The 90539-nt window shown below is 46.2% G+C and carries 86 protein-coding genes, 1 tRNA gene, 1 other RNA gene and 4 pseudogenes (1 of these 92 running past the window's edge); 60 read left to right on the top strand and 32 right to left on the bottom strand.

The annotated features are described in order from the left end of the window. The 4 genes and pseudogenes from J2Z28_RS31460 to J2Z28_RS07775 form a co-directional block, all read left to right on the top strand. Positions 1-2104 (top strand): annotated as a pseudogene (locus J2Z28_RS31460) (collagen-like protein); the annotation flags it as partial. A 111-nt stretch (positions 2105-2215) separates the two neighbouring features. Beyond that, positions 2216-2455, top strand: a complete 240-nt coding sequence (locus J2Z28_RS07785; protein WP_211081806.1) for a DUF896 domain-containing protein — start codon at positions 2216-2218, stop codon at positions 2453-2455. A 339-nt stretch (positions 2456-2794) separates the two neighbouring features. Then, positions 2795-4225: an NAD(P)-binding domain-containing protein gene (locus J2Z28_RS07780; protein ID WP_211081805.1), complete on the top strand. Its 1431-nt coding sequence runs from the start codon at positions 2795-2797 to the stop codon at positions 4223-4225. A 134-nt stretch (positions 4226-4359) separates the two neighbouring features. Next, positions 4360-4845, top strand: coding sequence for a hypothetical protein (locus J2Z28_RS07775; RefSeq protein WP_211081804.1), 486 nt, complete (start codon positions 4360-4362; stop codon positions 4843-4845). A gap of 146 nt (positions 4846-4991) precedes the next feature. Here J2Z28_RS07775 and J2Z28_RS07770 read toward each other — a convergent pair whose 3' ends face one another. Continuing rightward, the gene (locus tag J2Z28_RS07770; RefSeq protein ID WP_211081803.1) at positions 4992-5672 is read right to left on the bottom strand and encodes a G1 family glutamic endopeptidase; all 681 of its coding nucleotides are present in this window, start codon (positions 5670-5672) and stop codon (positions 4992-4994) included. 189 nt (positions 5673-5861) lie between these two features. On the opposite strand from J2Z28_RS07770, the gene J2Z28_RS07765 reads away from it, so the two are divergent. The 4 genes from J2Z28_RS07765 (at position 5862) to J2Z28_RS07750 (ending at position 10569) form a co-directional block, all read left to right on the top strand. Continuing rightward, positions 5862-6608: a DeoR/GlpR family DNA-binding transcription regulator gene (locus J2Z28_RS07765; protein ID WP_017689448.1), complete on the top strand. Its 747-nt coding sequence runs from the start codon at positions 5862-5864 to the stop codon at positions 6606-6608. Between the two features lie 2 nt (positions 6609-6610). Further along, positions 6611-7522, top strand: a complete 912-nt coding sequence (gene pfkB, locus J2Z28_RS07760) for a 1-phosphofructokinase (protein WP_211081802.1) — start codon at positions 6611-6613, stop codon at positions 7520-7522. 90 nt (positions 7523-7612) lie between these two features. Next, positions 7613-9580 carry a PTS fructose transporter subunit IIABC gene (locus J2Z28_RS07755; protein ID WP_211081801.1) on the top strand — a complete coding sequence of 656 codons (1968 nt, stop codon included), beginning with the start codon at positions 7613-7615 and terminating at the stop codon, positions 9578-9580. Between the two features lie 200 nt (positions 9581-9780). Next, complete coding sequence (locus tag J2Z28_RS07750) at positions 9781-10569, top strand: class I SAM-dependent methyltransferase (protein WP_211081800.1); 789 nt, start codon at positions 9781-9783, stop codon at positions 10567-10569. 238 nt (positions 10570-10807) lie between these two features. Here the strand turns inward: J2Z28_RS07750 and J2Z28_RS07745 are convergent, their stop codons facing one another. Both J2Z28_RS07745 and J2Z28_RS07740 read right to left on the bottom strand, forming a co-directional pair. After that, on the bottom strand, positions 10808-11971 hold the full coding sequence (locus tag J2Z28_RS07745; protein ID WP_211081799.1) for an oxalate decarboxylase family bicupin: 1164 nt from the start codon (positions 11969-11971) through the stop codon (positions 10808-10810). Between the two features lie 142 nt (positions 11972-12113). Continuing rightward, positions 12114-12962, bottom strand: a complete 849-nt coding sequence (locus J2Z28_RS07740) for an SDR family NAD(P)-dependent oxidoreductase (RefSeq protein ID WP_211081798.1) — start codon at positions 12960-12962, stop codon at positions 12114-12116. 168 nt (positions 12963-13130) lie between these two features. Between J2Z28_RS07740 and J2Z28_RS07735 the strand changes: the two genes are divergently transcribed. Beyond that, the gene (locus tag J2Z28_RS07735) at positions 13131-13568 is read left to right on the top strand and encodes a MerR family transcriptional regulator (RefSeq protein ID WP_211081797.1); all 438 of its coding nucleotides are present in this window, start codon (positions 13131-13133) and stop codon (positions 13566-13568) included. A gap of 64 nt (positions 13569-13632) precedes the next feature. On the opposite strand, the gene J2Z28_RS07730 is transcribed toward J2Z28_RS07735, so the two are convergent. Beyond that, entirely contained in the window at positions 13633-14568 is a 936-nt protein-coding gene (locus tag J2Z28_RS07730) for an AraC family transcriptional regulator (RefSeq protein WP_211081796.1), read from the bottom strand. A gap of 205 nt (positions 14569-14773) precedes the next feature. On the opposite strand from J2Z28_RS07730, the pseudogene J2Z28_RS07725 reads away from it, so the two are divergent. From J2Z28_RS07725 to J2Z28_RS07705, 5 genes and pseudogenes are all read left to right on the top strand, one after another. Next, positions 14774-14890: pseudogene (locus tag J2Z28_RS07725) on the top strand (Atu4866 domain-containing protein); the annotation flags it as partial. Positions 14891-14914: 24 nt separating this feature from the next. Further along, positions 14915-15652: an SDR family oxidoreductase gene (locus tag J2Z28_RS07720; RefSeq protein WP_211081795.1), complete on the top strand. Its 738-nt coding sequence runs from the start codon at positions 14915-14917 to the stop codon at positions 15650-15652. A gap of 59 nt (positions 15653-15711) precedes the next feature. Beyond that, positions 15712-16614, top strand: coding sequence for a LysR family transcriptional regulator (locus tag J2Z28_RS07715; protein WP_017689438.1), 903 nt, complete (start codon positions 15712-15714; stop codon positions 16612-16614). A 161-nt stretch (positions 16615-16775) separates the two neighbouring features. After that, positions 16776-17513, top strand: coding sequence for a spermidine synthase (locus tag J2Z28_RS07710; protein WP_211081794.1), 738 nt, complete (start codon positions 16776-16778; stop codon positions 17511-17513). Between the two features lie 164 nt (positions 17514-17677). Next, a complete protein-coding gene (locus tag J2Z28_RS07705) occupies positions 17678-19294 on the top strand; it encodes a sensor domain-containing diguanylate cyclase (RefSeq protein ID WP_211081793.1) in 1617 nt (538 codons plus the stop codon). Between the two features lie 50 nt (positions 19295-19344). Here the strand turns inward: J2Z28_RS07705 and J2Z28_RS07700 are convergent, their stop codons facing one another. After that, positions 19345-19707 (bottom strand): winged helix-turn-helix transcriptional regulator, encoded by a 363-nt coding sequence (locus J2Z28_RS07700; RefSeq protein WP_036609739.1) that lies wholly within the window; start codon positions 19705-19707, stop codon positions 19345-19347. A gap of 223 nt (positions 19708-19930) precedes the next feature. Beyond that, entirely contained in the window at positions 19931-20923 is a 993-nt protein-coding gene (locus J2Z28_RS07695) for a Gfo/Idh/MocA family protein (RefSeq protein ID WP_211081792.1), read from the bottom strand. A 225-nt stretch (positions 20924-21148) separates the two neighbouring features. Here J2Z28_RS07695 and J2Z28_RS07690 point away from each other — a divergent pair. Continuing rightward, a tRNA-Leu gene (locus J2Z28_RS07690) sits at positions 21149-21232 on the top strand. A gap of 105 nt (positions 21233-21337) precedes the next feature. Here the strand turns inward: J2Z28_RS07690 and J2Z28_RS07685 are convergent. Continuing rightward, positions 21338-21523 carry a hypothetical protein gene (locus J2Z28_RS07685; RefSeq protein ID WP_211081791.1) on the bottom strand — a complete coding sequence of 62 codons (186 nt, stop codon included), beginning with the start codon at positions 21521-21523 and terminating at the stop codon, positions 21338-21340. A gap of 158 nt (positions 21524-21681) precedes the next feature. Between J2Z28_RS07685 and J2Z28_RS07680 the strand changes: the two genes are divergently transcribed. Continuing rightward, positions 21682-22836, top strand: a complete 1155-nt coding sequence (locus J2Z28_RS07680; protein WP_211081790.1) for a sn-glycerol-1-phosphate dehydrogenase — start codon at positions 21682-21684, stop codon at positions 22834-22836. 222 nt (positions 22837-23058) lie between these two features. Here J2Z28_RS07680 and J2Z28_RS07675 read toward each other — a convergent pair whose 3' ends face one another. After that, the gene (locus J2Z28_RS07675) at positions 23059-23655 is read right to left on the bottom strand and encodes a helix-turn-helix domain-containing protein (RefSeq protein ID WP_017689431.1); all 597 of its coding nucleotides are present in this window, start codon (positions 23653-23655) and stop codon (positions 23059-23061) included. A 415-nt stretch (positions 23656-24070) separates the two neighbouring features. On the opposite strand from J2Z28_RS07675, the pseudogene J2Z28_RS07670 reads away from it, so the two are divergent. From J2Z28_RS07670 to J2Z28_RS07625, 10 genes and pseudogenes are all read left to right on the top strand, one after another. After that, positions 24071-24487: pseudogene (locus J2Z28_RS07670) on the top strand (phage holin family protein); the annotation flags it as partial. Between the two features lie 285 nt (positions 24488-24772). Next, on the top strand, positions 24773-25060 hold the full coding sequence (locus J2Z28_RS07665) for a Dabb family protein (RefSeq protein ID WP_017689429.1): 288 nt from the start codon (positions 24773-24775) through the stop codon (positions 25058-25060). A 173-nt stretch (positions 25061-25233) separates the two neighbouring features. Then, on the top strand, positions 25234-25695 hold the full coding sequence (locus tag J2Z28_RS07660) for a DUF86 domain-containing protein (RefSeq protein ID WP_211081788.1): 462 nt from the start codon (positions 25234-25236) through the stop codon (positions 25693-25695). Positions 25696-25705: 10 nt separating this feature from the next. Beyond that, positions 25706-26620 (top strand): DUF4261 domain-containing protein, encoded by a 915-nt coding sequence (locus J2Z28_RS07655; RefSeq protein WP_211081787.1) that lies wholly within the window; start codon positions 25706-25708, stop codon positions 26618-26620. Between the two features lie 183 nt (positions 26621-26803). Then, the gene (locus J2Z28_RS07650) at positions 26804-27181 is read left to right on the top strand and encodes a YtxH domain-containing protein (protein WP_211081786.1); all 378 of its coding nucleotides are present in this window, start codon (positions 26804-26806) and stop codon (positions 27179-27181) included. A gap of 221 nt (positions 27182-27402) precedes the next feature. Then, positions 27403-28212, top strand: a complete 810-nt coding sequence (racE, locus tag J2Z28_RS07645) for a glutamate racemase (RefSeq protein WP_076249991.1) — start codon at positions 27403-27405, stop codon at positions 28210-28212. A gap of 228 nt (positions 28213-28440) precedes the next feature. After that, a complete protein-coding gene (locus J2Z28_RS07640; protein WP_211081785.1) occupies positions 28441-29652 on the top strand; it encodes a M14 family metallopeptidase in 1212 nt (403 codons plus the stop codon). A 196-nt stretch (positions 29653-29848) separates the two neighbouring features. Continuing rightward, entirely contained in the window at positions 29849-30106 is a 258-nt protein-coding gene (locus tag J2Z28_RS07635; RefSeq protein WP_017689423.1) for a hypothetical protein, read from the top strand. 142 nt (positions 30107-30248) lie between these two features. Beyond that, on the top strand, positions 30249-30551 hold the full coding sequence (locus tag J2Z28_RS07630; RefSeq protein WP_017689422.1) for a heme biosynthesis protein HemY: 303 nt from the start codon (positions 30249-30251) through the stop codon (positions 30549-30551). Positions 30552-30572: 21 nt separating this feature from the next. Then, a complete protein-coding gene (locus tag J2Z28_RS07625; RefSeq protein WP_017689421.1) occupies positions 30573-30794 on the top strand; it encodes a YuzB family protein in 222 nt (73 codons plus the stop codon). A gap of 99 nt (positions 30795-30893) precedes the next feature. Here J2Z28_RS07625 and J2Z28_RS07620 read toward each other — a convergent pair whose 3' ends face one another. Further along, positions 30894-31292: a hypothetical protein gene (locus J2Z28_RS07620; RefSeq protein ID WP_211081784.1), complete on the bottom strand. Its 399-nt coding sequence runs from the start codon at positions 31290-31292 to the stop codon at positions 30894-30896. 305 nt (positions 31293-31597) lie between these two features. On the opposite strand from J2Z28_RS07620, the gene J2Z28_RS07615 reads away from it, so the two are divergent. Next, positions 31598-32428, top strand: coding sequence for an aldo/keto reductase (locus J2Z28_RS07615; protein ID WP_211081783.1), 831 nt, complete (start codon positions 31598-31600; stop codon positions 32426-32428). A gap of 296 nt (positions 32429-32724) precedes the next feature. Here J2Z28_RS07615 and J2Z28_RS07610 read toward each other — a convergent pair whose 3' ends face one another. The 4 genes and pseudogenes from J2Z28_RS07610 to J2Z28_RS07595 all read right to left on the bottom strand — a co-directional run bounded on the left by J2Z28_RS07610 (position 32725) and on the right by J2Z28_RS07595 (position 37416). Continuing rightward, positions 32725-33450, bottom strand: a complete 726-nt coding sequence (locus J2Z28_RS07610) for a DsbA family oxidoreductase (protein ID WP_211081782.1) — start codon at positions 33448-33450, stop codon at positions 32725-32727. Positions 33451-33532: 82 nt separating this feature from the next. Then, positions 33533-33960: pseudogene (locus J2Z28_RS07605) on the bottom strand (cytidine deaminase). Between the two features lie 85 nt (positions 33961-34045). After that, on the bottom strand, positions 34046-36046 hold the full coding sequence (locus J2Z28_RS07600; protein ID WP_211081781.1) for an LTA synthase family protein: 2001 nt from the start codon (positions 36044-36046) through the stop codon (positions 34046-34048). A 215-nt stretch (positions 36047-36261) separates the two neighbouring features. After that, positions 36262-37416, bottom strand: a complete 1155-nt coding sequence (locus J2Z28_RS07595; protein ID WP_076249918.1) for a THUMP domain-containing class I SAM-dependent RNA methyltransferase — start codon at positions 37414-37416, stop codon at positions 36262-36264. Positions 37417-37655: 239 nt separating this feature from the next. On the opposite strand from J2Z28_RS07595, the gene J2Z28_RS07590 reads away from it, so the two are divergent. Beyond that, positions 37656-38288: an O-methyltransferase gene (locus J2Z28_RS07590; protein ID WP_211081780.1), complete on the top strand. Its 633-nt coding sequence runs from the start codon at positions 37656-37658 to the stop codon at positions 38286-38288. Between the two features lie 525 nt (positions 38289-38813). On the opposite strand, the gene J2Z28_RS07585 is transcribed toward J2Z28_RS07590, so the two are convergent. Beyond that, complete coding sequence (locus J2Z28_RS07585) at positions 38814-40028, bottom strand: asparaginase (protein ID WP_211081779.1); 1215 nt, start codon at positions 40026-40028, stop codon at positions 38814-38816. Between the two features lie 486 nt (positions 40029-40514). Between J2Z28_RS07585 and J2Z28_RS07580 the strand changes: the two genes are divergently transcribed. Further along, positions 40515-41717, top strand: a complete 1203-nt coding sequence (locus J2Z28_RS07580) for a cytochrome P450 (RefSeq protein ID WP_211081778.1) — start codon at positions 40515-40517, stop codon at positions 41715-41717. A gap of 115 nt (positions 41718-41832) precedes the next feature. On the opposite strand, the gene J2Z28_RS07575 is transcribed toward J2Z28_RS07580, so the two are convergent. Further along, entirely contained in the window at positions 41833-43044 is a 1212-nt protein-coding gene (locus J2Z28_RS07575; RefSeq protein ID WP_211081777.1) for an MFS transporter, read from the bottom strand. Positions 43045-43248: 204 nt separating this feature from the next. On the opposite strand from J2Z28_RS07575, the gene hemE reads away from it, so the two are divergent. The 6 genes from hemE to J2Z28_RS07545 all read left to right on the top strand — a co-directional run bounded on the left by hemE (position 43249) and on the right by J2Z28_RS07545 (position 49743). After that, positions 43249-44313 (top strand): uroporphyrinogen decarboxylase, encoded by a 1065-nt coding sequence (hemE, locus tag J2Z28_RS07570; protein ID WP_047842363.1) that lies wholly within the window; start codon positions 43249-43251, stop codon positions 44311-44313. Further along, on the top strand, positions 44306-45256 hold the full coding sequence (gene hemH, locus J2Z28_RS07565; RefSeq protein WP_211081776.1) for a ferrochelatase: 951 nt from the start codon (positions 44306-44308) through the stop codon (positions 45254-45256). The genes hemE and hemH overlap by 8 nt, the downstream gene beginning before the upstream one ends. Next, a complete protein-coding gene (hemY, locus tag J2Z28_RS07560; protein ID WP_211081775.1) occupies positions 45256-46680 on the top strand; it encodes a protoporphyrinogen oxidase in 1425 nt (474 codons plus the stop codon). The genes hemH and hemY overlap by 1 nt, the downstream gene beginning before the upstream one ends. A 185-nt stretch (positions 46681-46865) precedes the next feature. Beyond that, positions 46866-48287, top strand: a complete 1422-nt coding sequence (locus J2Z28_RS07555; RefSeq protein WP_211081774.1) for a CapA family protein — start codon at positions 46866-46868, stop codon at positions 48285-48287. Positions 48288-48311: 24 nt separating this feature from the next. Beyond that, positions 48312-49064 (top strand): glycerophosphodiester phosphodiesterase, encoded by a 753-nt coding sequence (locus J2Z28_RS07550; RefSeq protein ID WP_211081773.1) that lies wholly within the window; start codon positions 48312-48314, stop codon positions 49062-49064. A 46-nt stretch (positions 49065-49110) separates the two neighbouring features. Further along, on the top strand, positions 49111-49743 hold the full coding sequence (locus J2Z28_RS07545; RefSeq protein ID WP_211081772.1) for a fumarylacetoacetate hydrolase family protein: 633 nt from the start codon (positions 49111-49113) through the stop codon (positions 49741-49743). Positions 49744-49865: 122 nt separating this feature from the next. On the opposite strand, the gene J2Z28_RS07540 is transcribed toward J2Z28_RS07545, so the two are convergent. Continuing rightward, positions 49866-50273: a hypothetical protein gene (locus J2Z28_RS07540; protein ID WP_211081771.1), complete on the bottom strand. Its 408-nt coding sequence runs from the start codon at positions 50271-50273 to the stop codon at positions 49866-49868. A 389-nt stretch (positions 50274-50662) separates the two neighbouring features. Between J2Z28_RS07540 and J2Z28_RS07535 the strand changes: the two genes are divergently transcribed. The 9 genes from J2Z28_RS07535 (at position 50663) to J2Z28_RS07495 (ending at position 60113) form a co-directional block, all read left to right on the top strand. Continuing rightward, complete coding sequence (locus J2Z28_RS07535) at positions 50663-51220, top strand: MarR family winged helix-turn-helix transcriptional regulator (protein WP_211081770.1); 558 nt, start codon at positions 50663-50665, stop codon at positions 51218-51220. A gap of 58 nt (positions 51221-51278) precedes the next feature. Further along, entirely contained in the window at positions 51279-52727 is a 1449-nt protein-coding gene (locus tag J2Z28_RS07530; RefSeq protein WP_211081769.1) for an aryl-sulfate sulfotransferase, read from the top strand. Between the two features lie 39 nt (positions 52728-52766). Further along, entirely contained in the window at positions 52767-53795 is a 1029-nt protein-coding gene (locus J2Z28_RS07525; protein ID WP_342357481.1) for an ABC transporter substrate-binding protein, read from the top strand. Positions 53796-53822: 27 nt separating this feature from the next. After that, positions 53823-54599, top strand: coding sequence for an ABC transporter ATP-binding protein (locus tag J2Z28_RS07520; protein ID WP_100529296.1), 777 nt, complete (start codon positions 53823-53825; stop codon positions 54597-54599). A gap of 17 nt (positions 54600-54616) precedes the next feature. Next, positions 54617-55390, top strand: a complete 774-nt coding sequence (locus J2Z28_RS07515; RefSeq protein WP_091017536.1) for an ABC transporter permease — start codon at positions 54617-54619, stop codon at positions 55388-55390. A gap of 228 nt (positions 55391-55618) precedes the next feature. Further along, entirely contained in the window at positions 55619-56428 is an 810-nt protein-coding gene (locus tag J2Z28_RS07510) for a DUF92 domain-containing protein (RefSeq protein ID WP_036609682.1), read from the top strand. Between the two features lie 13 nt (positions 56429-56441). Further along, the gene (locus tag J2Z28_RS07505; RefSeq protein WP_036609680.1) at positions 56442-57020 is read left to right on the top strand and encodes a TetR/AcrR family transcriptional regulator; all 579 of its coding nucleotides are present in this window, start codon (positions 56442-56444) and stop codon (positions 57018-57020) included. A 60-nt stretch (positions 57021-57080) separates the two neighbouring features. After that, positions 57081-59012, top strand: coding sequence for an ABC-F family ATP-binding cassette domain-containing protein (locus tag J2Z28_RS07500; RefSeq protein WP_211081767.1), 1932 nt, complete (start codon positions 57081-57083; stop codon positions 59010-59012). A 162-nt stretch (positions 59013-59174) separates the two neighbouring features. Next, positions 59175-60113, top strand: coding sequence for a hypothetical protein (locus tag J2Z28_RS07495; protein WP_211081766.1), 939 nt, complete (start codon positions 59175-59177; stop codon positions 60111-60113). A 119-nt stretch (positions 60114-60232) separates the two neighbouring features. Here J2Z28_RS07495 and J2Z28_RS07490 read toward each other — a convergent pair whose 3' ends face one another. The 5 genes from J2Z28_RS07490 to J2Z28_RS07470 all read right to left on the bottom strand — a co-directional run bounded on the left by J2Z28_RS07490 (position 60233) and on the right by J2Z28_RS07470 (position 64326). Next, positions 60233-61273: a M42 family metallopeptidase gene (locus tag J2Z28_RS07490; RefSeq protein WP_133384232.1), complete on the bottom strand. Its 1041-nt coding sequence runs from the start codon at positions 61271-61273 to the stop codon at positions 60233-60235. 113 nt (positions 61274-61386) lie between these two features. Next, a complete protein-coding gene (locus J2Z28_RS07485; protein ID WP_047842377.1) occupies positions 61387-61767 on the bottom strand; it encodes a LapA family protein in 381 nt (126 codons plus the stop codon). Positions 61768-61899: 132 nt separating this feature from the next. Then, positions 61900-63690 carry an oligoendopeptidase F gene (gene pepF, locus J2Z28_RS07480; RefSeq protein ID WP_211081822.1) on the bottom strand — a complete coding sequence of 597 codons (1791 nt, stop codon included), beginning with the start codon at positions 63688-63690 and terminating at the stop codon, positions 61900-61902. Between the two features lie 213 nt (positions 63691-63903). Then, positions 63904-64089 (bottom strand): hypothetical protein, encoded by a 186-nt coding sequence (locus J2Z28_RS07475; RefSeq protein ID WP_036609669.1) that lies wholly within the window; start codon positions 64087-64089, stop codon positions 63904-63906. A 3-nt stretch (positions 64090-64092) separates the two neighbouring features. Continuing rightward, positions 64093-64326, bottom strand: a complete 234-nt coding sequence (locus J2Z28_RS07470; RefSeq protein ID WP_017689395.1) for a hypothetical protein — start codon at positions 64324-64326, stop codon at positions 64093-64095. Between the two features lie 162 nt (positions 64327-64488). Between J2Z28_RS07470 and J2Z28_RS07465 the strand changes: the two genes are divergently transcribed. Next, positions 64489-64686: a cold shock domain-containing protein gene (locus J2Z28_RS07465; protein WP_017689394.1), complete on the top strand. Its 198-nt coding sequence runs from the start codon at positions 64489-64491 to the stop codon at positions 64684-64686. 156 nt (positions 64687-64842) lie between these two features. Here the strand turns inward: J2Z28_RS07465 and J2Z28_RS07460 are convergent, their stop codons facing one another. Then, the gene (locus J2Z28_RS07460) at positions 64843-66015 is read right to left on the bottom strand and encodes an MFS transporter (RefSeq protein WP_074094449.1); all 1173 of its coding nucleotides are present in this window, start codon (positions 66013-66015) and stop codon (positions 64843-64845) included. Positions 66016-66055: 40 nt separating this feature from the next. After that, the gene (locus J2Z28_RS07455; RefSeq protein WP_211081765.1) at positions 66056-67396 is read right to left on the bottom strand and encodes a polysaccharide biosynthesis protein; all 1341 of its coding nucleotides are present in this window, start codon (positions 67394-67396) and stop codon (positions 66056-66058) included. 179 nt (positions 67397-67575) lie between these two features. On the opposite strand from J2Z28_RS07455, the gene J2Z28_RS07450 reads away from it, so the two are divergent. Both J2Z28_RS07450 and pfkA read left to right on the top strand, forming a co-directional pair. After that, entirely contained in the window at positions 67576-68655 is a 1080-nt protein-coding gene (locus J2Z28_RS07450; RefSeq protein WP_211081764.1) for a tetraprenyl-beta-curcumene synthase family protein, read from the top strand. Positions 68656-68708: 53 nt separating this feature from the next. After that, complete coding sequence (gene pfkA / locus J2Z28_RS07445) at positions 68709-69680, top strand: 6-phosphofructokinase (protein ID WP_036609663.1); 972 nt, start codon at positions 68709-68711, stop codon at positions 69678-69680. A gap of 83 nt (positions 69681-69763) precedes the next feature. Here pfkA and J2Z28_RS07440 read toward each other — a convergent pair whose 3' ends face one another. From J2Z28_RS07440 to J2Z28_RS07430, 4 genes are all read right to left on the bottom strand, one after another. Then, positions 69764-71116 carry an MATE family efflux transporter gene (locus tag J2Z28_RS07440; RefSeq protein ID WP_211081821.1) on the bottom strand — a complete coding sequence of 451 codons (1353 nt, stop codon included), beginning with the start codon at positions 71114-71116 and terminating at the stop codon, positions 69764-69766. A gap of 203 nt (positions 71117-71319) precedes the next feature. Beyond that, the gene (locus J2Z28_RS07435) at positions 71320-72510 is read right to left on the bottom strand and encodes a putative glycoside hydrolase (protein ID WP_211081763.1); all 1191 of its coding nucleotides are present in this window, start codon (positions 72508-72510) and stop codon (positions 71320-71322) included. Between the two features lie 163 nt (positions 72511-72673). Further along, the gene (locus J2Z28_RS31105; protein ID WP_029880762.1) at positions 72674-72862 is read right to left on the bottom strand and encodes a hypothetical protein; all 189 of its coding nucleotides are present in this window, start codon (positions 72860-72862) and stop codon (positions 72674-72676) included. A gap of 174 nt (positions 72863-73036) precedes the next feature. Then, positions 73037-73858, bottom strand: a complete 822-nt coding sequence (locus J2Z28_RS07430; protein ID WP_036609659.1) for a YitT family protein — start codon at positions 73856-73858, stop codon at positions 73037-73039. Between the two features lie 305 nt (positions 73859-74163). Here J2Z28_RS07430 and cshA point away from each other — a divergent pair, with 305 nt between their 5' ends. The 4 genes from cshA to J2Z28_RS07410 all read left to right on the top strand — a co-directional run bounded on the left by cshA (position 74164) and on the right by J2Z28_RS07410 (position 77610). Further along, on the top strand, positions 74164-75762 hold the full coding sequence (cshA, locus tag J2Z28_RS07425; protein WP_211081762.1) for a degradosome RNA helicase CshA: 1599 nt from the start codon (positions 74164-74166) through the stop codon (positions 75760-75762). 217 nt (positions 75763-75979) lie between these two features. Next, entirely contained in the window at positions 75980-76792 is an 813-nt protein-coding gene (locus tag J2Z28_RS07420) for a YesL family protein (protein ID WP_036609655.1), read from the top strand. 51 nt (positions 76793-76843) lie between these two features. Then, positions 76844-77035: non-coding RNA, 6S RNA (ssrS, locus tag J2Z28_RS07415), on the top strand. Between the two features lie 182 nt (positions 77036-77217). Further along, the gene (locus tag J2Z28_RS07410) at positions 77218-77610 is read left to right on the top strand and encodes a DUF1499 domain-containing protein (RefSeq protein WP_017689382.1); all 393 of its coding nucleotides are present in this window, start codon (positions 77218-77220) and stop codon (positions 77608-77610) included. Positions 77611-77682: 72 nt separating this feature from the next. Here the strand turns inward: J2Z28_RS07410 and tpx are convergent, their stop codons facing one another. Then, positions 77683-78201 carry a thiol peroxidase gene (gene tpx, locus J2Z28_RS07405; protein ID WP_211081761.1) on the bottom strand — a complete coding sequence of 173 codons (519 nt, stop codon included), beginning with the start codon at positions 78199-78201 and terminating at the stop codon, positions 77683-77685. Positions 78202-78349: 148 nt separating this feature from the next. On the opposite strand from tpx, the gene J2Z28_RS07400 reads away from it, so the two are divergent. Both J2Z28_RS07400 and gltC read left to right on the top strand, forming a co-directional pair. Continuing rightward, positions 78350-78976, top strand: coding sequence for a rhomboid family intramembrane serine protease (locus J2Z28_RS07400; protein ID WP_036609651.1), 627 nt, complete (start codon positions 78350-78352; stop codon positions 78974-78976). A 69-nt stretch (positions 78977-79045) separates the two neighbouring features. Next, positions 79046-79957, top strand: coding sequence for a glutamate biosynthesis transcriptional regulator GltC (gene gltC, locus J2Z28_RS07395; RefSeq protein WP_036609648.1), 912 nt, complete (start codon positions 79046-79048; stop codon positions 79955-79957). A 44-nt stretch (positions 79958-80001) separates the two neighbouring features. On the opposite strand, the gene J2Z28_RS07390 is transcribed toward gltC, so the two are convergent. Continuing rightward, positions 80002-80682 carry a zinc metallopeptidase gene (locus tag J2Z28_RS07390; RefSeq protein ID WP_036609646.1) on the bottom strand — a complete coding sequence of 227 codons (681 nt, stop codon included), beginning with the start codon at positions 80680-80682 and terminating at the stop codon, positions 80002-80004. A 28-nt stretch (positions 80683-80710) separates the two neighbouring features. Further along, complete coding sequence (locus J2Z28_RS07385) at positions 80711-81139, bottom strand: MerR family transcriptional regulator (RefSeq protein WP_017689377.1); 429 nt, start codon at positions 81137-81139, stop codon at positions 80711-80713. A gap of 351 nt (positions 81140-81490) precedes the next feature. Between J2Z28_RS07385 and J2Z28_RS07380 the strand changes: the two genes are divergently transcribed. The 3 genes from J2Z28_RS07380 to J2Z28_RS07370 are packed head-to-tail and all read left to right on the top strand — an operon-like array spanning position 81491 to position 84752. Next, positions 81491-82891: an ammonium transporter gene (locus J2Z28_RS07380; protein ID WP_211081760.1), complete on the top strand. Its 1401-nt coding sequence runs from the start codon at positions 81491-81493 to the stop codon at positions 82889-82891. 41 nt (positions 82892-82932) lie between these two features. After that, on the top strand, positions 82933-84018 hold the full coding sequence (locus tag J2Z28_RS07375) for a DUF294 nucleotidyltransferase-like domain-containing protein (RefSeq protein ID WP_415841444.1): 1086 nt from the start codon (positions 82933-82935) through the stop codon (positions 84016-84018). After that, positions 84015-84752 (top strand): exonuclease domain-containing protein, encoded by a 738-nt coding sequence (locus tag J2Z28_RS07370; protein WP_017689374.1) that lies wholly within the window; start codon positions 84015-84017, stop codon positions 84750-84752. Before J2Z28_RS07375 ends, J2Z28_RS07370 begins: the two co-directional genes overlap by 4 nt. On the opposite strand, the gene J2Z28_RS07365 is transcribed toward J2Z28_RS07370, so the two are convergent. Next, positions 84738-85229 carry a M67 family metallopeptidase gene (locus J2Z28_RS07365; RefSeq protein WP_211081758.1) on the bottom strand — a complete coding sequence of 164 codons (492 nt, stop codon included), beginning with the start codon at positions 85227-85229 and terminating at the stop codon, positions 84738-84740. The genes J2Z28_RS07370 and J2Z28_RS07365 overlap by 15 nt on opposite strands. 226 nt (positions 85230-85455) lie before the next feature. Here J2Z28_RS07365 and J2Z28_RS07360 point away from each other — a divergent pair, with 226 nt between their 5' ends. Continuing rightward, a complete protein-coding gene (locus J2Z28_RS07360) occupies positions 85456-86007 on the top strand; it encodes a TlpA family protein disulfide reductase (RefSeq protein ID WP_211081757.1) in 552 nt (183 codons plus the stop codon). Between the two features lie 115 nt (positions 86008-86122). On the opposite strand, the gene cimA is transcribed toward J2Z28_RS07360, so the two are convergent. Next, positions 86123-87742: a citramalate synthase gene (cimA, locus tag J2Z28_RS07355; RefSeq protein ID WP_211081756.1), complete on the bottom strand. Its 1620-nt coding sequence runs from the start codon at positions 87740-87742 to the stop codon at positions 86123-86125. Positions 87743-88275: 533 nt separating this feature from the next. Here cimA and J2Z28_RS07350 point away from each other — a divergent pair. From J2Z28_RS07350 to J2Z28_RS07340, 3 genes are all read left to right on the top strand, one after another. Next, a complete protein-coding gene (locus J2Z28_RS07350) occupies positions 88276-89577 on the top strand; it encodes a DNA polymerase IV (protein WP_211081820.1) in 1302 nt (433 codons plus the stop codon). A gap of 117 nt (positions 89578-89694) precedes the next feature. Further along, positions 89695-89937: a ferredoxin gene (locus J2Z28_RS07345; RefSeq protein ID WP_017689369.1), complete on the top strand. Its 243-nt coding sequence runs from the start codon at positions 89695-89697 to the stop codon at positions 89935-89937. Between the two features lie 217 nt (positions 89938-90154). After that, positions 90155-90539, top strand: partial view of a L,D-transpeptidase family protein gene (locus J2Z28_RS07340; protein WP_211081755.1) — the beginning only. 1058 nt of this gene lie beyond the right edge of the window; only the first 385 of its 1443 coding nucleotides appear in the window; the start codon lies at positions 90155-90157; its stop codon lies off the right edge, out of view.

Here is a 90539-nt window from a genome sequence, read left to right as displayed (position 1 = left end):
GGGCATAACGGGAACAACGGGTATCACGGGTGCTACTGGAGCAACTGGGATTACTGGATTAACAGGAGCCACCGGCTTCACAGGTGTATCAGGAGTAACAGGCACAACGGGAGCTACGGGACTAACTGGTGTAACTGGAGTTACGGGTATCACAGGCGTGACCGGAGCCACAGGAAGTACCGGTTCAACCGGAGTTACGGGCATAACGGGAACAACGGGTATCACGGGTGCTACTGGAGCAACTGGGATTACTGGATTAACAGGAGCCACCGGCTTCACAGGTGTATCAGGAGCTACAGGCACGACAGGAAGTACGGGTGCAACGGGAGTATCAGGAGCAACAGGAACTACAGGTACTACAGGTAATACAGGTACTACAGGTAATACAGGTAATACAGGTAATACAGGTAATACAGGTACTACGGGTGCAACTGGCACCACGGGAACAACCGGAGTTGCGGGAACGACTGGGGCTACAGGAGCCACAGGAAGTACAGGTGCAACTGGAGCAACAGGAACAACGGGTGTAACAGGGGTTACGGGTATCACTGGCGCGACTGGAGCAACTGGGATTACTGGATTAACAGGAGCCACCGGGTCCACAGGTGTATCAGGAGCAACAGGAACAACAGGAAGTACGGGTGCAACGGGAGTTACAGGCACTAACGGACTTACAGGAGCGACAGGTCCTACAGGAACAACAGGTATCACGGGCGCGACCGGAGCAACGGGAATTACTGGATTAACAGGAGCCACTGGGTTAACAGGTGTATCAGGAGTTACAGGTACGACAGGAAGTACTGGGGCAACGGGGGTTACAGGCACTAACGGACTTACAGGAGCAACAGGAGCAACAGGAACAACAGGAACAACAGGAACAACAGGAACAACAGGTGTAACAGGAGCCACAGGCAGCACCGGTTCAACCGGAGTTACGGGCATAACGGGATCAACAGGTATCACGGGCGCAACCGGAGCAACTGGGGCTACCGGCTTCACAGGTGTATCAGGAGTAACAGGCACAACGGGAGTTACGGGTATCACGGGCGTGACAGGAGCCACAGGAAGTACCGGTATAACTGGAGTTACTGGTGCTAACGGACTTACAGGAGCAACAGGAACAACGGGTGTAACAGGAGTTACGGGTAGTACCGGGATTGCAGGTCCAACTGGTCCTACAGGAACGACAGGAAGTACCGGTTCAACAGGAGTAACTGGGATTACTGGAATAACAGGAGCCACTGGGTTCACAGGTGTATCAGGAGCCACAGGCGCAACAGGAATTGCGGGTATCACGGGTGTGACCGGTGCTACAGGTACAACGGGTGTAACAGGAGCGACAGGAAGTACTGGTTCAGCAGGAGTTACAGGTATAACTGGCGCGACCGGAGCAACTGGAGAAACAGGACTAACGGGAGCTACTGGAACTACTGGGGTTACAGGCATCACAGGTCCAACTGGCCCAACTGGTGCTACCGGATTTACAGGAGCTACCGGCATAACTGGTGTAACGAGTGCAACCGGAGCTACGGGAGCCACTGGAGCAACAGGCATCACAGGAACTACAGGTGCGACTGGGGCAACGGGGCTGACAGGAGCCACGGGCCCAACCGGCCCCAATTTTGCAACACAAGGGTTCTCGGCATTCCTGGCTACACTTTCGACAGCAACCAGCACTCAGTTAACCAACTGGACGACCACGGCTCCTTATTACGGTAATGCCAACTTCAATGCAACCACAGGAAACTATACCGTCCCGGTAACCGGAAGATATTCCATTGTGGCCACAATAAATTATGCAACAACCGCAGCGATCGCCCTATCACTGGGTGCTGGAGTTAACCCTGCCTTTCTTGTCCAGAGGACATCACCCACAGTTACAACTCTGGTTAGTGGTTTATTGCCCGTACTGAATATAGCCGTTACACTACTTACACTGCGGGCAGTGCTGGGAAGCGGTTCGGTGACTTTGGCGGTAGAAGTCGCATTGAATGCAGGAGATGTGATTGGATTGTTCTATGCTGCAAACGGGCTGACGATTACGTTGAACCTGGGCAGTGGTGCTACAAATGGCATTGTGTGGTCTGTGCATGAGATCACCTAAAAACTTCTCAACGAATTGCGCCTATGGACAAATTCGTAAAGTTGTAATAAGTTAGTTTGAAGATATTCGAAGTATCTTTCGAAATTTGGACTAACAAGTGAGGTGGATTGCATGATTCCTATTTTGGGACGCATTAACGAATTAAGTCGAAAACAACGCAGCAGCATCGGCTTGACAAAAGCAGAACAAAGCGAGCAGCAGGAGCTTAGAAAACAATATTTGCAGGCTATTCGAGGTCAGGTACTGACAACCATGCTGGCAGTATCCGTTGTGGACCCACTGGGTCATGATGTGACCCCTGAGAAATTAATCAATGAAAAATTGCAGCGTCGGGAACAGGCCGGCCAATAGCATTCCTTTAAAAAAGACAGACCAAGGTTACATCTTGGTCTGTCTTTTTTTCGTTTTCTGCAAATCTTCCGTCTAAAAGGAAGCACATCAAAAGAGGAAGGTACCATCTAATTAGGTATTTCGTGCATATTAACAAGCGTGTCAGTTATTTTTAGTGTTGATGACAATAAATCTGCCTCCAGCTTCAATTCATCCTCGATAACTCATATAATAACGCTAATATATTTCAGGAATACAAGATGAAATCACAATTCTCCTCAATATAACTAACAACAAACTTACATCAAATAATCAAAGAAAGATTAGTTCATATATGTATCTCGAAAGGGTTGATGAATCATGAGCCTGGAAGCTTTGAATGAACGTGTGAAGAATGATCTGGCTTATTTGTCATTTGGTGGCGCGAACTGGGTACGTCCAAGAGAACATGCGGATGGTCATGTCTATGATGTCGTCATTGTGGGTGGAGGCCAGAGTGGATTAGGAGCGGCATTTGGACTTCTTCGTGAACGGATCTCCAATATTGTGGTCATTGACGAGAATGCATCGGGGCTTGAAGGACCTTGGGAGACTTATGCACGTATGGTAACTTTGCGCACACCCAAGCATCTGACCTCCATCGATCTGGGGATCCCCTCGTTAACCTTTCGCTCATGGTGGGAAGCACAGGTTGGGCCCGAAGGTTGGGAAGAGGTAGATAAGATCCCGCGTGGGGACTGGATGAATTATTTACGCTGGTATCGGAAAGTGCTGAATCTGCCTGTGCTTAATGAGGTAGAAATGACGCTGGTTGAGCCAATAGAGAACGGAATACATCGACTTCATGTGAACAAGGCAGGAGCTCAGATGGATGTTATACTTGCTCGCAAAGTAGTGTTTGCTACGGGAATACAAGGTGGTGGAGAGTGGCATATGCCGTCCATGATTGCTGATAGATTACCTCGGGAGTTGTATGCCCACACGTCTGAAGCCATTGATTTTGATCGGTTAAAAGGTAAAAGGGTTGCTGTACTTGGCGGCGGCGCTTCTGCATTCGATAATGCCAGTTATGCCCTTTCCACCGGTGTGGCGGAGGCTCATGTATTTGTACGGCGGGAACAACTGCCAAGTATTAATCCCATTCGTCAGATGGAACAATCCGGTATGATCGAGCGATACCATGCTCTTCCGGTTGCTGATAAATATGAAGTGATCTCTCATTTCTTCAAATTCAATCAACCCCCAACCAATGATACGTTTAATCGTGCGGCAGCTTGGCCTGGATTCGAACTGCATTTGAACTCTCCCTGGCTGAGTGTAGAAGCATCGGATCAGGGAGCGATTGTGCATACGGCACAGGGAGCATTTACGTTTGATTTTCTAATTATTAGCACAGGTCTTCTCAGTGATCCGGCACTCCGTCCTGAGCTGAAGCTTGTGGAGCCATACATCGCGCGCTGGAAGGACTGTTACCAGGCTCCACCAGAGCATCGCAATGCATTGCTGGACGCACATCCATACCTGAGTTCCGGGTTTGCAATGACAAGCAGGAGTGAACAGGGTGAGAAACCGTTGCACGGACTGTTTGTATTCAACTACTCTGCACTTGCCAGCTGTGGTCTGTCGGCATCGGCCATATCGGGAACCAAGAGCGCAGTTCCGAAACTGGTCTCTGCCATAGCGGATCAATTGTTCCTCGATGATCGGGAGATTATTTTGCAGCAATTCTATGCGTATGAAGAACAGGAATTTACGGCTACTTGGGTGAAAAGTGCTGCTCTCGCTGAGTAAACGCACTCCATAAGATTGTGAACGTGTGGCATCTGATGCTGCACGTTTTTTCGTTTTTCATATGATGAAGGTTACACTTGCCTTTAATTTGTTGTAAAATGTCGGTTGGAACATGTTAAAGGCAGGGATAATAGATGAATGAAATGAACTATGAACAATTTAGAGCCCATTTGAAGAAAGCGTCGCGTAAACGAAATGTACCTTTGATTAAGATCGTTGCATTTCAAGAGAAATACATGAAGATTGAAGAAGTTCAATTTTACGATGTGGAACAAAATCATATGAGTGTTCGGGCTTGCAATACGTTGTGGATGCATCTGGAGAATAAATCTTTCCGTAATATGGTGTCCCAACATTTGCAGTTTTATAGAGATATGGAGAACCTGGGTCGGCATTCCTTTGAGAATCTGATCAAAGAACTATATGATACGTCTGTTCCTGTGCTGCTCGATTACAATCCCGCTCATTTTTACACCTCGGGGCAACTCGCTGAGATTCTGGTCATGGACGAGGAGAGGCTAATTGAACAATTGGAGATGGGTCGCTTCAAGGGGGCTTTTATTAATGAGGATGGCAAATGGCTTAAACCCAAACCGGAAGCAATGGTTGTAGAGTCATAGACCTCATGAAGTTCCCATGAAAAGCAAATCCTGCAACGCCGCGCATCAAGCGCTGGAGGCTGCAGGATTTTTATTGGAGATACGAAGCGCGCGGAATTCCAACATTAAGAACATGAAGTAAGTAACTTCATTCGATCGTTAAATACTCAAGTTTTGCGGCGAACCGTAAATCCATCTTTACACCGATTAGGGGCGCCAGGGATTGAGACGATACCTTGTCCTTGGACCATGATCCCTTTTTGAGAGGTGCAAAAAGCAGGAGACTGTCCGTTCAGTCGGCACAAGTTGAAGGTTACGGGGGTAAGCCGTGCCATGGAGGCGATGGAGCTCCCTACAGTGGGCGCTTCAACAATCCACTCCGCAGAGGACTGCGGACCCGAATAATACTGAATGGTGCGGAAAGTCCAGCCTAGCGTTAGATTAGTAAGGGTGATGCACCAGGTTTTACGCGTTAATTTGGCGATGACTGCTCGAATGCGATGACCAGGGGAAACGGGATGTGGAATGATGGTCTCTGCGTCAGGAAGGATCTCCCACCAGGCATAATAGCTGGGCTTGCCTTGAATCCAGTCGTGACCTGTTCCGGTCTGAATGAGACTGCTATTCTCGAAGCCATCAATTCCAATCCATGCGGATGAATATGTGTTACGTGTACTAGGTAGAACGTAGGGGACAGTCCATTCCGCCGAGATGCGACGGTATTGGTTCTGTGTTCCTGTGCGAGCATAGCCGCTCCAATTGGAGGAGATCCATCCAGAGCGAGAGGAAACTTTCTTTTTCTGATGCAGGGCACAAGGTTTGCGACGTTTGTGTGGGCGGTCTGTCATCAGGTCACCACCTTCGATAAAATAGGGACTAGATTATCAGATGCGCGTTCAGGAGTCAGAGAAAGGGACAATTGGACAAGAAAATAAGTCGAAAGATGCGGGTTTTTGAATGTTTTTAAATTATTTTGAATGAAAGTGGTTGTTTTTTGAGTGGATTATGATACTATAGAAGCAGTTGGAGGAATGAAGATGCTGACTGAAGAACGATATGCTGCAATTATAGAGCGCTTACATTTACAGGGAATTGTGAAATTGCAAGAGCTTGTTGATGTGTTGGGTGCTTCTGAATCAACGATTAGGCGTGACTTGATCGATCTGGAGAGTCGTCAGATGCTCAAACGCATCCACGGTGGTGCCGCACTGGTGAATGAAAAAACGCTGGAACCGGGCATGGAAGAAAAAACGTTCAAAAACATTCAACAAAAAACGACGATTGCCCGTTTGGCTGCACAGGAGATCGAAAATGGCGAATGCATTTATCTGGATGCAGGAACGACAACGTTAGCCATGATTCCTTTTATTGAAGCTAAAGACGTAACGGTAGTTACCAACGGACTTTCACATGTTGAGGCTTTGGTAAGCAAGCGTATTCGCAGTTATTTGCTCGGAGGTATGATGAAAATTCATACAAAAGCAGTCATTGGCAGTATCGCATTACAGAACATGGATAATTTCCGTTTTGATAAATGTTTTCTTGGAAGCAATGGAGTTGATCCCGAAATGGGGTATACAACACCGGATCCGGAGGAAGCCTTGATTAAAAGGCGTGCACATCAATTGTCGGGAAAATCTTATGTGCTGGCTGATTCCAGCAAAATAGGGGAAATTACTTTTGCCAAATTGTTTGATTTGGAGGAGGCCGATTTGATTACCGAGCAGATGCCAGAACATTGGCGGCCTGGAATCGCCCAGAAAACTAAAATAATTGAGGGATAACGATGATATATACGATAACACTTAACCCGTCCATTGATTACATCGTGGAAGTGGATGAGCTGAAGCTTGGCGGATTGAATCGAATGAATCGGGATTTGAAGCTCCCTGGCGGCAAAGGCATTAATGTCTCTCGCATACTGAATCAACTTGGAGCAGATAACACGGCTATTGGTTTCCTTGGTGGATTTACTGGACGTTTCATTAATGACAAGTTGCAAGAAGATTACATTCGGACAGACTTTGTTACGATTGCAGACGATACTCGCATTAACATCAAGCTGAAGCATGGAGAAGAGACAGAGATTAATGGTCTTGGACCTGCAATCAGTGCCGAAGAGGCGGAGCAGTTGCTTCATAAATTGTCTTCGTTGGAAAAAGGAGATATTGTCATTCTCTCCGGAAGTGTACCGCCTTCACTTGGAACGGATTTTTATGATCGTCTCATTAAAGTATGCAAGCAAACGGGTGCCGAATTTGTGATTGATACAACGGGCCCTGCGTTAATGGAAGCTCTTGAACATGCACCATTGCTGGTGAAGCCAAATCATCATGAATTGGCTGAACTGTTCGGTGTAACGATTGATACTCGCGAGGAACTGGTGTTATACGGGCGTAAGTTGCTGGAAGCCGGTGCTAAACATGTGTTGATCTCCATGGCAGGTGAGGGTGCACTATTCATTACCAAAGCGGAAGTTCATCATGCGAATGTGCCAAAAGGCACTGTGAAAAACTCGGTTGGTGCCGGTGACTCCATGATTGGCGGATTCGTAGGTACCTATGTACAGAGCGGAGATTTGCTGGAAGCTTTCCGCACAGGGGTTGCATCTGGAAGCGCCACTGCGTTCTCGGATGATCTTGCAACACGTGAATTGATTGATGAATTGCGTAATCAAGTAGCCATTACGACGATTTAGCCTAACGGCCTTATAAAAGGTTTTTACTGTAATTGTAATGTAGTGAGGCCTGCCTATGCAGGCCGACTGAACTTAAGGGAGTGTACCAAGATGAGAATAACAGACTTGATGATCCAGGAAACGATGATCATGGACCTGCAAGCCACAACCAAAGATGAGGCTATTGATGAACTAATTGCAAGCCTGAACCGAAGCGGACGAATCAATGATCCGGTCCTGTTCAAGGAAATGATCTATAAAAGAGAAGCTGAATCCAGCACAGGTATCGGTGGCGGAATTGCAATGCCACATGCCAAAACAACAGCGGTGAACGAACCAACAGTTGTATTTGCCAAGAGTAGAAAAGGACTTGATTTTGAAGCGTTGGATGATCAGCCAGCTCATGTGTTCTTCATGATTGCGGCTCCAGAAGGCGCAGGTAATACCCATCTGCGTACGCTTGCAGCTCTTTCCAGGTTGTTGATTGATAGCGATTTCATCTCACAATTGATGAGTACAGATACACCTGCGGAAGTTAGTGCATTGTTTGATGCCAAACAGGCAGAAGCAGCTGAGAAGGAAGCAGCCAAAGAAAAAGAAAAAGCTGAAAAAGCAGCAAATGCCGCATCAGTCTCCACTAGCAATCAGCAACAAAACACTTCTGGTGTGATTGTAGGTAATACCAATTCGGAGGATTTTGTTGTTGCGGTTACAGCCTGTCCAACCGGTATAGCTCATACGTTTATGGCTGAAGATGCACTTAAAAAGAAAGCTCAGGAAATGGGCATTAATATTCGCGTAGAGACAAACGGCTCTGAAGGAGCGCAGAATGTTCTCACTGCTGATGAGATCGCTCGTGCTAAAGGGGTTATCGTTGCCGCAGACAAAAATGTGGAGATGGCACGTTTCGATGGCAAACCGGTATTGCAAAGACCGGTGAGTGATGGAATCCGTAAATCCGAAGAGCTGATTCGCAAGGCCGTTAACGGAGATGCACCGATCTATCGCAGCCAAGGCGGAAATGCCAAAGAAGAGGGCGCAAGCGCTGGCAAAATCAGTGTAGGTAGCAAAATCTATAAAGATCTGATGAATGGTATCTCGCATATGCTGCCGTTTGTTGTAGGTGGCGGTATTCTGCTAGCAATCTCCTTCTTGTTCGAACAGCTTGCTAGCCCTGAGAATCCGATTGTGCAACTGCTTCAAACGATCGGTGGCGGAACAGGGGCGTTCCACTTCCTGATTCCGGTACTTGCCGGATTTATCGCGATGAGTATTGGTGATCGTCCGGCCCTGATGCCTGGTATGGTTGGTGGATTGATGGCGGTTAACTCAAACGCCGGTTTCCTTGGTGGTTTGGCTGCCGGTTTCCTGGCGGGTTATGTAGTTATTGGTCTTCGTAAGTTGTTCAAAGGATTGCCAAAAGCGATTGATGGCTTGAAACCAATCTTGCTGTATCCGGTATTTGGTTTGCTGATCGTGGGTGCCATCAGTTTCTATGTCTTTGATCCAATCTTTGGTTCCCTGAACACCTGGCTTGTAGATGCACTTGGTAACTTGGGTACAGGTAATGCGGTATTGTTAGGCTTGTTGCTTGGCGGTATGATGTCCATCGATATGGGTGGGCCGTTCAACAAAGCGGCTTACACGTTCGCTATCGGCGTATTCACATCCAGTGGTAACACAGACGGTGCATGGATGGCAGCGGTTATGGCAGGCGGTATGGTGCCTCCTCTGGCGATTGCACTTGCAACAACGTTCTTCAAATCCAAATTTACAGAGCAAGAACGCAAATCAGGTTTGACTAACTATGTACTTGGATTCTCCTTCATTACAGAAGGTGCAATTCCATTTGCTGCGGCTGATCCATTACGTGTATTGACTTCTTGTATTCTGGGTTCCGCTGTTGCTGGCGGATTGACACAACTGTGGAGCATTAATGTACCAGCTCCGCATGGCGGGATCTTTGTTGCAGCACTGGCGAACCACGCACTATTGTTCCTGCTCGCTGTTGCGATTGGTTCTGTGATCTCTGGTCTGATTCTAGGCTTGTGGAAGAAGTCACCAACGCTTGTAAAGTAACAAATATAAGTAACATCTCCTGGGTGAAATTCACTTGGGGGATGTTTTTTTATTTCAGCTTTTTTGTCAGGTAGTGGAAAGTTGCCTCCGGATTTGTGTAAAATGCTTATTTAGCTTTTACATTCATGTGTGGTAAAATAAATATAATTATATTTTGAAACTATGTTTCGTCTAATGAAACTTATGCAGGAGGAATTGGAATGTCTGATGTAATCAAAAGTCAGGTGCAGAAGCAGTTTGCGAAAAATGCAGGAAAATACGTGACGAGTGCGGGGCATGCCAAAGGTGGGGATCTCGCGTTGCTCGTGGCTTCATCTCAAGCCACTCCGGATATGAACGTGCTGGATATCGCCACTGGAGGAGGGCATGTCGCTAATGCATTGGCTCCACTTGTTCAGCGGGTGACAGCCCTCGATCTAACGGAAGAAATGCTTCAGGTAGCTGAAGCATTTATCCAGGGCAATGGACACCGTAATGTAGATTTTGTTGCCGGGGATGCAGAGAAGCTGCCATTCGATGATGATGTCTTTGACCTTGTAACCTGCCGAATCGCTGCTCACCATTTTCCGGACGTTTCTTCGTTTGTTCATGAGGCATTACGAGTTATGAAGCCCGGTGGAAGGTTGTTATTCATTGACAACGTGGCACCTGAACGTGATGAGAATGACCAGTTTTACAATGAAGTGGAGAAGTGCCGAGATGCAAGCCATGTTCGAGCATGGCGCAAGACGGAATGGATTCATATGCTGGAGTATGCCGGCTTCCGCATGGAAACGATGGTTTCCTTCCAGAAGCGCTTTAAGTTTGAAGAGTGGTGTAACCGTGCGGCACTGCCGGAACGGGAGAGAAGGGAACTTGAAGCAAGTATGTTGAGTGCACCGTCCATCATCCGAAAATTTTTCAACTTCGAAGTGACAGAACACGGGAAGCTCGACAGCTTCCAAGGGGAAAGTGTGTATATCCAAGCGATTAAACCGACTCATGTTTAAAGATCGAATCGACGGTTCAGACGGTCTCTCTTCTTCGCACGTGTTACCTCCCTTTTCAGCACATATGACAGAGGTTCATCTTTAAAGTGCGTGTTCAAAAAGTCTGGTTTTCAGTACCGAGAAGATGGGATGAAGCTAGAAATGGAGTAGCATTTCGGCTGAATTTCATCTTCGAAGCCGATGATGCCGCTAGGCATGATTCGTAATCAAAAGTGGACTTTTTGAACAACCTCTTAAATTAAACGACAGGCCATTTTACTTTACGTAGGGAATCAAGCAACTCTGGCGGCGCATTCAGATTGTCACGGACCAGATCCCGCGGGGTTAACGCCATCCACTGATTCAGCGATACATCCTCGAATCGATCACTTCGGAATATCTCCAAAAACCATAAAGTGTCTGTGCCGGTATTCTGTACATAGTGTCCCATTGCGACAGGAACATATCCGACATCTCCCGCCCGATAATCAAAGGTACGAGCAATGCCATTGCCTCCAAAGACAGTCATTCTCCCTTGTCCTGTCAGATAGTATTGCCATTCATCTGCATTGGGATGCCAGTGCAGTTCACGCATGGCGCCAGGTCGGATCTCAACGAGTGCGGCTGCAACGGTAGTTGAGATAGGGAAGTTGGTGGAGTCGACAATCCGGACGCTTCCGCCCGGTGTAATGAGTGGTTCCTGGGCCAGCAATCGGTGTTTGAATGTGAGAGGAATGGTACCATATGGCGACTGAACTTCCTGGCTCTCGATGGAACCCGGGACGGTATCTTGGAAAATGTAGACCTGTTCCTTCGGCATGGACTGAAAAGCGGATTCGGGCACGCCGAAATTGACAGACAATACCTCTGGTGGGGTATGGGCAAACCAATCGGATATGGATAACGTATTCAGATCGGAGAAGGAGCCGTCATCAAACACAAGCAGAAATTCACAACCCTCCTCCAGTCCCTGGATGGAATGGGGTAGACCTTTGGGGAAAAACCAGAGATCGCCAGGCCCGACATCCGCAATAAAATTACGTCCGTTCTGATCTACCGAAGTAATTCTTGCTGTTCCCCAGATCATATAGGCCCACTCGGATTGTTGATGCCAGTGCAATTCCCTTATACCTCCCGGTGTCAGGCTCATGTTCACACCTGCCAGTGTAGTGGCAATAGGGAGATCCCGTACGGTGATTTCACGTGACCAACCCCCATGGTTCAATTGCATATGGGTATCGGAAAAAGACATTTTCAGATTGGGCAATAACCCGTTATCGGTTGCCGGAGGTACCAGCATATCTGGGTTTTGTATATCTCTCATGACGTCTCTGGGTCCCAGATCAGGTCCTCCAGCGCCATCACTGCGAATGGGTTGCGGGATGATAAATGGTTTGTCATTTGGTTGCTGTCCTTTGGTCATGAAGTGATCCCTCCAGATTCAGTAACATGTCACACGCGACATTGTATCGTTATGTTTACACCTATGAATCAGGGCCTGGATAATATGAGGGACAAACGACCAAAAAAGACGTGACCGCATGCGGTCACGTCTTTATTCCAGACTACACTGTAAGAAAACGCTGCTCGTAGATCTCGTTTACCCGCTTTAAAACAGCAGGGCCTTGCTCTGTGAAACGAAGTGCTGCCGATTTATTTTTAACCAGGAACGCACCGGATTCGTGTCCGGTTGGGGATAAGGCCGCATTGTAGAGCAGCGAAGCGCCATGGCTTGGATGAGGAAAGAACCATTTCATGATAGGTTTGATATAGAAGGGCAGGCCGGATGTTTTGTTGCCCCTTAGCGTGTTATTTCCACCGGGATCTACGCTTAGTAATTGTATGCCATCCGCACTGGCAGACTTGGCAACCTCGTGTGTCCATAGGGATAAGCCGAGCTTCGAGGTGGCATAAGGACCAAACAGCTTTTTGAATTCGGCTGGACGTTCCAGGATGTTCATATCAAATTGTCTGACCATATTGAACGAGGTGGTGGAAGTATTAATAACTGTTTTCATCTGTCCTTTAAGCAATAGCTCAACTAATTCCATGTAGATGATGTAAGGGACTACCGTCTGAAGTTCAAAGTGTAGTTCATGCCCCTGATCAGAGAAACGAAGCTCCGAAGCGCTGCCCCCCGCATTGTTAAACAAAACATCAATTGAATCAGTACCGGATTTAATCTGATCCAGTGCAGTTCTCAGACTGTCGTAGTTGGTCAGATTAGCCTGAACCCAACGGAGCTGGCCTGTACGTAAGGCGTTCTGAATATCGGTATCCTCGGATGGGAAAGCAGAACGGTTGAGACCGATTACCTGCCATCCTTCAGCCAGTAACTTGCGTGTCAGTTCAAGACCAATTCCTGACGTTGACCCTGTGATGAGAGCGGTGCGAAGCTGATTTTGTATATTCATATATACCTCCAGAAGAATGGGATTACAGAACGAATCTGTATGCTGCGCTCATTCTATAACTTGGAGTCGACTCCAAGTCAAGGGGTGTTGGGATGGAGCGGATCATGCTTGACTTGGAGTCAGCTCCAAGTTGTAATATGGAGAGAAATGAATGTGGAGGAGGCCCATATGATGAGTGAGAATGAAGTGTTCTCCATTAAAGAAACGTCAGAACAGGCCGGATTATCAGAAGATACAATTCGTTATTATGAGAAGATTGGGCTGCTTCCTCGAGCGGAACGCAAAGCCAATCGCCATCGGGTATATCGCTCGGAGGATATCCATACGATGAAGTTGATCACTTGCCTGAAAAAAACAGGAATGTCTCTGGAGGAAATGAAGCCTTATTTACAAATGTCCATGGATTCCGATCTCGCAGATTTCCCAAATGAACGGGAGATGCTGGTGAATCACCGGAAGAAAGTTAAAGCACAGATTGCTTCGCTACAGCAGGTGGTTGATTTTATCGACGAGAAGTTGGAGAAACGAAGTATGTATCCTGATGAATGTCCTATTACCGGGGAGAACCAGATGTCTGTTTTTGAAAAACAGAACCTATTCTCTTGATGGCGCTGCTGCCTATTTGAATCCGAGAACCCACGTCATGATGACGCGGGTCTTTTTGCTGTTTCTAGTATTTAATATCGAGTGTATGACGAAGTCGTTTGATATCGCTTTTGGGAGGGAGACCATACATGCGGGCATACTCCCGGCTGAATTGAGACGGACTTTCATAGCCAACCTGGAACGCAGCGTCGGCGACATCGGTTAAACCTGCGAGCAGCATTCGCCGGGCTTCATGCAATCGAATCTGTTTCTGGAATTGTAAAGGGCTCATGGCGGTAATCGCTTTGAAATGATGATGTAATGAGGAAGAACTCATGTTGATCATGGCAGCAAGTTGTTCAATCCGAAGTGGCTTAGCGTAATCGGATTGGATGACTTCGATCACCTCGGCGATGTGCTGTGCATGACTGTCCTGAATAGCAAACTGCTTGATGGAATGTCCATGTTCATCCTGGATAATACGATATAGAATTTCGCGGATAAACAGAGGGGCAAGGACAGGAATGTCTTCAGGTGTATCCAGCAGCCGAACCAATCGGATCACGGCTTCAAGAAGGGAAGGTTTGGTTGAGCTAACAAACAATCCTCTTTGTGTTAAATGGTCAGGTTTGGGTTGTGCAGAAGGCGTATCCTGAATCAGATCGAAAATCTGCCCTGAATCAAAATCCAGTCGAATACATAGATAGGGATGTTCGGTTGTAGCCTGTACAACCTGCCCTGAAATAGGCAAGTTTACGGAAGCTACCAAATATTGTGAAAGGTCGTAGGTGTAGCTCTCGCGGCCGAGTATAACTAATTTGGAACCTTGGGCGACAATGCAGAGGGCAGGCTGATAAACGGAATATATGGGTTGTGAGATCTCGGAGGCACGGATTAAGGCAAGCGATGGAATTTTTGTTTGGTGTATCCCATCATTTGGGGTGAAATGCTCAATAAGTTGAGCCAATTGTTGCTGCTGCTCCGTGATGCTTGTATCCGTTTCATTTGTTTTGATAAGCATGAATTACAGCCCCCCCTTGTAAACCACTATTACTATTATTTTAAAATGCTCTGGAGGAATAGGCAAGAATACTGCGGGATTTTTCTATCGTACAACGACTGATCCTCTACATAATGGAGAGAAGCAACGGAATCTTTTGAAGCAGAGAGGGGGGAGAAACAATGGAGCGCAATTCAATGGGTGACCAACAAGAACCAAAATACCCGTATATGGGAAACATATAGAATACGTGGATGATACGGGATTTACAGCTGATGGAGACTTCAGGGACGGCGTTTTGTACCATGCAGGCATGATTTTGTATAGAGAAAATGTACAATAACAACCTAATAAGGAGCGATTTAATATGTCCAATGTAAAAGGGAAAGTTGTTGTCATTACCGGTGCGAGTAGTGGAATTGGCGAGTCAACAGCTCGATTGCTTGCACAGCATGGAGCACATGTAGTTATTGGAGCTAGACGTATGGAACGTTTGGAGGCATTGGCCTCCTCCATTCGTTTGGAAGGCGGATCGGTGGAGTATCATTCGCTGGATGTTACCAGATTGGAAGAGATGCAAACCATCGTTGACCTCGCTCAAACTCGCTATGGACATATCGATGTTATTTTAAATAACGCTGGAGTTATGCCGCTATCTCCCCTTGAATCGTTAAAAGTAGATGAGTGGAATCGCATGATAGATGTTAACATTCGTGGTGTTCTGCATGGCATTGCGGCTGGACTACCCGTCATGAAAAAGCAGGGTTTCGGCCAGTTTATTAATATCGCCTCTATTGGAGCCTATGCCGTGTCACCAACGGCAGCGGTGTATTGTGCAACCAAATACGCGGTCCGCGCCATCTCGGAGGGGTTACGACAGGAAGTAGGCGGAGATATCCGTGTAACCCTTGTATCACCGGGCGTGACGGAATCAGAACTCGCGGATACGATCTCTGATGAAGAAGCACGTGATCTCATGAAAGAGTATCGGCGCATATCCATTCCCGCCTCGGCGATTGCGCAAAGTATCTTGTATGCCATTAGCCAGCCGGCAGAGGTGGACGTAAATGAGATTGTAGTGAGACCGACAGCAAGCATGGCTTAAGTTCGGATCCTCTTTTGGTATATAATAGATTCAATTGATACGAAAAGAGGAATAGTGCAGTGACATTACAACAACTAAAATATGTGATCGAAGTTGCCACGCGCGGTTCCATGAATGAAGCAGCCAAAAGGTTGTTTATCTCGCAACCCAGCCTTTCGAATGCCATTCGGGATCTGGAGCAGGAGTTGCGAATTACTATTTTTGAACGTACCAATAAGGGAATATCTCTGTCTAAAGAAGGCGTTGAGTTTCTGAGTTATGCACGTCAGGTGGTAGAACAAGCTGAATTGCTGGAGAATCGTTATCTGAACGCCAAGCCATCCCCGCAGCACTTCTCTGTATCGACGCAGCATTATGCGTTTGCAGTGAATGCCTTTGTTCGTCTGGTACAGCAGTATGGTCAGGATGAATACGAGTTGGCGCTTCGGGAGACTAAGACCTACGAGATTATTCAGGACGTGAAAAGCCTGCGCAGTGAAATTGGCATCCTGTATTTGAATGAGTTCAATGCCAAGGTGATTAACAAATTGTTAAAAGATGCGGGATTGGTTTTCACGAGTTTGTTCACAGCCAAGCCCCATATCTTTATCAGTGTGAAGAACCCGCTGGCGAAGCAGGAGTCGGTTGCAATCGAGCAACTGCAGGATTATCCGTACTTGTCATTTGATCAGGGAGAGTACAATTCCTTTCATTTTTCCGAAGAAATCCTGAGTACGTTATCTCACCCCAAAAGCATACAGGTCAATGACCGCGCAACATTGTTTAACCTGTTGATTGGTCTGAATGGTTATACGATCTCTACGGGCGTACTTAGCGCCGATCTGAACGGAGACGAAATAATTCCTGTACCGCTGGAATGTGAGGAATCCATTAATGTAGGGTGGATAAGCCACAAGAGCACTTCTCTCTCTAATCTGGGTGTAGCATATGTCCAGGCTTTGCATGAGGCCATAGGGTCTTAGAAGTGCTAAATGGTTCATCAAAAGGCCGTTTCCGTATAAGTCGGAACGGTTTTTTTTGTTGTACTATGATCTTTAAAGTATAGGGTGGTATGTTGTCATCCCGTGTAATAGAATGAAGGTATATGTCGAATGTGTGCAAGAGATCGAAGGGAGAACGGTTAGTGAGAGTTCTGTATCGGAATAAAAGTGAACAGCATGAGCTGACGGTATATGATACCAAAAAGCTTTATGGAGAGAAGGGCCAGTTTCGTGTATTAGAATTCTCCAACGCAGCTGTGCAGGGAGCCATGGATCTGGATGAGCCTAACCGGATGGTGTTGGAGTATCCGAGAGCGATGGTGCATCTAATGGAACGGAATGATCCTGAGTTTAATACCGTATTTGTGGTAGGACATGGTATTGGCACATTGCCAACCTACTTGTCTGATCGTCAGGTAAAAGTGGCTGAGCTTGACGCAGAGGTCGTGGAGTTGAGCCAGACCTTTTTTGGATATGAGGGAAGCCCTGTGCTCATTGGGGATGGTCGTGAATTATTAGGTCAGGAACCCGCTGCGACATATGATTATATTATTATTGATGCCTTTACGGCAACGGGTACACCCGAGCAGTTTATATCCAGTGATTTTTTTGCCATGGTCAAGGACAAGCTGGACTCGGACGGAGCTGTGATCCTTAATGTGTTCGGGCGTGCGGGCAACGATCAGCTTGTCAATGCGATCTATACGACACTTCAGGCACAGTTTGCCTATACACGTGCATTCGCATTACCTACAGAAACAGCGGATGAAGTTCAAAATCGCATTTTAATGGGTAGTCATCACCCGATCGAATTTCAGGTTCGTCAGATGGCAGGGTTTGTTGAACAAGAGCCAGAAGAAGGATATATCATTGTCGATTAGGGCGATCCTGAACAGTGATTCTTCCAGGGAAAGTAAAATGTCATTAAATCGTCAATCTTACGATGTAATTGTTAAGATTTCTCAGTCTCTTTATTTGATCTTAACAACTTTCGTATAAGATAGAAGGAATATGCTTTTTCATGAAAATCCGGGGGAAGTAAAAGATGATTGGACAGATCAAGAGATCTAGATTACGAAGAAAAATAAAAAACATCAAGAAGATCAGCCTTACGGCTTTACTCGGCGGGTTGGTCACTATTTCAGTTATAATGACATTGACCCTCATGGTCATCTCATCTTATACATCTCAGAAACAGTCACTCATTGATAACACCCTGTCCCTAAACTATGCAAGCGCTGTGCAAATGAGCCAAACGCTGGATTCGCTTTTTTATTCCATGCAGGAGAGCTTGAAATATGCAGCCACATATTTCCCGGACATGGATAACTCCAATACAAAAGAGTTGAATTCCACATTGGATTTGGTTCGCAATAGCAGTAATTTTTTCAATTCCGTTTCTTTGGTAAATAAAGAGGGAGTTATCAGGTCTACCTCACCTTACTCACAGGCTAGTGTAGGTCACCATGTTAGTTCCAATGCAGCAAAAGAAGCGGTTAAATTGAGGGCTTCGTATATCTCCGAAGCGTACCAGACACCCAGAACCAAACGCAGAATTGTATTTGTCAGTGAACCGATCTTTGATTCGGCAGGGGAGTATCAAGGAACAATCGGTGGAAATATCTTTTTGCAGGAAAATAATATATTGAGTCTGTCTTTTGGCAGTCAGCTCAAGACAAGTAATGGTTCCTACTTTTTTATTGTGGATAAGAAGGGCACTTTGTTATTTCACCCAAACACCAATCGAATTGGTGAAAATGTCAGTAAAAATGAAGTGGTGCAAAAGCTGCTAGCAAACAAGAACGGTAAAGAACAATACAAAAACCTGGCAGGTGTGGATTCGCTTGCAGGTTATTACAAAGTTCCATCAACAGATTGGGGCGTCGTAATCGTGTCTCCAACCCAAACGGTGTACGATCAGTTGAATCATCATATCCGTATGTTGTTGCTGTACACCTCAGTGCCTTTCCTGATCCTGACCCTTATTGTGGTGCGGGTTGCACGCAAGCTGGCCAGTCCTTTTGCTATGCTGGCTGATTTGGTGAATCAGGTCGATAAGGGACAAGTGGATCTACCGGTGATAAAACCTCACTGGAATAGAGAGGCAGACCTTCTAACGAGAGCAGTTGTTGGCGCATTGGCGAACTTTAGGAAACAGACAAACCAGCTTGTCTATGATGCCAGAACAGATGTTTTAACAGGCATGAACAATCGCAGAACCTTCGAAGAAGTCATTCAGGAATGGATTCAGGATGAGGCGCCATTCTCCATTATTGTTCTGGATATCGACCGCTTCAAGTCCATTAATGATACATTCGGGCATCATGCTGGGGATGAAGTATTAAAACACATTGCCAATATCATTCAATTGTCTGTTCGACCAGAAGATGTCTGCGCCCGGTTTGGTGGAGAGGAATTTGTAGTCTTGTTAAGAAATTCCGAGTCTAACGTGGCTTTTGAGATTGCTGAACGTATCCGAATAACGGTCGAAGAAAGCATATTGCCTATAGATCGTTCCGTCACCATCTCGGCTGGAATTGCTGAATATCCGAAGCACTCCACAACATCCACAGAACTGTTTCACTTGGCGGATAATGCATTGTATCAAGCGAAGGAAGAGGGACGTAACCGTACGGTTACGATCCAATCGGTTATTAAATAAGCAAGCAAAGAAGCTGTTCCCTAAAAACTAGGGACAGCTTCTTTTGTGTACTATACCTCTTGTGAGGATCTGGCCAGAACCTCATTTGTATACGTTTCTCCCCAATCTCGCATGCTGAAGATGATCGGCCGTAACGTTTCACCAAATGGTGTGAGGGAATACTCCACTTTAGGTGGGATCTGGGGGTATATTTCACGATGAACAATTCCGCTGCTTTCCAACTCTCGAAGTTGCAGGGTGAGCATACGCTGGGTGATGTCAGGAAACAATTTTCGGATCTCGTTAAATCTCAAAGGACCGGAGAATAAATGATACAAAATGGCACCTTTCCATTTGCCTCCGATCACACTGAGGGTAACTTCCACGGAACAGCCGTATGGCGCGGGACATAGCTTGGTTGCGTCCTTTTTCATTATAAGTACACCTCCACTTTACGGTGATTTTCTATAGTATCTATTTGGGTGGTTATATTATATAAAGTACGTATAGTTCATGAATGAGCATATCACTTATGATGCAGATTATAAACCCTAATTCTAGGCGAAGGCAGATGTGTTGATGTCTATAATATAAAAAAGAGCCCCGGTTTCAGGCTCTTCTCTGGATGAATAAAATATGATGATGAGCGTATATACGCTACTTCAGTGACGATAGAATGGAGTCACATAGAGCCATCGTTGCAATATTATCCTTGGCGCTGGAATGTGGGACAGTCTGATTCTGGCAACACGCGATGAAGTGTGCCATTTCACCAACAAACCCGCGTAGATAAAGGTCACGGTAAGCTCCTGACATGGGGGATCCGGAAGGTGTATATATAGTATCTTGCTCCTCGAGAGATTTCCAGGGAAGGCTGGTCGAGCTTCGGGATTGATGAACAGTAAGTGTGTTGATCTCTTCAGCTGACGCAAATCCGTTGTCAAAGGTGACGAGTACACTTTCACTCTCCCGTGACCAAGCACTCATGCCGGTAAAATAAGCGCTGCCTACTACGTTATTTTCAAATACAAGGGAAATGCTTTGATTAATGTGTTCCCCATCCTTCACGGTTGTGCCTGTAACTCGTATTGCTTCTCCGAATAAGTAACGCATCAGATCGACCATATGAATGGCAGCGAGCTTCATGAACTGTTCCTCATCCTTGCAAAATGGGGTACTGTCTACAGCGAATTTCATCTGGAATGAACGTACCTTACCTAGCGAACCACTATCAATTAGCTCCTTCAACTTCATGTATATGGGGGCATAACGTTTCATAAAACCGACCATGACAACGACGCCAGCCTGCTCGGCAGCTTTTGCTACAGTGGCGGCTTCCGCTGCGTTCCATCCGAGCGGCTTATCCACGTATACATTCTTGCTAGCCCGAATGCATTCGAGAACAAGAGCGGTCTGATCTACAGGCTGGGCGACCACAACGACTCCGTCACAGATTTCCTGCTGCAACATAAGCTGAGCATTGTCATACGCTTGTCCGTTGCTGCCAAATCGCAGCAGAGCTGCTTCAGAGCGTTCCATACTGCGTGTGGCAATGGCCTGGATCTCCGCTCCGGCTTCAACAACAGAAGGGTAAATATTCGTGGATGCATGAAACCCGGCACCGATAAAGCACAGATGGGTTGTTTTCAAGGTGGATCTCTCCTTCATTTTTGCATTCGTATGGATGGTATATTTGTTGTTTAATGCTACGATAGGGTGTTTGAAGTTGAGAAAAAAGGACATATGTCCTATTCTTGAAAGAATAAAAAAGAAGTTGCATTTTTATTTTGGAGCATGTATACTCTGAATTACGGTAAAACAAGGAATTGTTTCACCGGAACGCTTTTCATCGATGGATGAGGAGATACATATTATGCGGTCGTGGCGGAATTGGCAGACGCGCACGGTTCAGGTCCGTGTGGGCTAACCCCCGTGGAGGTTCGAGTCCTCTCGACCGCATCTAACAAAAAAGGTTCGTGAGTTGCTCTAGGGCAATTCACGAACCTTTTTTTATTTTGTGGATCATTCGTGTGAAGCCTACATTTTGCTACCAGCATGCTAATGCTAATGTTGCCGCTGGCGCAGAATGACTGCCGTGATGATCCCGGCAATGGCTCCTGCAATACCAAATAGCGATACACTGGCAACCACTTCAACCGACTGGAGACGAAACAAAAAAGCGATACCGCTGCCAAAAGTGGTTCCGGCGAGAAATCCGAGCGAAATTCCTAATTCTTTCGTTAATTTCATTGCTTCACCTACTTGGAAATGTGAGATATGGATTTGCAAATATTGGGTACAGGCAGTAAAGTGTGATCAGGAAAATCATCACATTTTATTTCCTTTTTTATCTTGTGGTTTTAACCCGTTAATTATGCATGATATCTCATATGGGAGGGTAAGAGCGAATGAATATGAACGAACGAATTGCAGCATGGAATGAGGAAGCACAGCAGTGTGCTTGCGGTCATCAACATCGAGTGGTGGATATGCTGATACATCTGGAAGCTGGGGCCATTCAGAGGTTACCGGGTTATTTGTCTGAGCAAGGATATCGTCAGGTGACGGTTGTTTATGATCGACATACGTTTCGGGCCGCCGGATCTGATGTGCTGAGTAGTATTCGCGAAGCGGGAATGCATGTGGATGAGATCGCTTTGCCGGAGAATCGCACGGGGGATATCATTGCGGATGAAGCAGCTATTGTGCAGGTTATGTTGGGTGTGAGACTCGAAAGTCAGGCTGTAATTGCGGTGGGTTCAGGTACCATTCATGATCTGGTGAGATTTGTTTGTTCCAAAATGAATAAGCCCTTTCTATCGATACCGACAGCGGCTTCAGTAGATGGCTTTACCTCTGCGGGTGCACCCTTAATTGTAAGCGGAATCAAACAGACATTTCAGGCTGTTCCGCCTGAAGCTATTTTTGCCGATATGAATATCCTGGAGCAAGCTCCCCAAGTGATGACAGCTGCCGGATTCGGAGATATGCTTGGCAAATATACTTCCCTTGCAGACTGGATTGTTTCTCGTGATCTGGGCGGGGAACCGTTCTGTCCGGTTGCTTATCGGATGACAGAAGAAGCGCTGCATACCTGCATAGATCATGTACAAGCGATTGCGGAGGGGCGAGCAGAGGGAGTAGCTGTATTAATGGACGCCTTAATTGTTTCCGGTATCTCCATGCTGATCATTGACCATTCCCGTCCGGCATCCGGAGGTGAGCATCATCTGTCCCACATTTTGGAGATGGATCTGATGCAAGCGGGAGAAAGGCCGGTTCTGCATGGTGCCAAAGTTGGCGTAGCTTGTGCATTGATTACGGTGAAATATAAAGAACTTGCACAGACATCGGGTGAACAGGTGTTTGGGATATATGACCAATTGCCGGAGGCTTCTCAGCTCATCGCATGGTTGGAACAAGTAGGTGGACCTGTGACTACTGAGCAACTCGGTGTAACCCCGGAGATGGTGGAACATGCATTCAACACAGCGCATACGCTCCGTCCTCGATATACCGGATTGAGATATATCAATGAAGTGTTGAACACAAGGTTAGGATGACCTTTTAGAGAGAATGGTCATGATGAAATGCATTAACTTAGCATGTAGCGGGCTGTGATGGCTCTCCTTGGGAGCAAAAGGCGAAAAAGGGTAGGTTATCTGACATTTCTGATGGAATGGCCAGAACAGTGCTTCAAGTCCGAGAGAGAAGGCATGCATTTATTTTAAAAAAGGCTCTGGCCTCCCTATGGGGAGATCAGAGCCTTTTGGCTGTTCGCTTATTTAGTTGTTGCGACGATCTTTCAAGATGACATCTGCGAACAAAATAGTTTTCGGGATACGGAAAAATTGCTCCGCTTGTTCCTGAAACGCAGCAGAAGGCAGTGTTCCCTGATGCAGCCATTTGCGGAAAGTGCCGGGATGAACCCCGATCCAGTGGCTGACATCTGTCACCGACAGATCATGGACCATACACAAGCCTGTCAAAATACGGTTACTCACCGGAGAACGGGTCACCGTACGCTTCATGAAGCGAGATGACTCGGGTTGACATATGACAGGGCTATTACGCACAACTTCTTCATTGAAAAGAATATGACGCGGGTAGCCGAGTAATTGGCAAGTCTTGTCCAAATTGGTACTGCCGGGTATCCGTCCTTCATATACCCACGCACTGACACTGCGTGAAGAGATGGAGAGGTCTTCAGCGAGCTGGGACAACTTGATATCATTGGCCATCAGTACGGCAAGAAGAACACGATTACGGATTTGACAGCGTGTCGGTTTTCGGAATCGTTTAACACGGACGCCTTTTCCCAAGTATTTACGGTTGATCAGAGACCACGCCTGGATGGAATGTTGTTCTGGTTGATTAGGCATATTTCCTCCGATTTTTTTTAACCAAATACTACAATAAACAACGGGGTACTTTCAAGTGCCGGGTTTACTGGTTACAAATACGTCAATGCGTCAATTCACGATAAAGAGGGAATTACGAACTAGACCATGCGCAATTCACATCCTAGTATATTCCTAGATTACAATGTTTCACTAAAAATGAGGGGAGAAATTGAACAGGAATATAAATAATATAGTTCTAATTACCCATTATTAGGTCTAAAGAACTTTTATCTGTTTTTTGTTGATATGATGCGGTTTATTTCCCTGAATTCCCCAAAATCATGTAATTTTCGTTCCCCTGTTGCGAAGAGGATGTGCACAAATCTGAAATGATAAATCCGCATGTTCAGCATGACATGTGACCTGTCAAATCTCTTACTTTTACATATATTGTATGATACTCAAGTGTAAGGGAGAGGTGAGGAACGTGAATCTATCTGTGAATACCTTTGCTGTCATCTCGGGAGCGTTTGTTACGTTTGCTTTTGGCGGATGGGATCAATTGCTGAGCCTGCTCGCGGTCGCGATGGCTGTGGATTATATCACAGGTTTGGCGGCGGCGGTAAGAACGGGTACGGGGTTAAATAGCAACATTGGATTCTGGGGGATTGCTCGCAAAGGGCTCATGCTGACAGTTGTTTTGCTTGCTCACCGAATTGATCTGATCATGGGAACCGATTTTATCAAAGGTGGAGCTATTTATTTCTATCTGGTGAATGAACTCATTTCGATTACTGAGAATTATGCCAGAATCGGTCTTCCATTGCCTGCAAAGCTCAGACAGGCCATTGCAGTGTTGAAGAAACAGGAAGATCAGGAGTATCTTATGAATCGTGAATGGTCCAAACCGCAGCAGACCCCGGACAACATCAAGCAGCAGGCTGAAACAGGACAAACTCTGCAGGATGAATCCGCGAAACAGAAGGAGGATGGATCTCAAAAGGAATCCGAATCGAAATAAAACGGTTCGGATTCCTTTTTCTTATCAAGAGAACGTTTCCAAGTATCCTTTCGTAATAGAGAACGTTATGATATATTTTGGATACATGAAAATTCATTCATTTCTACTATTATATTAAACGAGGTGTCTGCCCAGATGATAAAACATATTGTCCTGTTCAAAATGAAAGATCGCTCAGCAGAAAGTATTGAAGCTGCAGCCCAGGTGCTTCGTAATCTGGAAGGAAAAATTGATGTCCTGGTTTCACTCGAAATCGGGATTGATGTGCTTCGCTCGGAGAGATCGTTCGACATTTCACTCACGGCGGAGTTTGCGTCACTGGAGGATCTCCAGGCGTATCAGGTACACCCGCTTCATCAGGAAGTTATCAAGTACATGAACGAAGTCAGAGAACAGTCAATTGCAGTAGACTACGAAATCTGATCTGTCATTCAAACTACGTTGAGATAAAGGGGACTCTGCATGAGCGATTTAAGAGACGTTATGGAATTTCTATATATTTTTGTTGTGTTTCTAATCGCTTGTCCTGTGATGATATTCTGGCTTAAGCGAAGAGGGAAACGGAACCGATAACTCATTGAACGGGAAGTGAACGAATGTATTATGTGAACAGAGAACAGATTGCCCGCCGGCTTGCTGCTGTACCGGAAGTAGCTGAAGGGCTTCGCGGGGCAGCAGAGGCTTGGGATGGCAGTCTCATGCTCGGGATGGTACAGGAACGTTGTCTTCACCTGGCGATCGAAATTGTTACCGATGTGGGAAGTTATCTGATCGACGGCTTCATCATGAGAGATGCAAGCAGCTATGATGATATTATTCAGATTAATTATGAAGAAAAGGTTTTTGATAATCCGACCTATGAGATATTGCGTCAGCTTGTCACGTTACGCAAACCACTGGTGCAGGATTATTACACTTGGGAGCGGTCTGAGCTCCATCCGCTTAGCGTAGAGTTGCCGAGTATACTTAAACATTTTACTACTCAGGTTAGCGCCTACGTGGAAAAAGAACTTGGTCCTTTCAATACGGCACAGGCCGAGGGACAGCGTAAGGAATGAGGGAAATCGCATGACAAATGAATCAAAAGAATTCAATGAAGCAAATACTGAAAGTAACGAAACAAATGAAACACCTTCCGGATTCCATCCGGTGTATATGGTTGAACTTTTGTTCCGGGAACGTCCAGAGGTGGATCGCCTGCGTTTGCAGGAAGCTATGATCCGTCATACAGGACAAGTCCGACTGGATGTGAAACAAGAGAGCGGAGGGCAAAAGCATGAGATGCTTGTCTTCTATCATCTGGACCACAAGGTATCCTTCCAGGAAGGGGATATCCCTGCTCAGACTTGTATGCTTCCTGTGAATGAAATCGCAGATCGTGCTCGCTTTGGCGGTGCTCTGCAACAAGCATGGCATTGGCCGGAAGTGGGACAAGCTGTGGAAGCTGCGCGTTACTCCATTCGGATACATGATATGTTCACGGCTGCCATGCCTCGTAAACAGCGCCTGGAGCTGTTTCAGAAGACTGTACTGGCAATCATGGAGAGTTTGACCTGTGATGCGCTGTATTGGTATGGCAGTGACAAGCTGGTTGAACCGGAAGCATATACGCAAGCTCAGGAACGTGAGGAACATCTGTATGCAGCTATGAACGTTCGAATGTATCAAGCCGGAGGTACAGAGGAACAGCGCGGGTTGGTCATGGATACCGTGGGATTATCTGCGCTGGGTGTACCTGATGTCCAGTGTCACTTCGTCGGTCTTGATCCGGATACGGTGGCTCAGACCTTACTGGGTGCAGCGTATTACATATTTGATCAGGGGGATGTTCTGCAAGATGGACAGACGCTGGGTTCTTCAGGTGGACGTCGCTGGCGTTGTGAACATCAGGCGGCATTAATTGCACCTGGACGATATGTGATTGATTTGGACCCGGGGGATGAGCATGCCGCGGCTGATCTCGAGCCGGCTCGTCAGAACTGAGTTTAAGCCGTCATTTGCATCCATTCAAAAAGGGCGTTCAGATTATTTTTAACATCTGGAGTGTCAAGTCAAGCCTGTGCTGCTTATAATGCATCAACAGAGTAGGCATTCGCCCGGATGGCTGAGCGACAGACCGTTGCTTCTGATCCGGTACTTAAACAATAGTAAAGGGAGAGATGTGACGTGAAGGATTCTAACAAAAGTTTGTTGTGGGGAGCTCTTATTGGCTCCGTGGTTGGTTCAGTAACGGCATTATTGCTGGCACCAAAATCAGGGCGTGAACTTCGTCAGGATATTACAGAAGGTGCTCGTCAGGTATCGGAGAAAGGTCAGGAACTGGCTGGTATCGTGGGAGAACAAAGTTCGCAGATCGTATCCAAAGTTAAAGAGACCGCAGATGTCGTGATTCAGGATATTCAATCCTGGCGCAATTGCGCTGAAGGGAAAGAAATTCGCATATCGGCAGCCATTGTTGATAATGATATCGATAAAACAGTGGATGAACCCGGAATTGACATCGTAGCGAAGCTTCCTTCGGATGAGTCCAAGGACGACAACTAAGCAAAGCTTGGGATAAGCAGGCTTTCCTCTATTTAGAGGAGAGTCTGCTTTGTTGCGTGTCCACACATAAATGAGGTAGCGCGTGGATTTAATTTGAACCCTACGATGAAATCGGGTAAGATGTAGGTACCTTTTTGCCGGAATGTTCATACGGTAGGAAGAAAGCTCTGAGAAACAATCGTTTTGAGAACCAATTCAATGAAGAAGGAAGCGGTGTGTTCGTGCAGCAAGCAATCGCTATATTAGACTCCGGTGTGGGGGGATTGACCGTCGCCAAGGAAGTGATGCGTCAGCTCCCGCGGGAAAAGATCATTTATTTTGGGGATACTGCCCGGACACCGTACGGACCCCGTTCGTCCGAACAAGTAAAACAATTTACGGAACAAATCGTTGATTTCTTGATCCAATTCGATCCGAAGGTTATCGTTATCGCCTGTAACACAGCAACAGCAGCCGCGTTGGAGTATATCCGTGGCAAGGTGAATATGCCTGTCATTGGTGTTATACATCCGGGTGCGCGGGCCGCAATCACAGCGACACGTACAGGACGTATTGGTGTGATTGGTACCACGGGTACCATAGGTAGTGGGGCTTATACATCGGCACTCAAGCAGTTGTCCCCCTATATTGATGTGGTCAGTCAGGCTTGTCCGGCGCTGGTGCCGTTGGTGGAACAAGGTGAATTTCGTTCCGAGCACACGACACATACGGTGGAACAATCATTGGGCGAGATCAAACAACAGCCAATCGATTGTCTTATTCTGGGTTGTACGCATTATCCCTTTCTCATGGACACGATTCAGGAAGTTATGGGGCAGGAAGTGAAGTTAATCAGTTCAGCAGATGAAACGGCACGTGAAATCAGTACGATTTTATATGATAAACGAAAGTTGGCCAGTGGGGATGAGACTCCGGTGCATCAATTTTTCTGCACGGGTGACCCGCGTATGTTCCAGAATATCACCCGTCGATGGTTGGGGGAGCAGATCTCCAAGACCCCTGTTGTCTGGCAGGTAACGCAATTATCATAGTTATACTCAAATTATGCATGAATAAGACTTTTAATTAATGTATTTTGGTTGTGGACTATCCCGGAACTGTGAAGTTCCGGGATTTTTTGTCGTCATTATGCATTAGCAGGAGATAAACATGATTCTTGTCACATGACGGACAACCTGACCTGCATACATATGTTACAGACATGAAATTGGTCAGAACTGGACAGGAGACCTGTCTTTTCCTGTGGAAAGGAGAACAACATGGATCTACAGTGGATTATTGTTCAGCGGGGAGATACATTGCCGCGAATTGCGTCAGCACACCATATGACCAAAGAGTTACTTGCTGCACTGAACCCGGAAGTGGCTTCCCAGCCATACTTGCTGGCAGGTCAGATGCTGCGTATTGTCCCCGGGACAGGTCGCAGATACGCTGTACCGCCTGGAGAAAGTGTAGGGGAGATTGCGGGGAGATTTGGTCTGGACGAAGAGGTGTTGCGCCAGGCCAATCCCGAAATTACCAATATAACCGACTGGGTTGGTCGCTGTATTCATATTCCGGCTTCGAATGGAAAAACTATTGTAAAGATTCAGGGAGAGTATGGTTATCGAGAATTAATCAGGGATATAGACAAGCTGGAGAATCAATACTCGTTTATTGAAACGGGGTCCATTGGAACAAGTGTCATGGGGAAGTCGCTGCCTTATTTGCGTATTGGGCAAGGGTCGAGACATATCCATGTTAACGCTTCCGTTCATGCGAATGAGTGGTTGACAACAGCAGTTCTGATGAAGTTTATCGAAGAGTATGCCGAGGCGTATGGTGCGCATAGGGCATGGCATCAATACCAGACAGAACGCTGGATGCAAGAGACGACACTCTGGGCCGTGCCGATGGTTAATCCGGACGGGGTCGAACTGGTTCAGGAAGGTGTGGTCAATCAGCATCCACATGCACAGCAGTTGTTAGCCTGGAATGCGGACAGATCACATTTTACCCATTGGAAGGCCAATATCAGAGGGGTGGATCTGAATGATCAATTTCCAGCCCATTGGGATGAAGAAGCAGCGAGAAGAGGTATGACCTCACCTGGCCCCAGGGATTATGCGGGGACAGCGCCATTGACAGAACCGGAGGCACAGGCGCTTGCGCAGTGGACGCGGCAACACACATTCGATGCGGTTGTATCACTGCATAGTCAGGGACAGGAGATCTATTGGAACTACCGTGATCTGGAACCCAGGGAGAGCGGACCGCTGTCGCGTAGACTCGCCAAAGCTTCCGGCTACAAGGCGGTGAAGCTCGGTGGCAGTGATGCCGGATACAAGGACTGGTTTATTCAAGATTTCGGTAGACCGGGCTTCACGGTAGAAGTTGGATTGGGTGTTAATCCGCTTCCTGTAGAACAGTTTGATGATATTTGTATAGAAGTGGGAATGTTGCTGGCTGAACTGTTATCCAATGGACAATGAGGCAAGACCCCGGATTACAAAGGTGTGAAACTTAACAGTAGATCATTCGTATAACAGGAACGGACGCTATGAGCGACGTTCCGTTTTTATTATTTTTGATAATGGCATGTTACGTCATTCGTTCTGAATGGTTTTCGAACGGGTAATGATGGATGTGCCGTTTCGGCGACATATACAATTATACGGAGGGATTTAAATGAAGTGGAGAAGACTACTGTCGTTCAAACGATGGACACAAGTTTTCAAAAGGCTCCCCCGGCTGCTCCGGGCTCCGCAGATTCCTTTGGGAGAAAAGCTGTTGTTTATTATTCCAGCGCTGTTGTACTGGGTACTTCCTGACGTAATGCCGTTTATGCCCATCGATGATATCGGGGTCACTTTGATTCTGATGAACTGGTTTGTAAGCCGGGCAGAACGTAAATATCCTGTGCTTCAGGAGGGGGCACCTTCTTAATTTGCGGCCCAATGGATCATTTTAACATTGAATTCGCATCAATGTTATTGCGAAGAGCGGTAACTTTCTTTACAATAGATGCTGTAGTTTAAGAATGCTGAAATTGTTGAAACTTGCAATTACAATATAGGAGATGAAGAGAATGAACTGCAAAATTACGCGTAATGCTGCTAAAGTATTGAAGCTTGAATTGGACAAGCCGGAGAACGAAGGAAAAAACCTGCGCGTTGTTATCACCCATGCACATGGTGACCATGCTCACTACGGGCTTGATATCGACACACCAAAAGAAAATGATACGGTTGTATCTACCGATAAAGAGATTGATGTCATTCTTGCGAATGATCAGCCTTTGTTGAACGGTGTTAAAATTGACTACCTCTACTTCCCGGAAGAGGGATTTGTTATTACGAATCCGTCCCAAGGTAATCACGGCGACCACTAAGGGCGCGAAGAAGGGGAACTCATGGCTAACGATATCCGCGTATGCGAAAAGTGTAATCATGTCCGACTGAAATCGATTGTACCCAAGTTGCAAAAAATGGCTCCAGACACGGAGATCAAGATTGGGTGCAAATCCTATTGCGGTCCTTGCGCGAAACGTGCATTTGTCTTTATTAATGGTCGGTATATCAGTGCACCGACAGAAGAAGAAGTGCTCGCCAAAGTCGCAAAGTTCGTGAAGTAATAGGATATAACAAGGTGAGTGAACGAAAAGTTCAAACATCCGCAAGGAGGGGCTATGTGCCTCTCCTTTTTTGCGTTTAGGTAGCAGTGATAGGATGTTTTAAAATGCGGCATCCTCTATCATTTCAGTAATTTGGAAGGTGTTTTCTTGAATTTCAATGGCGATGACGGTATTATCCTTTTTCAGAAAATGTACACTTCCCAGTCGTTTTTCCTCCAATTCTAGCCAACCTGTATCCGCTAACTTCTGAAAATAATCCATTGGTGGGTATAGTCCTTGCTCACCCCCAATATGTTCAAGCTCATACTTAACGCCCTTTTTAAGGTTGGGATCATCGGAATAAGCTATGTTTTCAATAAGCTTTGCATTGGTTGGAACCGGGATGTCTGGGTTAATGGATGAGCCAGTGTAACCTGCAATCTCATATGTAGCTGGAGCGCAGCCTTGTACCCAAATGAGCAAGGGCAACATGCAAAGTGTCAGTAATATTTTCTTCAAATGAATTCCTCCTGATTCGGCATGATTATCTAATTAACGTAGCGTAATCAACTAAAGTTACGATAAAAACACAAAAGAAGAAGAGACGATTGAATTCAATCCAGAATCAGCACGGTCAAGAGAATTTATAATGTTCCTGTCACACCAGAACCCGCAGCGCAGTAATGCTTTTCGGGTTTTTCATATCTTTTGCAAAGACTCTCGATCCATGGGTTTACTCCGACAGTATGTCGAATGGTCGCTTAAAATTCTGTGAGGAGGTTAATAGAATAAGAGCAGGCAAAATTCCATACGGGAGGTACAGAATGACAAAACATATTACAGATTGTACGATTCTGAACAACGGAGTAACGATGCCATGGCTAGGATTTGGAACATATAAAGCAAAAGGTAAGGAAGTGCAACAGGCGGTTGAGACCGCTTTGGAGGTTGGATATCGCAGTATTGATACCGCGTCCATCTATGGCAATGAGGTAGAAGTGGGACAAGCTATTGCAAGCAGTGGTGTTGCCCGTAGCGAACTGTTTGTGACGACCAAACTCTGGAACGAGGATCAGGGATTTGATTCAACATTGAGAGCATTTGAAGCCAGCCAGAAGGCGCTTGGATTGAATGTGATTGATCTTTATTTAATTCACTGGCCTGGCAGAGACCAGTATAAGGAGACGTGGAGAGCATTCGAACGTCTATATAGCGAAGGAAGCATTCGTGCGATTGGTGTGAGTAACTTTCAAGTTCACCATTTGCAAGATATCATAGATGAGGGCGGAACGGTGCCTGCGGTAAATCAGGTAGAGCTGCATCCGGATCTGATCCAGCAGGAACTTCAGGATTTCTGCGGAGCGCAGGGGATTCAGCTGGAGGCATGGAGTCCTATTATGAAGGGCAAGCTGAACCAGGAGTCCACCCTCAAAGCACTGGCACAGAAATATGGGAAAACACCGGCACAGATTATTCTGCGTTGGGACATTCAGAATCAGATTGTGACGATTCCGAAGTCGGTTACCCCGGAGCGTATTCGTGAGAATGCGGACATCTTTGACTTTGAATTGTCACCCGATGAGTTGAAACAGATTGATGCACTGGATTCGGATAAGCGGACGGGTCCACATCCAGATCAACTGTTCTGGGATTAAGTGGGTGGCGCTAATTGAATATAATTGTTTGATGAACTACTGGTGGTTGTTCCGGTTACGGATCGTTCTTTCGATCGCTGTTGTCTCCAAATTTTTTTTGATTCCTCTTTTCAGAGGATAAAATTTGAAGACAAAGGCGAACGCTTCGCTTCTTCAGAATCGATTCCGTCCCCTCCACAGTAACTGTTCATCAAACACAAATATATACAATGAGCTTGAGTGGTGTGTAGCATATAAAAAAGCAGCAGGGTCAGGGGATACTCCCTGATCCTGCTGCTTTTTGTGTGTGAATTGGCTTAAATTTTTTTCGGGACTTCGCAGCCGTCATCTGTGCAGATGCCACTGCCGTCTGTTTCTGTTGTGTTGGATTCAACCATGGTGAAAGGGGAACGGTCGTCCCAGGCTTTTTGAATGGCATCCAGGAATACCTCGTCCGGCTGAGCGCCCGATACGGCGAACTTGCGGTCGAATACGAAGAATGGTACACCGCGGATGCCGAGTTGCTCGCCTTCCGCTTGGTCAGCGCGGACATTGTCGGTGAATTGATCACTGGACAGCACTGCCGTAGCTGCGTCACGATCCAGACCTACTTCTACTGCTAACTGAGCCAACACTTCAGTGTCGCCGGAGTGTTTACCTTCAATAAATACAGCTTGGAATATCCGTTCACTCAGTTCAAGTGCTTTGCCTTGTGTATCTGCCCAGTGTGTCAAGCGGTGAGCTGAGAAGGAGTTCGTAGGAATCATGGCATCGATATTGTATTCCAGTCCTGCCGTACGAGCATTGGCATTCATCTGGGCATTCATACCTTTGGCTTGTTCCACGCTCATATTATATTTGGCAGCCAAATATTCCGAATTGGTTTTGCCTGGGTTCAATGCAGCGTTTGGATCAAGCTCGAAGCTTTTGAATTGCAGCTTCACTTCATCACGGTGTGGGAACTGTTCCAGTACATTCTCCAGGCGGCGTTTACCGATATAACAGAAAGGGCACAGAAAATCAGACCATATCTCAATATTCATTTTATTAAAACCTCCATCATCCTTTTAGTTGAAACTTATATGGTTACAATTATAAAGCCACTTTCTATAATTCGCAAGGAGATTACTTTTTATCCCGATATGCCTTGGACCAATGGTAAGGTTGAATCTCGTCCAATCTTTTGAAGATCAACTGACCAGAAGGATCGTATACGGCAGCTTTGACTTCTTCGCCCCAGTAAAATAATCGTTCCTGGCATACACCACAAGGTGTAAGGACCTTGAATTCTGAATGCTCGTCATCACGAGCGATACAGAGGGAGTGGGTGACGCGTTCGTTCAATTTGTGGGCTTCCAGATAAGCCCCTGTTTCCATACATAGATGCGTGGCATCGTGATGACCTCTGGAGCTATACTAATCAGCAGGGAGCCAGCTTCGGTATAGACGGCACCCGCACCGCCCCATCCCTGAGGATAACGTTGCTTCACAAAGTTTGCGGCTGCATCGAACAATAGCTGTTCAATATTGAGTGGTTCAGTGTGTGATGTCATGTAATGAGAGTTCCCCTTTTTAAAATCTGATTGAATGCAATTCAATTCATTTCGTGTATTTGTTTAGTTTGTCATTACGATCTGCTCATTGCGATGTTGCTGTTGAACTGTCTTCCTCTCGAAAGCGCTGAATCAAATCATAAGTAATGACCGTGTCCGAGACATGCAATCGTTTGGTTGCTTCATCATGACCGGGGCGGCAAGCATTGCTGTCCGTTTTGTCGCGTGTGGACAGGTCATAACAAGCACCGCTCTCATAGATATAATCATCCGATGGAATATAGAATACAGAACCATCCGAGAATGTGCCATTACGCAGCACAACCGTACGTGAAGACCCGTCGTATACGTCGTTACCCATATGATAATAGGACTGGTCGGACACGCCGAGCAGATGCAATACGGATGGCGTGATGTCCAGTTGTCCCGAAGGTTCGTCGATGGTTCCGGCAGCTGCTCCGTCCGGTAAATGCACGAGCAGAGGAACCTCGTTCATGATCTGTGTCATATCCAGTTCGTTCAGCGAACGTCCCAGGAACTGTTCGTATTGTGATTGTTCCTTAATTGAGTTGTCGTGGTCTCCGTAAAACATAAAAATGGTATTTTCCCATAATCCCCGATTTTTCAGATCCTCGACCATCTTGCCGAGTGCCGAATCCACGTAATGAACGGATTGCAGATAGTTTCCGAACATGGTCCCCTGGAACTCGCCTACATCCAGTTGCTGTTTCTCTTTAGGTAAGGCGTATGGATGGTGACTGCTGAGTGTAATGAGGAAGGAATAGAACGGTTCGGTCACCTCACTACTCATTTTCTCAACGGATTGACGGAAAAAGGATTCGTCAGACAGGGACCAACCAAGTGGGTCATCCTGTGCAAAATCATTTTTACTATAAAACTTGTCGTACTTCATATTCTGATACATCGTATACCGATTCCAGAAGCCACTCTCATAAGCGTGAAATACGTTGGTGCTGTACCCGTTATCCTTCAGAATGGAAGGAAGGGAATCATACGTATGGTCTGCATAGCGTACAAACGCTGATCCAACCGGAAGTGGATGCAGGGAAATGTTTGCGCCAAAATCGGCATCTGACGTTCTGCCCTGCCCGGTCTGGTGGTAAAAGTGACTATAATACTGACTTTCCTTCATCAGTTCATTAAAATGGGGTGTGATCTCCTGACCGCCAATGCTCTGACCAATCATGAAGTTCATAAAAGCCTCACCCTGAACAATGATGACATTGCTGTCTTTATATTTGCCAAACAAGGCATCATTCTGCGGGGCAGTTCTTTGCCTTTCAGCGAAGAATGCCTTTGCTTGCTCAACATCAGCGGGTTCAGCCTGCGGCCCGGAGCCGATGTGGTCTTTGGCATAGTTGTACAGATCATAACCGTGAAAAGCGAGCAGTCCGGTTACGTTATACATGGATACATTCCACCAGTTGTTATCGAACAGGCCTTTGGCCCATGTTTTACTGTAGAAATAAATCGGGCCAACCGCGAGGCCAAGTCCCAGCACAAGGGCAATGCTGCCAGCAGTGAGACGGCGGTGCATCCGCGCCTTGCCACCGTTGTACGAATAACTCCCATAGCCATGAACAGACGGACTGGTGTGCTTCGAACGGTAACGTCTGCTGAATAGTACAATAGCTGTGAATGGAATGACGACAAGCCAATCAGCAAAGAACCAGAGATCGCTTGTGTAGATCAATGTAGCGATGCTGTCACCCAATGCGTCTACTTGTCTGGCTTGCAACAATACCGGGATGGTCAAGAAATCCTGGAAATAGCGATAATACACCATATCGGCGTAGATTAGTGCGGTAAGCAGCAGGTTAAGCATGGCGAGAGACAAGATCATGCCTCTACGTGGCAACAACCAGGTCCAAAAGGACAGGAGTAGTAAAGATCCAATGGCAATGACTTTATCCAGCAGTCCCATCGTAATGTTATAAGCGTGAAGATTGTGATGGAGCCACATGAGTTTGAGCAGCATGAGCACAAGAAAAATAAGATATAACGTTAATGGATGATTTAAAAGCCCGCGTGGCATGGAGCTGCGCTTAGGCCGAGTGACAACCATATGTATGTCCTCCTTGCTTTTGTTGTTTTGTTATCGGAATGTAAAATAGGGCTCCATTCATTATAGCGTGGCCTCAAGCGTTTTCAACTATGCCTCAGGGAGAATCGAATCCGGTCCAGACGAAGGCCGATGACGGAGAATTCATATGATCGGAAAAGTGCACAAAAAAAAGCGCCCCGGCCATGGATGGCAGGAGCACTTTGTATTCGAAACAACTATGAAGATTGTGGTGTTTTATTTCGTGGGGGCAGTGGGCCCAAATACTGATAGTACTGGGTTTCAATTCGTCCGTTGAACAACTTGCGACGTTTGTCTGCCTTATGACCGAAATACTCCTCGAAAGCTTTGGTCGACGTGATGGCAAAAAAGGACCATGTTGGCATGTCGAGGTAACTGCGCCCTAATGAGCGGAGCAACTTCTGAACTTCTTTTTCTTCACTCAAACGTTCACCATATGGGGGATTGGTAATGATGACACCATATTCACCCTGTGGTCTTGCGCGATGAGCGGGCAGGACGCTGACTTCAATATCTTTGGCGAACCCAGCACTTTTGATCGCTGCCATAGCAACTTCAATCGCTTCCGGATCAATATCGCTACCTGAAATCTGTAACGGGATATCGTCACGAACAGCATCAAATGCTTCTTCGCGCGCCTGTTCCCATAATTCTTCAGGAATGACAGCCCAGTCCTCAGAGTTGAAGGTCCGACGAAGTCCTGGTGCAATGTTCCAGCCGATCATAGCGGCTTCGATCAGCATTGTGCCTGATCCACAGCATGGGTCATAGAATGGACGGGATACATTCCAGCGACTGAGCTGAATAAGAGCGGCAGCAAGTGTTTCTTTGAGTGGCGCTTCGGTAACGAGTTTACGATAACCCCGTTTATGCAGACCTGGTCCCGTTGTATCTAAAGTAAGCAGGGCGCGATCGTTCAGCAGAATGACCTCAATCACATAACGAGACCCATCCTCTGGGAACCACTCCGTGTCATAAGTCAGCTTCAGTTTCTCTACGATTGCTTTTTTCACGATCCCTTGTGATGCAGGCACACTGCTTAACTGGGATTTTTGAGAACGACCCTCTACAGGGAATTCGCCATCGGCTGGAATCCACTCTTCCCAAGGTAGTGCTTTGGTGCCTTCAAACAATTCGTCGAAAGTCGTGGCAGGGAATTCACCCATTTTCACCAATACGCGATCCGAACTTCTCAGCCACAGGTTACAACGGCAAATATCAATATAATCTCCTGTGAAGAAAACCCGTCCATTGTCGATCGTAACATCTTCATACCCCAGTTGCTTCAGTTCCCGGGCAACAACAGCCTCGAGTCCCATCGCCGAGGTTGCAATCAATTGCAATTGAGCCATGTGATTCATTTCAACTCCATTTCAAGCTGGAGAAGGAATATCCTTCTCTCTGCTGTATAGTAACGGTGCGGCCTTGCCGCTTTCCGTGAAAAAACTTACAATGAGAAATGCGGTGAACGTATGCACTCCTCTTTCGAAGTGATGCATCAGTCAACCGCCTGTGTTGATAACAAACATTTATTATAGAACATTGGCATCCATATGGAAAGCAGTCCAAGTGTCCAAGGAGGATTTTAGTGGTGAATCTGACCCCTGATGAATATGTAAATCAATTATTTCAAGAAGATGAGCTTTTGCTGAAAGTGAAAGAGGCCATCCGTTCGAACGGTATGCCGGAAGTTTCGGTTGCTGCGGCGTATGGACGATTGCTCACGTTTCTAGCGAAGACATCCAAAGCAGAAGCTGCGCTCGAAATCGGCGTGCTGGGCGGTTACAGTGGGATCTGCATTGCGCGTGGTTTGCGTGAGAATGGAACCCTGACTTCGCTGGAACTGAAAGAGGAATATGCAGCAATGGCGCGTGGTCATCTGGAAGAAGGCGGTTTTGGCGAAACGGTGGAGTACCGCATTGGCCCGGCGGCAGATAGCCTGGAGCAATTGGAGCAGGAAGGTCGCACATTTGATTTCTTCTTTATTGATGCAGACAAGGAGAATTATCCGGTATATCTCGATTATGCCATTAAGCTGGCCCGGCCAGGTGCTGTCATTGTAGGTGATAATTGTTTCCTGCGTGGTCGTACACTGAATCCTGACAAGCAGGGCCCGGCCGTGCTTGCTGTTCGCCGTTTCAATGAACAGATGGCAAGTGACCCGCGCCTGGTGACGACCATGTTGCCCGATTACGATGGGCTGGTACTTGCCTGGGTGAAGTAAAAGTGGATATTTCCTAAAGATAAAACTCCGATGAAACACGATCTCACGCTCTTATATTTGTGAGGTGGATCGTGATTCTGTACGGAGTTTTTTTAGTGTGAAAAATATTGATTGTTGAGAATGAGTTTTTATTGAGGTTTATCTAAAAATGAATTGATTTTTTAGTGAAGAAGAGATCATAACTAACTTTCAGGTAATTTTATGGTAACATTGTATATAAAAAGTTATAAATTTCTATATATGGAGGTGTTGAATTGAGACCTTTATTTATTTTTCTTTCTTTGCTTCTGATCTCAGGTTTCGTATTTCATTTTCTTAACGTATACACGCCCTTTTTAATACTGCCAGTTTATATTTTACATATTGCAACCCTAGTTTTCTTTGTTGTTTATCTGTTCAGGTTTTATTTAACTAAAAAAATAATCATAAAATCTGAAAACACACAAAGAAGAGACGACACACCTTGAATCACAGGGAGTATCGTCTCTTTCTTTGTATTTACAGATATCGTTGTAGTAGTTCGATTTATACTTCAGGTGTTCCGTACGTTTCAAACCATTTTTTGATGGTGTCAAAATCGTCACTGAAGGACAAGCCCAACATCAATAATACACGAGCTTGTTGTGGACTCAGGTTGTCGCCTGCAATGATACCTTTGCCGCCGCCATACACACTTCCTGAACCCGTCCGAGTGGTGGTCACAAAGATGACACCTTCTTCAATGGCTTTGGTACGAGCTTGTCCCATAGCTCTGGATATACCGCCAGCTCCGGTACCGGAAGTCACGATTCCTTTGGCACCGCTGCTCACGAATCCTTCAATGGCTCCGCCGCCAGCTTCTTGGTACGAGATCGCAATTTCTACTTTGGCCAGATCTGCCTTTGTGATTTTACTTAGATCAAATACGGGCTTCGCTGTCCCTTCAGGTTTCAAGGCACGTGCAGGAGCACGGTAGATTCGAATGTTTTCTTCATCAATATATCCTACAGCTCCGAGCATCGGTGTTTCAAACGTATCTGTCCGATAATCATTCGTCTTGGTTACACCGCGAGCAAGCTGGATTGTGTCATTCAACATGAGTACTGTGCCAAATGAAGTGGTACGACCACTGCCTGCAAGTTTGATGGCATTGTACAGATTGGCTTGAGCGTCAGAACCGATGACGGTCCATGGACGCATGGAGCCTGTGATCACGACAGGTTTGTCACTCTGAACCGTCATATCGAGGAAATAAGCGATTTCTTCCATTGTATCTGTACCCGTGGTAACGACAACACTGTCATACGTTGCTAGAGCTTTGTCTACCGTCTGCGACAAGTCATAGAGGTCGGTCATGCTATAGGAACCTGAACCTGAGTTTCCGAATTGGAGTGTGCTAACATCAGCAATCTTCTGTTTATCCGGTAAGGCGTCTACCATCTCTCCAATGGGAAGTGTACCTGCCTTGTAATTCTGGAAGCTGGTGGCGTCCTCGGATTGACCGGCAATCGTTCCGCCAGTTCCAATCACCAATACATTAGGAAGTGCAGATTGTTTGGAAGAGTCCGGTATTGCAGGGATGGAAGTATTACGAGCCGGGGTAGTTGTTGTTGTTGTCTGAACAGCGCCTGTTGTGCCTTTCACCTCTACCGTAGCTGCGTGCGCAGCGTAGGTTCCAATGGGGGACAACGAGATGGTCAATGCTGTTAAAGCTGCGGTACTCCATACGGCCCAGGGACGAAGATTGGATGTTTTACTCATGAATAGCACTCTCCTTCAAGTAAGTGTGATGTTAAGTTTGTTAAGAAGAATATGTATACCATTTCAAATTGATTGTATTTCATGTTAAGTAATATGACAAACGTAGATAAGCATAGAGTAATCGGTTACATTCATAGATAATGAGAGTAAAATGATTGTTTATAAGGAATTATGAAAGAATATTCATTCTGATATAGATATATAAGAGCTGGTTTTAGGAGTTTTCAAGAAAAATAAGTCTTTATAATGTTAGTTAATATTACATATTGAGTCTTTTGTCCTGATAAAAAGAAGTGTTTTAATAAAAAAATGTCGAATTGGGACTCATATCAGAAGTAGGTAACAGAATGAGAGGATGATAGTAACGCATATTAGGTAATGGGGCTCAATTACGGTCTAAAGAGTGGTTTCGTTATAGAGTTATGTTTATAATAGGGGTGATCAACATATGTAAATAAATATATAATATTGATTGGAGGAGAAACGATGAAACAGGCACCGAGAAAGTATGCAAATTACATTCCGATTCGGGAACTGGAGACTTTGGAAGAGAGGTTATCTCCCTTCAAGGTGTATGCAGAACTTCGTGATAACACTCCAGTCCGCTATGATGAGCATCGAGAATGTTGGGATGTTTTTGGTTATGAAGATGTGAAGTACGTTCTGAAAAATCCGAAACTGTTCTCTTCTGCACGTGATCGTGCCAATACGAGCATGTTGACAACAGACCCTCCCAAACACAAACAGCTGCGTGATCTGGTGAACCAGGCGTTTACACCCAAGGCAATTGAAGCATTGGCTCCGCGTATTCAGGAAATCACAGATGAGTTAATTGCTCCACACCTTTCAGAAGGACATATGGAACTTATTGATGATCTCGCAACACCATTGCCTGTCATTGTCATTGCGGAATTGATCGGAGTCCCTGCGGCGGATCGTCAAAAGTTCAAAGACTGGTCTGATGTATTGGTGAAAGGCGCACGTGATGATAGTGAACAGGCCTTCCAGGAGTTATTGGAGGAGAAAAAAAGAAATATGCAGGAGTTGCATATCTATTTTACTGACATTATGGAAGAACGTCGGTTGCAGCCAAAGGATGATCTGATCTCATTACTGCTTGCTGCGGAGATTGATGGTCAGCAATTGACTTCAGATGAAGTGGTAGGCTTCTGTATTCTATTACTTGCTGCCGGTAATGAAACAACAACCAACCTGATTACCAATGCGGTTCGTATTCTGTCTGAACAACCCGAGCTACAACAGGAGTTGCGCGAACATCCTGAGCGGATTACTTCTGCGATTGAAGAGACGCTGAGATATTATCCGCCAATTGTCGCGATTGGACGGGTCGCCAAGGAAACTGTAGAGTTGAATGGTCAGACGATTCAAGCTGGAGAGCAGGTGATTTCCTGGGTTGGAGCAGCCAATCGGGACAGTACACAATTTGAACACCCGGAAGATTTCATCTCTGATCGCAAGCCGAACAGGCATATGGGCTTTGGTTTTGGCATTCATTTTTGTTTGGGTGCACCACTCGCTCGTTTGGAGGCAAGGGTAGTTCTTCATACATTGCTTCAGCACATGGGAAACATTCAGCTTATGCCGGGAACGGCTCTGCAACCGATACAAAGTGCCTTTGTGTTTGGTGTGAAGCATTATCCTATACAATTCAATCTAATAAATAGATAAATAATTAAATGAATGGCACATGAATGACAAAAGCCGCTTTCAGGCCCATTAGGCGCTGGAAGCGGCTTTTTCTGATAAAACGTTTATATCGACTCATTAAGAAATGGATAGGGAATCAGGATTCCCGAATAGAAGCAGGTTTGTTATACAATTTGAATCGGACCCAAACCATATTAAGCAGCAGCAGTCCGCCAGATACGATAAATAGACCTTCGATCCCGATGAATCCTGCCATAAATCCTCCAATGATCGCTCCAAGCATGTTGCCCAGCGCCAGAGTACTCGTATTAAAACTGAATGCACGGCTGATCATGCTATCGGATGTATAGGAACGGATCAGGGCATTAACGCTTGGAAGCAGGCCACCCATGAACACACCCATCATGAAACGAACTATAATGAGCTGCCACACGGTCTGAACAAATGCCTGCGGGATAAGCATGAGTCCTGTTCCTATGAGGGAGAACGTCAGCACCTTGTGAGGACCAATCCGGTCACTCAGCTTCCCGAGAATCGGAGACATAGCCATATTGGATAGTCCCGTAACTGCACCGACAAGTCCTGCCCAGAAGGCCACGTTTACATCCGAAGCATGCAATTTTTGCACATACAGCGGCAAGAGTGACATGGGGCTAATCATCGCAAACTGCAACAGAAATGTCACAGCAAACAGTGCGGGCAGTTGAGGTGACTTGTTCAATTCCTTCAGACCGGATAATACGGATTGTGCCGGCAGTTTGGCTGCTTCTTGACGGTCAAATTTCTCTCTCACCAGGAACATGGCGAGCATGGAAGCAACAAAAATCAGTCCACCTGTAATGTAGAAAATGGGGCGGAAGCCTACCGCATCCGCTAACAAGCCACCAATGAGTGGACCCAGGATGGTGCCGGCAACCTGCCCGGACTGACTGATTCCCATGGCAAAACCCATGCGGTCTTTCGGAGTGGTACCTGATATCAGCGCAACAGCCGCTGGATTGAAACCGGAGATGGTACCGTTAAGCAAACGTAATAAGAGAAGCTGCCAAGGATTCTGTGCCAGACCCATAAGGGCAATTACGATGGCCATCCCGAATCCCGAACGCAGCAGCATAACTTTACGGCCGTACTTGTCCGATAACTTTCCCCAGAGTGGTTGGAACAAAAATGAGGTGAGGAAATTGGCTGCAAAAATAAATCCCGCCCAAATGCCAATTTCATGTTCGCCAACAACGCCCAGATCTCTTGCGAGATAAAGAGACAAAAATGGGGTAATCATGGTCATGCCCGAATTGACCAAAAATTGTCCGAACCAAAGCACAATGAGGTTTACTTTCCACGTTTTCAAAGTGCTTTCACTTCCTTTCAAAGATATTTCTGTAATTCTCAAAAAAACACCATTCTTTCATTATAACATAATTGGCATATGAGGGATGGGTGTAAGGAATGTCATAGTATTGTCACGTAGAACGCATCTGCATGTGGTTGTTACGGCTGTTTAAAAAGGGCATAATGGTAATTATGAGTCCAAAAACTATTGGAGGCTTCTTACATGAGCTATAATGATCGACTGATTCGGGCAAGTTTCAAACAACAGGTAGACCGTGTCCCGGTATGGTACATGCGTCAAGCTGGACGTTACGATCCTGAATATCGCAAAATTAAAGAAAAGTACTCCTTGCTAGAGATCTGCAAACAACCCGAGCTGGCGGCTGAAGTTACACTCATGCCGGTACGCAAACTTGGTGTAGATGCGGCTATTTTGTATTCCGATATTATGAATCCGGTTGCCTCTCTGGGCATTGATTTTGACATTGTAAAAAATATTGGTCCAGTTATTGATAATCCTATTCGTTCGGCTGCAGATGTGGATCGGCTGCGTCCCATCGACGTAGAAGGAGATCTGTCACATATTCTGGAAACCATTCGAATTCTGGATAAGGAGCTTGATGTGCCTCTTATTACGTTTGCGGGCGCACCATTCACGATTGCGAGTTATCTGATTGAAGGCCGACCTTCGAAAGGTTATATCCGCACCAAAACGATGATGTACAGCGAGCCTGAGGTGTGGCATAAGCTGATGCAGAAGCTTGGTGATATGGTTATTACATATGTCCGTGCGCATATTGCGAATGGCGGTAAGGCATTCCAGTTGTTTGACAGCTGGGTTGGAGCACTTTCTCCCAAAGACTTCAGAACATATGTGTTGCCTACGATTACCCGTATCTTTACCGAATTATCCGATTTGAATGTACCGAAGATTTATTTCCCTGGTGTTGCATCAGGCGAATTGTTGCCAGCGCTGCATAATTTGCAAGCCGATGTGATTGGATTGGACTGGAGAGTATCCATTTCGGAAGGGCGTCAACGTCTTGGCGGCAAATTTGCAGTACAGGGTAACCTGGACCCATATTTGCTGACTGCCCCGATGGAACTGATTAAAGAGCAAGCCAAAGTGATTATTGACGAAGGAATCAAGGAGCCGGGTTATATTTTCAACCTCGGACACGGATTATTTCCTGAAGCATCGCTAGAGAAGCTCAGAGAACTAACGGCTTATATTCATGAATATTCTGCCGAAGCATTGAAGACTGGGGTGACGGTATCTAATGACTAATACGATAGGTGTACTGGTGATGTCGTATGGCACACCAGAAAATATGGAGAGTGTTGAAGCGTATTACACACATATCCGCAGAGGACGTCCGCCTGAACCAGAGCAATTGAAAGAACTGACGGATCGTTATGAAGCCATTGTTGGCGGTGTTTTCCCACTTCGGGAGAACACAGACAATCAGGTCAAGGCCCTACAAGAGACATTAAATCGCGATGAGCGTGGCACTGATGTGGAATTCCGTTGTTATCAAGGTCTGAAGCATGCCTATCCGTTTATTGAGGATGGCGTGGAGCAGATGGCGAAGGATGGAATTCAGACAGCGATTGGTATTGTACTGGCTCCTCATTTTTCCACGATGAGTGTAGGCAGTTATATCAAACGTGCGCGTGAAAAAGCAGAAGAGATGGGCGTTCATATGTCCTTTATTGAGAGTTATCATCTGCATCCGAAGTTAATTCAGGCGTTGTCCACACGTGTCAGTGCCAAGTTGGATGCGTTCGAAGAAGCTGGAGCAAAACGCGGAGATGTGAAGGTGTTGTTTAGTGCGCACAGTCTGCCGGCACGTATTGTGGAGATGGGTGATCCATACCCGCAACAATTGCTGGAGACTTCGGAAGTGATTGCATCACGTGTAGGAATAACCAATTGGCAATTTACGTGGCAGAGTGCCGGACGAACAGCTGAGCCTTGGCTTGGACCGGATATTCTGGATACGTTACAGGAGCTTTCTCGTGAACAGGTAGAGGATGTGCTTGTGGCACCAATCGGGTTTGTCTCGGATCATCTCGAAGTGCTCTATGATCTTGATATTGAGGCCAAATCGATTGCCAAAGAGATCGACATGCGCCTGATGCGTATTGATTCTCTCAATAGCGATCCTCTATACATGGAGACGTTAAGCGACGTTATTATAAGCCGATGGCAGCAAGGGTCGGATGAGTAATGGGTGATAAGAAACGCCGTGTTGTTGTTGTCGGCGGTGGCCTTACCGGCCTCAGCGCGGCATTTTATATCCGCAAGCATTACCGGGAAGCAGGAGTTGAACCTGTGATTACTTTGGTCGAGAAAAGCTCGTCCATGGGAGGCATGATTGAAACACTGCACCGGGATGGATTTGTGATTGAAAAAGGGCCCGATTCTTTCCTGGCTCGCAAAACAGCAATGATTGATCTTGCCAAAGAATTGGAGATTGATCATGAATTGGTCAGTCAGAATCCGGAGTCGAAGAAAACGTATATCATGCAGCGTGGCAAGCTTCATCCTATGCCAGCAGGACTTGTTCTCGGTATCCCGACAGAACTAAGACCATTCCTGAGAAGTGGTCTGGTCTCTCCGGCAGGCAAACTGCGGGCGTTGATGGATTTTGTCATCCCGCCGCGTCGTACAACAGAGGATGAATCGCTCAGTTATATGATTGAACGTCGTCTTGGAGCAGAAGTGCTGGAGAACTTGACGGAACCACTGCTCGCAGGAATCTATGCAGGTGATATGCGGCGATTGAGCCTCCAGGCTACCTTCCCGCAGTTCGGAGAAGTAGAGCGCGATTACGGCAGCTTGATCCGGGGCATGATGACGGGTCGCAAACCGGCTGAGACGCATACCGGAACAAAACGAAGTGCCTTTCTGAACTTTCGCCAGGGACTTCAGAGCCTTGTTCATGCACTCGTCCATGAGCTGCAGGATGTGGATCAACGTCTGAACACTGCTGTGAAGTCGCTGCAACGCCTTGATGGAGCGCAGACCAGATACCGTGTTGAACTGGAGAATGGTGAACAGCTAGAAGCGGATGATGTAGTGGTTACTGTGCCAACATATGTTGCGTCGGAGCTGCTGAAGCCTCACGTTGATACAGCGGCACTGGATGCGATTAACTATGTGTCTGTAGCCAATGTAGTGCTCGCTTTTGAGAAAAAAGAGGTGGAGCATGTATTCGACGGGTCGGGTTTCCTCGTTCCGCGGAAAGAGGGGCGGAATATTACTGCTTGCACGTGGACATCGACGAAATGGCTGCATACGAGCCCGGATGATAAAGTACTGCTCCGCTGTTATGTTGGTCGCTCCGGTGACGAACAGAACGTAGAGCTTCCGGATGAAGCGCTGACGAATCTCGTTCTCAAGGATCTGAGAGAGACGATGGGTATTGAAGCAGTGCCGATCTTCTCCGAGATTACAAGGCTACGTAAATCCATGCCACAGTATCCGGTGGGACACCTTCAACATATTGCCGCCCTCCGTGAGGAGCTTGGCAGCAAATTACCGGGTGTTTACATTGCAGGTGCAGGTTATGAGGGCGTAGGCTTGCCTGATTGCATCAGACAAGCGAAGGAAATGTCTGTTCAGGCTACACAAGAGCTTACAGCAGATTAAGTACAGCAAGAGAGCTGTCTCAAACGTAGAATTATCTACTGGAGAGATGGCTTTTTTTATGTGAAGATCTGGAAGCTAACTGAGTTCATACCCTTTCAATCGATACAGTTCCAAGGAATGATGGAAATCCAGAATATGCCTGATATAATGGTATGTATGGCTGTGAAGAAGAAGAGGAGTTGCTTATGTATCCCCCAAGATCAGAGCGAAGTGTAAAGAAGAAAAAAGGTAGTAAACGCACCCGCAATACAATCACAATCATCTGGACAGTTAATATTGTATTGATCATTGCAATTGGTTTGGTGGGCATTTTTTATGTCATTAATTCACGTCAGCAACAGGCAGACCAGCCGGTGAAGCAAGAAATCGTCGATCAGGATGAGTCTTCCATTAGTGAGGATGCCAAAGGCGGGGATCAAGTAACTTCTCCAGACTCGGAATCCGATGAGACTTCGGAAGAAGATCCTAAAGCTACGGATGAAGAGACAACAGAGGATGTAGAAAAGACATCCGGCGTAGCGACATCTGACTCTTCAGGCAGCACCAATAGTGGGAAAGCCGATTCTGGAACGAAAAAACCTGGCACAACTTTGACACCATCCGGCACTAAGGGAAATGCAGGTGCGGATACCGAATCAGGGGTGTCAAGACCTTCCAATTCAGCGAAGGATGTCACAATTAACTTTGTTGGTGATATTCAATTTTCGGGCAAAGTTGCTGAACTGCTGGATAAAAACGGTTATGATTATCCCTTTGCCAAACTCGGCAGGTTATTCAAGGATGATGATCTTACCATCGGTAACCTGGAGACACCAATAACCCTGGGTGGTACCAGTGCAGCTGATAAAACCTATGTCTACAAATCATCGCCCAAAGCATTGGCTGCAATGGCTTCAGCTGGTTTTGATGCTGTGAATTTGGCTAACAATCATATTTTGGATCAGGGCGTAGAGGGTTTGGTGGATACGTTAACCTATCTCAAGGAATATGGCATAGCTCACACCGGGGCAGGTATGAACAGGGATGAGGCCTACGCACCAGCATATCTGGAACGCAAAGGCATGAAGATTGCATTGCTTGGGTTCTCCCGAGTTGTACCGGAAACGAGTTGGAAGGCTGAAGGCAATCGGGCTGGCGTGGCTGAAGCCTATGATTCCACAGGAGCAGTCAAAGCGATCCAGGAGGCCCGTAAGAAGGCTGATCTGGTGATCGTGGTTGCACACTGGGGAGAGGAACGTGTAAGTACTCCGAATAGTGACCAGACCCGATTGGCTCATGAGTTTGTAGATGCTGGCGCTGATCTGGTCATAGGTGGTCATCCTCATGTGTTGCAAGGGTTGGAGTACTATAAGGGGAAGTGGATTGCATACAGTACGGGAAATTTCATTTTCTCTAGATCAACAACCGAAGAGACGTGGAAAACGGCGGTATTTCAGGCTCGCTGTAGTCAAGATGCAGCTTGCAGCATGAAAGTTATCCCTTATGAGGCCGGGCTAGGTCAGGCCATTCCAATGATTGATGAGGCGAACAAACTGCTGTTGGAACAGATGGCAAAGCTCTCCCTGGGTATTCGATATGATGGGAATGGAGTCGCTTCACCTAATTAAAAACCTTTTTGAGGAGGGAATCGAATGAACAACCTTTGTGTAGCACACCGTGGATTTTCTTCTATTGCACCAGAGAATACGATGGCTGCTTTCCTGATGGCCATGGAGCGGCCTGAAGTTCAGTGGATGGAGTTGGATGTGCAGTTGTCGCGTGATGGTGTGCCCGTGGTTATTCATGATTTTACAGTGGATCGCACGACGAATGGCAAGGGCCTGGTTCGGGAAACTGATTGGGCTGATCTGCAACGTCTGGATGCCGGAGCATGGAAAAACAGGTCTTACAAAGGAGAACGGATTCCGGCGCTAAGTGAATTGTTAGATCGCTCGTGCGGCAGAGTGCGTTTGAACATTGAACTGAAAACGCAGGGAGACATGTACCCGGGTCTGCCTGCGGCTGTTATACATGAAGTGAGAAAAAGACATATGCAAAATGATGTTGTGATCACCTCATTTGAACCAGCCGCACTGATCGAAGTGAAGAAACTTGCACCGGAGATCCAGACGGGGCTAATTATCGATGCACGACCAGGTGACCTGTTAACCGCGCTGCGGCAGATGAATTGTACATTCCTCTCGATTGAATACACCAATGTAGACAAATCCTTAATGAACGAGATGCGGAGTGCAGGCATTCGGGTGATGGCTTGGACAGTGGATGACAAGACCATTATGAAGAAACTGGCGGCAGTTGATCCAGAACTGATGTTATGTACGAACCGTCCTGACGTGTGGGAGCTGGCATTTCAGGAGACAAGTAGCCGATTTTTCAGACCTTAACTTTACTATATGCACTAATGAATCCGATAAAGGTGGTAATATACCCATGTTGACTAACATTCGCAATGTATACTGTGTAGGACGCAATTATAAACTTCATGCGGAAGAATTGGGTAACGCGGTTCCGGATGAGCCAATGATCTTTATGAAACCTTCTCATGCAGTCGTGCCCCTGAATGGTGAAACGCTTGAATTGCCTGCTAGCAAGGGTGAAGTTCACTATGAAGCTGAGCTGGTCGTGCAAATCAGCCAGAGTTATGAGCCAGGTATGGCGGTAGATGAGCTGGTGGAGGCGTATGCATTTGGTATTGATTTTACGTTACGTGACGTACAGACCGTGATTAAGAAAAAAGGCCACCCGTGGACAGCGGCCAAAGGGTTCAAAAATTCCGCTCCGGTTACTGCATTTCAGGCATTCCCGGGTGCGGCAGCTTTACTTGAGAAAGACTTTACATTGACCAAAAATGGTGAGGAAGTCCAGCGTGGTAACATTCGTAACATGATCTTCAGTTTACAGGATATTGTGGATTATGTAGGTCATCATTATGGCCTGGGGCCGGGCGATGTCATTTTTACAGGAACACCTGAAGGTGTTGGACCAACACAAGCAGGAGATGTGCTCGAACTGGCATGGGACGGCGAATCCCTGGGTGCCTGCACGATTGGGGCAGCGCAATAAGGATTACACATCATACCTGCTTGAGATGAATAGGGTACAAGAAAGGGGCGTGAATACGCTCCTTTTTGCTGTGCTATCGTGGATATATGTTTATATCTTCATCGTACGGATACGCTACTAATTTAGGCCAAATTATACGCTGTGTTTGCGCTCTGTGTGACCAACTCTTCCAGTTCAGCTTGTTGTGCAGCATGTTGCTCCGAGCTGATACTTCCACTTGCGAGCCGTTCATCCAACTGTTCCTTGAGCTGCCTTACTTGTATAGCAATGACCTCATCCAAATTCCCGTTGTTTTCTTCCGTAATCGTCCTCAGTGATTTGCCGTTGTACAGTTCCTGGTACAGATCCACTTCTGAAGCCTGATTCAGAGCGTCGAGCAGCTCATCACTGCTTCCCTCACGAGTGTCCAAGTCAACGATGGACCATTTAGCAGTAGGTATGGGAGAGATGGCAGACTGGCCCCAGGCTGTTCCAGCGAAGGACATAGTGACAATCATTGTGCCTATAATAATGACTCTTTTCATATTCATATGGATAATCCTCATTTCTGTAGTTGAGTACGAACTGAATCGTAGCTTGTCGTTGATGTAGTTGTAGATGTTTCGATCTGAGAATAGTGTAAACGGGAAACCTGAAGTGAAACTTAAAACAGGATAAGTAATTTCAACCTAGCGGAGAACGACCGCAACAAGAAAAGATCACTAATACAATTCGCACTTGACAGGTTGGGTTAGTTGGTTATATGATAATCTCAATTATTTTAATACTCATTAAATGAACAGTGAACTAATTTGAACTGAAAACTGCATTGAGCTGATTGGACCACCAAAGGCTCCCGGGACTACTCCTCTAAGGAATGTCCTCGGGGGCCTTTTTTCGTATCTTTATTGAAGCTTCAAACGATCAAGGAGGTTATGAAATGAGTGATAGAGACTGGGAAGCATTGGAGCGGACGGATTGGTTATTTCGCAAAATGGTCAGACGATTTGTCAAAGAGCGGGATCGCATCTCTGTAGAAGGTATCAGCCTGCCAGGCATGCTTATCCTGCACAAAATCATTCGTGAGGGAGAACAGCGGCTTGGAGATCTGGCAGAACAATTGGACTTCACATCGGGTGCCATTACAGCTCTGACCGATAAGTTGGAGAAAAAGGGACTCACCATCCGCAGACGAAAGGAAGACGACCGCCGGACGGTTTTACTAGACATCACATCGAGCGGGCGGGAGATGTATGCGAGAAACAGCAACATCGGTGCCCGATGTATCACGCTTCTGTTTGAGGGTTTTACGAGTGAGGAACTGGAGCAGCAAAGTCAATTCTACGAGCGGGTAGTAGCGAATCTGGAGGGGTTCTCGGACACGGTGCTGGAATTGGTGGAGAGCAACGGGATACAAGAACATGATCAGTCCTCCACAAGTGACCTTGAGCAGAAGCAACGGGAAAATACCGGGAAGAGTAACTATCTCAGTTATTGAGGTTGGGTCAAAGTAAGGACATTTGATATACACAAACATTCTAGGGGAGAGATGATCAATGGGACACTCAACAATATATCCAACTGGAGCGACGTTATACAATCCGGATAAGGCTTGGGGCGGTTATACCGTCTATCAGGCAGGTGAAGAAGGCGTAGTATTGATCGATATGAATGGCAAGGAGGTTCACCTGTGGAAAGGATTGTTAGGTTTTCCGGCCAAAATATTACCTGGCGGCTACGTGCTGGGCAGCACGGGTCGGAGAGATCCAAAGTTCGGTATTCAGGACAATGTCGATTTGGTCCAAGTGGATTGGGACGGCAACATTGTATGGAAATACAATAGCTACGAACACATCGAAGATCCGGGATATGAGCCACTATGGTATGCCCGCCAGCATCATGATTATCAGCGTGAGGGGAATCCGGTAGGTTATTATGCACCTGGCCTTGCGCCAAAGACGAAGAGTGGCAAAACCCTTATTCTGGCTCACAAAAATGTGAGTAACCCGCAAATTTCAGATAAGCCATTGCTTGATGATGCCATTATCGAAGTCGATTGGGAGGGGAAGGTACTCTGGGAGTGGCTGCCTAACGAACATTTTGAAGAATTAGGTTTTGATGAAGCTGCTCGAAATGTCCTGTTCCGTGATCCAAATACACGTTCTTTCGGTCATCTGGGTGGTGGCGTTGGTGACTGGTTACATATTAATTCTGCTTCTTATGTCGGACCCAACCGTTTCTATGAAGAGGGAGACGAACGGTTCCACCCCGACAATATTATCTGGGATGCCAGAGAGGCCAACATTATTGCCATTACAGACAGACAGAGTGGAAAGATCGTGTGGAGATTAGGGCCAGACTATACTTCACCTGAAGTGAAACACATCGGCACAATTATCGGGCAGCATCATGCACATATCATTCCCCAAGGTCTACCGGGTGAAGGCAACTTGCTCGTATTCGACAATGGCGGCTGGGCAGGTTACGGCCTTCCGAATCCGGCTTCTCCATTTGGATTGAAACATGCGATTCGGGATCACTCCCGTGTACTGGAGATTAACCCGGTCACTCTGGAGATTGTCTGGCAGTATACATCGGCAGAAGCAGGTTTCTCGGTTCCGACGGATTCTTATAAATTTTATAGCCCATACATCAGTTCCGCCCAGCGTTTACCTAACGGCAACACCCTAATAACCGAGGGTTCCAATGGCAGATTGTTTGAAGTCACAACGGAGCATGAGCTGGTATGGGAGTATGTTTCTCCTTACACTGATGGGCGGAATACCAATATGGTCTATCGCTCATATCGAGTTCCTTATCAGTGGGTTCCACAGTTGGAGAAACCGCAGGAAGTTGCGATCGAAGCCATTGATGTCTCCACCTACAGGGTCCCGGGAGCAGCACCCAAAGGTTCTGCATCCATCGTGAGCGTTGAGACAACTCTTCCATTTGTGGAGGGTGCAGCCTGTGTGGCAACGTCGGATGAAGGCAAGTCGGGCGGTTAGGCTTCAAGAATCATGACTAGATCGAATGGGGTGTATATTGTGAGAAAACCATCCATAGTAACTGGCATATTGATATTATTTCTGGCTACGGCACTCCTATTATCCGGATGCAGTTCAAACGCAGCAGGATCTGGAGCAAAAGACGCTACCGGCAACAATACCGATATTGTAAAAATTCGAATCGCAGATACAAGTACGAACCCAACGTTCAGGGTAGCCATTGCCAAAGGTTTTTTTGAAAACAGGGGCATTGATGCAGAGAGTATTACGTTTGGCTCACCGGCTGAAGGTGTAAATGCACTATTTATCAAACAGGTTGATATTGCTTACGGTGCGGACTTCCCTGTATTAAATGCTTTGTCTAAAGGGGAATATTCAGTCATCGCTTCTGCAGGCCAGACTACGGATGAAGCGGCAGCCGCCTGGAAGCTGTATGCAAGGGAAAATATTCAGAGTGGAGCGGATTTGAAGGGCAAGAAAGTGAGTTTCATTCGAGGCACATTTATTCCATATCTATGGGATGAATATTTGAAAGATCAGGGGGTGGCGCTGAGTGATGTGACGCAAATTGGTCAGGGTGCTTTTGATGAAGCCTACATCGCACTGAAACAGGGAGACCTTGATGCCGCTTGGGTCATAGGTTCAGCGTTAACCGATAAATTCGATGCACTCGAAGGAGTACATCAACTGACGGATATGTCTCAGACGCCTATCCGCCTTGGTATGGGGCTGATATCGAGTAATGAATTCATCCATACAAACCCCGAAAAGATAAGTGATTTCCTTGCGGCGCTTGATGAGGCATCCACGTATGCCCAAGCACATCCTGAAGAGGTTGCAGATCTGATGTATCAAGAGACCAAACAGCCTAAAGATGCCACGTTGAAAGACCTTCCGATCAATCCATGGAACGTTGGATTTACGCAGGCTGCTTATGATAGTTTGGCAGGTCAGAAGCAATATATGGTGGACACCGGAATCATCGAACGGGATTTTGATCTCGACACCAAACTCGATCTGACTTCTCTCCAGCAGGGTCTGCCGGAAAAAGTGACATATAGTAAATAATTCTTATTGAAATGGGAGGTGTCCGTTATGTCCTTACCTGCAACTCAGCATACCATTCATATTGAACAGCTGCGGAAAACGTATCATGCCCCGACCAATGGGGATGTGCATTATATCATTAAGGATGTCGATCTGGTTATCAAGGGAGGAGAGTTCTTTGTCCTGCTTGGTCCCAGTGGGTGTGGGAAGTCAACGCTGCTGAACATGATCGCGGGTTTTATCTCCAAGTCGGGCGGACAGCTCAAGGTAGACAACAAGGAGATCGATAGACCGGGCAGGGATCGGGCAATGGTATTCCAGCAGGCGGATTCTTCTCTCTTTCCATGGTTAACTGTGAGGGAAAATGTTGAATTCGGACTTCGAATGTCCAAGGTGCCTAAGACACAACGACGTGAGATCTCTGATCGTTACATCCAGCTTGTGGGACTGAGTGCTCATGAGGGGAAATTTCCGAAAGAGCTCTCGGGTGGCATGAAGCAGCGGGTTCAATTGGCTCGGGTACTTGCGAATGACTCGGCGATCTTGTTAATGGATGAGCCATTCGGTGCGCTGGACGCGATGACGAGACGGACCATGCAGAAGGAACTGGTGAATATTTGGAAAGAAACCCATAAAACCGTTATCTTTGTCACACACGATATTCAGGAGGCGTTATTGCTTGGTGAGCGCATAGGCATTATGTCTGTAGGTCCGTCTTCAAATATAACGGATATTTACAATAACAACTTACCTTATCCGAGGAACATCGCCTCGTCTGAGTTCAACACTTTGTATGACCGAATTCAAGGCCACTTTGAAGAATAATTGAGGTGATATACAAGATGAAATGGTTGGAGAAAAAATGGGTGTCTATCCCGCTTCTATGGGTAACGGTCATCTTAATCTGGCAGCTCGGTGCCCTCATCTATGGGCCTGACGTAATCCCTGGTCCGTGGCACACGATCCTGGGAGCACGCGAACTGATTGCTGACGGTACGCTGATGGAGTATATCGGAATCAGCTTCACTCGTGTACTGGCAGGCTGGGTACTCGGAAGCATCATTGCTATTCCGGTAGGATTGATTATTGGCAAAGTGCATATCATCCGGCTGTTCGCCGAGCCATTCCTTAACTTTATACGTTTTATCCCGCCAATTGCTTTTATCACCTTATTCCTGGTGTGGTTCGGAATTGGAGAGCAATCCAAGATCGCGCTTATTATGTACGCAACCTTCTTCATTGTTGTGCTGAATACACTGACAGGTGTTCTCTCCGTTGAAGAAGATAAAATCCGGTCGGCCCGCAGTATGGGAGCCAATGAACGGCAGATTCTGTTACATGTAATTGTTCCGGCAACAACCCCGTATATCTTCACGGGTGTGCGACTGGCGATGGGGACTTCTTATATGGCGATAATCGGTGCTGAGATGATTGCCTCGAATGAGGGAGTGGGTTACTTAATCTGGAACTCCAGACTCTTTTTCCGAACAGATTGGATCTTTGTCGGACTGATTTCCCTGGGTTTTATGGGATTCCTGACGGATCGATTGTTCAACTGGTTTGGTCGCAGAGTACTCTACCGATATGGGGTCATTGGCGGAGCGAAGCGGGTCTAAATTAGGACATAGGAACATTGAATTACAGACGTTATTTGAAAAGGGGAGTTATCTTGTTTTAACGTTTGATCAATAACCTGTTTTGGTACTTCTACACGAGGCCAAAACAGGTTTTTTGTGTGCTGGCGTAAGGAGTTTCGGCATTGGGATCAAACCGTGGTATAATTGAATTTCAAAAATACAATAAACGTCATGCTGGCTGTACATACGCTGCATGCAGGAGACATTATGGATTGGATTATTGGCGCCGTATGCGCTTCTATGGTGGCAGGTGCTGCCTATGCGAAAAAGTCGCTAACCTTGTCTGGTTGCCTGGCAGCCATCATGATGGGAACGATATATTACGGAGCGGGTAACCTGTTCTGGTTTGGCACGTTATTGTTGTTTTTCATTACTTCAACGTTGCTCTCCAGGTTTCGTAAAGATCGGAAGCAGGAGCTGGAGAAATCCTATGCCAAGTCAGGAAATCGGGATGCCGGACAAGTGATGGCTAATGGTGGAATGGGCATGTTCCTATGTCTGGGATACTGGATATTTCCACATCCGGCATGGGTGTATGCTTTCATTGGTGTAATGGCTACCGTTACATCGGATACATGGGCAACCGAAATTGGGAGTCTCAGTCGCAAGCCGCCTCGCTCTGTTCTCACGTGGAAGGTACTTACGCCAGGTGCTTCAGGGGGTGTCTCACTTCTCGGCACCGTGGCTGCAGCCGTAGGCGGGGCTCTGATTGGTGCGGGAGCATTCTTGTTTTCCTGGATCGCCGGGATAGAAGGGCTTAGTCTGTTTAGTTGGACTTTTGTCGGTCTTGCAGGCGGGTTGGCAGGGGCTTTTGCCGATTCCTATCTGGGCGCAACGGTGCAGATGATGTATCGTTGTACGGTTTGTGGCCGTGAAGTTGAGGTACATGAACATTGCGGGCATCCAACGGTTCGGGCTCGTGGCTGGGCATGGATGAGTAACGACCTGGTGAACGTGCTTAGCTCGGTGATCGGCGGATGTGTGGCGATTGGTTTAGGTAACATTTTGGCGTTGTAGGGGGGAGTACATTTTGAGCACTGTACAGGGAGACAAATCGGAGGCTATTTTGGATGCGGCCTATGGTATTTTTGGCTCGAAAGGTTTTTATGAGACCAAAATGTCTGATATTGCAGACGAAGCCGGCATCGCAAAAGGCACCATTTATTTATATTTTAAAAGCAAGGAACAATTATTTATCGCAGTATCCAAGCGGGATTGTAACAGTTTTATCAGCCGTCTTGAATATGCTTTGAACTCGTATGAGAACACAGGTGATAAACTTGGAGCAATAGCCAAGACCCACCTTACGTATTATTATGAGCGCCGCAATCATACCAAGCTCTTTTTTATGGCACCCAATAATGATCCGGATCTGATGAAATTCATGAAGGCATTCATGAATCAATACATGAGTATGGTGTGTGAGGTATTGGAAAGTGCAAGTGTACCTGAGCCTGTATTGCTCGCTGAAGCTTATATTGGAATTCTGGACCGGCTGAAGATGGATATCATGTTGAATCCGGAGTTTAATGAGGAACATCTGAACAAACGAATTGCTTTTGCAGCAGCATTGTTTCTGGATGGATGCCGTTCTTTTTTACAAGTTTAAAGTAAGTGCGCGGATGTACGTAATATTGAATTTTAATTTACAGAGAAGTGGGTACGAGCAATGAACATAATGACGGTAGAGCAAATTGCAAAAAGTTATGGCGAAAAAATATTGTTCAAGGATGCTTCATTTGGTATGGCTGATCAGGACAAGATTGGTGTCGTTGGGGTAAATGGAACCGGAAAATCCACGTTTTTGCGTGTAATATCCGGTATGGAACCTGCAGACGCGGGACAGATCTCGATCGGTAATGACGTACGTATTCAGTTCCTGGCACAAAATCCGGACTTCAATCCGGATAATACGGTACTGCAACAAGTATTCGAAGGTGACAGCATGGAAATGAAAACCGTGCGTGAATATACGGAAACGATGGAATTATTGGAACTGAATTCGTCCGATCCAGCGTTGCAAGAGCGATTATTACGTTTGAATCAGCAAATGGAGCAGCTGCAGCTCTGGCAGATGGAGAGTGAAGCGAAGAGCATTTTGTCCAAACTGGGTATTCGTCAATTCGATGCACTGATGGGCACATTGTCTGGTGGACAACGCAAAAGGGTAGCGCTCGCTGCTGCTCTGATTCACCCTTGCGAACTGCTCATTCTGGATGAGCCGACGAACCATATTGATAATGATTCGGTCGTATGGCTCGAGCAGTACTTGCAGAAGCGCCGCGGCGCACTGCTTATGATTACGCATGATCGGTATTTCCTGGATCGTGTGGCGAATGTCATGCTCGAATTGGATCATGGACGTTTGTTCCGGTATGAAGCCAACTATACACGCTTTCTGGAACTGAAAGCGGAGCGTGAAGAACGGGAAGCCTCTTCTGAACAGAAGCGTAAGAACTTGCTTCGGACAGAGCTTGCGTGGATTCGTCGTGGCGCCAAGGCACGGACGACGAAACAAAAAGCGAGAATTGATCGCTTCGAACAACTCAAAGACCAACAAGGAATCCAGCGCTCGGGTTCATTGGAAGTATCGGTTGGCTCCACTCGTTTGGGTAAAAAGATTCTGGAGATCGAGCATCTTTCCAAATCCGTAGGTGGCCGCACGCTGATTGAAGATCTGAGTTATATTGCCGTACCTGGAGATCGGGTAGGGATTGTCGGACCGAATGGTAGTGGTAAGTCCACGTTGCTACAGATGATATCTGGCAAGTTGGAACCCGATGCAGGCGTGGTTGACGTCGGTCCTACGGTCAATCTGGGTTATTTCACACAGGAACATCAGGAGATGGACGAATCTCTTCGTGTGATTGAGTACATCAAGGAAGTGGCCGAGAATGTGAAAACAGCTGATGGCTCTCTGATTACAGCATCCCAGATGCTGGAGCGGTTCCTGTTTACTCCGGCATCCCAGTGGACGCCAATCTCACGTCTGTCTGGTGGAGAGAAGCGTCGCCTGTATCTGCTGCGTGTGCTGATGGCTGCGCCGAATGTATTGCTCCTGGATGAGCCGACGAATGATCTGGACATCCAGACACTCGCTGTACTTGAAGACTATCTGGATGATTTTCCGGGTGTTGTCTTTGCGGTATCCCATGATCGCTATTTCCTTGATCGTACTGTGGATAAAGTGCTGTCTTTTGAGGGCAACGGTGCTGTACGTGTACACGTCGGCGACTACAGTGAGTATGCGGAATGGATGCTGAAAAATATACCCGGAGCTACTCAAGATAGTGACACAGGAGCGGCGAAGGTGAAGCAGTCATCGGAGAAAACGACACCTGCTGTGTCAGCGGCTAAACCGAAGTTGAAATTCAGCTTTAAGGAGCAACGTGAATACGACCAGATTGATGAAAATATTGAGAAGGCTGAAGCCAATCTTGTCCGGATTAACAAAGAGATGGAAGAGTCATTTAGTGATTCTGCCCGTCTGCAGGAGTTGATGGCGGAGCAGGTTGAGGCTGAACGTCATCTGGATGAATTGATGGAACGCTGGACCGTTCTGAATGAACTTGCAGAGCAGATTGAACAGAGCAAGTCTTGATTTATAACTAAACATCGCCCTTTCTTCTATAGTGACTTTATGTCGCATTGGAGAAAAGGGCGATTTTTTGTCTGTGAATTTGCGCATTAAAGTGAAACGTTCTGTATGTTCATTACGTTTTATAAGTAAAGAATTCCATAGAAGGGAGAGAACACCACACTTATGTATAAAGAAATTAATCAACAGTTGGCAGCGCTCAAGGAAAAGGGGAGAATTTACGAGAAATGGACCAAACGTCTGGAGAAGCTTCAAACGGAGGAAAGCGAATGGGAAGCAAAGGTAAAACGTCGTCTGGAGCATCTCCAGAAGGAGCAGAAGGACGTTGATCGACTGAACAGTATGACATTGTCGGCATTTTTCTATCAACTGATTGGCAAGAAGACAGAGCGTCTGGAGAAGGAAGAGCTGGAACTCATGGAGAGCAAGGCTGCATACGACACCGCTTGTCGCATGTTACAAGACGTACAGGAGCAACGAATTCATGTGGAGCAGGAGTTGGAGGGCGGGCGGCAGTATCAGTACTGGCAGAGCGACTACAACGCGCTGTGGGGGAAGAAAGAAGGTCGTCTGCTGGACCAGGATGCGGAATTACAACACATGGCTGAGAATCGGGAACATCTGGCGAGTGAGCTTCAGGAACTGGATGAAGCTTTCCGGGAGGGGGAATACCTGCTCTATGCCCTTGAACGTGCCGAGAAGGCTTTGGCTTCGGCAGGCAATTGGGGTGTATATGACATGATGGGCGGTGGGGTCATCTCCACACATATCAAGCGAGGACGAATGGATGACGCTCAGGTCGCCATCATGGATGCAGGTAAGCGTCTACGACGTTTTCAGAAGGAACTGGAGGATGTAGAGATGGCAGTACACGCCGATCTGCATCTGGGAGGTCTGCTTTCATTCGCAGACTATTTCTTCGATAACCTCTTCGTGGACTGGATGGTTCAGGACAAAATTCGCAAAGCCGAACGTCAGGTGAAGGATGGACTGAGTGCGGTTCGGAAGACTATCCATGTGCTAAGAAATGAAATGCGTGACCATAAGGCAGAGTTAGAGATACTGGATCGTAAGTATCATGCATATGTCGAACAGGCAGATTAAAAGATATGACAACAAAGGCCCCTTCCAAACGCACCGAATTGTGTGCTTGGAAGGGGCCTTCTGCTTAGACGAACATGTGGATGTTATCCATGATAATTTCGTCGATCAATGATTCTTTTTTACTTGGTTGTAATGTAAGCTGCGAGCAATCGTGCCGTATTCAGGACAGCATCCTTATGTGTGCGCTCCATGGAATGAGATGCGTGAACTCCAGGACCAATCAGTGCTGCTCGGATATTGTTTCCTCCGCGTAATGCTGCACTGCCATCTGAGCCATAGTGGGGATAAATGTCGACGACGTAATCCATTCCATCTTGTTTGGCCAGTTCAATGAGACGACTGGTCATATCGTAGTCATACGGGCCGGAAGAATCTTTGGCACATATGGAAACGTCGGTTTCTTTACAACTGAGGTCATCACCCATGGCTCCCATGTCTACAGCGATCATTTCACTGATTTCCGCAGGGATATACGATGCGCCATGTCCAACTTCTTCATAGTTCGAGATCAGCAGAGAGACGTTATGTAATGGTTTCCAGCCTTCACGATGTGCAGACTCAAGGATGCCAAAGAGGGCAGCCACGCTGGCTTTGTCGTCCAGATGACGTGATTTGATATAACCACTCGGCGTGATGACTGCGCGAGCATCGAAGGAGATAAAGTCGCCGACAGAGATCCCAAGTTTCAACACATCTTCCTTGGAGGAGACGACCTCATCGATTCGAACTTCCATATGGCTCTCGGACCGTTCAAAGGTACGTGCATCCGGATAAACGTGGACAGATGGATGAAGGGAGAGAATGGTGCCTGTGTATGTCTTTCCATCCCGAGTATGGATGCTGCAATATTCGTTTTCAATACTTTGCATCGAAAAGCCACCGACAGAGGTAAGCTTCAATGTGCCATATGATGTAACCGAGCGTACCATGGCCCCTAGCGTATCCACGTGAGCGCTTAAAGCAATTGTCTTGGAAGAGTCCTGTCCGGGCAATGTAAGCACCGCACCGCCCTTGTTATTCAGCTCACAGGCAATGCCCAGTGCTGCTGCTTCCTTCCGGATCATCTCGATAATATGATGTGTGTAACCACTTGGGCTTGGTGTATCCAACAATTTTTTCAGGAAAGACAGAACGTATGATTCATCAATTGTAAAACTCATTGTGTAATTTCCTCCTCGGATCATGGGTATGGTGTGAAACAAAATACAGCCTGTCTGGGGGAGAGAATGTGATACTACCATTCCTGACTCGCCAGCAGGCTGTCTCTGATTGGTTACAGTGTTCCCGTAGGGTTTCCTTTGCGCTGACTCTGGATCGAATCATTCTCCAATAGGCTGTCGGATTCATTTGAGTCAAGCGAATCCATCGATTTGAAAGAATCCAACGTAGATTTGCTTGTCGCGGAACTTTCCAATTCAGATACACGCAATTTCAATTGTTTATTCTCACGTTGCAGTCTGTATTGGCGATAGATGCCATATGACCCTACAATAATTCCACCGATCAGGGTACAGCCGAGAATCAGCAAGATCAGCGGGATTTGTACCGTGTTAAATAACAGGTTGACTTGTACGGAATCCACATTAATAACCGCAAAGATTCCCGTGAGCAGTGCAAAAACAAGACCTGCTATGAGTGCCCATTGCATTTTCATGGTGTTGCCTCCTTGTTGAACAATTGAGAACTAGATATGCATTACCCATATTCGGGTAGGTTGCATCTTGCATTGATGATAAAATCCCCTGCCCAAACGGGCAAGGGATGCAGGTCACATGGAAAGACAACCTTATTTGGTTAGTTGCTCCATCTGTTCAATCAGTTCCTTGAAGACACTCATAGCTTCACGAATTGGCTGTGGTGTAGACATATCCACACCTGCTTTTTTCAGAATATTGATGGAGTAATCACTGCCACCACTCTTCAGGAAGCCAAGATAACGGTCAACAGCCGGTTGGCCTTCTTCCAGGATTTGCTTGGAGAAGCTTGTCGCTGCGGAGAAGCCTGTAGCATATTTGTAAACGTAGAAGCTGTTATAGAAGTGGGGAATACGAGCCCATTCCATTTCAATTTCTTTGTCAACAGCCATGCCTTCTCCGTGATATTTAACGTTCAGATCATAATAGATCTCGGATAACAATTGTGGTGTTAATGCGTCACCTTGTTCCGCACGTTCATGAATGATTTTCTCGAATTCAGCAAACATGGTCTGACGGAATACCGTTGTTCGGAATTGGTCGGCATAATAGGTCAACAGATACAATTTTTCCTTTGGATCTGTTGATTTGTTAAGCAGATAATCCATCAGCAACGCTTCATTTGTTGTGGATGCAACCTCTGCCAGGAAGATGGTGTACTGGGCATCACGATACGGAAGTGTTGTATCCGAGTAATGTGAATGCAGAGCGTGACCCATTTCATGTGCAAGTGTGAACATGCTGTTCAGGTTATCTTTGTGATTCAACAAGACATACGGGTGAGTGCCGTAAGCGCCCCAGGCATATGCGCCTGAACGTTTATTTTCATTCTCATATATATCGATCCAGCGGTTATCATATCCAGTCTGCAATGCATCTGCATAATCCTTGCCGAGTGGTTTCAGACCATCTTTGACCGTTTGTTTCGCTTCCTCATAGGTAATATCCATTTTGTATTCGTCTACGAGTGGAGCGAACAGATCGTACATGTGCAATTGATCTACACCCAGCAACTTTTTGCGTAAGTCCATATAACGATGCAATAACGGAAGGCTCTCATGAATGGTGTCTACCAGATTGGTATACACATCCGTTGGGATGTTATCTCCATATAGGGACATTTCCATCACGGAAGGGTACTTCCGAACATTAGCATAGAACATATTTTTGGTTACATTTGCATTCAAGGCAGCCGCAATAGTGTTCTTCTGTTTGGCATAGGTTTCGTATACCGCTTTGAAGGCACGTTCGCGAACTTCACGGTTAGGGTTCTCCAGGAACTGAATGTAGCTGCCGTGTGTCAGCTCGACTTCGTTACCGTGCTCATCCTTGATTCTGGGAAACTTAAGATCGGCGTTATTCAACATGCTAAAGATGGTCTGTGGTGCCTGTGAAAGGTTACCCACTTGTGCAAGCAGAGCTTCCTCCGCTTGACTTAGAACATGAGCCTTTTCACGTTTCATCTCTTCCAGCGTAAATGTATAAGCAGATAGTTTTTTGTTCGCAATGAATGCGTCCAACTCATCATCCGGAAGGGAAAGAATCTCCGGTGTGACAAAAGAAAGTGCTTCACCAACCCGTACGCCTAATTTCTGGGCTTTTTGGGACAGGTTTTGATATGTAGGATTAGCTGTGTCTTCATCTTGATGCATACGTGCGTACACAAAGAGGCGTTCTATTTTGAGGCTGATCTCATCTTCGAATTCGAAGCAAGATTTGAGTACATCAGGTTGATTCAGTTTGCCTTGGAATTCGGAGGCCTTCTTGGTCAAAGATGATACTTCTTCATATTCCTGATCCCAGGCTTTCTGAGCGGCAAATAAATCTTCCAGTTTCCAGCTATGCTCAGCCGGCACCTCGGAACGTTTCAATAATTGACTCATGGAAATCCTCCTTTGATGATCTGATGAATGGTTGGACGAAGCTGCCTTCGTCTCGCTTGCCTGTGCGGAGAGAGACGAAGGAATCAGACTAAGTACCAGTATAACAGATAGCGATTTCTGGTATTTCAACGGCCTTCCTCCTTACGATACGAATAATCTCGTATAGTATGACCTTAGGCACGTTGAAATATTTGAGCATCTGGGTTCCCGTGATTAGGCTCCCATGTTATACAGAAAATAAACGATTAGGAAAAAGGCGAAACAAATGAGCAGGGTAGCAATAAGCGCCATTCCCCGTCTTAATCGATCCGGGATGGAATTGCGTCCCAGAATAAGCACAATACCAAGGGAGAAGGCAAGGATAATAAAGATGACGACATTGCTTGAGTCAAGCTGCATGGGTTAGACCCCTTTGAAGGCAGCCATCAATTGACGCCATTCATCCTCACGGTTCTCAAAATCTGCTTTTGGAAAACGGCGTTCAGCCCAGTGCATTAATGCAGGACGACTTAGGAAAGTATGGCATTCTTCGCCCCACTCTTCCGAAATTTCTCGCAGTACGAGATATTTGCCTTGAACTTCTACGGTCATCATATTCCACTTGTCTGTTTTGTATATTTCATGTTTTTTTATCATAGGTAGTCTCCAAACTAACGGTTTTGGTAAAATGATACCGTACCCTACGATTCAAAGCAAATTTTTTCGACATTTATGGAAAGATAAATTGCAAAATGGAAGCCCATACAGTATAATAAGGGTATTCGCCATAGATGGCGATATTTTTAGGAGGTTTTTCATTTGAAAGGTACAGTTAAATGGTTTAACGCAGAAAAAGGCTATGGCTTTATTTCAGTTGAAGGCGGCGAGGACGTATTCGTACATTTCTCCGCAATCCAAGGAGATGGCTTCAAAACATTGGAAGAAGGTCAAGCGGTAGAATTCGAAATCACTGATGGAAACCGTGGTCCTCAAGCAGCTAACGTAAACAAACTGTAAGAATTTATCCGGCTAACGGACTTCTTATATATTATAAATTTATAGCTGAATATTAAGAACCTAAGCACAGTCCCCTATGGGAGGCTGTGCTTTTTTTGATTCTAAAATTTTTCAGTGTAAATAACGGTTGTATACGGTGTAAGTTTCCCTGTGTGTTCAGGAGACACGATTGGTCATGCTGGACCATAACTTCAATCCGAAACCAATCAGTGCAGCCAGGGAGAAAGCCATAGCGGTGAGATAGAAGGTTTGTCTGCCTGCATGTTCCAGCAGCAGTCCGCCCAACGTTCCACTAAGAAGTCCCGAAGCACTGGACCAGACAATGGTGAACAAAGCCATACCCGTAGCTCTGTAGCCGTCCGGAACTAGGCGAATGATATAGCGGACCGCCGTAACGTAGAAAATACCAAAGGTAACACTGTGCATCGTCTGAATCGCAACGACAGCTGCAGGTGTATCAGATATGGACATGAGAAGCAAACGAACCGTATACATCAGTGCAGCAAAAGCAATTAGCGGCAGTTCTTTATAACGGTTACCATACTTGCTGAGCAGTAGAAATATGGGGATTTCACTTACGGAAGAGATCAGCAAAGACCAGCCGATCAACCCCTCACTGGCACCCAGATCTTTTAGCGTGATGGTAAGAAATGCTTCGTTCATGCGATGTCCCATAGCAAGCAAAAATACACAGCCAAAAAAGGTGAGCACATCTCTGCGTTTCAAAATAGCCCATAACCCCGATAGATCCATTTTGCTACTGCTTCCAGAAGGTTGATCCTTCAATTGAAAACTGATTAATAGTGTAGTGGCAGCAAGACCAACACAGACCCAAATCGTCCATGCTGGACCAAAAGATCCAAGGAAATACCCGATACTTAATGCAAAGAAGGCATAACCGATCGATCCGAAGACTCGAATGGAAGTGAAATTTCGGCCGTACTTGCTGGCCGTTGTAATGGCCATCGTATCGGAGAGAGGATAGACCGGATAATAGAAAAAGTAAAACAGGGTCACGAGTACAAATACCTGACCGAAAGTTGTTGCATTGGCGAGCATGATCCCTGTGATCAATTGACCACCAAGCAGAATGATCATTACTTTGCGTACCGTTTGGTAGCGGTCGCTGGCCATGCTCCAGAACATATTGGAGAACACAGAGATGAGGGGGCCAATTCCGTAGAGATATCCAATCTCAGCCCGACTGAAGCCCAGATGACTGAAGTAAAGCTGGAAGTAGGATACCACCAGAACGGTGGAACCAAAGATGGTGAACATGAGAGCCCGCAGCCAGTTCTGATCCGGGCGGGCGTTGTGACTTAATTTCATGATGAGAGACTCCAATCCTGATAACAATTGAATGATTTTATTACCCTTTCAGGGGTGTTGATTTACGGTCTTTGGGCACGGACATCGTAGGTTCTTGCTTCGTGCGCCGGATGACGAGCCAGACAATGATAAGTTCGGCGAGCAGGCCAAGGGATTGGGCTACAGCGCCAATCATGCCGTTCCACGCAGGAAAAATACTAACCAGTATAAGCAGCACAATTACCGTGCAGATTGCATTCGCCGTTTGTGAACGAAACATCGTTTTCGTCTGACCGCGAAGCAGAATGAGGCCATTGCTGAAATCCAGAAAAGGGAAGATCAGCGGAAATAAGACGAACGCACGCAGCGTCCACAGACTTTGTTGCAAAAGTTCGCCCTGAACGCTCATGACATTTTCGAGTACCCATGGTCCCAAGGGGGTATAGGCAATCGACACCATCATCGCAAACGGAATAAATCCGGTGACAAGTGCGAATTTTCGTACCAGTTTGGCGTCCACAAGGTAGAAATTCAGCACGATCTGATGGATGTATGTAAAGAAGCTTAGCATCAACTGCATCAGACTGCTTGCTATGGCAAAGGACGAAATGGCTAGTGCGATCCCGGTCGTTTTGCCCAGTACAATGTTAATAACCGGTCCTATGAACAGCGCTACAAAGCTGGATAACAGCAGTGGCTTATAAAAGCGAAATACGTCTCCCTTGCTCTCGACGGGATGATCCTCAAGCTTGGCTGGCATCTTACGCTTGATGCTGTTTCCCTCCAGAAAGCTGACGAGCGCTTCAATCATCATGCCAGTAGCAAAAATGATAGCGCCTACACGTCCACTGTCAATGCTGTCTGTGTATATGAAATAGAGGGATAGGCCGTACATACCGGCTAAACGGAATACCATCCCGATGGTTAACCACTTGGTGCGGTTATTCGTAATGATGATCCCCTGATAGATGTTTCGGATCACTGAAAAGATACTCACATACATGAGAATTTCATATACATCGATGACTTTGTTCAGCAGATCCGGACTTACACCAAACAAGTATTTGAACACCCCGGTACCAACGGGAGAGTATACGATGAGAAACCCAATGAGAAGCACACAGGCAAGAAATATTTTGGTCACAAACGTGAGGGCCTGAAAGGATAGGCGGTCGCGAACCAGTGCGGAACAGGTTTGCCGCAGCAGGGTGGAGGGGCGTTCCGTGAGGGTTAACAAGCTACCGGCGATTGCATAGCTGGCAATAACCGTCTCGGGATGAGCGGAACGTGCTAATGTGCTGTTTATAATGACGTGAGAAATGGTGACGAGAGAGGCGGAAATGCCAAGTGGCACAAAAAAAGAAAATAACCGTCTCCACGAAAGTGATTCACTTGACGACATGTCAACGACTCCTTTGATGGATGAAATATGCCTAGTATATCACAAAGCTTTGGGCGCGGATGCGATTTTTTATGCGGAATATGCGGCAGATCATTTGTACAATTAAGGGGATCATATTATAATAGGAATGGTTAAAAATCGCTCTAATACGTATTCAACCAAGTGGAGGCACATTTATTTTGAGCCAATCAAATCGAAAACGTCATCAATATCCGCGTGGACCGCTGGCATTGATGAGAGGGGTGTACAAATACACCATTCCGGAAACACGGAAGGCACTGAATGGATGGCGTTCCCAAGCTGATGCGATTCCGAATGAGGAGTTGCGTACACAGGCACTTGCCAGTCTGAAGGATAAACAGTTTCACTGTGAAGGCGGAACCGTCTACGCATTAGCTGATTTGCCGAACAGACACATTCTGATTCCGCTGATCGTTTCATATCAAACTATTAGTGATTATTTGGACAATCTGTGCGACCGCAGCACTTCGATGGACCCGGATGACTTTCGTCTTCTCCATCAATCCATGCTTGATGCGGTAGATCCCGAAGCAACTCCCGTCAATTATTATGCCCTCCGTGAGGAGCAGGATGACGGTGGATATCTGCGGAATCTGGTGACCACATGTCAGGAACTGACCCGTCAGTTACCAGGCTATACGTCCGCCAAGCCCCAAATTCAGGATCTGGCAGGCCTATACACGGACCTGCAGGTATATAAGCATATCAAGCCGGAACTGAGAGAAACGGCACTGCTCGAATGGTGGTCGGAGCATCGTCATCGCACACCTCAGTTTCGTTGGAACGAATTTGCTGCTGCAACTGGCTCTACACTGGGCGTTTTCATGCTGTTTCTGGCTGCGAGTGACGATCAGTTGACTGAAGAGCAAGCGGCCTCGATCCACACGGCCTATTTCCCACATGTATGCGCATTGCACATTATGCTCGATTATTTAATTGATCAGGATGAGGACCGCATCGGGGGAGATCTCAACTTCTGCAACTATTATGAGAATGTGGAGACAATGCTGGACCGAATTGCTTTTATTGTGGAGATGGCACGCAGTGATGTACAGAAGATTCCGGGAAGCTCCTTTCACCGGATGATCATCGAAGGACTGATTGCCATTTACCTGTCTGATCCCAAAGTCAGCGAACAACAGGAAGTTCGCGTCGTATCCAAACGTCTGCTGAAAAATAGTCCGATCACAAGAATATTTTTCTTCATTTTCAGTCGCTGGATACGGAAAAATATGTAAGTCAGGTGTGATATTGCGGAGCCTGAAGTGAAACTAGAGGAGGAAGAAACATCATGACAGCAGTAAAGAAAATCGCAGTATTAACGAGCGGTGGTGATTCACAGGGGATGAACGCGGCTGTGCGTGCGGTTGTTCGCAGCGGACTGTTTCACGGTCTCGAAGTATTTGGAGTTCAACGTGGATACCAGGGTCTTTTAAATAATGACATTTTCCCAATGGATTTGCGGAGTGTAGGGGATATCATCCAACGTGGGGGAACGGTTCTTCAATCGGCACGTTGCAAGGAGTTCTATACCGCTGAAGGCCAGCAAAAAGGTGCGGACATTCTGCGTGCGCGTGGCATTGACGGTCTGGTTGTTATCGGTGGGGATGGTTCCTACAACGGAGCGAATAAACTGAGCAAGCTGGGCATTAACACCATGGGGCTGCCAGGAACGATTGATAACGATGTTTCATTCACCGACTATACCATCGGATTTGATACAGCTGTAAGCATAGTGGTTGATGCAGTAAACAAATTGCGTGATACGATGTCTTCACACGAACGTTCTTCCATCGTGGAAGTTATGGGTCGTCACTGTGGGGATATCGCTCTGCATGCCGGACTTGCTTCGGGTGCTGAGACGATTCTTGTCCCAGAAGTTCCGTTTGACATGGACGAAGTAGCAGATCGGATGAAAGCTAACTTTGCACATGGCAAACGTCACAGTATTATCATCGTTGCAGAAGGCGTAGGCAAGGGTGAAGATGTAGCAAAAGAACTGATGGAACGTTGCCCGACATATGAGCCGCGTGTAACCGTTCTGGGTCACATTCAGCGTGGGGGTACGCCAACTCCATTCGACCGTAACTTGGCAAGCCGTCTTGGAGACTTCGCTGTTCGCAGTCTGATTGCAGGCGAGACAGACAAAGGTTGTGGCATTATCAAGGGTGAGCTTACCCTGACGGATATTGATAAAGTGGTTAACACAAAAAAAGATTTCGATATGGTGACTTACGAGCTTGCACAACGTTTGTCCCAATAATTCGATTCATACGCAAAGAGCACAATCCCGCTTTAACGTGGATTGTGCTCTTTTTGTTGTTTCACGGAGTGAGTATATCAATGTTAAGCCTTGCGGAGTGCGGCTTGTTTTTGTACCAGGAAGAGTCTCCAGAGAAGCGCTGTTGCTCCTACAGCAAGTCCGGCAATGAGGCCGATCCAGTATCCGAAGGCACCGAGTGAGGTATACGTAGCAGTTAGATAACCTACAGGTAAGCCAATGATCCAATAGGCTACGAACGTGATGATTAGTGCCGGATTAACATCTTTGTAGCCACGTAGTGCTCCTTGGGTCGGTGTAGCAATCGCATCCGAGATCTGAAAGAAAATGGCGTAGATGAGGAAATGCTGCGTAAGTGCAATGACCTCTCGATCGTTCGAATACACGCCTGCAATCTGTTCGCCGAACACAATCAACACGATCGCTGTCAGCAGTGAGAGTCCGATGGCTCCACCAATTCCAAGCAGACTGTATTGTCTGGCATCTCTCAGACGCCCCGCACCTGCCTCATAGCCCACAAGGATCGTAAGAGCCATACATATACTCACAGGCAGCATGTAGAGCGTAGAAGCGAAATTCAGCGCCGCCTGGTGGGCAGCAATGGTTGTGGTATCGAAACGGCTCATCATTAAAGTCACAGCAGCGAAGATGGACGTTTCGAAAAAAGTCGCGAATCCGATGGGCACTCCAATCTGGAGTAACTCTTTCCATTTGGACAATGATACACGGGTCCATTGACGGAAAATGCCATACTGGGCGAAAGGTTCTACCCGATGGACAAAAAAGAGACTAATAAGAAAGATCAGCCAGTATGTACATGCTGTAGCAACACCAGCACCAACACCGCCCAATTGTGGAAAGCCCCAGCGGCCGAATATTAGCAGATAATTCAGCAAGATATTAACGGGCAGAGAGACCAGCGTAATGAACATTGTAGTTCGCGTCTGGCCTAGTGCATCCATGAAGCTGCGCAGCACGGTATATCCGAAGAGCGGAATAATGCCAAAAGCAAGTGCGCACAAAAAATATAAGGCAACTTGGGCAACCCGGGGCTCCAGAGGCATTCCGTTCAGTATAGGGCCAAGTAACAACGCCCCGGCTCCGATAACGACGAGACTGACTGCAATTCCGAGATACAACGCCTGGATGACGTTATACCCGATCTGATCATTCCGTTTGGAACCTAACAGATGGGAAACGACAGGTGTAATACCGATCAGAATCCCGCTTAGTCCAGTTTGAACTGGCATCCACAGACTTGTGCCGATTGCGACGCCTGCAAGGTCGGCCGGAGAAAACTTGCCTGACATATTCGTGTCGAAGAACGACATGGCAGAGAGGGCGATTTGAGTGGTGAAGATGGGCAGAAATATAATCAGGAATTGCTTCACTTTTTGGGAAAAACTTGTTGTGTTCATGTTCACTGGCAGTGCCTCGCTATTCTAAAGAGATGTCATCCAAGTGTCATATCTGGACAGCTATTTATTGTAGTGGATTTTGTTCAATTTGAATAGGGACAGAAGCAGAGTAGGGCAGGCAGAGAAAAATGAACACCAAAAAACCTCGCTCCGCTTCAAGCAGAACGAGGTTGGATGAAATGAGAAGTATGAAAGAGTGCGGATTACTGATATTGTACACCTGATGTATAACGGTTGGACGCATTCCAGAGCAGATATTCATGCACATCCATGTCCTTCATCGCTCTAATCTGGTCTTCCACTTGTTTCTTGCCATACTTGACATAGTGTCCACTGCCCAGCCAGCTTGCTGTGAAGTCCTGGATCCACGGACGAATGACGGGTTTGAGTTCTTTAGTAGGGTCCAGTTTCTTGTGCGTGTCTTCCATTGAACCCTTGATGGTTGTGTAAGGATCTTTGTCAGGGTCCTTGACCCCATACCAGCCAGTAGAATAGTGACTAGGGTATACCATCGGTGAGATTACGTCCACATTTTCGGATATTTTAACAAAATCCTGTCCAATGCCCTCAGCCGCAGGTACAGAAGCGGCATAACCGAAAATATCAACCGAGACCCGAACACCTAGCGGGGCCAATTCCTTGCGTGCATATTGCACGAATTCAGCCACAACATCCACTCGTGACTTGTCGGATTTGGTATATTTCAGTACATCGGCTCGAGTTTCGAAACCTTCCGGGAAACGAACATAGTCAAATTGAATCTCTTTGAATCCAAGCTTGGCAGCTTCCTTGGCAATCTCAATGTTGTAGTCCCATACTTCCTTGCTATACGGATTCACAAAGCTGTCGCCTTTGCCATTTGCCCATACAGATCCATCCTTGTTACGGAAGGAGAGCTCCGGATTTTTCTTGGCAAGAATCGTATCTTTGAATACAACGACACGTGCAATCGGGTAGACCTCATGTTTTTGCAATCGTTTCATTAAGGCATCGATATCTCGAATAAAAGGTTGGGATTTACCCATTTTCTGAAGCGCTTTGTTTTCTGTGGGATAAGTTATGTATCCGAGATCGTCTTTGATATCAATGACCATGGCATTCAGTTCTGTACTATCGGTCAGTTCCAGCAATTCTTTCATACGTGCGCCGCCGGCGCTGTAGGCCGTCACATAAATACCTTTGACCACAGGTGCATCAGGTTGAGGATCAATTTTGGCAGGTGGGTTATCGGCATCAATAACAACCTGATCTTTTTGAGATTGGATAATTGCGGTGTTAAAACTGTTGGTTAACGATTGGAATTGAGGGTTTCCCTGGTCCGCCACTGCGGGGGCACCACCAAAGCTTCCAAAGCTTCCAAAGGCCATAGCCAGTAAAGCCCAAAACATGTTCATTCATTTCCACTCCCTTATGTGTGCATTCCATGTATGAATTATACATTAAAGCCTCTGGGCTTTTAACCATATTAATCAAGTAATGAAACACATGGAAAAAATGAAAACCGCTTCCTGCTGAGGAAATCCCCTGCAAGAAGCGGCGTGATCAATCTGAAAAAAATTATTGAATGTAAATCTCATTTTGATGCTCACAAATACTGTACTGAATGATTTCCATTGCGTCTCCCTGTTCCAGGATGCCCAGCCCATCCCGGAGGACAATCAGTGAGTCGAGTTCATTCGGTTTCAAGAAAGGGAGCATTTCCGGGCACCATCTGTTGACAATCTCAAACAGTTTTACCGTTTCCATATCCACAATAATCACCCTTTCCTACTCGAATTCCAAAATGGTAAGTCATTCGGCGCGATTCGGGAAAGCATATGGCCTGTGAAATTGAAGGGTTGAACCTGCTATACAACATATTTAGGAGCCGTACACCGTTATTATACCACAATGTTGTGAATTGTTAACCGTACAGGTGTCTCAACTTCTGCGAAATGAACCCATAACACCAACCGTTTCCACAATGTTAACAAAAGCGTTTGGATCTGTATCCTTGATAATACGTTTAATTTCAACCAACTCGTAGCGGGTGGTAACGGTCATGAGCATGTCCTTCTCAATATCCGTGTATGCTCCCTGAGTCTTAATTTTGGTAACTCCACGAGGCCGAACAAGTAATTTCTTTAACATGGCTTCGGTTTCGTTTGTAATAATGTACAGTGTTACTTTGACGTGACTGATATGGATCAGATCAAGCACTTTGCCTGTAATGTAGATGGATACCATCGAGGCCAAGGCTGTATTCCAATTGTCACTCAGGTATCCTGCAAGCATAATGATCGTACCGTTCATGCCGGCCATCACTGTACCAATCGGAAAGTCACGTTTACGCGTGAAAATGGACCCAACAATGTCGAGTCCTCCTGTGGAGCCGCCGACTCGGAAGGAAACGCCAGTACCCATTCCAATAAGCACACCGCCAAATACAGAACTAAGTAAAGGGTCTGTAGCCACAGCAAAAACAGGCAGAAGCGCAATGAACCAGGAAGTGGCTGCTACCGAAAGAATACTTAATGTAATGAAGCGTCGTCCAAGAATAAACCAACCTGCAATGAGCAGGGGAATGTTAAGAACAAAATACATTATACTAAGATTCAACGTTGTAAAATAACCCAGAAGCATTGAAATACCGGACACCCCGCCGCTTAAAAGCTGATGGGGGACCAAAAACCAGTTGAAGCCGCAGGCAATAGCTGCAGCACCCAAAATGATCACTAAAGAGTGCCAAATTATTTTGGGCAATTTAATCACCTCATTTATATTTAAAACCAGATTGCTGGTAATCTTGAATTGTTTTGTGATATAATAATTTGTGGATATTCTTGAGTAGGAAACTTTTCCTAAATGGAGCAATAAAATTTTGAAATGTTTCAAACACATGTATGTAGTTTTAGTCTTATGTTGGGGACCCATTCATGGAATTATATTCGTTAGTGAAAATAATTTGCCCTGTTGGGATACCCTATAAATATTAACGCTACTTAAGAATACAGACAACAAAGTGGATTGTCCACCATGTCCACCATATAAAAGGAGCATGAATAATTTTGACAAATTTAAATTTCTCAGATTTCAATCTTGAACCACTGGTGCTGCAAGCCATCACTGAGCTCGGGTTTGAAGAAGCAACACCGATCCAATCCAAAGCGATTCCTTTGGCACTCGAAGGCAGAGACTTGATTGGTCAAGCTCAAACAGGTACGGGTAAAACAGCTGCATTCGGTATTCCGTTGATCAGCAAAATCTTAAAAAGTGACGAGAAAATCCGCGCCCTTATTATGGCACCTACACGTGAACTTGCAATTCAAGTTGCTGAAGAGATCGAAAAACTCACTCGCTTCAAAGGTCTGCGCTCCCTGCCAATCTACGGCGGACAAGATATCGTGCGTCAAATCCGTGCACTGAAAAGAAAACCACAGATCATCATTGGTACACCTGGACGTCTCCTTGACCACATCAACCGCAAAACAATCAAACTAGATGATGTACAAACTGTTGTACTGGATGAAGCAGATGAAATGCTCGACATGGGTTTCATGGAGGATATCCAATCCATCCTGAAACAAGTTCCAGACGAGCGCCAAACGATGCTGTTCTCAGCAACAATGCCTCCTAACATTCAAAAATTGGCACAACAATTCTTGAACAATCCTGAACACATTTCTGTGATTCCGAAACATGTTAGTGCACCATTGATTGACCAATCCTATATCGAAGTACCTGAGCGTCAAAAATTCGAAGCATTGAGCCGTTTGTTGGATATGGAATCTCCTGAACTGGCGATCGTATTCGGACGTACAAAACGTCGTGTTGATGAATTGGCTGAAGCTTTGCAAAAACGTGGATATTCTGCAGACGGTCTTCATGGTGACTTGTCCCAGAATCAACGTGATGCGGTAATGCGTAAGTTCCGTGACGGCAGCATTGACGTACTCGTTGCAACAGACGTGGCTGCACGTGGTCTCGACGTATCTGGCGTAACTCACGTTGTTAACTTTGACCTTCCGCAAGATCCGGAGAGTTATGTTCACCGTATCGGACGTACAGGTCGTGCGGGTAAAGAGGGTGCTGCTTGGTCCTTCGTTACACCGCGTGAGATTGATCACTTGCACTTCATCGAGCGTGTAACACGTCACCGTATTCCACGTAAACCACTGCCAACAATGGCAGAAGCAGTTGAAGGTAAACAACGTTTGACAGCAGAGCGCTTGCTGGAAATCGTACAATCAGGCGAACTGAACGAATACAAAGGTATTGCGATTCAAATGCTTGAGCAATATGATTCTGTTCAACTGTTGTCGGCTGCACTGAAGCTCCTGACAGGTGACAAAAAAGACGCTCAAGTTGATCTGACTCCTGAAGATCCAATCCGTGCGAAACGTCGTAAACCAGATGTTCGCTCAGGCGGACGTAAACCATCGGGTTACAGCGGCAACCGCACAAGTGGTAGCGGTGGCAGTGGTGGTGGTTACAACCGCGATCGCAACAGCAGTGGCAGCGGACGTGGTGGCTACAACCGTGATCGTAACAGCGGTAGCAGCAGCACTAGCGGTGGAAGCAGAGAAGGTGGTTACAACCGTGACCGCAAACCGCGTCCAAGCAGCAACGAAGGACGTCGTCCAGCGAAAGATTCTTCTTTCGAGTAATATAAACGTATGATCTGAAAAATGGAGCGGGCAACTGCTCCATTTTTTTCTTTTCAAAATTACTGCATCATTTATTTCACTGCCAGAAGCGGCCAGAAGCGCTAGTTAAGGACAATGACGATCTCTTTTCGGGAAGTACTGGCTTTTACTATCTATAATAAGGTATATTAATATTAGACTTCAGGTAATTCGCAAGGCTGCAGAGGAGGAGAAATGTTTGGAATTTAAAGGAGCTATGGGTGGGATCTACCGGCTTACAGAGTGGATTACGAGACTGGCCGCAACCAATCTGTTGTGGGCTATTTGTTCGTCTCCGTTCTTGTTTTTCTTGATTATGAAACTGCTCGTGATGCAGCAGAACCTCGCAAACGAATCATTGCAAATGAACTGGGCTATAGCTATTGTGGCACCGCTTACACTGTTCCCGGCGACTTCGGCGCTGTTTACGGTTGTTCGTAAATGGAATATGGGCGATACGGATGTACCGATCTTCCGTACTTTCTTTGTAGGTTACAAGGAAAACTACAAGCAAAGTTTAATTGGGGGCATTTTTTACACACTGCTGTTCGCGATTATGTATCTGGATTATACAGTCTACATGACGCAGTTCCGCAATATGCAGCTCGTGGGAATCATTATGCTTGTGCTGCTTCTCTTGTTATTTGTATCTCTCTTTAACTTTTTCTCGATGGTTGTACATTATCATATGTCCATCGGACTCATTATCAAAAACGCGGTATTGCTTACGCTGATCAGACCATTCCGTGTATTTTCCACATTGCTGGGAAGTGGATTGCTGTTCTACATCGGTTTCCGTTATCCGGTCTTGTTTGTTTTCTTCATTATCAGCATCATTGCCTGGTTTGCTTTCTTTAACTTCTACGCAACCTTCAACAAGATGCAGGAGCAGATGGAGAAGATGCAACTCAAGAAGGAAGAAGAGGAAGCTGCTGCGCTGGCTGAACAATCAGCAGAGAATGGTGAAACACCTGAGCCATCAGACGACAAAAACATTACATTGCAAAAATAAAACATGATGGATCGCCATTTACTTTTTACACAGTTAGGGATATAATAATTGTACATCCTGCGATGTACGTTTCGGTTATTCGTTGTTTTGAACCAATGATGATGTCTTCGGGAGATCAACACAGAATGTTGCTGAAAAGCCCTGTCTATACGACATGGGGACTTCAAAAAGCATTTTTGCGGTCACCCACCTGCCAAGCAGGTTCATAAGACAATGTAGCCGGACGGCATAGGCGGGTTCCTAAATCTTCATGTACAGCACCCTGACTTTTCCTCTACAAAAGGAATTTCAGGGTGTTTTTAAGTTGTGATGAATGTTTTTGATTGGTTTTATGATAAATATGATGCTTGCCCTTTTGTTACTACTTGAACAATGTTACACTAAGATACATAAATGGAACGGTTACAATCAAAGGAGGAAGGGTCTTGACCTTAAAGAGAACGCTCGTCGGTATCATCCGCAGCATGGAGGGGACCAGCGATCGAGCCAAGGATCCCAAATTAAAAACACGGTATTATAACTTATCCAAAGACAGAGCCTGGGAAGAGGTCTCTTCGACACTCAAAAAGATTCCGGGTTATAAAGTGCTGCATGAAGTGCCTTCTGTTGGAGAAGTTATTCTGGAGAAGCGGACTACCTTTGGACGGACAATGGATATTACAGTTTCCATTATCTCAGTAAGTCCTGTTCGCAGTGCGGTGGATATGTATTCAGCTTCACGTGGTTCACTTGGAGACTTGGGTTCCAATTATCGCACGATTATGAACTTATTCTCTGTACTGGATAAGAAGCTAAGCAAGTATAAAGCAAATGATTGAAATAGATGATGAATAACAAAAAGCGAGTGAAGGTTAACCTTCCTCGCTTTTGTTCTGAACGTATGATAACTTCTACAGCAAAGCTTTTACAGCAGCAATCGCTTGTTCGAAGTTAGGGGAGTCTGTCATTTCAGGCAAATACTCCACATATGTAATCCGGTCTTCGGCATCCAAAACAAAAATGGAGCGCATGTCGAGTTGGAATTCTTTGATCAGAACGCCGTAGTCTTCACCGAAAGAACGTGTTTTGTAGTCTGACAATGTAACTACGCGGTCAACACCAGCTGCTCCACACCAACGAGCTTGAGCAAACGGAAGGTCAACGCTGACTGTCAAGACAACAACGTTGTCTCCGAGTTCTCCAGCTTCCACGTTGAAACGACGAGTTTGCGCATCGCATACGCCAGTGTCCAGGGAAGGAACAACGCTGATTAATTTGACTTTGCCTGCAAAGTCTTTCAGGGAAGCATCCTCAACCAGGTTCTTGCTCAGTGTAAAATCAGGTGCTTGATCGCCCACTTTCAGTTCGGGTCCGATCAATGTAATAGGGTTGCCTTTAAATGTGGCTGCGCCTGTACGTTCTTGTGTCATAATAATGTTCCTCCTTATAAATTGGTGATCCGTGCCAAAATCCATTATAATCTTTTATGAAAGGCATTGTCCAATTCGGACATGTACCATTACGATGGATCAGAGATGTAAGTCCGATCTGAACAGGGTGGAGTGAAAGAAGAAATTTATGATATTTATTCGCTATGAGAACTGGAAAGGTTATTTGAAGTATTTCCCTTTGACGTCGCTTTTTCTAATTGCCAATGTAGTCATGTTTATTGTGTTAACGGTGAACGGTGGATCAACGAACAATATGGTGCTGCTGAAATTCGGGGCACTTACGAATCATGAACTGTTCGCACATGAATGGTGGCGTTACATTACATCGATGTTCCTGCATGCGGGCTTCAGTCATTTATTGTTTAACAGTTTTGCGTTAATCGTATTTGCTCCACCGATGGAGCGGTTGCTCGGGTCGGTAAGGTATGGTGTATTGTACCTGGGTGGCGGTGTATTGGGTAATATTCTTGCTGTTGCGTGGTACAACTCGGTTGGGAGTATTACCATCTCGGTAGGTGCTTCAGGAGCGATCTATGCCGTCTATGGTGCATTCCTGTATGTAGCGCTGTTCCAGCGAACGATGATGGACGAGGCTTCGCGCAAAACGATGTACACGTTACTTTTGTTCGGAATCATATTCTCCTTCGCCATGTCGGGCATCAACTGGATGGCTCACCTTGGCGGATTGTTGGGTGGATTCTTTATTTACGGACTGTTGATCAGATTGTGGAAACCCCGCAGCTTAAAGCGGTAGTCAGAACGTTCTCAAGATGGAATGCAATCAAGGATAAGTAGGGTATAACAGATTGGAGCGATCAGGCGAGTGGAATTAAGACAGTTGCATTACTTTTTGAAAGTGGCACAGAAGGAACATGTAACACAGGCTGCTGAAGAGTTGCATGTGGCACAGTCGGCGGTGAGTCGTCAGATTCATCAGCTGGAAGAAGAACTGGGCGTGGACCTTTTTATGCAAAAGGGACGAAACCTGCAGTTGACTGCAGTGGGGCAGCTTTTTTGCAAACGAATTGAAGGTATATTAAAAGATTTGGACAAGGCAGTCGGGGAAGTTCATGAGTTTCTGGACCCGGAGCATGGAGAGATTCGAATTGGGTTTCCGCATAGCCTGGGGATTCATCTCATTCCTTCCGTGGTGGCTGCTTTCCGTCAGCGCTACCCCAACGTGAAATTCAGATTCAAGCAGGGGATGTTCCCTACGCTGATTCGTGATGTGTTATCCGGAGAGGTAGACTTGGCATTCATTTCTCCTTTTCCAGAAAAGCATGATCAAGTAGATGGCGATATTGTACTCACGGAAGAATTACATGCGATCCTTCCTCCTAATCACCCGTTAGCTGGTGAAGAGACAATTGCGCTTGAACAGCTCAAAGATGATAAATTTGTATTGTTTAGCAAAGGTTATTCTCTTCGTCCTATTGTATGGCATGCCTGTCTGGAAGCTGGTTTTACACCCAAGATCGCTTTTGAAGGGGAAGAGACCGACACCATCCGCGGATTGGTCGCTGCGGGCATGGGGGTCAGTCTGCTACCTGAGATGGCGTTATTCCAGACGAATCCGTTGCAACCGGCACATGTGGCTATCTCCCATCCAAAAGTAACGCGAACTATCGGGTTAATTCATCGTGCGCATGATAAACTGCCGCTGGTTGCTCAGTCCTTTCGTTCATTCTTGCTTGATTATTTCGGTTTACAACAAAACAATACCCCATCCGATTAACGGTGGGGTATTGTTTTGTTGTTTTTGTTGTATTAAGTATCCAATTAATCGCGGCTGTTGAAGATTCCGATGTAACGAATCAACTCAAGCAGTGAAATCAACGCTGCAGCAACGTAAGTCAAGGCTGCGGCATTCAGAACTTTTGCAACACCTTTTTCTTCTTCATTACGGATGTACCCTTCGGATACCATAATCTCTCTAGCGCGATTACTTGCATTGAACTCAACTGGTAAAGTGATGAGTTGGAATGCTACAGTTACGGAGAAGAAGATGATACCGATACCTACAAGGTTCATGGCATTGAAGATGAATCCTGCAATCAACAGGAATGGAGCTAATCCGGATGCAAAGTTCACAATTGGGAAGATCCGGTGACGCAGTGCCAGCATCGGATAACTTTCTTTATGCTGAATGGCGTGGCCAACTTCGTGACACGCTACCGAAACAGCTGAGATTGAGTTTTCATAATATACTGGTTCTGATAAACGTACAACCCGATTGATTGGATCATAGTGATCAGAGAGTGTACCACGTACAGGTTCAATTGGAACATCATGCAGCCCGTTAGCATCAAGCATCTGGCGAGCAGCATCGTAACCAGTCATTCCGTTCTGGTTCGGTACCTCCGACCAACGTCTAAACGTACCTTTAACGCGAAATTGCGCCCATAAAGAGAGCAAAAAGGCGATAATGATCAATACGAACATACCGTTATTAAAACTCATATTCATTCCTCCGCTTTCTAAAAATAAGCTACATCATGGTGTTCTCAAGCAAGATTTTAAGTGCCTCCATTGTACCGGCACTTTTGGTGAGGAGTCCTGCCATCATTTTACGTGCTTGTACAGGTTTCATCTCTCCAAGTAGCGGTTTGAGTTCGTTAACCTCTCGCTCAAGTTGTTGTACATGAAGTTCCAATGTTGTCAATTTGCTGGCAACTTGTTCTTCTGTACTAACCAGACGCCACTTCTCAAGAGATTGCTTAATCTCGTCGAGACTATACTTCTCTTGTTTCATCTGTACAATACGTTCAAGCCTCGTTAAAGTTTCATTACTATAGAGACGATAATTTTTTTGTGTACGTTCTTCGGGAGCGATTAGTCCAAGCTTTGTGTAATAATCAATCGTCCGTTCACTAACACCAGCGGTCTTGGCAAGTTCGCCAATCCGAAAAAGTTTCATATCCCCAATGATATTCACCTCGCTTGCAAGTTCAAATGTAGGGAATTGTAGTTTCCACTTCTGAATTTCTAGACTACGCCCAATTTTCTTACTAATAAGTATGATACATGATCTTTAACCGTACAGTCAAACGTTATGCTTTGGCAATCAGCATACTGCATTTCTATATCTATGTACTCATAGAATGTGATTATGTACTTAAGTGCAAGAAAAAGACGTATGACTTTATTCCCAGAAATAATTTTCAGTTTTGATGAAAATACTCTTGTCAACTTTCCTCTCTTCTGCTTATAATGACATTAAGAGTTTCATGTTATGTGAAGAAACTTAACACAAGAGGGAGTGGGGTATATGAGAAAGAAATGGTTGGTTTCCATGTTAGTAATGCTTACTTTGTTCGCTTTTCCGGTCAGCGCATTTGCGGCTGCGGAGGGTCCGACTAACATTGAACTTCAAAGTGGTTTGAACTCAGCCTTTACGTTTTTGGCTGTTGTACTCGTGTTCTTGATGCAAGGGGGATTTGCTTTACTCGAAGCGGGTTCAACACGAATGAAGAATGCAGGACACATTGCGGGTAAGACCATCCTGACATTGGGAATTTCAGTTATTGCCTTCTGGGCTTTGGGTTTCGGTCTTGGTTTCGGTAATGGTAACAGCTTCTTTGGAACAACAGGATTCTTCCTGAGTGGTGACAAGATGGCTGCTTCCTTCGAATCACTGGCTTTCTCCGATGTTCCACTGACTATTAAATTCGTATTCCATCTCGCTTTTGCGGCGGTATCTCTGGCCATTGCCTGCGGTGGTATGGCTGAACGTGCAAAGATGAGCGTATATATTGTTTTCGGTACTCTTTATACCATTATCATGTATCCGGTTGTTGCTCACTGGGTATGGGGCGGCGGCTGGTTGGCTGAGCTGGGTATGCAAGACTTTGCAGGATCGACGGTTGTTCACTTGACTGGTGCGACTGCAGCATTGGTAGCGACCATCTTGTTGAAACCACGTATTGGTAAATATAACAAAGACGGCAAACCTAACATCATTCCAGGTCACAACCAAGTGTATTCTGTACTCGGGGTTATTATCCTCTGGATCGGTTGGTTCGGATTCAACCCAGGTAGTACATTGTCTGCCATGGGAGATGGATTCTTCGGTTATGTTGCATTAACTACTAACGTAGCTGCTGCAGCCGGTGGTGTTGCTGCGCTGTTGATCTCATGGGCAGTACTTGGGAAGTCTGATATTCCTAGCATGTTAAACGGTGTGCTTGCGGCACTCGTTGCGATTACAGGAGCATGTGCATTCGTTGAGCCTTGGGCAGCGCTGGTTATCGGTGCTCTGGCGGGTATCATCACATTCTTCACAGCACAGTACTTCGATCGTAAAGGAATTGACGATCCAATCTACGCTTTCTCCGTACATGGTATTGCTGGTATGTGGGGTGCGATCTCCACAGGTTTGTTCGCTACTCCTGAACTTGCCGAGAATGCTGGTGTAGGTCAAGCGGGTCTGTTCTATGGCGGTGGATTCCACCAATTGGGCGTACAGCTTCTCGGTCTGGCAGGTGCTTTTGCCTTCGTACTGGTAATGTCCTTCATTATTCTGGGCGGAATGAAAGCGATCATGGGCATCCGTGTTACTGAAGAAGAAGAAACAATGGGTCTGGATATCAGTGAGCACGGTACTTACGGATACCCTGAACAAATGAAAAATGCAGATTCTAAATCCAATGGCGGTACGTTCAGCTCCTGAGGTGAATGATGCTGAATCATGCTTCAAGGAGGCTGGACATGATGGAACCCATCTCGTATACAAACTATTCCTGGTCTTATCAGGGAATCGATGGTGCGGTGTCTTCTCAAGAGCTGCGCCAGGCACGTGTGATATTACAGAACGAGCTCCAGGAATTGTTGTCCGCTTCCTTGTCGCCAATCGAGTGGTACCAAACGGTAAATGAACTGCATGACCGGATTGCACGGAAAGCAGTAGAGTTATGCATTCAGGGGATGGTTGAGGAAGGCTTCGGCCAACCTCCCGTCCCCTATGCCTTTATCGTATTTGGCAGTTCTGGCAGGGAAGAAGCAACGTTATGGAGTGATCAGGATAATGGCATGATCATTAGCGATACTCCGCATGAAGGTAAAGAGGAATATTTTGCTCAGCTCGGACAGCGAATAACGGATATGTTGGAAGAGCTTGGTTACGCCAAGTGCGAAGGTAAAGTCATGTGCTCTGAGCCACTCTGGAGAAAAACGCTGGCGTCATGGAAACAACAATTAGCAGATTGGAGCTCGGATCTGAATTGGGAGCCCGTTCGTAATCTGATTATTGCTTCAGACATGCGTTTTGTTGCAGGTGAGCAAAGTCTGGCGGAGGAATGGATCACGATTTTTTATGAACAGTTCAGACTGGTTCCTGAACTTTCGGATGCAGTTCTTCGCAACACGGTTAAACATAAAGCTACATTAAATGTACTTGGACGTGTGGTCACAGAACGATTTGGTGAACATGCAGGCGGATTTGATGTCAAGTATGGTTTGTACATTCCGCTGGTGAACAGTGCCCGTTATTTAGCTTTGCAACATGGGATCAAGGAGTCATCGACGTTAAAAAGAATGGAAAGACTGACTTCACTTGAAGCTGTTCCATTTACATTACTGGATGCATGCCAGCGAGCCTTCTTAGCCGCTTTGAACTTTCGCAGAAGTACACCGGTTGTCATCCAAGGGGATTTGCAACATAGCAGTGGGTTTCTGGATGAGAAACAGATGAAACAAAAGCAAATTCATTATGAGCTCAGGGATACGCTCGGGTTGGTACGACGGGTGCATCGTGCTTTGCAAAGACAGTTGCGTTTTGCAGAAAGGAGACGTCCATGAGAGAGCCGGCAAGGGGCAATACAGGATTCTGGAATTCGCTGCGTCAGGGAGGGGTTCCTTCCGCCATCGCTTCCATTATGGGAGCCCCTACGGCGCAACACATGGCGTTTATCCGCTCTATGATGAGAGAACAGCGCAGACCTGAGGTTCTGCATACACCTCTAAATGAGCTGGACGCAGTTGTATTTGATCTGGAAACGACGGGATTTTCGCCCCAGCACGGGGATGAGATTATCTCATTTGGTGCGGTCCGTATACATGGAGGTGTGGTACTGGAAGGAGAACAGTTCTATACGGTGGTGCAGTCCAAGACTGCGGTTCCGGAACATATTACTGAACTTACAGGTATTACACAGGAGATGACGTTGGACGCACCGACTTTGCTGGAAGGGCTGCATGATTTCATGTCTTTTGTAGGTGGAAATGTTCTGATTGCACACGCAAGTGCGCATGACCGAGCTTTTCTGAATGCAGCTCTGTGGCGGACTTCAAAGGTAAGACTGACACATCGTTTAATCGATACGATGATGTTGGCCCGCTGGCTTGAACCAAGCAGGCCAGGGTATGGTCTGGATGAATTGCTGGAATCCAGAGGGATTCCGATCTATGGACGTCACCATGCACTGGAAGATTCAAAAATGACTGCACAGTTATGGTCCTGCTACTTGGAGGACATGACTCGTAAAAATGTGGAGACCCTGGGTGATCTGTATACCCAGCTAAGTCACGCATAACGGAACGGGAAGCAGATTGTATGAAGGCACAACGTGTTGTGCCGGATCCTGCGATTCCTTCGAAGATTCAATCAGATAACCGTTCAGATGCATATGAGATCGCAACCCGCTTGTTAGGTCAGGTGAGCCGATGAGGTACATCTGAAGCAAACCGGCGAAGGCCGGAAGCGCTTGGATGTCCTCTACGGATGGAACGGGCCTAGTCTGCGGATGGGAATGGAAGATACCAATGAGCTTGGGCTCGGAGAATACGCACCGAATCCATTCGGCATCGTCCAGAGTAAAATGGTGCAGCGGGTCAGGTGCTACGTTACGAATGGGCTGAAACCGACTGATTCGTATACCGCCCGCTGCGGTTTCACCCAGCATAACCCCGCAGGCTTCTTGCGGCAGCGAAAGGAACATGTGCTTTGACATCTCTTGTTCTACGGAAGAAGGGATGTAGAAGGCGTTTTGCTGCCCGTGAAGTGCTGCCATTTGTATTCACCCCTCTCTCTTTGGCTCCTGCTATGGCAGGAGTCCTTTTTCATTTTATTTTCTGTAATGCGGATTGTAAAATTTTAAAGGAAAAGGGTACAATAATAAAGAGAACATTTGGGAATCGTGTTCTGGTGAACTGTCATAGAGCGTGTTAAGCACTTAGCATGTGAAGAAATTGCGGTTTTAGTTTCAACAGGCTAATTATATAAAAGGGTGGCGGGTTATGAAACGAAACATATACATACTCCTTGGTGTTGTCTTGCTGGTTGGTATTGCACTGGCCCAGAATGCGGGTGACGGCATTGCAGCCGTCTTTAAGCAGGAAGAACCCATGCCTACAGAGACGGGACCACGTGCGGGTCTTCTGGCACCTACTTTTTCTCTGACAGCAATGGATGGGAAGACGTACAGTGTGGGCGGTGCCAAAGATAAGGCTACGTTCGTCAGTTTCTGGGCATCCTGGTGTGAGCCGTGTAAGCAGGAAGCTCCAGAGTTGAACAGAATGGCTGCGAAATACAAGGATAAGCTTGACATGTATGGGGTTAATGTAACGTCATACGATAAACTCAAAGATGCCAAAGCTTTTGTGGATGAGTACCAACTGACATTCCCTATTCCCTTGGATGAGAAGGGGACTGTGTATGCTCAATACAATGGGGTGGCTTTTCCAACGAATGTTCTGATTGACTCCAGAGGAGTTATCCAGGAGATTGTTCTGGGCATATTACCCGAGAAAGAGTTGGAACGTAAGATTAAAAAGTTAATTGCGAATTAATTTTCTGCAAACAAAGAAGCCTTTGCATCCATGAATCATGGGTACATAGGCTTCTTTATATTTTCCGGGAAATAAGCGTTAAGAGGTTCAAAAAACGATTTTTTGAACCTACACTTTAGTGGTTGCTTAACCCGTGAGCAGGAATAGGGAGTATGCCCGGTTCATCCTGCAATTTTTCTTGAAGCAAAGCATAGCGGAAACTGTGAACGAGAGCTTCCCAACTTGCTTCAATCACGTTCTCGGATACACCAACAGTATTCCAGGTGTTTTCCGTATTTTTGGATTCGATCAATACACGAACTTTGGCAGCTGTGGCATCCTTCTCATCCAGAACACGCACTTTGTAGTCCGACAGATGCATGTTGGCAAGGGAAGGGAAATATTGCACCAGCGCTTTCCGAAGGGCGTTATCGAGTGCGTTAACCGGACCATTGCCCTCAGCAGCGGTATAAGCGCTTGTTCCAGCGATATTCACTTTGACAAAAGCTTCGGAAACAACAGATTTGCCCGCCGTTTTCTCCACAAGCATTTTGAATGATTCAAACGTGAACAATTCTTTCATATCACCGTTCGCTTCACGAATTAACAATTCAAGCGAAGCATCTGCGCCTTCGAATTGGTAACCCTGATGCTCCAGGTCTTTGATTTTCTCAATAATCTGACGTGAATTGGCACTGCTTGGATCAAACTCAAGACCCAGTTCCTGTGCTTTAGATACAATATTACTCTGTCCGGCAAGTTCCGAGACCAGCACACGTTGCTTGTTACCAACCAGTTCAGGCACGATGTGTTCATAGGTACGTGAATCCCGCAGGATGGCAGAGACGTGAATTCCACCTTTGTGAGCAAAAGCAGCATTGCCGACATAAGGTTGATTAATCGGCATATTCACATTAGCAATTTCGCTGACATAACGAGCCGCGTTTGTAAGTTGTCTCATGGAATCCTTAGTGACACATTCATAGCCAAGTTTCAGTTGCAAGTTTGGAATGATGGACGCCAGATTAGCATTACCGCAACGCTCTCCATAACCGTTCATCGTTCCTTGAACTTGACGAGCTCCGGCTTGTACAGCACTGAGTGTGTTAGCGACAGCCAGTTCACAATCATTATGTGTATGGATGCCGAGATGTGCATGAGGCAGGCATCCACGCAGTGTGGATACGATCTCGTGCACCTCGTTTGGCATCGTCCCGCCGTTGGTATCACACATGACGAGCCAGTCCGCTCCAGCTTCGTGAGCTCTGGTCAAGACCGCTTGAGCATACTCCGGGTTATGTTTGAACCCGTCAAAGAAGTGTTCTGCATCAAAGATCACTTCCATACCATTCTGTTTCAGATAGGCGATGGAATCATAGATCATGGACAAGTTTTCTTCCAATGTAGTCTGCAAAGCCGTATGCACATGGAAGTCCCATGATTTACCGACTAGGGTTGCAGCCTGAGCACCAGATTCGATCATTCGCTTCAGGTTGGCGTCTTCACTAGCAACGCTGCCCTTACGACGGGTACTGCCAAAAGCAACAACCTTTGCGTTCAGGTTTAATTCCTTGACTCTTTTGAAAAACTCAATGTCCTTGGTATTGCTGCCGGGAATTCCGCCTTCAATATAATGGACACCCAGGTCATCAAGCTTCTTGGCAATTTTGAGTTTGTCGTCTGCCGATAAGCTGACACCCTCCCCTTGTGTGCCGTCACGTAAAGTCGTATCGAAGATGGAAATGGCCTTTGACATGAAGATCCTCCTTTGAGATAAAGCGCTCTTTTAAAAGTTTGGATTTTAAGTTAGGAAAAGCTGTTAAGTACGTTAGTGGACGAATCCTTCGATTCGGCAACGCTACACTGTGTTAAACTCAATGCGCTGATTTGTCCTAAAGTCGTCAATTTGTATAATTAATTATTATAGCACCATTATAGCCAAATGCTACATAGAAATCGCAGTTTCATGTAACAATTAACGGATTTTAGAGAAAAAAGAAGGATGTTAATCATAATCCGGATGTATGTTATAATCTATTATTGAGTTTTAATTGGAATATATGGAAGAAAAGGAGGGTTAATTTTGAGTTTTGTATGGGAAAATACGATTATTGCTCTGATCACTTTGATACTTTTTGTGAGTGTAGGCTGGTTAATTATTCTGTCTCTGATCAGATCTCGCAGAAAATAAATGCTCATGACTGAATTAACATAACGGGTTTGATATACTATAGAAGAAAGCAAATTACGTTTCATTAATTAGTGTGCATGAAAGGGTGGGGGTTCATGATGTCTTCAGACGGCAATCCTCCAGCAAATGTGGATCAATATTACCCTGCAGCCGGACGGGTGATTCTGCATGTCGATATGAATGCTTTCTACTGCTCTGTACATGAAGCCGAGGAACCAGATTTATATAGAGGAAAAGCAACGGCCGTTGCGGGCAGCAGTGAACTGCGAAAGGGTGTAATCGTAACCTGCTCATATGCCGCTCGTAATCGAGGCATCTCAACAGGTATGGTTGTGCACCAAGCCATGAAAAAGTGCCCTGATCTCATTGTGATTCGTCCTGATTTTCATTTATATCGTCAATATTCAAGAGCGTTCATGCAGATTGCGTATAGTTATACGCCTCAACTTGAGGCGACATCCATTGATGAATGTTATCTGGATATTACAGGTTCAAGGCAATTCGGGAATCCAATGGAGATTGCGGAGAGCATTCAGCGGAGAATCAAGGATGAATTGGGGCTGCCATGTTCCATTGGCATTGCACCCAACAAATTATTGGCGAAAATGGCTTCGGATCTGAAAAAACCGAACGGTATCTCCATTTTACGCATGAGGGACGTACCCCGGATTCTTTGGCACAGGCCATGTAACGAGATGTTTGGCATTGGCAAAAAAACGGCTGAAAAGTTGAAAAAACTGGGCATTGAAACGATTGGTCAGTTGGCCAAGTCGGATGAGAACATGTTGATCGAACTATTCGGAGTGAATGGAGCATGGCTCAAAAATTCCGCGAATGGCATTAACCATTCCGCAGTTCACGCGGAACGTGAGGCCAATAAATCCATTGGACATACGACCACTCTACCAGCGGATGTATCGGATATGAATGAGATTCATCGGGTATTCCTCAATATAAGTGACCAGGTAGCCAGAAGGTTGCGCAAGCACGAAATGTTCAGCCAGGGTATTCAGATTACAATCCGGACACCGGATATGAAGACAATCACTCGATCACGTCTAATGGAAGTTCCTACGGAGGATGCAACGGTCATTTACCGTGAGGCCTGTAAACTATTTGAGAAGCATTGGGGTAGTGGCAAGCCTGTACGCATGCTGGGTGTGACACTTCAGAACCTGATTCCAAGAGAGGAATCCGCTGTGCAGATGGACTTGTTCGAATATGAGCAGAAGCCCAAGAAGGACAATCTGATTCGGATTATGGATCAGTTACGTGATAAATTTGGTGAGAATGCTGTTGTGACCGCAGGCATGCTTGGAGACGATCCTTCCGTGCTGCTTCGTAATCATAAAGTGCGCGGTACTTCCCTGCAAAAAGATAACTTGCAAAGTCTTGATTAAATAAGGGATAATAAAGGCTTGTGGTTGCAAATTGATTTGTAATTATCCTTACTTTGGTTTAATATGTTTTTAGATAAAAACACTGTACGTTTCGAATTTTAGGAGGAGAGAATGTAAATGAGTAAATATACTTGGGTTGAAAAAGACACATGCATCGCATGTGGCGCTTGTGGAGCAACGGCTCCAGACATCTACGATTATGATGATGAAGGTTTGGCAGAAGTTATCTTTGACGGCGATGCTAACCATGGTGTCAAAGCTATTCCAGACGACTTGTTTGACGATATGCAGGATGCATGCGATGGCTGCCCTACAGATTCAATCAAAGTAGCGGACGAGCCTTTCAATAAAGAGGGCTAAGCATTTCTCACATGAACACAGAGCACTTTCTTTTGTCTTAACGACAAGGGAAGGTGCTTTTTTTGCATCATTGAACTGTGATTATCTGACTATGGATCAAGGACGAACATTGTCGAACCCCCTTTTTTCCACCGGGTACTCAAGTCCTATGGATTCAACGCCTGGTTATGCCGATATATAATGATATACGGAAAAAGGCGAAATAGTGGAGGATCGGATGCAAAATACTCATCTAAGAACATATGTCAAGAAACATCCCGACAATAAAATGGCTTGGTACTTGCTCGGAAAGGAGTATTTGGGCGAAGGACAGGAGGCCAAAGCCAATTATTGCTTTCAGCAAGCGGGCGAGGTTTATGAGGCATTTGAACGCAGTAAAGCTCCTGCTGACATCTGGGTAGACTATCAGGATAAACTGGTCGAGATGTCCGAGCAAAAAGAGAAAAAACAACGTAGACGCAAAATGTGGCTTACGTTGTTCATGCTGCTTGTGCTGGCAGGTCTGCCACCTGCGGACGCTCCGGGTTTCAGTCGGGAAGCTGCTGACGCGCTGTCAGCAGCACTGGAATCCACGGATGAGATCCCTGACCCTGTAGGAGCGG

Source organism: Paenibacillus xylanexedens (assembly GCF_017874615.1).
GTDB classification, from domain to species: Bacteria; Bacillota; Bacilli; order Paenibacillales; family Paenibacillaceae; genus Paenibacillus; species Paenibacillus xylanexedens.
The sequence above is the reverse complement of the archived record's forward strand: the minus strand, read 5'-3'. Positions and strand labels throughout refer to the sequence as shown.

Excerpts from the sequence above, each read along its gene's own strand:
- J2Z28_RS07705 (WP_211081793.1), top strand. The coding sequence starts at position 17,678 with ATGATTGGACAGATCAAGAGATCTAGATTACGAAGAAAAATAAAAAAC.
- J2Z28_RS07515 (WP_091017536.1), top strand. The coding sequence starts at position 54,617 with ATGAAATGGTTGGAGAAAAAATGGGTGTCTATCCCGCTTCTATGGGTA.
- J2Z28_RS07580 (WP_211081778.1), top strand. The coding sequence starts at position 40,515 with ATGAAACAGGCACCGAGAAAGTATGCAAATTACATTCCGATTCGGGAA.
- J2Z28_RS07360 (WP_211081757.1), top strand. The coding sequence starts at position 85,456 with ATGAAACGAAACATATACATACTCCTTGGTGTTGTCTTGCTGGTTGGT.
- J2Z28_RS07495 (WP_211081766.1), top strand. The coding sequence starts at position 59,175 with ATGTATAAAGAAATTAATCAACAGTTGGCAGCGCTCAAGGAAAAGGGG.
- J2Z28_RS07780 (WP_211081805.1), top strand. The coding sequence starts at position 2,795 with ATGAGCCTGGAAGCTTTGAATGAACGTGTGAAGAATGATCTGGCTTAT.
- J2Z28_RS07400 (WP_036609651.1), top strand. The coding sequence starts at position 78,350 with ATGATATTTATTCGCTATGAGAACTGGAAAGGTTATTTGAAGTATTTC.
- J2Z28_RS07385 (WP_017689377.1), bottom strand. The coding sequence starts at position 81,139 with ATGAAACTTTTTCGGATTGGCGAACTTGCCAAGACCGCTGGTGTTAGT.
- J2Z28_RS07675 (WP_017689431.1), bottom strand. The coding sequence starts at position 23,655 with ATGCCTAATCAACCAGAACAACATTCCATCCAGGCGTGGTCTCTGATC.
- J2Z28_RS07730 (WP_211081796.1), bottom strand. The coding sequence starts at position 14,568 with ATGCTTATCAAAACAAATGAAACGGATACAAGCATCACGGAGCAGCAG.
- J2Z28_RS07585 (WP_211081779.1), bottom strand. The coding sequence starts at position 40,028 with ATGAGTAAAACATCCAATCTTCGTCCCTGGGCCGTATGGAGTACCGCA.
- J2Z28_RS07455 (WP_211081765.1), bottom strand. The coding sequence starts at position 67,396 with ATGTCGTCAAGTGAATCACTTTCGTGGAGACGGTTATTTTCTTTTTTT.
- J2Z28_RS31105 (WP_029880762.1), bottom strand. The coding sequence starts at position 72,862 with ATGGAAACGGTAAAACTGTTTGAGATTGTCAACAGATGGTGCCCGGAA.
- J2Z28_RS07530 (WP_211081769.1), top strand. The coding sequence starts at position 51,279 with ATGGGACACTCAACAATATATCCAACTGGAGCGACGTTATACAATCCG.
- J2Z28_RS07380 (WP_211081760.1), top strand. The coding sequence starts at position 81,491 with ATGAGAAAGAAATGGTTGGTTTCCATGTTAGTAATGCTTACTTTGTTC.
- J2Z28_RS07685 (WP_211081791.1), bottom strand. The coding sequence starts at position 21,523 with ATGAAATTAACGAAAGAATTAGGAATTTCGCTCGGATTTCTCGCCGGA.
- J2Z28_RS07755 (WP_211081801.1), top strand. The coding sequence starts at position 7,613 with ATGAGAATAACAGACTTGATGATCCAGGAAACGATGATCATGGACCTG.
- J2Z28_RS07470 (WP_017689395.1), bottom strand. The coding sequence starts at position 64,326 with ATGATAAAAAAACATGAAATATACAAAACAGACAAGTGGAATATGATG.
- J2Z28_RS07540 (WP_211081771.1), bottom strand. The coding sequence starts at position 50,273 with ATGAATATGAAAAGAGTCATTATTATAGGCACAATGATTGTCACTATG.
- J2Z28_RS07520 (WP_100529296.1), top strand. The coding sequence starts at position 53,823 with ATGTCCTTACCTGCAACTCAGCATACCATTCATATTGAACAGCTGCGG.
- J2Z28_RS07750 (WP_211081800.1), top strand. The coding sequence starts at position 9,781 with ATGTCTGATGTAATCAAAAGTCAGGTGCAGAAGCAGTTTGCGAAAAAT.
- J2Z28_RS07680 (WP_211081790.1), top strand. The coding sequence starts at position 21,682 with ATGAATATGAACGAACGAATTGCAGCATGGAATGAGGAAGCACAGCAG.
- J2Z28_RS07770 (WP_211081803.1), bottom strand. The coding sequence starts at position 5,672 with ATGACAGACCGCCCACACAAACGTCGCAAACCTTGTGCCCTGCATCAG.
- J2Z28_RS07490 (WP_133384232.1), bottom strand. The coding sequence starts at position 61,273 with ATGAGTTTTACAATTGATGAATCATACGTTCTGTCTTTCCTGAAAAAA.
- J2Z28_RS07720 (WP_211081795.1), top strand. The coding sequence starts at position 14,915 with ATGTCCAATGTAAAAGGGAAAGTTGTTGTCATTACCGGTGCGAGTAGT.
- pfkB (WP_211081802.1), top strand. The coding sequence starts at position 6,611 with ATGATATATACGATAACACTTAACCCGTCCATTGATTACATCGTGGAA.
- J2Z28_RS07740 (WP_211081798.1), bottom strand. The coding sequence starts at position 12,962 with ATGAATATACAAAATCAGCTTCGCACCGCTCTCATCACAGGGTCAACG.
- hemH (WP_211081776.1), top strand. The coding sequence starts at position 44,306 with ATGACTAATACGATAGGTGTACTGGTGATGTCGTATGGCACACCAGAA.
- J2Z28_RS07700 (WP_036609739.1), bottom strand. The coding sequence starts at position 19,707 with ATGAAAAAGGACGCAACCAAGCTATGTCCCGCGCCATACGGCTGTTCC.
- J2Z28_RS07345 (WP_017689369.1), top strand. The coding sequence starts at position 89,695 with ATGAGTAAATATACTTGGGTTGAAAAAGACACATGCATCGCATGTGGC.
- pepF (WP_211081822.1), bottom strand. The coding sequence starts at position 63,690 with ATGAGTCAATTATTGAAACGTTCCGAGGTGCCGGCTGAGCATAGCTGG.
- hemY (WP_211081775.1), top strand. The coding sequence starts at position 45,256 with ATGGGTGATAAGAAACGCCGTGTTGTTGTTGTCGGCGGTGGCCTTACC.
- tpx (WP_211081761.1), bottom strand. The coding sequence starts at position 78,201 with ATGACACAAGAACGTACAGGCGCAGCCACATTTAAAGGCAACCCTATT.
- J2Z28_RS07630 (WP_017689422.1), top strand. The coding sequence starts at position 30,249 with ATGAACTGCAAAATTACGCGTAATGCTGCTAAAGTATTGAAGCTTGAA.
- J2Z28_RS07765 (WP_017689448.1), top strand. The coding sequence starts at position 5,862 with ATGCTGACTGAAGAACGATATGCTGCAATTATAGAGCGCTTACATTTA.
- J2Z28_RS07460 (WP_074094449.1), bottom strand. The coding sequence starts at position 66,015 with ATGAAATTAAGTCACAACGCCCGCCCGGATCAGAACTGGCTGCGGGCT.
- J2Z28_RS07555 (WP_211081774.1), top strand. The coding sequence starts at position 46,866 with ATGTATCCCCCAAGATCAGAGCGAAGTGTAAAGAAGAAAAAAGGTAGT.
- J2Z28_RS07440 (WP_211081821.1), bottom strand. The coding sequence starts at position 71,116 with ATGAACACAACAAGTTTTTCCCAAAAAGTGAAGCAATTCCTGATTATA.
- cimA (WP_211081756.1), bottom strand. The coding sequence starts at position 87,742 with ATGTCAAAGGCCATTTCCATCTTCGATACGACTTTACGTGACGGCACA.
- J2Z28_RS07365 (WP_211081758.1), bottom strand. The coding sequence starts at position 85,229 with ATGGCAGCACTTCACGGGCAGCAAAACGCCTTCTACATCCCTTCTTCC.
- J2Z28_RS07595 (WP_076249918.1), bottom strand. The coding sequence starts at position 37,416 with ATGGCTCAATTGCAATTGATTGCAACCTCGGCGATGGGACTCGAGGCT.
- J2Z28_RS07785 (WP_211081806.1), top strand. The coding sequence starts at position 2,216 with ATGATTCCTATTTTGGGACGCATTAACGAATTAAGTCGAAAACAACGC.
- J2Z28_RS07545 (WP_211081772.1), top strand. The coding sequence starts at position 49,111 with ATGTTGACTAACATTCGCAATGTATACTGTGTAGGACGCAATTATAAA.
- pfkA (WP_036609663.1), top strand. The coding sequence starts at position 68,709 with ATGACAGCAGTAAAGAAAATCGCAGTATTAACGAGCGGTGGTGATTCA.
- J2Z28_RS07665 (WP_017689429.1), top strand. The coding sequence starts at position 24,773 with ATGATAAAACATATTGTCCTGTTCAAAATGAAAGATCGCTCAGCAGAA.
- J2Z28_RS07390 (WP_036609646.1), bottom strand. The coding sequence starts at position 80,682 with ATGAGTTTTAATAACGGTATGTTCGTATTGATCATTATCGCCTTTTTG.
- J2Z28_RS07600 (WP_211081781.1), bottom strand. The coding sequence starts at position 36,046 with ATGGTTGTCACTCGGCCTAAGCGCAGCTCCATGCCACGCGGGCTTTTA.
- J2Z28_RS07745 (WP_211081799.1), bottom strand. The coding sequence starts at position 11,971 with ATGACCAAAGGACAGCAACCAAATGACAAACCATTTATCATCCCGCAA.
- J2Z28_RS07550 (WP_211081773.1), top strand. The coding sequence starts at position 48,312 with ATGAACAACCTTTGTGTAGCACACCGTGGATTTTCTTCTATTGCACCA.
- J2Z28_RS07370 (WP_017689374.1), top strand. The coding sequence starts at position 84,015 with ATGAGAGAGCCGGCAAGGGGCAATACAGGATTCTGGAATTCGCTGCGT.
- J2Z28_RS07535 (WP_211081770.1), top strand. The coding sequence starts at position 50,663 with ATGAGTGATAGAGACTGGGAAGCATTGGAGCGGACGGATTGGTTATTT.
- J2Z28_RS07640 (WP_211081785.1), top strand. The coding sequence starts at position 28,441 with ATGGATCTACAGTGGATTATTGTTCAGCGGGGAGATACATTGCCGCGA.
- J2Z28_RS07615 (WP_211081783.1), top strand. The coding sequence starts at position 31,598 with ATGACAAAACATATTACAGATTGTACGATTCTGAACAACGGAGTAACG.
- J2Z28_RS07735 (WP_211081797.1), top strand. The coding sequence starts at position 13,131 with ATGATGAGTGAGAATGAAGTGTTCTCCATTAAAGAAACGTCAGAACAG.
- J2Z28_RS07775 (WP_211081804.1), top strand. The coding sequence starts at position 4,360 with ATGAATGAAATGAACTATGAACAATTTAGAGCCCATTTGAAGAAAGCG.
- J2Z28_RS07350 (WP_211081820.1), top strand. The coding sequence starts at position 88,276 with ATGTCTTCAGACGGCAATCCTCCAGCAAATGTGGATCAATATTACCCT.
- hemE (WP_047842363.1), top strand. The coding sequence starts at position 43,249 with ATGAGCTATAATGATCGACTGATTCGGGCAAGTTTCAAACAACAGGTA.
- J2Z28_RS07375 (WP_415841444.1), top strand. The coding sequence starts at position 82,933 with ATGGAACCCATCTCGTATACAAACTATTCCTGGTCTTATCAGGGAATC.
- J2Z28_RS07510 (WP_036609682.1), top strand. The coding sequence starts at position 55,619 with ATGGATTGGATTATTGGCGCCGTATGCGCTTCTATGGTGGCAGGTGCT.
- J2Z28_RS07475 (WP_036609669.1), bottom strand. The coding sequence starts at position 64,089 with ATGCAGCTTGACTCAAGCAATGTCGTCATCTTTATTATCCTTGCCTTC.
- J2Z28_RS07655 (WP_211081787.1), top strand. The coding sequence starts at position 25,706 with ATGACAAATGAATCAAAAGAATTCAATGAAGCAAATACTGAAAGTAAC.
- J2Z28_RS07625 (WP_017689421.1), top strand. The coding sequence starts at position 30,573 with ATGGCTAACGATATCCGCGTATGCGAAAAGTGTAATCATGTCCGACTG.
- J2Z28_RS07635 (WP_017689423.1), top strand. The coding sequence starts at position 29,849 with ATGAAGTGGAGAAGACTACTGTCGTTCAAACGATGGACACAAGTTTTC.
- J2Z28_RS07610 (WP_211081782.1), bottom strand. The coding sequence starts at position 33,450 with ATGAATATTGAGATATGGTCTGATTTTCTGTGCCCTTTCTGTTATATC.
- J2Z28_RS07660 (WP_211081788.1), top strand. The coding sequence starts at position 25,234 with ATGTATTATGTGAACAGAGAACAGATTGCCCGCCGGCTTGCTGCTGTA.
- J2Z28_RS07485 (WP_047842377.1), bottom strand. The coding sequence starts at position 61,767 with ATGAAAATGCAATGGGCACTCATAGCAGGTCTTGTTTTTGCACTGCTC.
- J2Z28_RS07500 (WP_211081767.1), top strand. The coding sequence starts at position 57,081 with ATGAACATAATGACGGTAGAGCAAATTGCAAAAAGTTATGGCGAAAAA.
- J2Z28_RS07435 (WP_211081763.1), bottom strand. The coding sequence starts at position 72,510 with ATGAACATGTTTTGGGCTTTACTGGCTATGGCCTTTGGAAGCTTTGGA.